Here is a 106,646-nt window from a genome sequence, read left to right on the forward strand (position 1 = left end):
GCGGCATCTCTCCGAGGAGACGACGGCGGTCAACATGACACCGCACCGCGAAGTGCTGAACGTGACACGGGAAGGCAGCGAATACCGCCTGATCATGCGCAACGGCTTCGACGGCGCCATCGAGACGCGCACCGTCGACGCGGTGGTGCTGGCCACCGGCTATGCCTTCGCCATTCCCGATTGCATGGCGCCGCTGATGGACAGGATCGCGCTGGACGAGCGCGGCCACTACCGGCTCAACGCCAGCTTCGAGGTTGAATGGGACGGGCCCGATGACCGTCGGATCTACGCGCTCAATGCCGGTCGGCTCAGCCACGGCATAGCCGAGCCGCAGCTCAGCCTGATGGCCTGGCGCAGCGCCAAGATCGTCAACTCGCTGCTCGGGCGGGCGCATTTCGATCTCGATCTGCCCGACCCACCGGTTGCCTGGGGCTCGAGGCACACGACACAAAGCCTGCATCATCTCGGCGCCAATGCGAGGATGACCGAATCGGGCGCGCGGTAACATTTGGGCGGTGGACGGGCTGAAGTTACGCGGTGGGCATTCAGATTGACATCGCCCCTGCAGGGCTTTTGTGGACCGCAGGTTACACTTTTGGGTCTTCCTCGGAGAACGGGTTCAAGTAAGGCACACCCAGAGTGGCAAAATGCCGGACGTTGGCTGTCAGCACGGAAAGATCGTTCAAACGGGCAGTCGCTGCGATCAACACATCTGCCAAGCCTGGATTGAAGCCTCTGCCGATCGTGGCATCTTCCAGCCGTCCGGCTTCCCGCGCGACGGCTGCGTCGACCGGGATGATGCGTTGGTCGAATTCAATGACCAGGCTTTCGAACCAAAGGCTGAGGCGTTCTGCTTTTGCGACCCCGCCAGACCGAATCAGTTTCGCAATGCCTCTTTCCACTTCCAGAACAACGATTGACGACAGGTGCCAGGTGCCACGCTCTCGTTGTTCTGCAACCCACTTGTGAATGTGACCGGCGAGCGGGGCACGGTCGGGTTCGAAGACCGAGAGGAAAGACGTATCAAGCAGGTAGCCGCTCAAAAGTCGACCTCCCGCGACGGTGATTCGTTGCGTTCAAGCTCAATGCCGCCCGGATACTGGAGCAGGAAGTCGACAAAGGCTTTTTGGCTGTCCTGCGGATAGAGCTTTCGTCCCTCATCGATCGGGACGACCATGGCAGTCGGTTTGCCATGCTTGGTGATGATAGTAGGCTCGCCTTTTCCAGCGGCTTCGACCAGTGCCGAGAGTCCTGCCTTAGCCTCCCGAAGCTGCATGGTTTTCATAGCGGCCCTCCTTGTAGTCTCATGTGGTCATAATATAGGAACTAGACCGCGAAAGGAACAGCTCCCATGAAAACCCTTGGCCTCATCGGCGGCATGAGCTGGGAATCGACAGCCATCTACTACCGCTTGCTCAACGAGATCGTGCGCGAGCGGCTGGGCGGGCTGCATTCGGCCAAGCTGTTGCTCCATTCCTTTGACTTCGCCGAGATCGCCGAGCGGCAGCATCATGGCGACTGGGACGGCGCAGGCGTGCTGCTGGCCGAGGCGGCGCGCAAGCTGGAAGCGGGCGGCGCCGAAGGGCTGCTGATCTGCACCAACACCATGCACAAGCTCGCCGACCACGTGCAGGCGGCGGTGTCGATCCCGCTGATCCACATTGCCGATGCCACGGCGGTTGCGGTCAAGGGCGCCGGCGTCAGACGGCCGGCGTTGCTGGCGACGCGCTTCACCATGGAGCAGGATTTTTACAAGGGCCGGCTGACGGAGAAATATGGGCTGCAGCCGGTGGTGCCGGATCAGGCCGGGCGCGACATGGTGCACAGGGTGATCTATGACGAGCTCTGCCAGGGCATCGTCAGCGCGCCGTCGAAGGTGGCCTACATCGATGAAGTCGCGCGCCTGCGGCGCGATGAAAAGATCGACGGCGTCATCATGGGCTGCACCGAGATCACCATGCTGATCGGCGCGCGCGATTTCGACATTCCGGTTTTCGACACCACGCGCATCCATGCCGAGGAAGCGGTGGAATTCATGCTGCCCTGACGCAGTTCCAGGGAAGCTTTTATCAGGGCGGCGCGGCGACGGCGACAGTTCCGCTGCCGACCACTTTCAGCTTCCATCCGTCGGCTTCCGTGCCGGCGAGATTGAGATGCCCAGTCAGGAAATACAGGCGATCGGTGTCGGGTCCCTTGGCGGTGCAAAACCGGTCCTGCAAGAAGGACGGCGGCGTCGCCTGATAATAGAGGTTCGCCTCGACGCTGGCCGGATGCGCGCCCATCGGCAGATCGGCAAGCGGTATCGAGTAGCTCAGTGTGTCGCTGCCGCTGCCATCGACATAGTCGGGATCGTCCTCGACGGCGGTGGTGCCGACATCGACGGCGAGTTCTTCATCCGCGCCAAGGGCCTTGGCGATCTCGAGGCGGCCTTCGAGCGGCAGGAAGCCCGCCGGCAGAATCCGGTTGTCCTTCACCTCGGTGCAGATCGACAGGAAGCTGGTCGTCAGCTCGCCTTGCGGTTTCGCGGCCGCGTCGCAGATCGGATTCGGCGTATTGGCGGGCGGTGTGGAAACCAGTTCCTGATAGATCTGAACCTGATCCTGCCGGGTGACCTTCTGGTAGTGCGGCTGGTGCGGCCGCTCGCCGGGATAGACCCGGCCGGAGCAGTCGTCCTTCCACCACAGCTCGCCATCGAGCGGCTTGCCGTCCGCGTCGGTGATCACGCCGGCGGCGTTGGTTCGGCCGGAGACCCAGAGTTGCTCACCGTTCTGGTCGAGCACGCTGAAGGTGAGGAATGCACGCCGGAAACCCACGCCGGAGGGAAATTTGTGACCGGCCAGGTTTTTCACCGTCACCTTGGCATCAAGCGTATCGGCCGTCATGGCAATATCGCTGACGGCGACCGTGGCGGTTGTCTGCGACGCCATGTCCAGCATCGCCTGCTCGGTGACGACGAGAGGATCGAGAGCCTTCTTGCCCATCATCGGATCGCGCGTCCTGATGCCGAAGACGTCGGGAAACTGCTGCGCCATCTTGACCAGGAAGACATTGAGACCAACCAGCGTGTGGCGGGCAAAGCCCTCGCGGGCCATAAGGTCCGGCGCGTTGCTGGATTCTGTCTGCGGGAAATTGAGGTTCTCCTGGATGCTGGCGATCTTGCTCGTCGTTGGCGATCCGTCCTTTTCCGCCGACGGCATGTGGCAGTTCTGGCAGCTGCGCGGCGTGGCGCCGGGGCCAAGCGGCAGCGACCCGTCGGGGGTGCTACCGGTTCGATAAGCGCTGAATGCCCATTCCGGATAGGTGGTCTGCTCATAGATATGCGCCAGCGTGTCGGTGCCTTGAAGAACCGGCAAATGAACCGTGTGGCAGGTCCCGCAAACCTCGGAACTCATGATCGTGGCGTCGTGAACCGGCTTGATGCCGAGAGCGGTATGCATCGGCCCGACCTCCGGTTTCTCGAAGGGCCCGATGAGTGTATCGGGCGAACCGACCATGAAGCTGCCGGTGAAGGTCTTGGCAAAGCCGGTCGCATGCGGATTGAGCAGCGCCTGACGCTCGTCGACGCAGGCGTTCTGCGGCCGATCGCCGAGCGGTTCGCTGGCCTTGCTGTTGAGCACCATGCGGTGACAGGTCGTGCAGGTGATGCCGTCACGGGCAAGCATGCCGTAATTGGCATGCGCGGCGCCCGGATTGTCCGCAGGCCACGGCACCGCATCGACCATGTCGCGGGAGAACAGTTCGCATGTGCCCGTGCGCGCCTTCTCGTCGATGTGGAACTGGCGCTCACCGCCTATGCCGTGACAGCCAAGGCAGACATCCTGCACGACGCCGGACATTTTGGGGTGAAAGCTTTGCGTCTCGCTCGCCAGCTGCGCGAAAAATATCGGATCGCGGCCGCCGAGGCCCATCGGCGAGGTTCGCCAGGTCGCAAAAGGCGACATATTGATCAGGCCGTCGCCATGCGGGTTCGGCTTGGTCATGTCGAACTGCAGCCCGGTGCTGCCGGCATCATGACAACCGAGACACTGGCTGGAGGTCAGGAAGGTGTCGGATGGGTCAGGCCCCTTGGCCCCGACCCAGGTGTTGTCATAGGTTTCGGAAGGCATTCGCGAGACCGTGTCATAGGTCGGCATTTCGCGCACATAGGCCTGCAGCGCGGCGACGACATCGGCGTTCGGACTGTAGAGCGGTTGGCCAAGGCGTGGGCTGGCATTGACCGGCAAAACAACGGTCTGGTGCAAGGTCGGGGCCGGCTCGCTGGTGAAGAAATCCTGTGCGAGATAGTTGAGCGGCTTGCCCGGCTCTCCGGCGATGTTCTTGGGAGACGCGAAGGTCAGACTATCGGCCGCCGAGGCATGACAGTTCATGCAGTACTGGGCAAAGCCCATATTGGGCAGGCTGTTGTTGTCGGCCGGCAGGGCCGGCCAATCCGGAGTCCAGCCGCTCTGGCTGCCAAAGCCGTACCAACCCCAGAACCAGCCGTCATAAGAAGCGCCGGCATCGCGGATCATGATCGCGGCGCCGCTGGTAGGAAAAAGCCTGACGGGATCGACCGTCCGGCAATCGGATGCCGGTTCCGAGAACATCTCTTTCACCATGATGGCGCCATCGGGCACCGGCGGCGGATGATCGACCTCGCCCTCGGCCGAGCGGTTCTTGCGAAGCCAGTCCGCCATTTCGGGCGAATACCAGATCATGACAGGCGCATGGGTTCCGAAATCCTTGCCCTGCCAGGCGCCGTTGACCAGGGTCGCGATGCGCGGTCCGGCCTGGCGCACGAATTTGTCGTGCACCCATCCGGCAGCCTCGTCGCGGTAGCAGTAGCTGCCCAGATATTGGTTGAGCTTGTTTTCGTAGTCTCCCAGGGACAGTGCCGAAGGTTTCCTGATCGTGGGCTCGAGCTGGCGGCAGATCAAGGGGTCGGCCGGAACCATGGCCGTCGGCCGCTCGGCGATGCAGTCGGCGCGCGCGCCTTGCGCGATCCCGGCAAGGGCTGCCGCGGCGACCCAGATTCTGGCCAGGTTCAACGCCCGGAAAAGCACCGGCATGATCGTCTCCGCATCTGAGATTCTGCCTGCCGCACTCCGTCCATGCAGATTTCACAAGTGATCGTGAAACATGTGAAGATGCTAATATGAACAAGCGGTCGACAAAACAAATATCGATACGATAATACTTGGCTTCCCCAGCGGCAAGTCAGGTAATCTATACTGGTGAAGAAATTGCGCCGGGAATGCTTGCCTGCCTGGACTTGCTTACACAACATAAATATCGGGCTGCGAAGACGGTCGTTCACAGGGGGCATTTTCCAGCAAGGCTTTGGTGAAACATCGATGTGTCGGCTGCGAGCTTGACTTCCGCGAGAGGTGACATTCAATTCCGCAATTGCTGCGAGGGGGGCGAGACACAATGGAATTTGCGTTTCCGTGGCCAACCAGCCAGGGCGAGTGGCTGGCGTGGTCGAGCGCCGTGGTCACCTTGGCGCTGGGCTTGCTGTTTTTCCTCATGCCCGGTCTCGCCTTCCGGATACTGCGGCTGCAGGTTCGACCGGAAAAGGCAGCGGCGATCGCCGAAGCGCGCGGCCGCATGTCGGGCTTCTATCTCGGCGTCAGCCTGTGCTGCATCCTTTTGGCGCAGCCATGGCTCTATATGGCGCTCGGCTTCTCCTGGCTGTTCACCGCTTTCGGCCGTTTGCTGTCGATGATGTCGGATGGCGCCAACACGCCTTTCAACTGGGCGTCGATCATTGTCGAGCTGGTGCTGGCCGCACTGCCGCTCGCCTTCGTCTTCGGCTTTCTGCCCTGAATCGGCGGCCGATTCGAAGGCTTTGGTTGAACTCAGCCGCCGGATGCGACAATAGTGCCTGAAAAGCATGCGGAACGACGCATTGCGGTCTTAAAATGCCTGTGCTAGACGGCAATCGACTTTCGGCCGGGGATAGCGGAAGCCGCGTCTCCGTGCTTGGAAAAACTTAGTAAGGTCAAAGATTTAGCCAGAGTTTTTGCTCGCGCCAACAATCTGCGGCCTGTCAGACAAGAGAAAAGACGGTCCGTGGCTCAATCGTCATCGCCAATCTCAGGTGTCGCAGAACGCTACGCGGGTTCGCTGTTCGAACTCGCTCTGCAGTCCAATTCGGTGGCCAAGGTCGAGGCCGACCTCAACAGCTTCGCAACGATGCTGGATGGCAGCGCCGACCTGACCCGCCTCATCAGCAGCCCGGTGTTCTCCAGCGAGGACCAGGCCAAGGCCATCGCGGCGATCGCCGACAAGGCCGGCATCACCGGCCTGACCGGAAATTTCCTGCGCGTCGTCGCCCGCAACCGGCGCCTGTTCGCCGTGCCCGGAATGATCAAGGCGTTCCGCCAGATCGCCGCCGAGCATCGCGGCGAGACCGCTGCCGAGGTCACTTCGGCGCATGAACTGACGGCGGCCCAGCAGACCGAACTCAAGGCCGCGCTGAAAAGCGTCGCCGGCAAGGACGTGGCCATCTCGGTCACGGTCGATCCGTCGCTGCTCGGCGGGCTGGTGGTCAAGATGGGCTCGCGCCAGATCGATACGTCGCTCAAAACCAAACTCAATTCGCTCAAGCTTGCACTGAAAGAGGTCGGCTGATGGACATCCGCGCCGCGGAAATTTCCGCAATTCTGAAAGACCAGATCAAGAATTTCGGCAAGGAGGCCGAGGTCTCCGAAGTTGGACAGGTGCTGTCCGTTGGTGACGGTATCGCCCGCGTCTACGGCCTCGACAATGTCCAGGCCGGCGAGATGGTCGAATTCCCCGGCGGCATCCGCGGCATGGCGCTCAACCTCGAAGCCGACAATGTCGGCGTCGTCATCTTCGGCGCCGACCGCGACATCAAGGAAGGCGACACCGTCAAGCGTACCGGCGCCATCGTCGATGCGCCTGTCGGCATGGGCCTGCTCGGCCGCGTCGTCGACGCGCTCGGCAATCCGATCGACGGCAAGGGCCCCATCAAGGCGACCGAACGCAAGCGCGTCGACGTCAAGGCGCCCGGCATCATCCCGCGCAAGTCGGTGAACGAGCCGATGTCGACCGGCCTCAAGGCCATCGATGCGCTGATCCCGGTCGGCCGCGGCCAGCGCGAGCTGGTCATCGGTGACCGCCAGACCGGCAAGACCGCCATCATTCTCGACACGATGCTCAACCAGAAAGCGGTCCACGAAAGCGGCCCGGAGAAGGAAAAGCTCTACTGCGTCTACGTCGCTATCGGCCAGAAGCGCTCGACCGTTGCGCAGTTCGTGAAGGTTCTCGAAGAGCGCGGCGCGCTTGAATATTCGATCATCGTCGCCGCCACCGCTTCCGATCCGGCGCCGATGCAGTTCCTAGCGCCGTTCACCGGCGCCACCATGGGCGAATATTTCCGCGACAACGGCATGCACGCGCTGATCAGCTATGACGATCTGTCGAAGCAGGCCGTCGCCTATCGCCAGATGTCGCTGTTGCTGCGCCGCCCGCCGGGCCGCGAAGCCTATCCGGGCGACGTGTTCTATCTGCATTCGCGCCTGCTCGAGCGCGCCGCCAAGCTCAACGACGATCTGGGCGGCGGTTCGCTGACCGCGCTGCCGATCATCGAGACGCAGGCCAACGACGTGTCGGCCTACATCCCGACCAACGTGATCTCGATCACCGACGGTCAGATCTTCCTTGAAACCAACCTGTTCTTCCAGGGCATCCGTCCGGCGGTCAACGTCGGCCTGTCGGTGTCGCGCGTCGGTTCGTCGGCGCAGATCAAGGCGATGAAGCAGGTTGCCGGCTCGATCAAGGGCGAGCTCGCGCAGTACCGCGAAATGGCTGCGTTCGCGCAGTTTGGCTCCGACCTCGATGCCGCCACCCAGCGCCTGCTTAACCGCGGTTCGCGCCTGACGGAACTCCTGAAGCAGCCGCAGTTTTCGCCGCTCAAGGTCGAGGAACAGGTTTCGGTGATCTTCGCCGGCGTCAACGGCTATCTCGACAAGCTGGCGATCAACCAGGTCGGCAAGTTCGAACATGGCCTGCTCAACCACATGCGCGCGGCCGGCAAGGACGTGCTGGACGGCATCCGCAAGGAAAAGGCGCTGTCGGACGATCTGCGGGCCAGGCTGAAGGCTGAGATCGACGCCTTCGCCAAGACCTTTGCTTGAGAAAAGCCGGACGCACGGGATCAGGTTTGAAGCATGCCTTCGTTAAAAGACCTTCGTAACCGTATCGCCTCGGTCAAGGCGACGCAGAAGATCACCAAGGCGATGCAGATGGTCGCCGCGGCGAAGCTGCGCCGCGCGCAGGAAGCTGCGGAAGCAGCTAGACCCTATTCCGAGCGAATGGGCGCGGTGCTGGCCAACATCACGCAGGCGATCGGCGGCGGCGGCGATGCCCCGGCGCTGATGACCGGCACCGGCAAGGATGATGTGCATCTGCTCGTCGTCTGCACCGCCGAGCGCGGCCTGTGCGGCGGCTTCAATTCGCAAATCGCGCGTCTCGCCCGCGACCATATCCGCCGGCTTTTGGCCGATGGCAAGCAGGTCAAGATCATCTGCGTCGGCAAGAAGGGTTTCGATATCCTGCGCCGCGACTACGCTTCGATGATCCTCGAACGCGTCGATCTGCGCGAGGTCAAGACGCTTGGCTTCGTCAATGCCGACGCCATTGCCCGCAAGGTCATCCATCTGTTCGGCGAAGGCGGCTTCGATATCTGCACGCTGTTTTATTCGCAGTTCAAGTCGGTGATCAGCCAGATCCCGACGGCACAGCAGATCATCCCGGCCGGCATCGCTTCCGCCCCGGCCGAGGCGACCGCCGGCGGCAATGCCGTCTACGAGTACGAGCCGGAGCCGGGTGAAATCCTGACCGACCTCATTCCACGCAACATCTCGGTGCAGGTCTTCCGCGCGCTGCTTGAAAACGCAGCCGGCGAGATGGGCGCCAAGATGAGCGCCATGGACAATGCCACGCGCAACGCCGGCGACATGATCAACAAGCTGTCGATCACCTACAACCGCCAGCGGCAGGCGCAGATCACCAAGGAACTGATCGAAATCATTTCGGGCGCCGAGGCGCTCTAGGCGCGACCGCCAGAGGGTTATCGACCTTCCGGTGGAGCGTGAGAAACAAAGGACGAAAAGGGTAAAGACGATGGCGAAAGCAGCGACCCCGAAGGCGGCAGCTCCCAAAGCGGCGGCAAAGGCTCCGGCAGCAGCGGCGAAGGCCGCTTCGGCCAAGACGGCGGCTGCGCCCGCCAAGGCAGCGGCCCCGGCCAAGGCTCCGGCAGCCAAGACGACGGCTACCGTTGTCAAGAAGACCGGCGTTGTCGGCAAGGTCCGCCAGGTCATCGGCGCGGTCGTCGACGTCCAGTTCGGCGATCACCTGCCGGCCATTTTGAACGCCATCGAGACCACCAATGTCGGCAATCGCCTGGTGCTCGAGGTTGCCCAGCACCTCGGTGAAAACACCGTGCGCTGCATCGCCATGGACTCCACCGAAGGTCTGGTTCGCGGCCAGGACGTCTATGACACCGGCGCGCCAATCACCGTGCCGGTCGGCCCCGGCATGCTCGGCCGCATCATCAACGTCATCGGCGAGCCGGTCGACGAAGAAGGCCCGGTCGACGGCATCGAAATGCGCGCCATTCACCAGCCGGCTCCGTCCTATGTCGAACAGTCGACGGAAGCGCAGATCCTGATCACCGGCATCAAGGTTCTCGACCTGCTGGCGCCCTACGCCCGCGGCGGTAAGATCGGCCTGTTCGGCGGCGCCGGCGTCGGCAAGACCGTGCTGATCCAGGAGCTGATCAACAACGTCGCCAAGGCGCATGGCGGCTTCTCGGTGTTCGCCGGCGTCGGCGAGCGCACCCGCGAAGGCAACGATCTCTATCACGAATTCATCGAGTCCGGCGTCAACAAGAAGGGCGGCGGCGAAGGCTCCAAGGCAGCGTTGGTCTATGGCCAGATGAACGAACCGCCGGGCGCGCGTGCCCGCGTCGGCCTGACCGGTCTGACGGTCGCCGAATATTTCCGCGACCAGGGCCAGGACGTGCTGTTCTTCGTCGACAACATCTTCCGCTTCACGCAGGCGGGTTCGGAAGTGTCGGCGCTGCTCGGCCGTATTCCTTCGGCCGTGGGTTATCAGCCGACGCTCGCCACCGACATGGGCGCGCTGCAGGAACGCATCACCACGACGACCAAGGGCTCGATCACCTCGGTGCAGGCGATCTACGTGCCCGCCGACGACTTGACCGATCCGGCGCCGGCGACCTCGTTCGCTCACCTTGACGCGACGACCGTGCTCAACCGCGCGATCTCGGAAAAGGGCATCTATCCGGCCGTCGATCCGCTCGATTCGACCTCGCGCATGCTCGACCCGATGGTTGTCGGCGAAGAGCACTATCAGGTCGCCCGCCAGGTGCAGTCGATCCTCCAGCGCTACAAGTCGCTGCAGGACATCATCGCCATCCTGGGCATGGACGAGCTGTCGGAAGAGGACAAGCAGACGGTGGCCCGCGCGCGCAAGATCGAGCGCTTCCTGTCGCAGCCGTTCTTCGTCGCCGAAGTGTTCACGGGTTCGCCGGGCAAGCTGGTCGACCTCGCCGACACCATCAAGGGCTTCAAGGGCCTCTGCAACGGCGACTACGATCACCTGCCGGAAGCCGCCTTCTACATGGTCGGCGGTATCGACGAAGCCGTCGAGAAGGCACAGCGTCTCGCGGCGGAAGCGGCATAATCAAGGCAATAGGGAGTAGTCAGTAGTCAGTAGTGAATAGCAGCTGGGTGATCGGATCGTTGTCCTCTCTCCCTACTCCCTACTCACTATTCCCTACTCACTAAATTGACATGGCTGAAGCTTTCCAATTCGAACTGGTCTCGCCGGAGCGTTTGCTGGTTTCCGAGCAGGTTGAAGCCGTCGTCATCCCGGGCGCAGAGGGTGAGATGACCGTGATGGCCAATCACGCTCCGGTCATGACCACGATCAAGCCGGGCGTCGTCACAGTGAAGACCGTCGGCGGCAAGGAAGAGCGCTATGTGGTGTTCGGCGGCTTTGCCGATATCGTTCCGGCCGGCTGCACGCTGCTGGCCGAATCGGCGGTTGCCGTCGGTGACATCGACCGCGCCGACCTCGCCCGCCGTATCCAGGACGCCAAGGAAGACGCGGCCGACGCCAAGGACGATCAGTCCCGCAGCAAGGCCGAGCAGTTCCTTAGCCAGCTCACCACGCTCGAAAGTGCGCTGCTGTCGGCGTAAGCCGTAGGGCGACTTGAAGACAAAGCCGGGCTCAGCCCGGCTTTTTTGTTGCGGCCGTCATCCCCCGGATCGTTTCGCGTTCCGGCGCAGGGCTGGCTTTCTTGGGTCGGGCGGAATCGCGATTTGGCTGTGGCGGTACAAGTCGGGGCGGGACTTGCCTCGGTTTTCTGTTTGTTGGACAGTCCGGCTGCCTGGCATTGAGGGGTGGCCGATGACGGAACAAGCAGCGCAACCAGAAACGGCCTCGCGATCCCTGTGGACGTCGGCCCTGATCGCGGCCTTTGGCGGTCCGTTCGGCGGGTTTCTGTGGATCGGCGCCGGCTGGCTCGCGATTGCCAGCCTGGTGGTGATCAGCGCCATCAGCTTTGCCGTGATCTATATCGGGTTTCCGGTGCTGCCGGGCGTCAATCTCACCGGGCTGGTGGACCTTTCAGGACTTGGTCTGATGGTCTTATGGGCGGCGCTCGTTGTGCCTTTCGCATCACGCTACACACCGAACCGGTGGTATGCGCATGGCGCCTGGGTTCTGGCGTTCGTCCTTCTCTCTTCTCCGGTGGCCGCGCTTTTGATCCGCACCTTCCTGTTCCAGCCATTCTCAATTCCATCCAGCAGCATGGTGCCGACACTGCAGGACGGCGACCATCTGTTCGTCTCCAAATCCGCATACGGCTACAGCCGCTACAGCGCGCCGTTCAACCTGCCGCCGATCGAGGGACGCGCGTATGGGCAGGAGCCGAAAAGGGGAGATGTCGTGGTGTTCAAATTCCCGCCTGACCCGAGCGTGGACTACATACAACGGATCGTTGGCCTTCCCGGCGAAAAGATCCAGATGGTCAACGGCGTGCTGCACATCAACGATGTAGCGGTCGTGCTCGAGGATGCCGGCACTTTCCCCTATGAGGAAATGTCGAAGCCGGTCAAACTTCAGCGAGAGACGCTGCCGGGCGGTGTCACCCATTTCGTTCTCGACCTGACAGACAGTTCGATTGGCGACAACACGCGGCTGTATGAGGTGCCTGAAGGTCACTATTTCGTGCTTGGCGACAACCGGGACAATGCCTCCGACAGCCGCTTCAGTGTCGGTTTCGTTCCGTACGAAAACCTTGTCGGCAAAGCCGTGCAGCTGTTCTGGAATTCGAAAGGCACGGAGTATTCATCGCGGCAGGTGCTGAACGATCCGGCTGGACAGTAGACCTGAAGCGGCCGGAACCGGTCAGCTTAACGTGGTCTTTTCCGGTATGCCGAGCGCGGCGAGCGCAAGCGCTATCCCGCCCTGGCGGATATGGACGCGATGGGCGGCGACCAAGTCGATCAGCGTCTGCTTCTCGGGCTTGCCGCTGGCGAAGCCGGCGAGGTCGAACACCGCCGCTACACGTTCCAGCGTGCGCCGCTCGTCGAGCGCGGCCAGTGCGGCGTCAAGCGGATCGGTGAAGTGGGCCTCCGGCAAGCTTTTGCCGCGCGCCTCGCAGGCGGCGATCCAGCCGGCGATCACCAGCGTCAGATGTTCCGGCACCATTCCGGCCTGGATGCGCTCGATGGCGGCAGCGACAATGCGCTGCGGCAATTTCTGGCTGCCGTCATTGGCGATCTGCGCCGTGCGGTGGGCGAGTGCCGTGTTGGAGAAACGCTCAGTAAGTTCGGCCGTGTAAGCTGATGTGTCGAGCCCGGCATCCCCAGGCAAGGTGGGGATCGCCTCGGCCCAGAGCCGGTCGACGAATTCACGGATCGCGGGGTCAGCGAAGGCGCGGTCGACGGTGGCGTGGCCGCTGAGCAGGCCGAGATAAGCGATCCCCGAATGGGCGCCGTTGAGCAGCCTGAGCTTCATGTCCTCGAACGGGCCGACATCCTCGACCATGGTGACGCCGAATTTTTCCCAGGCCGGTCGTCCCGCCGGAAAATGGTCCTCGATCACCCATTGCCGGAACGGTTCGGTCATCACCGGCCAGGCGTCCGCGACGCCAAGTTCGCCGGCGATGCGCGCCCGGTCGGCATCGGTGGTTGCCGGCACGATGCGGTCGACCATGCTTGACGGAAACGCGACCTGGTCGGCGATATGGTTGGCGAGCACGGCATTGCCCGATGCAGAGGCCCGGGCATCGCGCAGTTTCGCGAAGGCGACCAGCAACCGGTGCAGCGTGGCGCCGTTGGCCGGCAGGTTGTCGCAGCACAGCACGGTGAAAGGCGGCGTGCCGGCGGCGCGGCGGCGCGCCAGCGACTCGGCCAGGAAGCCGTGCGCGGTCTTTGGCGATCGAGGATTGGCCAGATCGTGGACGATATCGGGATGTTTTTCGTCGAGGCTGCCGTCGGCTGCTCTCAAATAGGCCTTTTCGGTGATGGTCAGGGTCACGATGCGGGTGCGCGGATCGGTCAGCGCGGCCAGCACCGCGCCGGGATCTTCCGGCGCCACCAGCATCGACTGGATCGAGCCGATGATTTGAAGCGCCTCACCGTCGCTGCCACGCACCGCCAGCGTGTAGAGCCCATCCTGTGGCGTCAGCGCATCGCGCGTGTCGGAGCTGCGCAGCGAGACGCCGATGATACCCCAGCCGGTCTCGCCGGCCGCCAGGCAGTCATCGACATAGGCTGCCTGATGGGCGCGGTGAAAGGCGCCGACGCCGAGATGGACGATGCCTGGGGCGACACTGGCGCGGTCATAGGCCGGAATCGCGACCGAGGTCGGCAAGGACTGAACCGTGGCGCTGGAAAGGCGTCTGCTTGTCATGGTTTGGCTTTGTTGGGCTTGGGTTGTTGGGCTCGGCTTCGGTCGGGAGGCTAGCGGCGTAACATCCGTTCTCCTGCCGCACAATGACTCGGCGTCCGCTAAAAGTCATCATACAACAATCCGATTTTTGTATGTTGACATTACTTCTTTCCGATCCTACCGATAGCGCCCTTGGGAGGAGTGACGTGGCAGGATTGACCAACCCGGATCTGCTGTTTGCCGCCGAAGGCCGAGCGCTTTCGATCGCGCGCGATCTCTATGCCGGGGTCAAGAACCTGCCCATCGTCAGCCCGCACGGCCATACCGATCCGCGCTGGTATGCGGAGAACGAGCCGTTCCCCGACCCGGCGCAATTGCTGGTCGTGCCCGACCACTACATTTTCCGCATGCTGTTCAGCCAGGGCGTACGGTTGGAGGATCTCGGCATATCGCCGCTCGACGGTTCGGCTGTCGAGGCGGACGGCCGCGCCATCTGGCGGCGCTTTGCCGAGCACTATTACCTCTTCCGCGGTACGCCGACGCGGCTGTGGCTCGACCATGTGCTGGAGCATCTGTTCGGCATAGACGAGCCGCTCGGCCCTGAGACCGCCGACCGCCATTACGACACCATAGCCGGCCTGCTGCAGCGCGACGACTATCGTCCGCGCGCGCTGTTCGAGCGCTTCAACATCGAGGTCATCGCGACGACCGAGGGTGCGCTCGACGATCTCCAATGGCACAAGACGATCCGCGACAGCGGCTGGCAGGGGCGCGTCGTCACCGCCTACCGGCCGGATGCGGTCGTCGATCCCGACTTCGAAGGATTTTCGGCCAATCTCGACCGTCTCGGCGAGATCAGCGGCTGCGATACCGGCACATGGTCCGGCTATCTCGATGCGCATCGCCAGCGTCGCGCCTTCTTCAGGAGTTTTGGCGCGACCTCGTCCGACCATGGCCATCCGACGGCCGAGACCGCCAATCTTTCCGATGCGGCGGCGGAAGAGCTGTTCAACCGCATCCGCCGCGGCTCCGACGACGAGCGCGAGCGTAAGCTGTTTCGCGCCCAGATGCTGACCGAAATGGCCAAGATGAGCCGTGACGACGGGCTGGTGATGCAGATCCATCCCGGTTCTTGGCGCAACCATTCGCCCGGCATTTTCCAGAAATTCGGCCGTGACAAGGGCTTCGACATTCCGACCCGCACCGATTATGCGGCGGCGCTCAAACCTCTGCTCGACTGCGTCGGGCTGGAGCGCGACCTCTCCATCATCCTGTTCACGCTCGACGAGACCAGTTATGCGCGCGAACTCGCGCCGCTCGCCGGCGTCTATCCGGCGCTGAAGCTCGGGCCGGCCTGGTGGTTCCATGACAGCCCGGAAGGCATGCGCCGCTTCCGCGAGATGACCACCGAGACCGCCGGCTTCTACAACACCGTCGGCTTCAACGACGACACCCGTGCCTTTCCATCGATACCCGCTCGCCACGATGTGGCGCGCCGGGTCGACTGCGCGTTTCTCGCCCGCCTCGTCGCCGAGCACCGGCTGCGTGAGGACGAGGCGCATCAGCTGGCGCCGGAGCTTGCCTACACGCTTGCCAAGAAGGCGTACCGGCTTTGAGCCGGGCGTCGTGAATTTTTAAAGGGAGGAAGACAGTCATGTTGCATTTTTCAAAACTGATGGCAGCCACATTCGCCTTCGGCTCGCTGATGATCGGCGCTGCCGGCGCCCAGACCGTGCTGCGCTCGGCCGACACCCATCCCGACGGCTATCCGACCGTCGAGGCGGTGAAATATATGGGCGAGCTGATCAAGGAGCGCACCGCCGGCCGTTATTCGGTCGAGGTCTATCATTCGGCGCAGCTCGGCGAGGAGAAGGACACGATCGAGCAGACGCAGACCGGCGTCATCGACCTGAACCGCGTCTCGATGGGCCCGTTCAACGGCATCGTGCCGGAAACCGCGGTGCCGTCTCTGCCTTACATGTTCCGCTCGGTCGACCAGATGCGCCATGTCATGGACGGGCCGATCGGCGACGAGATCCTGAAGGCCTTCGAGGCGCATGATCTGGTCGGTCTGGCCTTCTACGATTCCGGCGCGCGCTCCTTCTACAACACCAAGAAGGACATCACCTCGATCGCCGACCTCAAGGGCATGAAGTTCCGCGTCATCCAGTCCGACGTGTTCGTAGACATGGTCAATGCGCTCGGCGCCAACGCTACCCCAATGGCCTATGGCGAGGTCTATTCGGCGCTTGAGACCGGCGTCATCGACGGCGCGGAAAACAACTGGCCGAGCTTCGAATCGGCCAAGCACTATGAGGTCGCCAAGCACTACACCGTCGACCAGCATCAGATCGTGCCGGAAGTGCTGGTGATGGCGAAGTCGAGCTGGGACAAGCTGACGCCGGAAGATCAGGCGATCGTGCGCCAGGCGGCCAAGGACAGCGTCGTCAAGATGCGCGAGCTGTGGGACGCGCAGGAGAAGAAGTCGCGTGAGATCGTCGAGAAGGCCGGCGTCAAGGTCAGCGAGATCGACAAGCAGCCGCTGATCGACGCGATGAAGCCGGTCTACGACAAATATCTGAAGACGCCGGAACTCAAGGACCTCGCGACGCGCATCCAGGCAACCAAGTAGTTTTGAAGGCGGGGCGGCACAGCGCCGCCCCGCCATTCGTTTTCTGAGGGACGGAAAGACCGGGAGGATCGGATGACTGCGGGAAATGCCAGGAGCGGCGCGCCGCCGCGCTTCAGCGCGGTGCTCTCCAAAATTTGCGACTATTCGCTCTATCTCGCCTGCATCGGGCTGGTCGCCATGACCGCGCTCGTCGCCTACCAGGTGTTCTTCCGCTTTGTGCTCAACGCGTCGCCGAGCTGGACCGAGATCACCGCCATCATGCTGATGAACTGGTTCATCTTCCTGGGCGCCGCGGTCGGCGTGCGCGAGAACTACCATATGGGTTTCGACGTGCTGCTCTACATCCTGCCGAAAGGCAGCAAATGGGCGCTGCGCACATTGTCCGACCTGATCGCGTTCGGCTTTGGCTTCGGCATGGTCTGGTACGGCTGCAAGCTGGTCGGACTGACCTGGCACACCGTCATTCCGGCGATCGAACTTCCCGGCGGTTTCGACTATCTGCCGCTGGTCGCCGGCGGCGTCTTGATCTGCCTGTTCTCGGCCGAGCGCATCGTGCTGCGCTGGTCGGGCGTCGATATCGACAAGGATATCAATCTCGAAGAGGTGCCGGAAATGCCGGCCGTGCAGGAGGCCTAGATGGAACTCTGGATCCTGTTCGGCGTCTTCACGCTTTTGATGTTTGCCGGCACGCCGATAGCGTTTTGCCTGGGCGCCGCATCTTTCGCCACCGTCATCTATCTCGGCCTGCCGCCGCTGGTGGTGTTCCAGCAATTGAAATCCGGCATGTCGGCGTTCTCGCTGATGGCGATCCCGTTCTTCATCTTCGCCGGCGATCTGATGGTGCGCGGCGGCATCGCTCAACGCATCGTTTCTTTTGCCGGCTCGCTGGTCGGCCATGTCAGGGGCGGGCTCGGCCAGGTCAACATCATCGCCGCGACATTGTTCGGCGGCATTTCCGGCTCGGCGGTGGCTGAAGCCGCCGCCGTCGGCGGGCTGATGATCCCGCAGATGAAAGCGCGCGGCTACGGCGCCGATTACGCCGTCAACGTGACGTCGATGGCGGCGCTGATCGCGCTGCTTCTGCCGCCGTCGCAGAACATGATCATCTATTCGATCGCAGGCGGCGGCAAGATTTCGATCGCCGATCTGTTCACGGCCGGCATCCTGCCGGGTCTGCTGTTCGCGGCTTCGCTGATGGTGACCGCCTATTTCGTCGCCCGCAGCCGCGGTTACCCGGTCGAAGCCTTCCCCGGCTTCTCGCGCGTCGGCCAGCTGGCTGTCATCGCCGTGCCCGGGCTGCTGCTTATCGGCATCATCTTTGGCGGCGTTCGCTCGGGCATTTTCACGGCGACGGAAAGCTCCTGCATCGCCATCATCTACGCCTTGCTGGTCACCGTCTTCGTCTATCGGTCGATGGCCTGGAGCGATTTCGTCCACGCCACCAAGGGTGCGGTGCGCACGACCTCGATGGTGCTTTTGATCATCGGCACGGCGGCCTCGTTCAGCTGGCTGATGGCCTATCTCAAAGTGCCGGTGCTGCTGATCGCCGGCATGAACGCCATCTCCACCGATCCGCTGGTGGTGCTGCTTTTGCTCAACGTCCTGATGCTGCTGCTCGGCACCTTCATGGATATGGGGCCGATGATCATCATCTGCACGCCGATCTTCCTGCCGCTGGTCACGCATTACGGCGTCGACCCCGTGCATTTCGGCGTCATCACCATCCTCAATCTCGGCATCGGGCTCAACACGCCACCGGTCGGCACGGTGCAGTTCGTCGCCTGCGCCGTGGGCAAGATCACGGTGTGGGAAGCGATGCGCTCGATCTGGCCGTTCTATGGCGCCGGTATCGTGGTCCTCGGGCTGGTGACGTATATTCCGGCGATCTCGCTCTGGCTGCCGAGCGTTTTCAAATAGGGCAAATGAGGCGTCTTCAAACAGGGGTGCGACATGGCATCGGATAGCGCTGTTGATCTCAGGGTCGAGAGAAAACCCAAACTGTCGGAGACCGTCGTCGCGGCCATCCGCAAGCAGCTTCATGCCGGTGAGATCCTGCCCGGCCACAAATTGCCGACCGAGGGACAGCTGACCGAGACTTTTGGCGTCAGCCGTACCGTCATCCGCGAGGCGCTGGCCAAGCTCGCCGCCGACGGCCTGGTCGAGGCGCGCCAGGGCGCCGGTGTTTTTGTCACGGAGCACATCTCGACGATGTTCGGGGCGCTCGCCGCCGATATGGGAGCCAAGGATTCGGTCGCGCTCAACGTGCTCGAGGTGCGCCTCGCGGTCGAAATCGAATCGGCCGGACTTGCCGCCATTCGCCGCAATGCCGCGCAGGAGGCGGCGATCCAGGAGGCCTTTTTCGAGTTCGAACGGCTGTTGCTCAACAGCGAGCCGACCGGTCCGGCCGATCTCGCCTTCCACCGGGCGATCGCCAGCGCCACCAACAACCCGTTCTATGTCGAGATGCTCGACGTGCTCGGACGCCGTGCCATTCCTTGCGACGTGACCTCGCCCTGGTCGACCGAACTGGTGCAGTCCGACAGCTATCAGCGTGGGCTGCAGCGCGAGCATCTGGTGATCCTGAATGCGATCACGTCGGGCGACGCGGAAGCGGCGCGCGAGGCGATGCGCGCCCATCTCACCGCCAGCCAGCAGCGCTACCGCGAGCGCCTGCACGCTCGCCAGGTGTTTTATGCCGACTCGGTCAAGGCGGCGGAAACCGAATAACCATTCAGCTGGAGCAGTAATGTCTCAAAGTCACTCGCATACCGACTACACTTCGCGTTTCGCCATAGATCCGGTCGCCGCGGCGTCCATGGGAACCGATGAGCTGCGTCACAACTTCCATATTGACGACCTGTTCCAGCCGGGGCGCGTCAGCCTGACCTACACCCACTATGACCGCATGATCGTCGGCGGCGCCGTGCCGGTTGCGGAACCGCTATCGCTGGAAGCGATCAAACCGACGGGGACCAAGAATTTCCTTGACCGTCGCGAGCTGATCATCGTCAACATTGGTGGCGCCGGCGCCGTGACGGCAAATGGCGAGACCCATCCATTGCAGGCGCGCGACATGCTCTATCTCGGCATGGGCAGCACCGAGGTGACGTTCGCTTCGGTCGACAAATCCGCGCCTGCCAAATTCTACCTGCTCAGCGCGCCGGCGCATCACACCTATCCGAACCGGCTGATCCGTATCGGCGATGCCAAGCGTCTCGACCTCGGCAGCAAGGAGACCTGCAACGAGCGCTCGATCTTCCAGTTCATCCATGCCGATGGCGTCAAGACCTGCCAGCTGGTCGTCGGAATGACGCAACTGGCGCCGGGCTCGGTGTGGAACACCATCCCTTGCCATGTGCATGACCGGCGCATGGAGGCCTATCTCTATTTCGATCTACCGGAGACGGCGCGCGTCTTCCACTTCATGGGCGAGCCCGACGAAACCCGCCATGTCGTGATGGCCAATGAACAGGCGGTGCTGTCACCGGGCTGGTCGATCCATTCGGGCGCCGGCACCTCGAACTACGCCTTCATCTGGGCGATGGCCGGCGACAATGTCGACTACACCGACGTCGACCCGGTGCCGCTGGGCGAACTGCGTTGAGCGGCCCGTCCGCTTTCAGCCTGGCCGGCAAGCGTATTCTTGTCACCGGCGCCAACACCGGCATCGGCCAGGGCATCGCCGTGTCTATCGCGCGCGCCGGCGGCACTGTCATCGGCGTCGGCCGCTCGGCGATGGATGACACGCAAAAGAAGGTCTTGGACGTCGGCGGACAGTTCGAGGCCGTGCGGAGCGATCTCTCGGACCATGCCCCGGCGAAAGCCATGCTCGACCAGGTCTGGGAAAAGAGCGGACCGATCGATGGGCTGGTCAACAATGCCGGCATCATCCGCCGTGCCGATGCGGTCGATTTCTCCGAGGCCGACTGGGACGACGTCATCGACGTCAATCTGAAGACGCTGTTCTTTCTCTGCCAGGCTTTTGCCAAACGTGTGCTGGCCCAACCGGAGCGGCGCGGCAAGATCGTCAACATCGCCTCGGTGCTGAGCTTTCAGGGCGGCATCCGTGTCGCGTCCTACACCGCGTCGAAGCATGGTGCGCTCGGCATAACAAGGCTGCTCGCTTGCGAATGGGCTGCCAAAGGCATCAACGTCAACGCGATTGCGCCGGGCTATATCGAAACCAACAACACCGAAGCGCTACGCGCCGATCCCGACCGCAGTGCCGCCATACTGGCGCGCATCCCGGCGGGACGTTGGGGCGGGCCGGAAGATATTGGCGACGCCGCCGTCTTCCTGCTGGCGCCGGCGTCCGATTACATGCATGGCGCGGTGGTGCCGGTTGACGGCGGCTGGCTGGCGCGATGAGGAGACCGTCATGACCGAAGCCAAGATTTTCGCGCAACCCGGCGAGAGCGCCTGGACGCCGACGCCGGACGGCAACAGGCGTCGCGTTCTCGTGCACACGGACGAACTGATGATGGTCGAATTCGGCTTCGACAAGGGCGGTATCGGCGCCCTGCATTCGCACCCGCATGTCCAGGCCAGCTATGTCGCCGAAGGCCGCTTCGAGGTGACCATCGACGGCCGCACCGAAACCATCGAGACTGGCGGCAGCTTCATCGTGCCGTCCAACCTGGTGCACGGCGTCAAAGCGCTGGAGGCCGGGCGCCTGGTCGACAGTTTTACCCCGCACCGGGCAGACTTCCTGGCCTGAGCCTCTTTGTATTGACGCAATTCCCAAGGGAAAGCGCTGCGCTTTTCCCGGGAAAACCGCGTCACACTTTTCCTGGAATTGCTTTGCCTGCCCCAGAAACAGGAAACCCGCGCCTCGAAGGAGGCGCGGGTCTGTTGCCTGTGCGCTCATAGCGCAGCGGTACTCGAAACATCGCCGCAGGGTTTGGACGGTGCCGCAACAAGGTGAAGATAGGTTTAACGGCACCAGCCGGGTCAATCATCGGTGGGATGTTGCTGCTGCTTGTTGTGGTCGGGCGGGGGCTGCGCTAATCGTTGCCCCCATGCCGCTGCTTCGGGCGGCCGATCGAAAACATCCGTGATGCAGATATCGACGACGAGCGTTTCGGCGCACGATCCCAAACGGCGCGTCCTCAAGGACGTGTTCGGCTTCGATGATTTTCGCCCGGGACAGGCCTCGGTGATGGAGGCGCTGCTTGCCGGCCGCCACGTGCTGGCGGTCATGCCGACGGGTGCGGGCAAGTCGCTCTGCTACCAGGTCCCGGCGCTGGTCAAGGGCGGGCTGACCATCGTGGTGTCGCCACTGGTGGCGCTGATGCAGGACCAGGTCGCGGCCTTGCGGCTTGCCGGCGTTGCGGCCGATACGATCAACTCCTCGATCGAGCGCGACGCCAATGTCGCGGCATGGCGACGCGTCGCGTCGGGGCAGACGCGCCTGCTCTATCTGGCGCCGGAAAGGCTGATGACCGAGCGCATGCTCGATGCGCTGGCAAGACTCGATGTCAGCCTGATCGCCATCGACGAGGCGCATTGCATCTCGCAATGGGGGCCGGCGTTCCGGCGCGAATACGAAGATCTGTCGCAGCTGCGCGGCATCTTTCCCGATGTGCCGATCATTGCGGTGACGGCGACAGCGGATGAGACGACGCGGGCAGACATCGAGACGCGGCTGTTTGGCGGGCGTGTGGAAACGCAGGTCCTTGGCTTCGACCGGCCCAACATCAAGCTTGCCATCGAGCCGAAGCAGGACAGCAAGCGGCAGTTGCTCAACTTCATCGAGCGCCATCAGGGCAAGAGCGGCATCGTCTATTGCCTGTCGCGCAAGAAGACTGAGGAGATGGCGGCGTTCCTCGAGAAGAACGGCGTCACCGCGCTCGCCTATCATGCAGGCATGAGCAAGGAGGCGCGTGACGCCAACCAGAACGCTTTCATGACGCTTTCCGGCGTCGTCATGGTGGCGACCATCGCCTTCGGCATGGGCATCGACAAGCCTGATGTCGCCTATGTCTTCCACACCGACCTGCCGGGCAGCCTCGAAGCCTATTACCAGGAGATCGGCCGCGCCGGCCGCGACGGAAGGGCGGCAGAGGCGCATATGCTGTACGGCCTCGGCGATATCCGCATGCGCCGCATGTTCATCGACGACGAGGATGCCGCCGTCGAGCACAAGCGCCGCTCGCATGGCAGGCTCGACACGCTGATCGGCTATTGCGAGACGGCCGAGTGCCGGCGCCAGGTGCTGCTCGGCTATTTCGGCGAAGAGGCGGCCCCTTGCGGCAATTGCGACAATTGCCTGGAACAGGCGCCGAGTGCTGACGGCACCGCCGAGGCAGGCATCATCCTGGCCGCAGTCGCGCAGAGCGGCGAGCGTTTTGGCGCCGGCCATGTCATCGACATCCTGCTTGGCCACGAGACCGAAAAGGTGGCGGGCAGGGGTCATCACCGGCTGGCCGCCTTCGGCAGCGGCGCCGCGCACAAAAAGGATTTTTGGCTGTCGCTGATCCGCCAGCTCGTCGCGAACGGTTTCCTGATGCCGGACCCGGGCGGCCATGGCGGCCTGGCCATCGCCGAAAAAGGCCATGCGCTCGGCCGCGGCGAGGTGCCGTTCCAGTACCGGGTCGAGACGCGCACCCGCGCCGCGAGGCGCGCGGCTCGTGCCGGCCAGACCCCCCAGGGCGAAAATGTCGATGCGTCGCTGCTCGCCGCGCTGAAGACGCTGCGGCTGCGGCTGGCCAAGGAACGTCAGGTGCCGGCCTATGTGGTGTTTTCCGACCGCACGCTGATCGATATGGCCGAGCGTCGTCCGCAAGACCTCGACGATTTCGCCGAGGTCAACGGCGTCGGCGCCGCCAAGCTCAAGGAGTTCGGCAGGGTTTTCCTGAGCGCCATTGCCGCGCACCAATCGGGTGGGGCGGTCTGAAGACCTACCGGTTTGCGGTTATACGCTGCGGCCCGCTTGCATCCGTTCGGGCAAATGTATTTCGGCGATCAGTCCGCCGCCGGGCCTGTTTTTCAGCTCGAGCCTGCCTTCGATGGCGAGCGACAATTGATAGGCGATTGCCAGGCCTAGCCCGGCGCCGCCGCTGCCCCGGTTTCGCGATTGTTCGAGACGGAAAAACGGCTGCAGGACGGCCTCGAGCTGGTCGTCGGGGATGCCGGGACCGCGATCGAGCACCTTGATGACGACGTGATCGCCGGGCCCTTTCTCTGCCGAGACCTCCGCACTGCCGGTGAATTTCAACGCATTGTCGACGAGGTTGGTGAGGATGCGCCGCAGCGCCTGCGGGCGCGTCACCACGGCGGCATCGATTTCCGCGCCGGCGGAGACAGCCTTGCCGGTGTCCTGGTAGTCATACACCAGGCTTTCGACGAAGGAGCCGAGGTCGATCCGCGACGGCTTTTCGAGGCTGCCGCGAGCGCTGCGGGCATAGGCCACGCCCTCATGCACGAGGTTCTCGATCTCGGCCAGATCGTGCATCAGCTTCTCCTTGCCTGGCGTGTCGTCGGACAGTTCGGCGCGCAGCTTCATGCGCGTGATCGGCGTCTGCAGATCGTGGGAGATCGCGGCCAGGATCTGCATCCGCTCTTCGAGATGCTGCGCAATGCGCTCGCGCATGGAATTGAAAGCGGTCGCGGCATGCGCGACCTCCAGAGGTCCTGATTCGCTCAAGCGCGGTGTCGGCTTGCCCGGATCGAGCGTGTCGGCGGCGTTGGCGAAATTGACCAGCGGACGGATCACCAGCCGGACGGCGAACCAGCTGCACAGCACAAGCAAAAGCAGCTGCGCCACCAGCACATAGGGCAGCCAGCGTGCCAGCGGCATCAGCGAGGGGTGGACATCGATGGTGAGCGGTTCGCCATCGCTCAGCGTCAAATGCGCCTGAAGACGCTCTCCGTCGGCGGGAATGGCTTCGACCCTCACCGGGAAACGCGGGCCGGCTGCTGCACTGATGGTCGTGGCGATCAGGGGGCCGGGGCCGGTCAGCTTGGGGACGCCCGGCAGTCCCGGCCCCAACACATAGCGATAGGTATTCCGGTCAAGCAGCGGCAGCCATTGCGCCCGTTCCGCCGCGGGGACGCGGTCGAGGATGGCAATCGCTGATCTCACATCCCTGTCCAGCGTATCGGACATGATCGTCTGGGCCGAGGCAAAGCGCTCCGTAATCAAGAGCGCAAAGGACAGGCCCTGCGCCACGATCAGGCCGGCCAGCAGGAGCAGGAACAGCCGCGAGCGCAAGGTGCGCGGCCATGGCACGAAGCGCCGCGATGTTGCCATCGGGCTCAACCCGGTTCGCTCACTTCGACAGGCATCGACAGTACATAGCCTTCGCTGCGCACCGTCTTGATGTAGGCGGGTTCGCGCGCGTCGTCACGCAGGCGCTGGCGCAGGCGGCTGACCAACAGGTCGATGGAGCGGTCGAAGATCTCGGCTTCGCGCCCCTGCGTCAGGTTGAGCAACTGGTCGCGGTTGAGGACACGCTGCGGATGGTCGACGAAGACGCAGAGCAGCCGGTATTCGGCGCCGCTCAGCGCAATCACCGTTCCATCCTCGTCGAGAAGATGGCGCGCGACCGTGTCGAGGCGCCACGCCCCGAATTTCAGCAGACGCCCGGTCTCCGTCACCTGGAGGTTTGGCGGCAGCATGCGGGTGCGCCGCAGCACGGCGTTGATGCGAGCCAGAAGCTCGCGCGCGGCGAAGGGTTTTACCAGATAGTCGTCCGCGCCCAGCTCAAGGCCGATGATCCGGTCGGTTTCGTCGTTGCGCGCGGTCAGCATCAGGATCGGCGTTGCCTTGTGCTTGCCGGCGCGCAGCTGCCGGCAGAGAACGAGGCCATCGTCGCCGGGCATCATCACGTCGAGGATGATGAGGTCGACGGAATCCGTATCGAGAAAGGCGCGCATCTGCCGGCCGTCCGGCACGGCGGTGGCGCGCAGGCCGTTCTTCCTGAGATAGCCGGAGACCAGCTCGCGGATTTCGCGATCGTCATCGACGATCAGGATGTGATCGACATGATCCATCGTGGATGCTTCCTGCCTTTCTTCGCCTGACGCCACCAGTACATTTTCCCCGGGGAAAGTGCATCAGGTGCCGCCGGCAGCGTATCCTCGAGACGGGACAATCTGCCGGCGGCCATGCCGTTGTTCTTTTCCAGCTAGACCAACTCGATCGTGACGCCGATGTTACCACGCGTCGCCTTGGAGTAGGGGCAGGTCTGGTGCGCGGCGTCGACCACAGCGCGGGCCGCTTCCCGATCCACGCCGGGAAGGCTGACATTGAGACGGGCCTGCAGCAAATAGCCGCCCTCCGATGTGGCAAGATCTACTTCTGCATCGACGGCGACATCGGACGGCAAAGCGATGTTCATCTTGCGCGCCGCCAGGCCCATGGCGCCGATGAAGCAGGCCGACCAGCCGGCGGCGAACAGCTGCTCCGGATTGGTGCCGGCGCCGGTGCCGGGTGGGGAAAGCTTGATGTCGAGGTGGCTGTCCGAGCTGCGGGAGGCGCCGTCGCGGCCGCCCGTGGTGTGGGTCTTGCCGGTGTAGAGGACTTTTTCAATCGTGGTCATGGGGATAATGTCCTTAGGGGAGGATCGCGTTGAACCGCAATGGCCCGGAGGCCAGCGACATCCGCATAAGAGGCATGCGACGTATCCCGAATGTGTGCTGATCGGCTGGAAATGTATCCCAGTGTATCCGGGCGCCGCCTCGCTACATGCGCTTTCAATTCGAACGGATGGGGACACATGGGAGATACACCCGGGCCATCCTTTCCAGCGGTATCAACTCAGTAGGAGAACCCCATGACCGACGAAATCAACCACGACCGCCGCCGCTTCTTCGGTACGGCGGCCCTGACCCTTGCCGCTGCTGGCCTGGTCGGCTCGGCCGGCGCACTGACCGGCACGGCAGAGGCGGCGACCCTGCCCGCGGTCAAGCCGGGGACGAACACATCTTTCGCCGCTCTGAAGCAGATCAAGGCCGGCGTTCTCGAGATCGGCTATGCCGAAGCCGGTCCGGCTGACGGGCCGCCGGTCATTCTGCTGCACGGCTGGCCTTACGATATCTACGCCTTTGTCGATGTCGCGCCGCTGCTGGCGACGGCGGGCTACCGGGTGATCGTGCCCTATCTTCGCGGCTACGGCACGACGCGTTTCCTGTCCGCCGAGACGATGCGCAACGGCCAGCAATCGGTGGTCGCGCAGGACATCGTCGCGCTGATGGATGCGCTCAATATTCCGAAGGCGATCCTCGCCGGTTTCGACTGGGGCGCGCGCTGCGCCTGTATCATCTCGGCGCTGTGGCCGGAACGCGTAAAGGCGCTGGTCTCGGTGAGCGGCTATCTCGTCAGCAACATCAAGACCGGCAAGGTGCCGCTGCCGCCAAGTGCCGAGCATGACTGGTGGTACCAGTTCTATTTCGCCACCGAACGTGGCGCGGCCGGCTACGAAAAATACCGGCACGATTTCGCCAAGCTGATCTGGCAGACGGCGTCGCCGAAATGGAATTTTGACGACGCCACGTTCGACCGCAGCGCCGTTGCCTTCGACAATCCGGACCATGTCGCCATCGTCATTCACAACTACCGCTGGCGCGGCGGGTTGGCGGCGGGCGACCCGCAGTATGACGAGCTGGAAAATCGACTTGCCGGCGGCCCGGTCATCGGCATGCCGACAATCACGCTGGAGGGCGACGCCAATGGCGCGCCGCATCTCAACCCGACCGCCTATCGCAACAAGTTTTCGGGCAAGTATGCGCATCGAAACATCGAGGGCGGCATCGGCCACAATCTGCCGCAGGAAGCGCCGCAGGCTTTTGCCCAGGCTGTCATCGACGTCGACGGCTATTGATCCTGCCGGCGGAAACGAAACGGGCGGCCATTGGCCGCCTGTTGTGGAAGGACGCAAAGCCCGACGCTGTCAACGACCGGATCGTCCAGTTCCTGCAAAACAGAACTGTGTGAAGGGTTTCACAGAGGCGAGCTTAGATAGGGCTAATGTGTCTGAATTCAGCGAAGGCAAGAGAGTCAGGTTCTCTATTCCGCACCAGTGTTCGCTGAGCTTCGGGGGAAGTTCTTACAGCTTGCATCAAACGAACGAGGCGCGCCGAATTTCTCGGCGCCCGCCTGGCTATGGGAGCAAGGGCATGCCGACGCGTGAGGGGATCGACGTTTCGCATTATCAGAACGAGGCCGGGGGCAGCGGCGCCAGCGCCATCAAGTGGACGCGGGTCGCCAATGCCGGGGTCAAGTTCACCTTCGTCAAGATATCCGACAAGACCAGCAAGGACGCATTCGCGGTGCGCAATGTTGCCGATGCCAAGGCAGCGGGATTGCTGGTGGGGGGCTACCACTTCCTGCGCAACACCGCTTCGGGCGCCGACCAGGCGCATGCCTTCCTCAACACGGTATCGTTCGGCAGTGGCGACCTCATTCCCTCGCTCGACATTGAACTCATTCCGGCAACGCCGGCGGCGCGGGCCGCCTATGTCCAGAAGGCGAAGGATTGGGTGGCGGCGGTGCGGTCCGCGCATGGCGGCCGCTGGCCGTTCATCTATACGCGCGCCAATATCTGGCAGCAGCTGGGCAACCCGAGCGGCTTTGGCAACTGCCCGCTCTGGCTCGCCCGCTACGGCGCAAGTCCGCCGCCGATACCGTCCGGCTTCACCAATTATGCAATCTGGCAATTCAGCGACTCGGGCAGCGTCGACGGGATCACGGGCAAGGTGGACCAGAACCATCTGGCGATGTCCTTCGCCGAATTTCGTTCGCGCTACAGCCTGTAAGGGACGGCGATCCGGCGAGATCACCGCTTCAGGCGGCCGCGCGTTCGCCGTGCGCAGGCGCGTCCGTCTCCAGGCGCCGGCTGTATTGTCTCGGCGAACAGCCCATGACGCGCTTGAAGGCGGTGCTGAAGGCACTTTCGGATTCGTAGCCGAGCGATAGCGCGATGACGGATACCGGATCGCTCGAATGCATCAGCCTGTCGCCGGCCAGCATCATGCGCCAGCGCGTCAGATAGTCGAGGGGCGAGGCCCCGACGGTCTGCTTGAATTTCAGCGCAAAGGTCGATCGCGACATGCCGGCGCGCTCGGCCAGTGTCTGCAATGTCCAGCCATGCGCCGGGTTCTCGTGCATGGCGCCGATCGCGGCGCCGATCTGCCTGTCGGTCAGCGCGAACAGCCAGCCGACGCTTTCCCGCGCTCCCATATGCAGGCGCAAGGCCTCGATCAGGATCATATGGGCGAGATGCTCGACGATGAGAAAGCTGCCGGGACGCCGCTGGCGCAATTCCTGCATCATCCGCTCCACCGGCCAGCGCAGCGCCGAATGGTCGCTCTCCGCGCGAATGTGAACAATCGGCGGCAGCATCCGCAACAGGATGCCGGCATGGTCGCCGGACAGAGCGAAGCGGCTGCTGACCAGCAGGAACTCGCCGCCGCCATTGTAAGAGGTGATGCCGCCGGTGCGAGCCGGTGAAAAGATCGTGCTTGCATCGACCGTCGGCAGGCCGAGATCGCTGGCAAGACGGAAAGGCCGGCCGCGCGGCAGCAGGAAACAGTCGCCCGCGTCCAGCCGCACCGCGTCAGCAACCCCCTCGACCGACAGCCAGCATTGGCCGGAGACCACGGCGCCGCATTTGATGGCGGCCTGCTGGTCGGGGAACTGGATCGCCCAGTCGCCACCGGCTTCCAGGCCGGCGGACAGATAGTTGCGCGCTTTCAGCAGCGACAGCACGTCTGACAGCGGATCCATAAGCGTTCTCGGACGATTGCGAAGATATCTCGGATTTTACAGCATAGATCGTACGATCTCAACAACCTATCTCCTTCGGCAAGCGGGCCGCCTGTGCGGCCTTCGGCGAAAATCCAAGGAGACATCATCATGCGTGTGTTCGTTACCGGTGCCACCGGTTTTGTCGGTTCGGCCGTTGTGCGGGAATTGCTGGTGGCGGGTCATCAGGTTCTTGGCCTTGCCCGCTCGGAAGCGGGTGCGAAGTCTATCGTTGCCGCGGGCGCCAAGGCACATCTCGGCGATATCGAGGATCTGGACAGCCTGCGCAGCGGCGCCGCCCAAGCGGACGGCGTCATCCATACCGGCTTCAACCACGATTTTTCGAAATTCGCCGCCAGTTGCGCAGCCGACCAGCGCGCCATCGAAACGCTTGGCGCGGTGCTCCAAGGTTCCGAGCGGCCGCTGCTTGTCACCTCAGGACTGGCGGGCTTTGCGCAGGGAAGGCCAGCGATCGAGGACGACAAACCCGCGCCAACCTCCGCCGCGATGCCGCGCGCTTCGGAAGCGACGGCCGTGGCGCTCGCCGCGCGTGGCGTGCGCGCATCGACGGTGCGGCTTGCGCCGAGCGTCCATGGCGACGGCGACCATGGCTTCATGCCGATGCTGATTGCCATTGCGCGTGAAAAGGGTGTCTCGGCCTATGTCAGCGAGGGCAAGAATCGCTGGGCTGCGGTGCACCGGTCCGACGCTGCTACTTTGTACAGGCGGGCGCTGGAGAAGGGGATCGGCGGCGTCAGCTATCATGCGGTTGGCGAAGAGGGAGTAGCGACCAGGGAGATCGCCGAGGTCATCGGCCGCCGCCTGAACCTGCCGGTCGTTTCCAAGAGCCCTGAGGAGGCGGCCGGGCATTTCGGCTTTCTCGGCCATTTCATCGGCAGGGATCTGTCGGCTTCCAGCGAGCAGACCCGGACCATGCTGGAATGGTTGCCGACCGGCCCGGGGCTTATCGCCGATCTCGACCGTGTCAGCTATTTCGGAAGCTGATCTTGTTTGACGCAATTCCCAGGGGAAAGCGCTATGCGCTTTCCCGGGAAAACCGCCTTACACTTTTCCTGGAATTGCTCTGGGGTCAGGGCCAGCTGCGTTGCATAGCATTGAGTGACAGCCAGGCGATCAGCGGCAGCGCCAGCAGGATGGCCGTCCGCAACCCCGCTGATCGCGCTCCGTCCACGTCGCCGCGCCGGAACCGCAGCCAGGCCTGCACGGCTGCGGCAAGGACGAACACGGCGTAGAGGCCGCCTGCGGCCCAGACGAGTTGCTCGCCCGTCACTGGAATGCCGGCGCGATGCAGTGCATCGCCGATGGCTGCTCCCGGTATCGCGATGAAGAAGGCGACCGTGATGCCGAACAGGAAGCCGATCATCGCGCCGGGAAACGATGCTGCCGACAGCGCGACAACCACCGCCAGCAAGATGAGCAGGATGATGAATGCGCGTTGCGACACTGTCGGAAAACTCCGCCCGGCAATTGCATAGCAGCAAAGGCTTAGAAATCCGTTCCCGCCCATTGCCGAATGCACCGGCGCATCAAAAGGCAATCGGAACACCCTGGGGTCTAGAGGTCGCCCTTCCTGACTTTGCCGTAAACGATATTTCGGTTCGAGCCGTAGTATACGTCCGCTTCGAAAGAGCTCCCGCCGAGGGCGGCATTGATGATGTCCCGCATATCGTCAGCCGAGCGTAAGATGAGCGGCCAATCCATGAAGGTCTCCATGTAACCATCCGTCGTGATCTCGTCGCTGAAATTGGCAAACAGGAATTCGCCGCCAGGCTTGACGAGCTCCATGGCTCTTTGCAGCAGGCGGACGCCGATGGCACGCGGCAGATAATCGTAAAGGCCCGATGCGTAGACGAGGTCGAATGTGCCAAGAGCGTAGGCGCGGCGCAGGATGCCGCGCACAGAGCCGTGGATTGCCTCGACTGCCGTGCCGGCAAAGTCGTTGTTCACCGTGGCTACGCTGACAGGGTCCTGGTCCAGGCCGATCCAGCGTTGCAGTTTGCGCTTGGCCAACGCGTCGGAGCGTTCGGCTTCCCGCAGGTGGCCGCAGGCAATCGCCAGTATCTCCGCCTTTTCTACACTGTCGGCCGTCTCGTCCACCGTCCTGGTCAGAATATCCCGCCGCTCGCGCCCCGCCACCGAACTGGCAGCTTCACTGGTGTACGCGTAAATTTGCCGACCAAGTAAGGTCGATGAAGCCACGGTGCCGTCGGCAGCGGGATGCTTGTAGTAAATGTCCAGCAGGCCCGCATCGCCAGAATACCCACGAGGCTTTTCGACAGACCAACGTGTGAACGGGTCCTGGATCAAGTATTCCGCCACCCGGTGTTGCTGAGCCAAAGGGACGAGTTTCTGCCAGACCGCGGGAGCAACCTGCCGGCGGAGCTTATGGAGTCTGCCTGCCAGCCGATGGACCGTGGGGGCGGCCGGTTTGTGCCGCGTGAAGGCTTGATGAGCAAGATCCAGTATCAGGGCGAGCTGGGCCGTGCTGTTCCTCAACTCGTCGGCGTCGGCCGTCTCTTCAGAAGTAGCGGCATGTTTCTTCATCAGGCTGGTGGTGACGAGGCTGTATTCGTCGAGCTGCAATTTTGGGTCGATGGGCATGCCGTTTCTCCGGGTTACCCCCGCCCGGTCCACGGCAAACAGCATAGGTGCGTCGCTGCATGATGCGAACTATTTTAATAAAATTTTAATAAAACTTTAGCCAATTGAGCGGTCATCCACCTTATGAACCGGCTAAATCCGAACCGCCTGTTTACCGTCGGTTAGCGACATCCGACTTTTCCTGCGGACAGTGGCGCCTTCATTCTCCGACGGCACGCGACCTCGGCTATTGCATTCGCTACTGCAGATCGCGGAGGAGCGTTGCAATGCAACTGAGCGAGGACGTTGCCCAGAAGGTGGCGGCAGCGATTGCCCGTCCGCGGTGGCATTCGGCCGATCCGGAACTCCTGGCACTGTTCCTGCAGAAAGATGCCGATGAAAATCGCAGCCTCGTGCGATGGGGTATTGCGGCTGCTGTATTCAGCTATGTGGCCTATGGCCTCTTCGATTGGTTTCTTTTTCCCGATATCGCGGATCGGCTTGTTTTGACGCGCGTTACGCTTGGGATCACCTCGCTGGCGCTTGTCGAGTTTATCGCCCGACGGGGCTTCGCCCTTGCCACCTTGCACCTTGTAGCGGCGCTGGCGATTGTATCCGGTGCCCTTGGATGGCTCGTATCAGCCCTTGGAACAGAGCATCAGGATGCCCTCTCCCACTTCATGGTTTTCGGCACTGTATTCATCCTGGGTGCGAATTTGTTCTTCAACTTCCGTTTTTGGCTTTCGGCCATTGCCTCGGCGACGGTCGCCGCAAGCTTTGTGTACGCTGCAATGTTCTCCCTTCAGGCCGACATCGCGGGTCGGGTCGTGCTGTCGGCCTATTTCGTGAACTGCCTGGTGTTGTCGCTTTATCTTTCCTGGCGCCTTAGCCTGGAGCGTTATCAGACGTTCCTGCACGCACTTCGGGCACAGATTCAGGAGCAGGCTGCTATCAGGAAGGGGCAGAAGCTAACCGAAATCGCCGACACCGATCCGCTCACGGGAATGAAAAACCGCAGGGCGATCATTCGAGAATTCTCGGAGCTGCGCGAAGACTGGGCCGCGGACGACGATGAGATCGGCCTCATTCTGATCGACGTCGACTACTTCAAAAGGTTCAATGACGGACTTGGTCATCAGGCCGGCGACGATTGTCTGATCAAACTCGCCCACGTCCTTTCCGAGATGGCGGCTTCCAACAACGCCGTCGCGGCACGCTATGGCGGCGAAGAATTCGTCATTCTCTGCAAGGTCACCGGGCGGGCTCACCTTCATGAAATTACGCAGCAATTTTGTCGCGCTGTGGAGGACCTGGATATCTACCACCCTGATCGGGGTGACAAGCTCAACATTGTCACGATCAGTGCCGGAGCCTCGTTGACGCGCGCCGATCAGAGCATCGAACTTAGGGTCCTGCTGCAGGAAGCTGACCGCGCACTCTATGCGTCCAAGTTTGCTGGTCGGGCTACATTCACAATTTACGACCCGCACGCCACCGGCCAGGATCGCTCCGGCGAAAATCTTTCAGAACTGCTGAAGCTGGCGATTTCCAACGAGCTCGTTTCTGTCGCCTACCAGCCAATTCGCGACCTGGCGTCTGGACGAGTGCTGGGCCACGAGACTCTGATGCGGGTATGTGACTTCGACGGCACCATGATCAGTCCGTCGGTATTCATACCCGTTGCCGAGCAGACCGGAGCGATCGTGGAACTGGGCACGTGGCTGATCGATCGAGCCTGCGGTGACATGGCGGAATACGGATTGGGCTCGGTCGTGACCGTGAACGTATCTGTTCTTCAGCTCAAGGTTCCCAACTTTTCACTGCGGGTCACCGAAATCCTTGCTCGGCACAGCCTTGCGCCACAGAAACTGGCCATCGAAATCACCGAAGGCAGTGACATCTTTCTGGAGGCGCAAGCGGTCAGAAACGTGGAGCGGCTGCGAAAATTGGGCGTTCAGATCTGGCTGGACGACTTCGGAACGGGATTTGCCGGCCTTACATGGCTCCGCCGGTTCAAATTCGACGTCGTCAAAATCGATCGCAGCTTCCTCCACGATTGCCAGACGTCTCGTGGCTTGAGCCTGTTGCGGGACATGGTCGGACTGCTTCGCAATCTCGGCCATGTCGTGCTTGCCGAGGGCGTTGAAACGGAAGAGCAGTACATGTTGCTGCAGCGCCTGGGGGTGCATTTGATGCAGGGCTTCCTCACCGGGCATCCGGTCCCGATCGAAGAAGTAGAGCAAATCAGGCAAGGCCTCGTCGCCTAGCAGCTGAACCGGAATTCTCGCATGGCGGGAAGAAATTTCCGCCGGGAGTTCAAGCGGAAAGCAGGTTGGCGGAGAGGGAGACCGCCAGACGATTGATTTTGCTGACTTTATTGTCAGGCGACCCCTTGCTTTTCCTAATCCCCATGCAAATATCCCTGAACATATTGCGCGTTATTGACTTTGCTGGCAAGCACCTTCGTTAGGAAAAGCGTTAGGAAAGAATGGCGCGTCACAAGCTGCGCGACACCCAGATCAAGGGTCTTCCCGTCGGCCGACATGGCGATGGTGATGGCCTGTGGCTCTACGTCCAGAAGTCTGGAACGCGCAGTTGGGTCTTCATTTTCATTCGCCAGGGCGTGCGTCGCGAGTTAGGGCTCGGCTCATACGGCAATGCTTCAGGCAAGATCAGCTTGGCTGACGCGCGCAGCCGGGCCGACGAGGCGCGCGAGATCATCAAGCATGGCGGCGACCCGTCGAAAGAGATGGCTCATCGCCGGCGATCGGTGAAGCTTCGTACCTTCGGCGAGTGCGCCGACGAGTTGCTGACTTCCAAAGAGAACACCTTCCGAAATGCCAAGCATGCCGCGCAGTGGAAGATGACGTTGACGGAGTACGCGCATTCGCTGCGCAAGATCCCCGTCGGTGACGTCACGACGGATGATGTGGTTCGGGCGCTTCGGCCGCTATGGGCTGACAAGCAGGAAACAGCTTCGCGATTACGCGGTCGCATCGAAAAGGTGTTGGACTATGCCAAGGCTGTCGGGCTGCGATCGGGCGAAAATCCAGCGCGTTGGAAAGGGCACCTCGACCATATCCTGCCGGCACGCCAGCGGCTCGCCAGAGGTCACCACGCGGCGATGGCTTACTCCGATGTCCCGGCCTTCATGGTGCAACTTGCGGGCGTCGACGGCTTCGGGGCCAGGGCACTCGAGCTTTGCATCCTGACCGCTACACGGTCGGGTGAGGTGTTGAACGCGCAATGGCCCGAGTTCGACTTAGCGAAGGCGCTATGGGCGATCCCTGCCGAACGGATGAAGATGGGCAAGGAACACGTCGTGCCGCTGTCAGCGCGCGCCGTGACCGTGCTGAAGGGCCTTCAGGCGAAGCGGTTGTCAGACTACGTGTTTCCAGGCGCCGCTCCGAAAAGGCCGCTGTCCAACATGGCGATGACTGCAGTCATGCGTCGAATGGAAAAGGGCCAGTTCACGGTTCACGGCTTCCGGTCGAGCTTCCGAGACTGGGCGGGCGACGCAACCAACTTCCCGCGCGATGTCGCCGAGATGGCGCTGGCGCACAAGGTCGGCGACGAGGTCGAGCAGGCATACCGCCGCGGCTCGGCGCTGGCGAAGCGCAAGAAGCTGATGGATGCGTGGTCCGCCTATGTCTCGACCACTAAGGGTGGCGAGAATGTAACGCCGATGCGCAAGGCTGCGTCATGACAGCAGCTGAGGAATTGGGACGAGAATTTCAGCAGGTTTTCGGAGCCTATTTTCCGCACCTTCGAGTGGATTTAGATGTTGCGTTTTCGGAAGCCGATTGGCTGCTGACGCGAGTCATCGGCAACCCATTGGAGACAGTGCGGCGCACACGAGCAAAGAAGGACTTATCCAAAATCCGTACTTGGCTTTTAAAAGCGGGCCAGCATGACCTTTCGTATTGGATGCCGTTGAATTTCGACCTCCATCAGTCGATGCAGCGAGAAGACGGAAGCCATCACATACAGCGGTACGCTCATACAATATTTCAGTTCTTGCTCGACTTAGATGGGTGGAAGAAGGACGGCACACTGCATCGCGCCATTGATCGCTTCATCGAGGCTGCCGAGAAAGCGATCGACGAAACGCCTGATACTGCAAACACTAACTGGCGTGCGATCCATGCAATAGATTGCCTTCGCATCCTGTGGCAGCGCAATACGGGGAAGGACGGCCCTTCGAAGGAACTAAACAGCGCTTCAAAGTTTGCTGGCTTCCTCCGTGACGGATTCCAATTCCTTGAGATCGACGCCGATCCCGTCTCCGCCTTCAGCGGCTTGGAGAAGGGCGGGAGAAAAGTCCACAGAACCTACCTAAAATGCATTCGATCTATGTGACTACACCAGAGAGAAGCTGATCCAAGAATTGCGCACCCGTCAACAGCGACGACGGTGGCGACCATACAAGCCACCCACTCGCATAAGCGAAAGGTGGCAGACATGGACAGCGACGCTGTTCTGATTTCGATCAAAGAAGCGGCTCGGATCACCAGCCTCTCCAGAACGTCGATCAACGAAAAACGCTCGGCCGGCAAGTTTCCGCAGCCGGTCCCTCTCGGCGATAAACGCATTGCGTTCGTCAAATCCGAGGTCGAGCAATGGATTCGTGATCGCATCGCAGCTCGCCGGTCGGCGGTGGCAGCATGACGCGCGCGCTTCCGCTTCTCGTAACCGGCGCCTCAGCCCTGCTCGTGGTCGCTATCCTACTCCGGCTGCTGCCATGAGCGCCGCCGACCTTACACCGGCTGAACATTCGCATTCAGCAGCGATCGACCAGGCCGCGCAATGGTTGTCAACGACACCACCACGGCAGCGACCGGCACCGCTCGTGCCTGCAATGCGTGAAATGTTCAACCTGTCAGCCGTCGAGGTCTGTGAGGCGATCAGAGAAAGCCACCTGATCAGGGCGCGTGCGGCATGACCGAGCAAATTCAACCGGGATTGAAAAAGGTTCGCGGCATGGCGCAAGCGTCGCTCGACCTGATCGATGCGATGCACAAGATCGCCGAGGAGATGCAGCCGATCACCGGCCGAGGCATCGGCTACAAGCTGTTCACGGCCGGGCTGATCCCGTCGATGTCGACCAACGACATGGCCAAGGTCTATCGCCTCCTGCGGATCGCGAGAGAGCAAAGCGACATCCCCTGGGACTGGATCGTTGACGAGACCCGAGAACTGGAGCGGGTTTCGACCTGGGACGATCCTGCTCAGTATGCCAGGGCCGTTGCTCGGTCCTACCGTCGCGACTTCTGGAATCAGCAGCCTTATCGTGTCGAAGTCTGGAGCGAAAAAGGTACTGTTCGCGGCGTCCTGAAGCCGGTCCTCGATCACTTCGCCGTCGGCTTCAGGGTCATGCATGGCTTCGCCAGTGCGACCACGGTCAACGACATCGCCACCGACGATGACGGCAGGCCGCTGATTGTCCTCTACGCCGGCGACTTCGATCCCAGCGGCATGTACATGTCAGAGGAAGACCTGCCGCGGCGCCTGGTCGAGTATGGTGGCTCACATGTCCGGTTCCGGCGGATCGCGCTGACCGTACACCAAGTGAACGGCCTCCCGTATTTCCCAGCGTCGGACAAGAGCACCGACAAACGCTACGCCTGGTTCGTCAAGAACCACGGAGCGCAGTGCTGGGAACTGGACGCCATGGACCCGCGCGACCTGCGCCAGTGTGTCGAGGAGGAGATCAAAGCGCTCATCGAGCCGGATGCATGGGTGCGCTGTGAAACGGTAAACGCGGCCGAACTAGAGTCGCTGCAGTCGATCCTCTCTGGCTGGAGGGCGGCATGACCGATCTGGTCTGGATGAAGACCTACATCGGCACTGAGACCGCCTTGACCGCGCATCTCTCTGCCGAGGAGTTCGGCGCCTATGAACGCTTGCGCCGGCACTATTGGCAGCATGGCTCGATGCCGGCAGATGATGCTCGACTTATGCGCATCAGTGGGATCGATCCAGAGAGATGGGAAGCAGTCGCCCAGGCCATCGGGCCATTGATGTCGGAAAGTCTCCAGCGACTCGATACAGAGCGGTCCGACGCTACCGTCAAGCGCGAAAAGAAGGTCGCGGCAGGGCATCGAGGCGCCGAAGCCAGGTGGCGTATCGATGGCAAACGCAATGCGGTTGCCAATGGCACAAGCATGGCAGAACCATTGGATACGATGGCAGACGCATCGTTTTGCCAATGGCCATCAGCATCAGCATCAGCATCAGAGAGTTCTGCTCCGGATAGAAAGGAAGAAGGGTTAGCGCATGCGCGCGAGAGAGAACCCAACGTTCTGACGATGTCGATGGCAGAAGCAGAGGAGCATTTGAGGAAGACAGGCGCGCTTGCCGAAGACGGCGAGATAGAGCCAGCCAACACCTACAGCCAAGCGACGCGGGGCGGCTAATGACTTCGATCCCGCTACAGTTGCGACTCCCGGAGCCTGTAATCCGGCGGTTCAGACCGCACCGGACCGCGGTATCGAACCGGCGGGCGCACGTCCACCTCGGCCGCAGTCGCATCGAGCAATTTCGCCAGCGCTTCCTCGACCTTGTCTGCTGCAGCCGCGGTCATATCCATGTGGAAAAGCACTCGGTGCGTCAGCATCGCGACCTTGGCATCGCGAAAGAGCGCAGTGTGCCTGAGCGGCGTGGTGTCGAAATCTCCGATGAGCATGAAGAGTTAACCGCGGCCGGCCGTCTTGGTTCCCAGACACCTTGGCCCAGCTGCCAAGCATCAGCCTGCTCAGTCGAGATCCGTCGCCTCATCGACATCGACCGAGGAATCGTAGCCGTCGATCCAATCGATGTGCTCAACCGTGCCGAGCAAATAGGGGTTGTCGTCCCGTTCGATTCCCATGCGGGCGGCAAAAACGCCACCTTGGAAGGCCCTGGAAGCAGCCGGTCTGGCTGCGGAATGTCTGCCGTGGAACAGCGATCTTCCAAAATCGATCAGTTCGGCCCGGTTCGGAAACATGAAACAGCCTCAGCGCGGTTAAGCTTCAACACAGGAAACACCTTCGGGCGGCGAATGGTTGCAGCACGATGCGCACTGAGATCAAAAACCGAAAGGAGGGATGATCGGCAAATCGGCTGCGAAGCCAAGCCCAGCATGGCGCCGCGGGGGATAGTTGCCTCCGCGTGGCCTTTAGGCGTTGGTCCGGTCCCCGATCCAAAACGCACGTTCTTGCAAATTGATGTTCTGGCACGCTCAATCTGCAAGCCGCACAAGCCACATTGGCCATCCCGAAATTCTAATCTGGCTTTTTGCATTTTTTCGGTCGGGAGCCGGTGCGCGCCCGATGCCAGCCTGGTCGAGACTTACCCCCGCGGGGGGTGTCGGCGTTCTGCAGGGGTTCGAAGCACTCACCGGTGCCCATCGGTTTGTTTCCATAAACCGGTAGAAAAAAGGTTTCGGCCCCGTAACAATTTGCCACAATTGGCGCTGGGCTGGTGACGGCATGGGCGCGGCCGATCGCCGTCGAGGGCGGCCACCAATAGGCACGCCGGCCGAGCGCCAGGAGCGTCAGCGCCGGCTGGGCCGCGAACGCCAGGCCCGTCGCGCGGAGCGTGAGGCCAAAGGCGGCATAGTCCTGCAACTGCCCATCGACCACGTGCTCGTTGGCCTTATGATCGAGGCCGGGGCGGTCGACAGCGCGGGCAGCCGCAGTCGCAAACGGCTCACCCGGGCCATCCTTCGTATCGCCAATAACGCGTTAATCCAAACCGTCGCGGCCGGCCGTAAATTCCAACCTGAGGAAGAGGAATCACCAAATGCTCGCACGTACCCCGAGGACCGAAATGGACTTCGCTAGCATCCTAAAAATCCCGCCGAAGCCAGCGTCGATCGCTGAGGCTGAACGGAAATGGCGTGAGGCCGTCGCTGAACGCGAGGCAGCCCAATCCAAGCACGCCGAGCTTCACCGCCTCTACTTCGGCCAGTTGCCGGGGCAGCCGCCAAGGGCCACGGCCGCCGACGTCGACAAAGCCGGCCAGGAAATCGTCCCTCATCAGGTCAAAGAGCGGGAAGCGATGCAGGCTTTGGAAGCAGAGCGAGCCGCCTTCGACGCGGAGCTTGCGTCCCTCAAACCGAAAATTGACGCGTACCGTAACGCCATCGGCGCGAAGCTCGACGAACTCGAGGATCTGATCGGGCTCGGCGTGCTGTTCTACGCTGCAGCGGTGCAGGCGAACGTCAAGTTGCAGAGCAAGCTGCCCGGTCGATGCCAAGGGATGCTGGAGCATGGCATCGCGATGACGCGCAAAATCTTGAACGGCGCTGAGTGAGCCAAAAGGAGAGAGAAATGTATTTGACCCGGGATATGTCCAACATGGGAAAGATGCAGCGACCCGCGGCCCCGAAGGCGGTGGCGCCGTTGCAGCCGGTGAAACTCACCACGCCGCTGAAGCCGGTGTATCTCACAAGCGTCCGGCCGCCCGTCCGCCTCTATGACCCGAAGAGGAAGGCGGATGATCTCTATTGGATCCGCCGGCTGGAGCGTGCGGGCCTGACCGAACACAACAGCAAGTCTGTTGCGCTCATGAAGTCCAACTATCAGCGCCGCTACGGCGAGCGCGTCTGAAACGGCTCGATGGATGTGGTGACGTTCATGGCGGACTTGGACAGTCATATCGCCGGTGAGCTCTCCGTGCTGCAGGCGCGCGGCGCCGATCGTCACCAGATCGAGTTGCGGCACAAGGAACTGTGCGAGTGGGCAATGGCCAAGTGTGCCCAGGCCGAGCTAGCGAGGCCGATCGATCTCTATCCCGTTGTGCTCACCGACGAGATGGCAACGGTGCGCGCCATGTGGGCGTTTCTACTCCCGGAAGTCACGACAGCCATCAAGGCCGGCATGACCGTCGAATACATTGCGGTGGTCCGAGCGGAAGACGGCATGACCGTGCTTATGCATGTCGATTTCGCCGAGCCGGAAGACCCGATGATCTGGGCCTCGTCAGACTTTTACAAACATTTTGATCCCGAGATATGGGCCGAGGCCTTGGAGAGCATCGCGGCCGACTACAGCGCCGGCATCGAGGTCGCGGATTGCTACCCGGAAGCATTGGCCGACGCTATGGAGCCCGCGGGACCTTGGAGGCGGATGTTTTAAGCATGGCCAAGCTGACCAATCTCCAACCGCTGCTCGGCGCCATGCCGTCACGTCTCGGCACGCTTGGGCCTGCCAATGAACGGGAGAGGTCAGCGCTTCGATCAAAGACCGAGCCGTCTTTCCGTTGGTACAATTCAGCCCGATGGAAGAAGCTTCGGATGTCGGTGCTCATTCGCGATCGTTTCACTTGCCAGAAGTGCAAGCTCCTCGAGCCCGACACATCGAAGCTGGTTTGTGACCACGTCACCCCGCACCGCAACGACGAGGCCAAGTTCTGGTCTGGCCCCTTCCAATGCCTTTGCCGCAACTGTCACTCCGGCGCCAAGCAGGCGGAAGAGAAGGCTAGCCCCGCGCTAAAGGGATGCTGGTACTGATGGCGCTCACATTTGGACCCGTGGGGGGCCATCAAGGTTTCGCCGCCGGCGTCTTGCGCTTAGCCGCTGCACCAGCATTCGCGGACTTTTTTTCCTGTTTGGAGAAATTTCCCGAAAAGCATGAAAATGGCGGAAAAACCCATTGGCCTCGATCCCCTACGCCACATGGCTTTGAGCCGTCTGCGATCGGTTCGCTAAGGGCGATTTTTTCAGAGTTTTTCCAGTCCGTGGATGTCGAAACCGGAGTTTTTTTAGTCCGTGGATCGCCGGCCAACGAAGCGAGGGCATAATCATGACGAACATCCCTTCGATCCTCCCAAGAATGCCAGACAATTGCCGTCGCAAATGGGGCGCGGATTTCCTGGTTGCCGACGAGAGCAGCAACCTGTCCGCCGGCTATACGGCAACAGCCTATGATCTTGGCACGTTGACGACCGGCACGACGACGCCAGACCCGGCCCACGGCAACTTCCAGCGCGCGGTCAACGGCGGTAGCTTTACCTTGGCGCCGCCCTCAGTCGGCAATGGCGATTCCGTCTCGATGACCATCCAGGTCACTAACAATGGCAGCGCTGGCACCATCACGACGTCGGGCTTCAGCAAAGTTACGGGCAGTTCGCTGACCACGGCCAATGGCGATGATTTCATGTTCTTCATCACCGTCTGCAATGGATTTTCGTTTCTCAATGCGGTCGCGCTTCAATGAGCTTTCCGTTTCCGACGTTTTCGCCAACTGGCGTATCGGCGCCAGCAACCGACCCGTTCATCGCCAACGTGGTGTTGCTCCTCGGCTTCGAAGGGGCCGACGGCGCCACGTCGACCACCGACGAGAGCCCGTCAGCGCATACGATCACCTTCAACGGTGACGCGCAGATCGACACGGCCGAGAAGAAGTTCGGCGCGTCATCCTGCCTCTTCGACGGGACTGGCGATTATCTCTCGGCTAGCACCAGTTCCGACTGGAATTTGTCGACCGCCAATTCGGATCCCCTGACGATTGAATTTTGGGTGAAGCCAGGCGGCAGCCCGACCGGCACGCTCGGCGTCATGGGCAAGGCGGCCGACATCTTTCACCTGGGCTGGTGGGTAGAAATTTCAGACCTGAAGCCGAGGCTTCAATTTTCATTCGATGGCGGGCCAGGCGGGAGCATCGTCAACGTTGCTGGCGGATCGACCGCGCTCTCTCAATCGGTTTTCAGTCACGTCGCCATCGGCAAGAATTCCTCCGGGAAAATCCGCATTCGGATCAACGGTGTCGTTAACGTCAGCGCGACGCCAGCCAACAGCGTATTTTTCAATGCATCTGCCCCTCTGGAAATTGGCCGCTCAAATGGCACCATCAACACGCTGATGATCGGATCGCTGGATGAGGTGCGCATCACAAAAGGCGTCGATCGCTATGACACGGACGCCGACATCACCCCACCGACAGCCGCCTTTCCGAGGAGCTAAGCGCCGGCATGCCGCGGCGTACGAGTTTTTCCACAGGTAATCCCCAGCCGTCGACGACTGGCAATTGCTGAACGACAAGTGCGCCTTCCTCATCTAACATTAGGGCGGGCTTAATTGCCCTTGACCACTTCCAAAAGCACCTAGCCCGTTGCCGCTCATTTGAGATGGTAGCGGGCTTTTTTGTAACAGCCAGGTCATGCGGCCTAAGCCTTGTCGACAAGGGGTGTTTTCCGCTTCGGCGCCACATAGCTGGTGACGAGCCGCACGGCACTTTGTTTTACCGTAATGCCTAGATCCTTGCCGCCTACTGTCACCGTATCCTCGTCGAGGCGAACCACTTCGCCGGTGAGCTCGATTTTCTGCCCACTGCTTATGTAGGGGGTGCTGTCCACGATCGAGTGTGGCTGATTGTAGGAAGGGATCAGAACGCTCACACGGTCTTCCGTGACCCGCTTGCGCACGGTTGCAGTTATGGCGACGATATCGCCGACTTTGATGCCCTGGGCCATGCGATGATTCTGAAGCAGCCTGGGCCGGCGTCAACATGAGCGGAACCTAATATACGCCGGCGCCTTATCTGCTGCATGAGCACACGCGGCACCAACTTCCTTCACAAATGGATGGCAGAACACCTGCCGAACGCCTTCACCGACGATCCGGCGGCAATCACCGACCTTGCCGATCAGGCCATTAGGGCGGCGGAAAAAGAAGGCATCAGCCTGGAAGAGATCAGCGAAGAAGTCGGCAGCGTGTTCGACGTCATCTTCGATGCGATGCAGAACCGTGCCGGCGGCGAGGGTGGATGACCGTGCCGAAATCAAAAAGGTTCTGGATCGCTGCAGGGATATTGGCAACGCTTGTTATTGTTGCTCTGGTGATGTCGATGTCCCTTGCCGCGCTGTCACCTCACTGATGGCCTTAGTTGTCATGCCTCTAGGCTGCGCCGAGGCCCCCTAGTGGCGTTCGGCTGAAAGCGCCGCCACACATTCTTCCAGAACGGCCAAGCGAAACCGAAGCCACTTCAATTCTTGGCCGACTTGCGCCAGCTTTAACATGCCGGCCGAGCACGCAACTCTTCGCCTCTGCTCCTCTTCCAAGGATGCTATCTTCGCGCGCAGTTCCAAGGCTTCCGTGGCCCTTGAGTTCCTGACCAAAGTCCGAGTTCGCATTTCCAATCCCGCAGCAAAACGTCGCCATCAATTGCACGACCGCGTTAAACTCCGGCTTTCAAATCATTGAGAAATTTAGCGACTGCTAAAATAGCTGCCGATGGCAGAATGAGGGGAGCCGGCGGCGGCCCTCCTTTTGTCCTGGAAGGAAAGATGGCCGGCGCCGTGGTGGGGTTGATGGGCGTAGCGCCGGCCAATGCGGGGTTGGGGTCCCGCGCAAGTCAAGCTATCCGAGTCGTTTGCGGCGCGAAGGGTGAGAGCCGAGAAGGACTGCTGCTATGGTGAACAGTGGGTTACTATCCACAGGCGTTCCCTCGCGGTTGAGCCGGCCCTGTCATGTTCGGCTGGATGAACGGCGCGCGTTTCCCGGTGATTGTCTCGATCGACTTCAGGAGCGGTTCATGGACGCTGCGGAGGGCTTGATAGTGCTCGCTTTGGTACGCGAGAAGCGGCCCGATGATGCTCTTGTGCAGCGCTTCCGCTGCCACCAGAAAGCGGTCGATCTGTTCCTGCGAGAGCTGGTTGGAAGGTTTGGTTCTGGCCATTGGCGATCTCCGTTTGAAGAGGTTCGCCGCAACGAGGATTATATTCCTCGAAGTTGATGACGTAGGTCAAGCGGAAAAAAGACGAAGGGCCTGTACCGCCAACAATCGCGATCCAGGCCCTTGGCCGTCGGGTTCAACATCGACTTTGCTCCCGAATGAAGGGGCGTCACAAGCCGGACCTTGGTCCCCGGCCCAATGGATGCAAAATGCAAGAGTCACCGAACATTAAGGTCATGCTGATAGTTTCCGCTGGGGCAGGGGAATTTTCCAATGCTCCGGCAAGCCCCCATAAACCCTAGGGGCGATACCCGCCGCTGCCGTGAATGGGGCGGCGGGTGCCTGGCGCTACCTAACAGGAAGCAATAAGGCCCCGGCGCCCAGCGCGGCGATCAGGAGGCAAGCAGCCATCCCAAGCATGTCGCGTTGCCGATAGCGCCAGATCGCGCCGGCAAGCATCGAGGCGGTGATGGCGGCGATGTAGAGGGCGACCATCCTATTCTTTTCAGCGTCCCAAGCCCTTCGCCGCTTTCAGCACGGCTGCGTCGGTGCTTTTCCAGCAACGTGTTCGATACAAAGGCATCGGACTCTTTTGGCAGGTTCGGTGCTGGCGCTGATATTCCAACAGACTGGTCATGGTCCCTTCCGGAATTGTTTCCAGGCGACGCCTCTCGGCAAGTTCGCCTTCGTCGACAGCAGGTGGCATTGAGCGCAAGAGAGCCAAGAGCTGGGCGCGGCACTCGAGAAGTATGGCCTTTTCTATCTGGTCTGCAGGCCAACAAAGGTCCTGGAACTCTTTCGTGGCATCACCGATGCAACTCTCGTAGATATGCTGTGGGGTACCGGCGTCGGCGACACTGATGGGCGACGACAAGGCAATCGAGAGATAAAACGCCGCCTTGATCATTTCCTCGCCTCACGCCAGCACCGCCGCCATTCTCGGCGATGAACTCGACGCCGGCCGCCGTCGCCTACAAGCCTTTGGACACTGCCTACTTTGTCAACCCCAGGGTCTCGGCTAAGCCCGCACCCAAGTACGCGATGAGGATCGCTCCCAGTGGTGGGATCGAACCGAGGACAACGAGCCAGAAGATGGTCCAGAAGATGTGGAAGACCAGCATTCGTTCACCCCTGTTGTTGCGACCGCCAGCTTCGGTCCCGCGCCACTCGAGTTATGCCCATCAGTTCCTTTACACGCAAGGCTCATTAAGCTGTCAGAGCAGCGGCCTACGCCTGCGCCGGCGGAATGGTCACCAAGGCCGATTGCAAGGATTCTACATTGGTTTACGTCGGTGGATTGCGCACGCGATCTTCCAGATCGCGCTGCTTTTCTTCGTTCGAGGCCAGCCGGTTGAAGGCGTTTTCGGCAAGCATGGAGCCGGCGAAGAGGATCAGGAGCGGCACGGTCCACGTCCAGAAGGAATGCAAGGCGAAAAAGGCCAGGCCGGCGACAGCGGCCGAAACCGCAAAGATCGCGAACCGGATCGTCTGGGCCATCTTATTTCCCTGTCCAATTACTCCTGCGGAACTTCGACGGTAACCTTGATCGCGGCATAGTAAGCCGCAACATTGGCGATGTCTTCATCGGTCAGTTTCTTGACGACCGCCGCCATCATTGGACTCGTGCGCCCTCCGGCCTTGTAAGTCTTCAGCGCGTGGACGAGATATTCGTACTTCTGCCCGGCGATATTGGGCGTATAAGACAATTTGCCGAGGCCATCCTTGCCGTGGCACGATTGGCATTGCACTATGATTTTCCTGCCGGCGATGCTGTCGCCTGCTGCCTGCGCAAATGACGAGGTGACCACGAGGGCAGCCAAGCCAAGGATCAAACCAGCCGCCCGGACGTGTCGAGCAAGGTTCTTGATCATCGAAGTCCTCCCATCGGTTTGACGAACATGCAATCTAGCCTCACGAAGAAATTAACTGCCGGTGCATCGACCGAGTCCAGCAATTGGAGATTGTGGGCGACAAGAAACTTGCGAAAAAGCGCACCGCCCTGCAAATATCTGCGCATTCTCCAAAGCGAGGCGCGAGATGCTTGCCCCAACTCCCTTCACCGAAATCGATATCGAGGACGTCGGCGTCTATCGGCTGCCGACCATGTGGCAGAGGCACCGCATCAAGCGGGTCAAACGCGCGGACCGCGATGTTGCCGCCTTGGCCTTCGGCTGCGGCATGACGGTACGCCAATTTCGAAAGCTGCCGGCTGACAAGCAGGCACTTGTTCGGCAGGCTTGGCTGGTCCTGATCTCGCCACGAAACACATAGCCCGCAGCGGGTTTTTTGTATTTCCGGAACTATTTCAGCGCATGCTAATTGAATCGCCGGGCGTGGGTCTGTGCGCATGCGTTTGAAGTTCGTCGAGCCGTTGACGCCGACTCTTGTGGAGAAGCCTCCCGAGGGCGACGGCTGGATTCATGAGGTCAAGTTCGACGGCTACCGATCACAGATAATCATCGACGACGAGGGCGTTCGCATCTTCACCCGGCGCGGGCTCGACTGGACCTCGAAGTATCGTGACCTAGCCAAGGCCGCAGGTGAGCTTGGCGTCGAGAGCGCGATCATCGACGGCGAAATCATCGTCCTGAATGAGGCCGGCCTGTCCGACTTCAGCGAGTTGCGGAAGGCCATCACGCGCCGGCAGCATGACCTCTATTTCGTGGCTTTCGATCTTCTCCACCTGAACGGCCACGACCTGCGAGACATGCCGCTCGAGGACCGCAGGGAGATCCTGGCCGAGATGGTTCCGAAAGGCAGTCGAATCCAATTCAGCGAAGCTCTACCGGGCACCGGCGCCGCAGTATTTCACCTTGTCGACAAGGCCGGGCTAGAGGGCGTGGTGTCGAAACGCAAGGACAGCCGGTATCGAAGCGGAACATCGACCAACTGGCTGAAGGCGAAGTGCCATGCGATCGGCGAGTTCGATCTGTTGGGTGTAGAGCGTGAACCAGGCAAGCCAGCCTTCGCGCTGCTGGCCGAGCGCGGCACCGGCCGCTATGTCGGCTCGGCTTTCATCACACTCAACCGCGAGATGCGCGAACGGTTGTGGAAGCGGGTCCAGGAGCGCGCCGGCCCGGCGCCCAAGGGCATGAAGCGGCCGGCGACGCAATGGGTCAAGCCGGGGCTTGTCGGCCGTGTGAAGCATCTGCGCGGCGAGGAAGACCTACGCCATGCCTCGCTGCAGGATTTTCGAGAGGAGGAAAAGTGACGTGTCGGCTGATCGATTGAAGATCCGCGATGCCGGTGGCGAAGGCTATGAAGTGCTCGACTACGATGGCCAGCCAATAGCTATGTGCGCCACCATAGTCGACGCTGCGAGGTTCGTTCACGATCGGGGTGCCCGCTTTTGGCTGGATTGGGAGCGGACCGTCATAGGCGGTCGAACGGCGCCAGGCGACTTTTGCCCCACCTTCCTCGGCTCCGATAGCGTCGGCCGCATCCAGGCCGAGCTACATGGCCCGAGCGCCGGCAGTTGGTTCTGGTCGATATCGACCCACGACGATCGCTGGCGCAAACACGGGGGACAGCGAGGCCGGGAACCTACCAAGGACATGGCAGTGTTCGCGCTGGAGCACGAATTCACACGCTACCTTGCCGAAACGCCGCCTGGACCTTCGCCCTATGCTATGGCTAAGGGCCTCTGAGGCGACGCCGGCCTACCTCACGGGAAGCAACAGGGCCGGGCGCCGAGCGCGGCCATCACCGGTTGAAGCCGCGAATTTCGCCCAGGAGTCTCATTACCTCTGCCCTTGACATTCGCTCGCTGCTCCAACCTCGAGGATCTGAGCTTTCTTGGAAAGGGTTCTTGCCGTCAAACGAGGCGTAGACCACCTGTTGGCCAGACGGATCAAAGTAAGAAACTTGGTGATAGGGGACTTTTCCTTTCCCTGTCACGCCGATGCGGACATAGGCGTTGCCGTGTTTCTTATTGCATGCGCTCATGTTCTCTAAGATTTGGCGAACATGCCCTTCCGGGTTCGTAAGGGTTGGAAGCACTGTCCGCAATGTGGCGTCAGAATCTAACGGCAGATCGGCCATACTGGTGTGTCTCTCCCACATGAAAATAATCAAAGGTGAAAAAATAACGGCCGAGCGCTGGCCTCGCAAGGGCGTGCTTGACGATATCAGCGAATGAGAGCGTCGACTGATCGCCGGATAGGCTCCGATACTCAACCCTGGCCGCGGCGACACGTTCAATCGCTGCGCGGCGTTCGTTGACCTCCCGAAGGCGCGGTAGTGCTCGTGGCCATAAGCTAGGTTCGCCGCAACGAGGACTATAATCTGGATGCCTGGCCGGCTGGCAAGCGCGGAATGCTGTGTGGCATAGGCGAGCGTCGGGTGCTATCCGTGAAAGCTCGGGGGCGATTTCGTTGGAAAAGAAAGACACCAAACCCTACTCGCTTACGTGGATGATATCGATCGTCGCTCTGTTGAACTCGGTCGTTGCAGTTTTTGTTGTTGTGGTTCCGATAGCGATCAACCTATTCACCCCAGAGAATTCGCACCTAATCTACTCGCTTCAGGCAAGTGCAGAAGAGTCGATTGGACTTCTGGTTTCAAACAGCGGCACCCGAGCAGGCACCATTTCCGGCGCCTCTTTGTCTGGCAAGATCGGGGGCACCGAAGTCAACGGCCTGGATCTTCGGATCGTGGAGTTGGTTGGCAGCGCCGTCATCGTATCCCCCAGCGAAACAAAGCTGTTCACACTCACCGTTTTGAAGCCGGTGCCCGGGTTACGCATGATCAAGGTACTGCCTTGCGGTCCGGCGACAACGGTATCCATTGACGTGAGTTCGACTGATTTTAAAGGGCAAAGACGGGAGGATCATCTGCCCGTAAGCTGCGATGAGCAGCGGGTCTTCCTGAGCACCTTTGGCGAAATGCAGTGAAAGCCCTGCAGCAGCGCGATGCAGCGCTGCTCCGAACAGGGCTGCTAGGATTGGAGGGCGGAATTTGCCGACGGTAGATCAATGGTCAGTATTGTTGCCGGTTATTGTCGGCGGTGGGCTGGCCCTTCTCGGGGTGGCGGTCGGACCGGCTATAACTCAATGGCTTGAGTCCCGCTCAGCTAGCCGCGCAACGCGGATTCAGCGCTTTGAGGAGCTGTTCGGATTGCTTCAACAGCACGACGAATGGATGAATCTGAAGACCCGAAAAAATGCATATGGCGAAAAACATGAATTGCCGTCAGAGCCGCTAGCAAAGGCCTTCGCCATCTCGGCCATATACTTCCCAGAGTTTCTCCCGGAATTGCGAAAACTGGAGTTTGTCACATCGGCCTATGGCTTATGGACCAGTGAGGCTGCGATGCGTCGTCTGGAGGGGAAGATAAGCGCTATTAACGATGGCTTTGACGATGTCCACCGGCCATATGCAAAAACCCTCAGTGAAGTGCGCGATCGCTTGATCGAATATGGCGTGTCCCGTAGGACCCGGGTTTAGCGACCGCCTTCCCGCTAGAGATCGTCAGGAAAGATCCTCAATGGCCGGCTTCTGGGCCGAGCGGCGTAGCTTGCCACGCTGCAACAGGATATCGTCGATTTCCTCGGACGTGAGAGTACCCTTCGTTTTAAGGGCGATGGCGACTCGCCGGATGTCGGACATGTGGCGTTTCACCAGCCTAGCCGTATGCCGCCGCAACTGAGCCAGGAGGCGCTGTTCCTCGACCTCTGAAGCGCCGGGCGCCCCCACGGCTTGATAGGCCATGAGTTCGCATTGCGTTTCATCGTCGCCCTCTCCGCCGGTGGTGTGGCCAAACATGATACGCTCGGCCTCGGCGCCTGCCATGAAGGTCATGATGCGCCCTCGGAATACCGACGAGATGTCCCGGAACTTCCCAAGATCGTTCTCCCAATCCCATTGGATGCGGTTGGGATCTGCAACAATGTGATGCCCTGCCGAATCGTCGTCTTGAACGATGGTGGCCGAGCCGCACGACATGGTCAGCTTACGGCCGATCACGGCATGCGCGGCTTCATGAAGCGCAAGGGAATCGTCGTAGGTCGACATAGGGACCGTTCCTTTCTTGAAGCAATGCCAGCAGGTCGGCGTGGAAAAGGCAAGCGGCCCGCCACCGTGAGGCAGCGGGCCAATAGGGTCGGGCGTTGGACCTATTGAATGCAAGAGCCCGGCGGATAGCTCTCCGGGTTGTAGTGCGACGGCGAGACGAGCATGAAACGTTCCTCGTCCCGGATAGGAATCATGCCGAAGATGTTGCGGTAAGCGTGGTGAAACGGGATGACTATCATCTCGTTACTCGGCTCTGTCGCTGCTGATAAACGGTCGGTTGGATCGAGCACGATCATAGCCCGCTCCTCACCAGAACTTCCTGCGACACCAGATCGTCGGGCCACATAATCTGCTCGCCGAAGATGTCCGGGCAAGGCTCTGCGTCACCGCCGTCCTCGTCGTCGCAGTTGTCCTGCTCTAGATCGTCGAGGCAGCCGAGCGACGGCTCGTCGTCGGCCGTCTCCTCGAGGTCGCAATCGACCTCCATCATGTCGAGCGCCGTGATAAGGCTCATGGCGCGGTCCAGGAGGTCGTTCAGACGCTTCTCGACCGACTGGCGCCATTGGCGCGGATCCATTCCCTTCGGCATGCCAAGGGGCTGCAGCGTGGACGTGTGGGCGTTCATGACACGCCCCTATCGTGGTTTTTATAGTAGATACCGAGGCCAGTTGAGGCCGGCCAGACATGGGCCTCCCACAAGGCCAACGGGCCGCCATCGTGACTGATGTCGGCCATCCAGTCATCCATCGCGTGGGCAAGTTCCGCAGCGAGCCGATTGACCCGCCGCACAGGTAACTCACGCGGCTCGGGAAGCGCCAGGACAGGCGGCTCCGCTGCCGAAGCAATAGCAGGAACGGACGCGATTGCGCCGACAAGCAGGACGCGGCGAGAGAATCTTCCGACGATCGGGCTTTCAGTCTGGTTTGAAAAGCGGTGCATAATCCAGTCTCCTTCGGGTGCATTTTCCTTGGGAAACGCATTGGGAAGGAGGCAAGTTACGTCGACAATTATCCAACAAAATCAATCTGTTAGGAGAGAAATCTGGCGGAGAGGGAGGGATTCGAACCCCCGATGGGCTTGCACCCATGCCGCATTTCGAGTGCGGTGCATTCGACCACTCTGCCACCTCTCCGCGGTCATGGTCGGCCGTTGCCGGCGCGGCGCACTAGATAACGGCTGGGCGGGCAGGTTACAAGGCCCAATTCGCGGGGAAATTCAGCTTCCTGTGTGGGCTTTGCCGGGAGAGCTGTATTGCGGGCGCGTCGGCAGGCGAGGCAGGCCAGCCTTCGACGGCAGGGATCGGGCGCGGCAAGGATCCGGCATGGCCAAGGAATCCGGCCGTTTGCCTTGACTTCATCCAAACCTTCGGTTAGGGGAAGCGCGCAATCGGCGTGGAGGGTTCTTCCGCGCCGCTTGTTTTTTGAACCCGCAGACTGACAAAAAGACGGCCGAACCGCGTGAAGCGGTTCATCAAGGCCGACCGAACAGCGAAAGGCAAAAAATGTTCGCAGTCATTAAAACGGGCGGTAAGCAGTATCGCGTTGCCGCCAACGATCTCCTGAAGATCGAAAAGCTCGAAGCCAATGTCGGCGATATCGTCGAAATCGGCAGCGTTCTCGCGCATGGCGAGGGCGAGAATGTCACCTTCGGCGCACCGTTCGTCGATGGCGCTCTGGTCACGGCGGAAGTCGTCGAGCAGGGCAAGAACCGCACCGTCATCGCTTTCAAGAAGCGCCGCCGGCAGAATTCGCGCCGCAAGATCGGCCACCGCCAGCTTCTGACCACCGTGCGGATCGCCGAGATCCTGCTGGGTGGCGCCAAGCCTTCCAAGAAGGCTGCCGCCAAGGTGGAAGCCAAGGCGCCGGAAGCCAAGGCTGACGTAGCCGCCGAGGCGAAGGCCGAGGCCGCGCCGAAGGAAGCCAAGGCCAAGAAGGAAGCGAAGGCCGAGGCCGCGCCGAAGGAAGCCAAGGCCGAGACCGCCGTCGCTGCGCCGCTGTTCAAGGCGCCGAAGGGCGAGCCGGACGATTTGACCGTGATCAAGGGCATCGGCCCGGTCGCCGCCAAGGATCTCAACGAGCAGGGCATCATCACCTTCGCTCAGCTGGCCAAGCTGACCGACAAGGATGTCGCCAAGATCGACGAGCACATGCCCTTCAGCGCCGACCAGATCAAGGACTGGCGCGAGCAGGCCAAGGAACTGGCGAAGAAGTAATTTTTCCGGCGACAGGGTCGCCGGATCGGACTTGAAACGGAACGCGAACGCGTTCATAAGACCATTCAAGCGCCCCCAGGGCGCATCGGAGTTAGTTAGATGGCACACAAGAAAGCTGGCGGCTCGTCGCGCAACGGTCGCGACTCGCATTCCAAGCGTCTGGGCGTGAAGAAGTTCGGCGGCGAAGCCGTCATCCCGGGCAACATCATCATCCGTCAACGCGGCACCACCTGGCATCCCGGCGTCAATGTCGGCATGGGCACGGACCACACCCTTTTTGCGCTTGAGACCGGCGCAGTCACCTTCAACAAAAAAGCCAACGGCCGAACCTACGTATCGGTCAACCCGATTACCAAAGCCGCGGAGTAGCCGGTTCCGCACTACGAAACCGGCGCCCATCTCGGGAACCGGTGTCTGGCCAAACCAGTGAATGGAGCCAGGAAAAGGATCAGGGGAGATGGGTTTTCCATCTCCCCTTTTTTTTGCCTGGAGGACGTCAAATGGTTGCCGAAGCGGAAGACACCGAAGACGAAAGTTACGCGATAGACTGCCCGGTGCTGGCCACCGAGCGGCTGGTGATGCGCGCTCCCTGCGAAGCCGATATCGCGCAATTGGTCGAGCTTGCCGACAACCGTCACGTCGCCGAAATGCTGGCCCGCATGCCGCATCCCTATGGCGAGGCCGAGGCACGCGCCTTCCTGGCCATGACGAGATCGCGCCGCGCCGGCATTGCCTACGCCCTGACGCTCGCCGGCACCGACACGTTCGTCGGCTGCGCCGGCCTCAACATGACCGATCGTGGGCTCGAGCTCGGCTACTGGATCGGCGAGCCCTACTGGAAGCGCGGCTATGCGACGGAGGCAGCACACGCGCTGGTCGACCTCGCCTTCCAGCGGACCTCGACGCAGGTGCTGCAGGCCTCGACCAGGGTCATCAATCCGGCCTCGCGCCGGGTCATCCACAAGTGCGGCTTCCAGTATGCCGGCCAGGGCATGCTGAACTCGATCGTCGCCGGCCAGGTGCCGGTCGAGCGGTATAGGCTCGACAGGAAGACGTGGATTAGCCTGCGTAACTGGGTCCACTTCTAGGCATGTCGATATTCAGGTGAGGCCGGTCTGCAAACGTTGGTTTTCAGCGCTTCCGGTGCTCACGTACTTTAAGTACGCTCCGCTCCGGTTCTCGAAAACCAGCGTTTTCGGCTCGGTCTGACCTGAATCTCAACACACCCAGGCGTGTGGCGCGAGGCCGGAAGGTTCCTGAAGTCGTAGCTCAGCCCATCTCGACCCAGACCGGCAGGTGATCGGATCCGACGGCTTTCTCGTCGACCCACAGGCGCTTCAGCGATCCGGCGAGCGAGGCCGAGGTGAAGATGTAGTCGATGCGTTTGTGGCGGCTTGTGTCTTGCGGCTGGTTGGGATCGACCCAGGTGACGATGTCCGACGCGTCGAGGCGCTGGGCGACATCGACGGCGAGATCGGCGGTCAGCGGCATGCCGAACTCGTGGTCCGGGCGGCCGACGAGTTCGACATATTCCGAGGAGCCGGACAGCATGTTGAAGTCGCCCATGACGATGAAGGCTTCGGGGTAGGGCAGGTCCGGCAGGCCGATCTCGGGAATGCCGGAGAGGCCGCCGCCCTCGAGAGCATAGTTCAGCAGGCGCTGGCGCAGAAAACGGATCTGGCTGGCGCGTTCAACCGGACTGCGATGGTCGAGATGGGTAGAATAGAAGCGGACGAAGCCGAGCGGGGTCTCGATCAGCGCCTCGAGCGCGCCGCGCTGAAAATTCATCGCCTCCAGGCTCCGACTGCGCGGCAAAAGCAGATTGCGCGACAGATGGATGGGCGTCTTCGACAGCACCATGTTGCCGAGCTGGAAGGTGGTGGTGATGGCGCGGCCGGCCTCCAGGCGCGAGCCGACATTGACCTCGAAATTGCTGCCATAGGCGGCAAAATACTCGGGCAACGCCTCGCCGATCTCGGCCACCATGTCGCGGTTGCCGTTCCTCGGATTGTTGCGGGTCACTTCCTGCAGCGCGATGACGTCGGAGCCGCGCACCGCATCGGTGATGCGGCCGAGATCGTAGCGGCCATCGAGACCGATGCCGTACTGGATGTTATAGGTGACTACCTTCATTCCCACGCCCCCCACGCTCCGTCCCGGGAACACTGCTACTGCTTCCCCGGCAAAAGGGCATCCGGCGCTTTAGTCGCAAATCGGCCTCGCCCTTCGGTCCGCCTTGGTTTAGAGCAAGGCGCAAGGTTAGAGCAAAGCCGCAAGTCCAACAGCAGAAACTGCGTAATCCAATGAAATTTCTCGATCAGGCCAAGGTCTATATCCGCTCCGGCGACGGCGGCGCCGGTTCGGTGTCGTTCCGGCGCGAAAAGTTCATCGAGTTCGGTGGCCCGGATGGCGGTGATGGCGGCCGCGGTGGTGATGTCTGGCTGGAGGCCGTCAACGGGCTGAACACGCTGATCGACTATCGCTACCAGCAGCATTTCAAGGCCAAGACCGGCGTCCACGGCATGGGCCGCAACATGACCGGCGCTAAGGGCGCCGACGTGACGCTGAAGGTGCCGGCCGGAACGCAGGTGTTTGCCGAGGACAATGAGACGCTGATCTGCGACCTGACCGTGGTCGGCCAGCGCTACCTCCTGGCCAAGGGCGGCAATGGTGGTTTCGGCAACCAGCATTTCAAGACCTCGACCAACCAGGCCCCGCGCCGCGCCAATCCCGGCCTGCCCGGCGAGGAGATGAACGTCTGGCTGCGGCTGAAGCTGATCGCCGACGCCGGCCTGGTCGGGCTGCCCAATGCCGGCAAGTCGACGTTCCTGGCGGCGGTGACGGCCGCCAAGCCGAAGATCGCCGACTATCCCTTCACCACGCTGCATCCCGGCCTGGGCGTCGCCCGTATCGATGCGCGCGAATTCGTCATCGCCGACATTCCGGGCCTGATCGAAGGCGCGCATGAAGGCGTCGGAATCGGCGACCGTTTTCTTGGCCATGTCGAGCGCACGCGGGTGCTTTTGCATCTGGTCTCGGCGCAGGAGGAAAATCCGGGCAAGGTCTACAAGACCGTGCGCGCCGAGCTCGAGGCTTACGGAAACGGCTTGACCGACAAGGTCGAGATCGTTGCGCTCAGCCAGGTCGACATCCTCGACGCCGATGCACGCAAGAAGAAGGCGGCGTCGCTGAAGCGTGCCGCCGGCCGCGCGCCAATGCTGTTGTCGGCGGTCACCGGCGAAGGCGTCGAAGCGGTGCTGCGCGCTCTGATGGCGGTGGTGGGCGAAGCGCGCGACAGAGCCGCCGCTCCCGTCGAGACCCGCTGGAATTCATAACGATGACGGCGCATTCGCTTAAGAAATACCGGCGCATCACGGTCAAGATCGGTTCGGCCTTGCTGGTCGACCGCAGTAGCGGGCTGAAGCGCGACTGGCTGGCCTCGCTGGCCGACGACATTGCGGTGCTGGCCAATGGCGGCGCCGAGATCCTCGTCGTGTCGTCCGGCGCCATCGCCCTTGGCCGCACCATTCTCGGTCTCGGCAAGCGGGCATTGAAGCTTGAGGAGAGCCAGGCGGCGGCGGCCGTCGGGCAGATCGCGCTGGCCGGCGCATGGTCGGATGCGCTGGGCAAGGGCGCGCTGAAATCGGGCCAGATCCTGCTGACGCTCGGCGACACCGAAGAGCGCCGCCGCTACCTCAATGCCCGCGCGACCATCTCGACGCTGCTCAAGATGAAGGCGGTGCCGGTCATCAACGAGAACGACACGGTGGCGACCTCCGAAATCCGCTATGGCGACAATGACCGGCTGGCGGCACGCGTCGCCACGATGATGGGCGCCGACCTTCTGGTGCTGCTCTCCGACATTGACGGGCTCTACACCGCACCGCCGGCGCGCGATCCCGACGCAAAATTCATTCCTGTGGTCGACCGCATCACGCCGGATATCGAAGCGATGGCGGGTGCTGCGGCGTCCGAGCTATCGCGAGGCGGCATGCGCACCAAGCTCGACGCCGGCAAGATCGCCACTGCCGCCGGCACCGCCATGATCATCACCTCCGGCACCAGGCTGTCGCCGCTGATGGCGATCGAGCGCGGCGAGCGCGCCACCTTCTTCAGGCCGAGCGCCAATCCGGTGAAAGGCTACAAGACCTGGATCGCCGGCCAGCTCGAACCGGCGGGGCGGCTCACGGTCGATGCCGGCGCCATCGGCGCGCTGCTCTCTGGCAAATCGCTGCTGCCGGCCGGCGTCCGGCTGGTCAGCGGCAATTTCTCGCGCGGCGACACGGTGGCGATCCTGTCGCCTGAGGGACGCGAGATCGCGCGCGGGCTGGTTGCCTATGATGCCGCCGATGCCGTAAGGATCGCAGGCCTGAAGACCGCCGAGATCGAAACCGTGCTCGGCTATGAGGCGCGCTCGGCGATGATCCACAGGGACGATCTGGTGGTGAGCGGCGCGGCCGAGTGAGGCTGAGGCGTGCTACTTGTCAGGTGCGGGCGGCCATTTAGGCGGATTGCGGTACCTCTCCTCAACGTCGCGTTGAGTTTTCAGCAACTCGCTACAGCCTCCCATCTCTGCTTCGACGCCAGCCTTGGCTCGTCGATCGACCTCGATTTGAGAAATGTCCTTGTCGTCGCCGGCGACGGCATCGCGAATAAGCCCGTCGGTCGTCGTTATTTTCGCAGGGGTATCGTCCTTCGACCTCTTTTCCACTTCCGCTTCAAGTCGGGCGCGTGGCCCGCATCCATGGAACTCTTCGACAACCACGGCGATCCGAGAGAGCGGCGTCGCCGGCGCGCCGCAATAGCGTTGGGCAAGCGCTAGCTGCACCATCAAACTGTACATAATCATGGCCTTACCGTCCGGGCTCTCGCCGGGCTCGATCTTGTCGTCGCAGTAGTCGGCTGCGCGCAGGGCGGTAGGAGCCAGGATCGCGGCCAATGCAAAGAGGACCATGGCGCTCTTCATGCTGCCTCCAAATTTGCAGCCATTGCCGCGAAGGCCGGCCGCGTGTAAATCCACCAAGCTTCACCGGAGCGGTCAGATGTTGAACAAACACCAAGGCGAAGATGTAGCCAGTTTGATGGCACGGACAGGCCGTAGGGCCCGCGCCGCCGCCCGACCGCTGGCTATCGCCACCACCGCCGCCAAGAACGCCGCGCTTGTCGCCATGGCCGACGCGATCATCGCGCGCCAGCAGGAGATTCTCGACGCCAACGCCATCGATGTCTCGAACGGCCACGAATCCGGGCTCTCCGGCTCGTTCATGGATCGGCTGAAGCTCGATCCGGCGCGCATCCGGGCAATGGCCGACGGTATCCGCGAAATCGCTGCCCTGCGCGATCCAGTGGGCGATGTCATCGCTGCCTGGGAGCGGCCGAACGGCCTGCAGATCGAGCGCGTGCGCACCCCGCTCGGCGTCGTCGGCGTCATTTATGAAAGCCGGCCGAATGTGACGGCGGATGCCGGCGCGCTGTGCCTCAAGGCCGGCAATCCGGTGATCCTGCGCGGTGGCTCGGATTCGCTCAATTCGTCCGCCGCCATCCATGCCTGCCTGGTCGAGGGGCTGAAGGCTGCCGGCCTGCCGGAAGACGCCATCCAGCTGGTGCCGACCACCGACCGCGCCGCTGTCGGCGAGATGCTGAAAGGCCTTTCCGGCAATCTCGACGTCATCATTCCGCGCGGCGGCAAAAGCCTGGTCGGCCGCGTGCAGAGCGAGGCGCGGGTGCCGGTCTTTGCCCATCTCGAAGGCATTTGCCATCTCTATATCGACCGTTCGGCCGATCTCGACATGGCGGTGAAGATCGCCGTCAACGCCAAGATGCGGCGCACCGGCGTCTGCGGCGCTGCTGAGACGCTGTTGGTCGACCGCGCGGTCGCGTCCACGCATCTGGTGCCGATCCTCGACGCGCTGCGCGCCGCCGGTTGCGAGATCCACGCCGATCTCGAAGTGATGAAGCTGTTCTTCGACGCTCAACCTGCAACCGATGCCGACTGGGTGACCGAATATCTAGACGCCATCATTGCGGTGAAGCTGGTCGACGGGATTGCCGGGGCCATCGAGCATATCGAGACGTTCTCCTCGCACCACACCGAGGCGATCGTCGCCGACGATGCCAAAGCGGTCGAGCGCTTCTTCAACGAGATCGATTCGGCGATCCTGCTGCACAATGCCTCGACCCAGTTTGCCGATGGCGGCGAGTTCGGCATGGGCGCCGAAATCGGCATCGCCACCGGCAAGATGCACGCGCGCGGGCCGGTCGGCGTCGAACAGCTGACCTCGTTCAAATACCGTGTGCGCGGGTCGGGACAGGTGAGGCCTTGACGTTTTTCGGCCAAAGGGCCTGAAGCTTGCGCCCAGCCACCCCCCTCTGCCCTGCCGGGCATCTCCCCCTCAAGGGGGGAGATTGGCCGTCATTTCCGATTTCGCCAATCGCCGCCGCTGCAGAATTTCTGCCGTCATTGAAGCTGCCAATCTCCCCCCTTGAGGGGGAGATGTCCGGCAGGACAGAGGGGGGCGCTTGAGCACCATGCTGTCGCCCCTTCAGCCCGCCATCCCCTCCCAATACCTCCGTATGCCGCATGCCGAGAAGGGACTTGCCGTCGGCCTGTTCGGCGGCTCGTTCAACCCGCCGCATGCCGGCCATGCGCTGGTGGCCGAAATCGCGCTGCGCCGCCTGGCGCTCGACCAGCTCTGGTGGATGGTCACCCCGGGCAATCCGTTGAAGAGCACCAGGGAATTGGCGCCGCTCAGCGACCGGCTGCTGCAATCGGAACAGATCGCCAAGAACCCGAAGATCAAGGTGACCGCCTTCGAGGTGGCGCATCATATCCGCTTCACCGCCGACACGCTGGCACTGGTCAAGGCGCGCAATCCCGGCGTCGATTTCGTCTGGATCATGGGCGCCGACTCACTTCGCGATTTCCACCGCTGGCAGCGCTGGCGCCAGATCGTCATGACCTTCCCGATCGCCGTCATCGACCGCCCGGGCGCTACGCTGTCCTTCCTGTCTTCGGTCGTCGCCAAGACCTTCGACTACGCCCGCGTCGACGAGGGCGATGCACCGCGACTAGCCCGCATGAAGGCGCCGGCCTGGACGTTCATTCACGGCCCCCGCTCGTCGCTGTCGTCGAGTGCTATTCGCAGGCAGGCCAAGGGATAACTCCGTAAGGCCAGATCGCCGATGTCGCTTTTACGGCGGTCTTTCGCCACTGGCTGGGCGATGCTGCGCTGGATATGGCCAATCCAGTAAACCAAACCCACATCGACCCGGACCACGGCGCCCCGCCGGCGCCGGTGATCGCGATTGCCAGCGTCGTCGTATCGATGGCGCTGATCGCGGTCGGCAACGGGTTGATGTTCGCCTATATCCCGGTCCGGCTCGGCGTCGAGCGCTTCGACCCGACCTGGGCCGGGCTGATCATCACCGGTCTGTCGGCCGGCGGCCTTGCCGGCTGCATTCTGACCGGGCCGCTGGTGCGGCGCGTCGGGCATGCCCGCGCCTTCATGGTGCTGTCGGCGCTGATTGCGCTCTCCAACGCCGTCATCGGCGCCGGCACCTATCCGCTGCTGTGGATCGCGGCGCGCGCGCTTTACGGCTTTGCCATATGCGGCCTGTTCATTGTCGCCCAGAGCTGGCTCAACGATGCCGTCGCCAACGCCATCAGAGGCCGGGTGATGGCGGTGTTCTACGTCGCCTATGTCGCCGGGCTCGGCGTCGGCTATGCCTTGCTCGCGGCGGTCGATATCGCGACGGCTGAAGCGCCGCTGATCGGCATCGCCTTCACCGCGGTGTCGATCCTGCCGGTCGGGATGACGCGGCTCGCCCAGCCGCCACCGCCCAGGGCGGCTTCGGTGGCGCTTGGCCGCGCCTGGCGGATCTCGCCGGTGGGCGTGGCCGGCATGCTGGCCGTCGGCGGCCTGTCGATGGCGATTTCGGGCTTTGCGCCGATCCATGCCACGGCCAAGGGCTACAGCCAGGCCGATGTGGCGCTGCTCTTGTCGGCCATGCCGGTCGGCACGCTGATCCTGCAGATTCCGCTCGGCTGGATTTCGGACCGCACCGACCGCCGCTACGTGCTTGCGGGTGCTGCAGCGCTCGCGATTGTCGCCGGCCTGCTCGCCATCGGTTTTGACGGTGGTGCGCTGGCCATGCTGGTGGTGATCTATGTGATCTGGGACGGCGCTTCGGAATCGATCTATTCGCTGGCCAGCGCGCATGCCGCCGACCGTGCAGGCAAGGACGACATGGTGGCGCTGTCGAGTTCGCTGCTGTTTGCCTGGTCGCTGGCGGGCTTCATCGTGCCGGGCATCGTGACGGCCCTGTCGGCCGTCTATGGCACGCAGGCCTTCATCTATGTGGCGATCGTCATCGCCACCGTCTTTTGCCTTTTCGTGCTGTGGCGGGTGGCGACGACGCGCGCCGTTCCCGCCACGGAGACCGGCAGTTTCGCGCCGATGTCGGCGCAGGCGCCGCTGCCGGTGGAACTCGCCTACGCGCCGGAAGAGCAGCGCTAGAGCAATCGAGACCTACTGCCTCGTGGCGGCAGCCTCCTGCCGCGCTTCCGGTGGCGGCGCCGGGACCGAGATGGCCTCTGCGTCGAAGGCTTGCTTGACGCGCTTGGTGAGATCGATCTGGGTGGCAAAGAACTCCGCCGCCGACGTCCAGTAGCGCAAGGTGATGGCGACGGTGGCGTCGCCGACGGTGGCGACGAAGGCGATCGGCGCCGGCTCACGTTTGATGCGGCGCTCGCCAGCGGCAACGCCCAGCATCGTTTTTTGCGCTAGGTCGATGTCGTTCCACGAGCCGATGGTCAGCGTGATGTCGGTGCGACGCACGCCGTTGCGGGTGAAATTGCGCACCGGCTGGTTCCACAGCGTCGAATTGGGCGCCAGCACGTAGACGCCGTCCGTCGTGCGCAGCTTGGTGGCGAACAGGCCGATTTCCTCGATGGTTCCGGCAATGGCGCCGACCTCGACATATTCGCCGATGCGGAATGGCCTGAGCGCCAGAAGCATGATGCCGGCGGCGATGTTCTGCAGCGTGCCTTGCAGCGCCAGGCCGATGGCGAGGCCGATCGCGCCGATGGCGGCGATGATCGAGGCCGTCTGCACGCCGAACTGGCCGAGCACCATGATGACGACCAGAATCAGGATGGCGTAGCGGACGATCTTCGAAAAGAAATGCCGCAGCGTCGCGTCGAAGCCATGGATATGGCCGAGCCCGCTAAAGATTGCGCGTTCGGCGAGGCCGGCCACGATGTAGCCGACGACCAGCAGGATGACGGCGCCGATGGCGGAAAAGGAATAGGAAACGATCAGCGTGCTGAGTTGCGCAAGCCCGGCCTGCACGGTGAGAAGCGTGTTCTGGGGGTCGATAGGCATCAGGAAAATCCGGTTTGGGGGATGGGGCGATAACGTGTCGATAACCGTGGCGGACGCCATCGGTTCCGATTTTTTTGAAGCCCGGCGGAACCGGAACGTTGGCGCTACGTTCGCGCTCGCAGAGCCTGCGTCTTGAAACTGCAACGGAACTCTGCCTATCTATGGGGTGTCACCTGATTTCATGGGTGATTTGGTTGTTCTTGCTGCGAAAGGAAATACACTGAGAACAGCACTGCGGAAGAAGGCCGACATCGTGCCTTCGCCGGCCAGGATCAGCGTAGACGACGCCGTATCCCGCGCCATCAAGACAGTCCTTGCCAGTCTGGAAGACTCCAAGGCCGAAAATATTGTCTCAATCGACATTCAGGGGAAATCGAGCCTCGGCGACTACATGGTTGTCGCATCGGGCCGATCGCACCGTCATGTCTCGGCTGTCGCCGACCATCTCCTCAAGGCGCTCAAGGATGCCGGTCTCGGCATGGCGCGCGTCGAGGGATTGTCCGGCGCCGACTGGGTCCTGATCGATTCGGGCGATATCATCGTCCATGTCTTCCGCCCCGAAGTCCGCGAATTCTACAATCTTGAAAAGATGTGGCAGGCGCCGGATCTCGAGGAAGAGACCTTGCACTGAGCTCCGTCTCATGTCGTAACCGTCGTGGGTGCGACATGGGCTGAAAGCTCGGCGAGGCACGGATGAAGATATCAGTTCATGCCGTGGGCCGGATGAAGACCGGCCCCGAGAGAGAGTTGGCCGACCGCTATTTCGAGCGTTTCGGCAAAAGCGGCCCGGCGATCGGGCTCGAATTCTCCGGTATTTCTGAGATCGCCGAAGGCCGCTCCCAGAACGCCAATGAGCGTCGCCGCGAGGAAGGCCAGAAGCTGCAGGCGCAGCTACAGCCGGGCACGGCGCTGTTTCTGCTCGACGAACGCGGCAAGAACCTGACCTCGGACGATCTAGCCAGCCGCATCGGCCAGTTGCGCGACGGCGGCCGCAAAGCGCTCGTGATCGCCATTGGCGGCGCCGACGGGAACGACCAATCGGTTCGCGACCAGGCCGATCTGGTGCTGTCGTTCGGTGCGGCGACCTGGCCACATCAGTTGGTGCGCGTCATGCTGGGCGAGCAGCTTTACCGGGCGGCGACGATTCTCTCGGGACATCCCTATCATCGTTCTTAAAGCAGTGGGTTGAGGTCAATCGTACGGATTTCCGCCTCAATACGCGGCTGTTTTGTGCTAGGCTTCGGTTTCGATCATGGTTGATGGTTCGTTAACGAAGCCACGCATAGAGTCGGGCTTCAATGGCTGACAGCAAGACATCAGGAACGGGCTTCGGGGGCGCGCGCTACGGCATCGCTGCAGCGGTGATTTTGCTGTCGCTTGGGCTTGCGCGGGCCGAAAACACGCTCGACGTGGCGCCCGACCCCGATCAGAGCCGGGCTGAATATGAAAAGATTTCGGCCGAGATCACGCTGTCATCCGAACGGCTGGCCAAGCTCGCCGCAGACATTGCGGCGGTCAAGAAGGACCATGCCTCGATTACCGCGGCGCTGATCCAGTCGGCGATGACCGAGCAGAAGCTCGGCCAGGATATCGAGGATATCGGCGCCAGGCTCGAAGGGCTGAAGGGCGAGGAGCAGAAGATCCGCGTCTCGCTGGCGGCGCGGCGCGACGTGCTGGCCGAGGTGCTGGGCGCGTTGCAGCGCATGGGGCTCAATCCGCCGCCGGCGATCCTGGTCAAGCCGGAAGACGCGCTGTCGTCGGTGCGCAGCGCCATCCTGCTCGGCGCCGTGGTGCCGGAACTGCGCCAGCAGACCGACAAATTGCTTGCCGATCTCAAGGAACAGACACGGGTGACGGCCTCGATCGAGGCCGAGCGGACCCGGCTGACGGCGGCGGTCGGCGAGCAGACGGCCGAGAAGAAACGCCTCTCCATGCTGCTCGAGGCCAAGCAGAAGCTCGAGGCGGACACCTGGACCGCGATGGTGGCGGAAAAGCAGCGATCCCAGGCGCTTGCGGCCAAGGCCGGCAGCCTGAAGGAGCTGATCGCTTCGCTCGAGGCCGACAAGAGCCGCAAGGCGGCGGATGCGGCCAAGGCCGGCGAGCAGAAGGCGGCCGACGGCGACAAGCCGGACGCGGACACAACCGCGTCGACCGAGCTCGCCTCTTTGCCGGTGCCGGAAGGCAACCGCCTCACCGCCTCGGCGCCGTTTTCGGCGCTTCAGGGTCAGGTTTCGCTGCCGGTCACCGGCAAGATCAAGCGCCGTTTCGGGGCCGATGACGGTAACGGCGCGGTGATGCTTGGCGACATGGTTGCGACACAATCGGGAGCCATCGTCACGGCACCGGCGGATGGAAATGTGCTTTATGCGGGGCCTTTTCGCTCCTATGGTCAACTCTTGATCCTCAATGCGGGAGACGGCTATCATGTCGTCCTGGCGGGGATGAGCAGAATCAGCGTCGCGTCTGGCCAGTCGGTGCTCGCAGGAGAGCCGGTCGGCGCGATGGGAGAGGCCCGGGTGGCAAGCACCTCGGCCTCGAAGAATGAAAATGCCACGCCGGAACTCTACGTCGAGTTCCGCAAGGATGGAAAACCCGTCGATCCGACCCCATGGTGGGCGGACCGCTTCTCTGGAAGGACGTGAAATGATGCGGAAACTGTCGCTTCTTATTGCCGGTGCGCTGATGGGCGCGTCAGCGATGAGCCTGGTCTATGGCGCGCCCGGCTCGACGGCGAACGCTGCAGGCTCCGAAACCTACAAGCAACTGGCAATCTTCGGCGATATCTTCGAGCGCGTGCGGGCGCAGTATGTGACGCCGCCGGACGACAAGTCGCTGGTCGAAAACGCCATCAACGGCATGCTTGCCTCGCTCGATCCGCACTCCTCCTACATGAATGCCGAGCAGGCGCAGGACATGCGCGTGCAGACCAAGGGTGAGTTCGGCGGCCTCGGCATCGAGGTCACCATGGAGAACGACCTGGTCAAGGTGATCACGCCGATCGACGACACCCCGGCCGCCAAGGCAGGCGTGCTGGCCGGCGACTATATCGCCAAGATCGACGGCGAAGAGGTTCGCGGCCTGACGCTGAACGACGCGGTCGAGAAGATGCGCGGCCTGGTCAACACGCCGATCAAGCTCACCATCCTGCGCCAGGGCGCCGACAAGCCGATCGAACTGACCGTCGTGCGCGACATCATCAAGGTCAAGGCGGTCAAGTTTCGGGTCGAGAACGACATCGGCTACATGAAGATCACCTCCTTCACCGAAAAGACCTATGACGACCTCGAGAACGCCATCGACACCATCAAGAAGCAGGTGCCCAACGACAAGCTCAAGGGCTATGTGCTCGATCTGCGCCTCAACCCGGGCGGCCTGCTCGACCAGGCGGTGAGCGTGTCCGACGCCTTCCTCGACCGTGGCGAGATCGTCTCGACCCGCGGCCGCGACCCGAAGGATGTCACCCGCTTCGACGCCAAGGCGGGCGACGACATCGGCGCCAAGCCGCTGATCGTGCTGGTCAATGGCGGTTCGGCCAGTGCTTCGGAAATCGTTGCCGGCGCGCTGCAGGACCTGCGCCGCGCCACGGTGGTCGGCACGCAGTCCTTCGGCAAGGGCTCGGTGCAGACCATCATCCCGCTTGGCGAGAATGGCGCGCTGCGCCTGACGACGGCGCTCTATTACACGCCGTCCGGCAAGTCGATCCAGGGCAAGGGCATTACGCCCGATATCAAGGTCGACCAGCCGCTGCCGCCCGAACTGCAGGGTAGGGACCTGACCCGCGGCGAATCGGACCTCAAGGGCCACATCAAGGGCGCCGACGAGAGCGATACCGGTTCGGGCTCGGCAGCCTATGTGCCACCGGATCCGAAGGATGATCTGCAGCTCATCTACGCCGAACAGCTGCTGCGTGGCCAGAAGACCGATCCGGCGTTCCCGCCGAATCCGGAGAAGGCCGTGCTCAACCAGTAAGTCGACCGGCGGCTCTGGCTGCCCGATCGAAGCAATGCAATGCTGCCGGGACCGCGAGGTTCCGGCAGTTTGATTCGGGGGGGGCGGGTGGACGACGTGCCCCCAAAAGGCGCCGGGGACGCGCCGTCAGTTTGGATCTGCGCATGGCGAAGGTTTCGCGGATCATGCGCCCGGGGATGCGGCTTGGCTGACATCGGCAAAGACATAGAACGCCCGCTCGGACAGACCGTCCGGCCGCGCGCTGCGTCGCGCGGGTTGAGCGCCCGTGCTGTCGCGACGACACTGGTCGTGCTGGCCGCGCTCGGCATCTCCGGCGCGATCGCGCTGCGCGAAAAGCCGTTTCGCAAGCTCGAACAGGTGGTGGTCTCGACGCCGAAGGTGACGGCGGCAGCGGAGCCTGCCGCGGCGGCGCCAACTCCCGCGCCCGCGGCGCCGAAGCCGGAAACGCCGCCCAAGGCAGCCGGGCCGCAGATCATTCATGTGCAGACCCAGGAGGGCGACGGCCCACCAAATGCAGCCATCGTCATCCAGGACCCGTCGACGATCGGTCAGAATCTGAAGGTCGCGCATATTCCCGACAAGGCGCTGATCGAGGCCAGCGACACCGGCCCGCTGCCGGTCCGCGCCGCTGACGGCCGGCGGCCTTTCGATGTTTATGCCAGGCCGTGGTCAGGCTCACGCGGCGCCCGCGTGGCAATCGTCATCGGTGGGCTTGCAGTGTCGCAGACCGGCACGCAGGCGGCGATCGCCAAGCTGCCGGCGGAAGTTACCTTGGCCTTCGCCCCGCAAGGCAACAGCATCGGCCGCTGGATGCAGGCGGCAAGGCAGAGCGGGCATGAGGTTGTCATGCAGGTGCCGCTCGAACCGTTCGACTACCCCAACGTCAATCCCGGCCGCAACACGCTGACGGTGGCGGCAAGCCCTGACGAGAACCTGAAGAGCCTGCGCTGGGCGCTGTCGCGGACCACCAACTATACCGGCGTCATGAACTACATGGGAGCGCGCTTCTCCGCCGACGCCACCGCAATGGGACCGTTCATGGCTGAACTCGGCAAGCGCGGCCTTGCCTATATCGATGACGGCTCGTCGGCGCGCAGCCTGGCGCCGGACCTGGCCCTGAAGGACGGCGTGCCGTTTGTCGCCGGCGATATGGCGATCGATGCCGTGCAGGATCGCGGCGCCATCCTGAAAAAGCTCGATGCGCTGGAAGCCACCGCGCGCGCCAAAGGTTCCGCCGTCGGCATCGGCTCGGCCTTCGATCTCACCGTCGATACCCTCACCTCCTGGATCGCGGAGGCGAAGAAGCGCGGCATCGAAATCGTGCCGATCTCGGCCGTGGCCATCGACCCGCAAAAGAATTAGCGCTATCTGCCGCACCGGCGCGAACTCTGGAAAACGGCTGGACCTGACAGATGGCTAAAAAGATCGATCCCGAAACGCTGCCCTATCGCCCCTGCGTCGGACTGATGATCCTCAACGGCGACGGGCTGGTCTGGGTCGGCCATCGCATCGCCGAACCGGACAGCGAATTCGCCGGCACAAAGCAGCTCTGGCAGATGCCGCAAGGCGGCATCGACAAGGGCGAGGAGCCGCTGCAGGCGGCTGGGCGCGAGCTCTACGAAGAGACCGGCATGCGCTCGGTCACACTGCTGGCGGAAGCGCCGCACTGGATCAATTACGATCTGCCGCCCGATCTCGTCGGCATCGCCTTCAAGGGACGTTATCGCGGCCAGACGCAGAAGTGGTTCGCCTACCGCTTTCACGGCGAGACCAGCGAGATCCAGATCAATCCGCCACCCGGCGGCCATACCGCCGAATTCGATGAATGGGCCTGGCGGCCGATGCAGGACCTGCCCGACCTGATCGTGCCGTTCAAGCGCAAGGTCTATGAAGACGTGGTGGCAGCGTTCCGGCATCTGGCGGCGTAGAGCTGCCGCCGGCGGCGAGTGCAGCGGCCATGGTTGCCGCGTCGGCGCGGCGGCCCTATTGATGGTTTGATGCAACAAGGGGCCGGCATGAGCAACGCCGCCGAAGGGTCTTTCCCCGAACCTGTCGACACTGCCGGCGAGCCGGTCAGCGAAGCGGCGGCTGGCGCGATTCTAACCATCGACCTTGGCGCCATCAGGGAAAACTACCGGCGATTGAAGGCGCAACTGGGCGGCGTGCGGTGCGCCGGTGTCGTCAAGGCCGACGGTTATGGTCTGGGCGCGGCGTCGGTCGCACGGGCGCTGACGGCCGAAGGCTGCACGATCTTCTTCGTCGCGCTTCTGGCCGAGGGTCTGGCGCTGCGCAAGGCTCTCGGACCCCAACCAGTGGTGCATGTCCTCAACGGCCTGCCGCCCGGTTCGGAACCAGAAGCGGTTGCGGCGGACCTTGTTCCCGTCATCAATAGCGCTGGCCAGCTCAAAGCCTGGGGTGAAGCCGCCCATGCAGCCGGACGCAAGCTGCCGGCCGCGATCCAGGTCGACAGCGGCATGTCGCGGCTCGGCATGGCACGTGCGGAAGTGGAAGCGATTGCTGCTGATCCGCATGCCTTCAACGGCATTGCCGTTACCTTCGTCATGAGTCATCTCGCTTGCGCCGACGAGCCGGAGCATCCGGCCAACGAGCGGCAATGGCTGGTCTTCGAACGGCTGCGCAAGATGCTGCCCGAGGCTCCCGCCTCGCTCGCCAATTCCTCCGGCATTTTCCTCGGGCCGGCCTTTCATTTCGACCTCGCCCGCCCGGGAGCCGCGCTCTACGGGATCAACCCGATGCCGGGCGAACCGAACCCGATGCTGCCGGTGGTGCGGCTGCAGGCCAAGGTCGTGCAGACGCGCAGCCTCGAAAGCGGGGCGGGCGTCGGCTATGGCCACGCGTTTCGCACCAGCGGTCCGTTGCGGGCGGCGACGATCTCGCTCGGCTATGCCGATGGCTGGCACCGGCGCGCCGCGTCGGCCGCCTGGTTCGAAGGTGTCAGGCTGCCCTTTGTCGGCCGGGTGTCAATGGATTCGATCATCCTCGACATTTCGGCGCTGCCGGCCGGCCGGCTGCTCGAAGGCGACCTTGTCGAACTGCTGGGTCCCTCACAAAGCGTCGATGACGCCGCCGGCCATGCCGGCACCATCGGCTATGAAATCCTGACCAGCCTCGGCCCCCGCTTCCACCGCCGCTATGTCAACGGCTAGAGCAATTCCAGGAAAAGTGTGAGCGGTTTTCCCGGGAAAAGCGCGTAGCGCTTTCCCTTGGGAATTGCATCAAAGCAAAGAGATAGAGCGGTACGCCGTTTCCGCAAAACGGCGAAACGCTCTAGACGCGCCCCCTTGGCGGACGCTGTAAAATCCGGCAGACATGACGTGGCGGCCTCTGGCAGACGTCGTGGAGAGTGATGCGATGAAGATCTTCGTGTTGGGCGGCGGCGTTATCGGGGTCACCACCGCCTATTATCTCGCTGAGGCCGGCCACGAGGTCACGGTGTTCGATCGCCAGAAGGGGCCGGCGCTGGAAACCAGCTTCGCCAATGCCGGCGAGGTGTCGCCCGGCTATGCCTCGCCCTGGGCCGGTCCCGGCATTCCGCTGAAAGCAATCAAATGGCTGTTGATGAAGCATGGCCCGCTTGTGGTGCGGCCGGCCTTCGATCCGCATATGTGGACGTGGCTCATCAAGATGCTGCGCAATTGCACGGCCGATCGCTACGCCATCAACAAGGCGCGCATGGTGCCGCTCGCCGAATACAGCCGCGACACGCTGAAGGCGCTGCGCGAGGCGACCGGAATCTCCTATGACGAGCGCACCAAAGGCACGCTGCAGCTGTTTCGCACGCAAAAGCAGCTCGACGGCACCGGCGGCGATGTCGAGGTGCTGAAGAAATACGGCGTGCCCTACGAGTTGCTCGATCCCGAAGGCTGCGTCGCCGCCGAGCCGGCGCTGGCCGGCGTCAGGGAGAAATTTGTCGGTGGGCTGAGATTGCCCGGCGACGAAACCGGCGACTGCAAGATGTTCACCGACAGATTGGCCGAGCTGTGCGTGGCGCGCGGCGTCACGTTCGAATACGGCACGCAGATCAGGCGCTTCACCAAGAACCGCAATCGCATCGTCAGCTTCGGCACCGACCAGCGCTCGCGCGCGGCCGACGCCTATGTGCTGGCGTTGGGCAGCTACTCGGCGCGCTTCATGCGACTGCTCAGGCGTCCGATCCCGGTCTATCCGGTCAAGGGCTATTCGATCACCGTGCCGATCAAGAATGCCGCGGGTGCACCGGAATCGACGGTGATGGACGAAACCTACAAGGTGGCGATCACCCGGCTCGGCGACCGCATCCGCGTCGGCGGCACGGCGGAGATTTCGGGCTTCGATCTCAGGCTGCACGAATCGCGCCGGCGCACGCTCGAGCATTCGGTCGGCGATCTGTTCCCGGATGGCGGCGATCTCAAGGCGGCGTCTTTCTGGTGCGGGCTGCGGCCGATGACGCCGGACGGGCCACCGCTGATCGGCCGCACCGAGTTCTCCAACCTCTATCTCAACACCGGCCACGGCACGCTCGGTTGGACCATGGCCTGCGGCTCGGCCAAGGTGCTGTCCGACATCATCTCCAGCAAAGTGCCCGACATCGATGTGCGCGAACTGGGGCCGGAGCGGTATTTGCGGTAGAGATCGGGCAAGCGAAAAGATACACATTGTGTATGCACTTGTGCTAGGATGGTGAGACGAGGAACCCATCATGGCCACAAAGACCCCCGAGACTCACGCCAAGCCCGTTAATCTGCGCATCCGTGAAGACATCCGCAATCTGATTGACCGGGCTGCGAAGCTGCGCGGCAAGACCCGTTCGGACTTCATGATCGACGCGGCATACCGCGCCGCAGAGGACACTTTGCTTGATCAGGCGCTCGTCAAGGTCGACGCCGACAGCTATCGGCACTATCTGGCCATTCTGGACCGCCCCCCAAGCGGGGAAGGCTTTGACCGGCTGATGAACGCTCCGAAGCCTTGGCAGAAATGACGCTGTCGGCGCCAACATTGCTGACTGAAGCGCACGATCTCGAACGCTTTCAAAGTGGTACGGACAGCCTCGATCAATGGCTTCGCCGACGGGCGCGCGCCAATCAGGTCAGCGGGGCGTCCCGAACCTATGTTGTGGCGCTGGAGGGGCGTGTTGTCGGATACTATTGCCTTTCCTCCGGCGGACTAGATCTCGCCGACGCGCCGGGATCCATCCGGCGCAATATGCCCGATCCAATACCGGTTGCGATGCTTGGTCGTCTCGCCGTCGATCACCGCTGGCAAGGCAAGGGTCTTGGCGCCGCGCTCCTGCAAGATGCCGCCTTGCGTGCGGCCCAGGCGGCGGCAATTCTCGGGATTCGGGGCCTTCTGGTTCACGCCATATCCAAAGAAGCGAAGGCCTTCTATGAACATTACGGGTTTGCTGCCTCCCCCAACAATCCGATGACGCTCGTTCTTTCACTGAAAGCTTCGACGTAGAGGCCGGACGTTTCCCCGGTCTAGAACGCCTCCTTCACCCAGCCCTTCGAGAACAGCAAGCGGTAGGCCCAGGGTATCGTCACCTTGGTCGACACCGGGTTCGAATGGGCGACATAGTCGTCATAGACCGGCTGCATCCTGGCGTAGAAGGCGGGGTCGAGCACCGTCATGCCGTTCTCCAGGTCGTGGAAGAAGCTGCGGTTGTTGAGGTTGACCGACGAGATCGTCACCAGCCTTTCGTCGATCATCATGATCTTGGAATGCAGCACGACATCGGGCGCCTTGAACTCGCGGATGTTGATGCGGTCGCCATATTTCTCGACGAACAGCTTGTTGAGCGCGGTCAGCAACTTGCCGCCAATATCGCCCTTGAGGTCGACGCGGCCGACAATGTCGATCCTGACACCGCGCCCCAGCGCTCTTTCTATGGCCAGGCTGAGCTTCGGGGTCAGATTGAGGTAGGGATTGACGATCTCGATATGATGCTCTGCGGTGTCGATCAGCTCGACGAAATAGGTCTCCAGCGCGTGGTTGTCCTCATAGGGCACGGAGATGAAATGGCGCACCGTGCCTGACGGACGCCGGCCGTCGTGCGCACCGGAATGGAGAAGGGCCTGATAATGTTGGTGTCGGCGTCGCGCAGCCACAAGGTCGAGAGATGCGCGGCAAGCGTCTCGACCGTGGCCGGATCGGCGAACTCGATGTCGAAATCGCTCCAGTTCGAATAGTAGTTCAGCGAGAGACCGTCGGTCTTGCCGTATTGCTCCAGGTTCGGATAGCGCGACAGGTCGATCGGCTTGTGGAACAGGAACCCGTCATGGATGTTGCGGCCGCCGATGATGACGCGCGAGCGGGCGGGATTTTCGGCCAGCGTCGCCAGCATCTTGACGTGGTGGGTCTTGTGCAGCTGCGAAAGCTGCTCGTCGATCAGCGCGCCATGGTCGGCCCGCCAGCGATATTCCTGCAGCTCGACATTGGGGTAGTCGGCGGCCAGCCGGTGCAGCAGCGCGTCGTCCTTATCGCGCTCCAGCACGTCGGTCACCATGATGCGCACCTTGGCGCCGAGGGCGGCGTGGTGGCGGATCAGCCGTTCGAGGATGCGGCCGGAAAAGTCGGCCTTGAACTCCAGCGACGACAGATAGATCAGCTTGAGTTTCGGCGCGCGCGAGAAATCGAGCGGCAGTTCGGGATCAGCCTTGTCGAAGGCGCTGTCGGGCAGGGGCGCGCCGAGCAGCGCCTCGACCTTGGCATTGAAGCCGTCGCGCGATTTGCGCAACAGGCGCGGTGACCCTAGCGGCAGTGAGCAGGTCTGCGACAGCCAGCGGCCGGCATAAAAGGTGCGGTCGAGTTCCTCCAGCCCGGAGGGATCGGGAACCGGACAGCGTTCGTAGCGGCTGTCGAGCGCGGCAATCGCTGGATAGGCGACCTCTTCGCGCAGGATAGTGAGCTGCGTTCCCGCCGCCGCCAGGCTGGAGCTGAGCTTGAGATCGCAGCGGTTCAGACCATCGCTTGGGAACAGGCTAGCGGTTTGCCCGGCCGACAGGCGGAGCCGGAAGGCAGCGCCGGTCTCCACGCTGCGGGAAACACCGCCGGCGCGGATTGCCAGCGCGCCGTCGCAGGCGCCCGCCAGTTCGACCGGCTGCCGGCCCGACTGGCGCAGCACGATCTCGACCGAGCGTGCCTGCAGGCCGGAAAAGCTGAACGTCTTTGGCGCGGAAGGCCGCGCGGCGGCGTCGATATAGAGCGACTGGCGCGACACCCGCCAGCGACCGTCGAAATGACCCTCGCCAGCTGTACCGCTCGCCGCCGGCATCTGTTCGGCGCCAACCGGCTTTGCCAGTCGTTCCAGCGTCCGATAGGTGGCCTGGAAATCGCTGTTGGCGATGGCATGGCGGTCATGGCCGAACGGACCGGTACCGTTCGCCCTGTCGATGGCGCCGATCTGGCTGTGGGCGAGCAGCGCCAGGAATTGACTTTCGTAGTCGCTGGTGCTGGCATCGCCGAAAAACTGGGCGGCGGCGGTCCGCGGCCCCGGCGTGGCAGCCGATAGCGACAGCCGCTCGCAATCCGTCGCGCCGGGGAAAAAATCGCAGCTGTGTTTGAGCGGACCGGCGCAGGCGGCGAGGGCTGCGAGCGCCAGCCCGGCGATCGCCAGGCAAATGGCGCGATTCATCCGGTCGCCCTGTTCATTGTCTTCAGCTCGGCCGGGTCGCGCGGCGGCAGGAAGCCTTGCGGAAAGACCTTGCAGACGGGAAGCGCGAAGGTGGCGATCAAAAGCTCGGCCTCGCCGCGCATCTTTTTCGGCGCCGTCCTGTCGTCGCGGATCGCCTTTGCCGAGGCGACGAGAGCGCCGTCGCAGTCGCAATGATTATGGCGCGCGATGTAGCAGGCGTCATGGGTCTGGCAGGCGCTGTCGAGGCGATTGACAGGGCGGGCCGAGAGGTCACCCGTGCGGGTGCCGGGGCCGCAGTAATTGCCGAAGACGAAAGGCGACGGGCGAGCCATTGCGATGCGGACCGGCTTAGGCAGTTCGGCTTCCGGAACCTTAGTCCACGGGTTGGCGCAGGCGGAGAGCCAGACCAGCGTCAGGATGGCAAGAACGGCTCGCATTGTTGTCGTGCCAGCTTTCTGAAGGATTTCGCCAACCGGCGGCCTACTCGAGGCCAGAAATTGCATGCCTGATGCCACACTGGCGGGTTTTGTGGCAAGGGAAAGGCGGCGTTGCACGGCTTGGCCATGTTATTGTGATGCGTGGCATGGTCCGCCCGAAGGCGAACCGTAAGGCACTGAGGGGAAAAAACGGCGATGCGGAATCACCTTTTTGTGGCGGCTATTGGATTTCTGTCATGCGCTGCCCAGGCCAATGCCGCCGACAAAACAGTTCATGACCGGGGCAACGGGTTTTCACTGACCTTTCCCGGGGGAGTGGATAAACGAGCCGCCGTCCGACAAGGAGATATTGCTTACTATAAACTCCGGCGAGCGCGGTCTTACCTGCATGGTATCGGGTTCGCTTTACAATCCAGTCGGACCAGGCTCGCCCGCCGATCCGCGTAAGTTAATCCAGGACTGGTCGATGAACGACTGGAAATGGATGATAGGCAGGTCATACAGCACGGCTGAATTCACCAACGACAAACTTGCGCAGTTTCCGGACGGCTATCCCGTGCGCCTTGCGGATGTGGACTTCACAGTTAGTTACGAGGGCATCAACCTGTACGGCCACTCGAGGTTTGCGTTTTCGGCAAGGGGCGCTCGCTATGGTTATGTCAACTGTAGCGTGATGGGAGAGAGCGTAGAGCAGGTGGCGCAGCTATGGGCGCCGCTGGCGGCTGACGCCGAGAAGGTGGTGAGTTCATTCATTCTTGACGAGCCGTGATCACACGAACAGCCCGCGCTCCCGCTCCACCGCCTTGGTGATGAAATTGGCGACGATCTGCACGCGGCGCAGCGGCCGGACCGATTCGTGATAGACCAGCCAGTAGGCGCGGCGGATCGGCGCAACGATGTCGACGGGGATCAGCTCCGGCATCGAGCGGGCGACGAAAGTGTGCAGGATGCCGATGCCGGCGCCTGAACGCACCGCTTCGGCCTGGCCAAGCGCTGAGGAAATGGCAAAGCTGGTGCGCCAGTCCGGGCTGAACTCGGCGGCATAGTCGAGCGACGGGCTTACGATGAGGTCCGGCACATAACCGATCAATGTATGCTGGCTAAGTTCGGCTGAGGTCCCCGGCAGGCCATGCGCCTCGACATAGCCGCGCGAGGCAAACAGGCCGAGCGTGTAGTCGACCAGCTTTCCCGCCACCAGCCTGCCTTCGCTCGGCCGCTCGACGGTGATGGCGATATCGGCCTCGCGCCGCGACAGCGAGAAGGAACGCGGCACCGGCACCAGCTGTATCGTCAGTTCGCGGTGCAGCGCCGTCAGCGCGCCGAGACGCGTGGCGAGGAAGGCGACGCCGAACCCGTCTGGCGCGCCGATGCGCACCGTGCCGGAAATATCGTCGCCTTCGCCGGACACGGTCGAGCGCGCGGCGATCATGTCGCCCTCCATGCGCTCGGCAATGTCGAGAAAGCGCTCGCCGGCCGGTGTCAGTTCGCTGCCGGTGGTAAGCCGACGAAACAGTTTTGTCCGCAGCGCATCCTCGAGCGCGACGATACGACGCGAGACAGTGGCGTGGTTCAGCTCGAGACGTTTGGCGGCACCGAGGATCTGGCCAGCGCGGGCCACGGCGAGGAAGATGCGGACATCATCCCAGTTCATGGGGGTGGTCCTGCCGGTTAAGAAGCGTCGCGTTCCCGCCCACCCCCCTCTGGCCTGCCGGCCATCTCCCCCGCAAGGGGGGAGAGTGGCAGCTCCGCCTGCGGGATCTCTTTTGCTGCGTTGAAGATTTATGAAGGCGACAGCCACATCTGATCTCCCCCCTTGCGGGGGAGATGTCCGGCAGGACAGAGGGGGGTGTGAAGGAACTCAACCCGTAGTCCTTAGTGGATATTTTGTGACACGCTCCATTTGCGGCAATTAATGCACACCTGCCACTCGTTGTCTATTTCCTGCACAACGGTTGCGTTCTCCCTCGCGTTGCCTTCGCGCCTGCAAAGGCGTTGAATGCACCATCACAAACTCAGGGAGAGAAATCATGATCGAATACGGTCATTTCATCGGCGGCAAACATGTCGCCGGGACCAGCGGGCGCAAGCAGGACGTGATGCAGCCGATGGACGGCTCGGTGCGCGGTACCGTGGCGCTGGCTTCGCCGGCGGAACTGCGCGCAGCGGTCGAGAACGCCAAGGAAGCACAGCCGAAATGGGCCGCCACCAACCCGCAGCGGCGCGTGCGCGTTTTGATGAAATTCCTCGAACTGGTCGCCCGCGACTATGACGAACTGGCCGACATACTGGCGCGCGAGCATGGCAAGACCATCGCCGACGCCAAGGGCGACATCCAGCGCGGCCTCGAAGTGGTCGAAGTCTGCATCGGCGCGCCGCACATGATGAAGGGCGAATTCACCGATGGCGCCGGCCCCGGCATCGATGTCTATTCGATGCGCCAGCCGCTCGGCGTCGTCGCCGGCATCACCCCGTTCAATTTCCCGGCGATGATCCCGCTGTGGAAGATCGCGCCGGCAATCGCTTGCGGCAACGCCTTCATCCTGAAGCCTTCCGAGCGTGACCCGGGCGTGCCGATGCGCATCGCCGAACTGTTCATCGAGGCTGGCCTGCCGGCCGGCATCCTCAACGTCGTCAATGGCGACAAGGACGTCGTCGACGCCATCCTCGACGATGCCGACATCAAGGCCATTGGCTTCGTCGGCTCGACGCCGATCGCCCATTACATCTATTCACGCGGCACGGCAGCCGGCAAGCGCGTGCAGTGCTTCGGCGGCGCCAAGAACCACATGATCATCATGCCCGATGCCGACATGGACCAGACGGTCGATGCGCTGATCGGCGCCGGCTACGGCTCGGCCGGCGAGCGCTGCATGGCGATCTCGGTGGCGGTTCCGGTCGGCAACGACACCGCCAACCGGCTGATGGAAAAGCTGATCCCGCGTGTCGAAAGCCTCAAGGTCGGCCCGTCGACCGATTCCTCCGCCGATTTCGGCCCGCTGGTGACGCGCCAGGCGCTGGAGCGGGTCAAGGGCTATGTCGACATCGGCGTCAGGGAAGGCGCCAAGCTGGTCGTCGACGGCCGCGGCTTCTCCATGCAGGGCTACGAGGACGGCTACTATATGGGTGGCTGCCTCTTCGACAACGTCACCGCAGACATGCGCATCTACAAGGAAGAGATTTTTGGACCGGTGCTCTCGGTGGTGCGCGCGCCGACCTATGAGAACGCCATCAAGTTCGCCAACGACCACGAAATGGGCAATGGCGTCGCCATCTTCACCCGCGACGGCGATGCCGCGCGTGACTTCGCGTCCCGCGTCCAGGTCGGCATGGTCGGCGTCAACGTGCCGATCCCGGTTCCGATCGCCTACTACACGTTCGGCGGCTGGAAGGCGTCGTCCTTCGGCGACCTCAACCAGCACGGCCCGGACGCGTTCCGCTTCTACACCAAGACCAAGACGGTGACGTCGCGCTGGCCGTCCGGCATCAAGGATGGTGCCGAATTCGTCATCCCGACGATGAACTAACCGGACGGTCTTCTTGCTTGCGCGTCCTCGCCTTCGGCTGCGGGCGCGGGCAGGCATCAAGGATGGTGCCGAATTCGTCATCCCGACGATGAACTGATCTCGACAGAAAACTCAAAAAGGGGCGCGGCTTTTGTTGCGTCCCTTTTGCTTTATGCACCGATCTCAAGCCCTTTAATCCGGTCGCCGGCCACGGTGAAGTTGTAGTGGAGCGTCGCCGGGCTGCCCGGAAAGTTCCCTGAGACCAGGCCGGCGACCAGCCACGCGTTGCCGTTGACCTTCGCGTCGGTGACGTCAACCGTGACCCGGTATTTGCGTGTCGTTGCGTCCATCCAGTCGCGGATGGCGGCTGACCCCTGATGGATTTCGCCTTCATCGCGGACGGTTGCGTCCGATGCGAAGGGGGTAAGCATTGCATCGATGTCGTGCCGGTTCTTGGCAGCAAAATAATTCGCCAGCGGCTGGGGAAGTTTCACGGTCATGGTCTCGTCTCCGGTTCCGGTTGTCGCCCGCCGGCTTGACGTCGGCGGTGCTTGTTCGGTCCCTAAAGTGAGATATGCTGCGGAAATGACAAGAACCGACGAAAAAGTAAGGTACTTACCTGAAAGTAAGGCTGGGCCTGAAAGCAAGGTCGCGCCGCTGACGCCCTCATCCGCTGCGACCGGCGTCGAGAATGTGCTGCGCATCCTCGAAGGCCGCTGGAAACTGGTGATCCTGTTTCACCTGTTCGGCGGCAAGGTGCTGCGCTTCTCCGACCTCGAACGGGCGATCCCGGCGATCTCGCAGAAAATGCTGATCCAGCAGCTGCGGCAGATGGAGGCCGACGGCATCGTGCGCCGTATCGTGCATCATCAGGTGCCGCCGAAGGTCGAATATTGCCTGACCGATTGGGGCCAGTCGCTGTGCCCGGCGCTCGACGCCTTGCTGAAATGGGCGGCACTTCGCGAACCGGCGAAAGTCTGACGCCGATCGTTGTCGTGCAACGCGCAGCAAGCCCCGAAATGGTGCTTGTTTTCGGATGGTGGCCTCACCATATCGATTCAAGGGAATGATAAAATTCCCTGACGACAGACCGGAAAACCAGAAGGAGTGACGTGATGAAGACGTCGAACCCGGCCTGGAGCGTTTCGGTATATTGAGGCTGCCCCATGTGCCTCCCTTTGCCGGAACGCCAAGGCGAAGGAGGTGCCCTATGGCACACAAATTTCGTTTCGATGGATCAGGATAGCCGTGATCGGCGCCGCGCTGGCGCTGTCGACGCTATCGGCGCAGGCGCAATTTATCTGCGGTGGCCACAGCGACCTCGTCGCGGGGCTGGCGCAGGCCTTTCAACAAAAGCAGATCGGCTACGGTGTGGTCGGCGAGGCCGCCATTGTCGAGATCTATGTTTCGGCAAATGGGACCTGGTCGATGCTGGTGACCGACGTTCAGGGCCGAAGCTGCATCTTCGCGACCGGTGACGGATGGGAGAATACCGCCATCGCCACCGCGCAAGGGATTTGATCGCCCGTTCAGCGCGTCGCCGCCGTCTCGGCATGGCCGCGCAGCAGTGCCATCAGGCGCTTGGCGTCCTTCGCGGCGGCCTCCTCGTCGCCGTCCAGGATCGAGCGGATCAGCGCGACGTGGTGCTCGGCGGATTCGGCGAGGCCGGTGTCGGCCTTGTAGCGGAACCAGAAGCGACGGCTGTGGGTCTGCAGGGGTGCTGCAAGGCGTGCCGCAAACGGGTTGTCGGCAGCGAGCGCCAGGGCTTCGTCGAGGGCCTTGTCGGCCTGGATGAAGGCCAGCACATTACCGGAGATGACCGCCTTCTGCATGGCAAGTGCTGCCTCGTGAAACAGGTCCGCAGCCTCGCGGGTGACGAAGCGGGCGGCCGAACGGGCCAGCACCACCTCGACGCCGCGCCTGGCGTCGAGCACGCGCAGCCAGTCGCCGGGATGCAGCGGCGCTATGGCGATGCCGGCGCGCGGCCTGATGTCGAGCAGGCCTTCCCAAGCCAGGCGCTGGATCGCCTCGCGCACGGGCGTGCGGCCAAGGCCGAGCCTTTCAATCAGGGCGCCCTCGGTGACAAAGCTCGACGGCGCCAGTTCCAGCGTCACGATCATATGCTCGAGCGCGCGATAGGCCTTGGTGGCAGCCGGCTCCGGGAATGCTGTCTCGGTGGATATCAAAGGTCTGCTCCTGATATATTTTAGATATATCATAGCAGATTCCGCATTGACAGTGGAATTCCTACCAGATATACGGCTGATATATCAGATGGAGAGATGACCATGTGGACCGGAGTTTTCCCCGCCGTCACGACCAAATTCACTGCCGACGACCGGCTCGACCATGCCGAGATGGAGCGTTGCTTCGCCTTGCAGATGGAGGCCGGCTGCGACGGCATAATCGTCTGCGGCTCGCTCGGCGAAGGGCCGATGCTGTCGCATGACGAAAAGATCGAGGTGCTGAAGACGGCGCAGAAGGTCGCCGGCAACAAGCCGGTGCTGCTGACGGTCAACGAGGCCGGCACCCGCGAGGCGGCGAGCATTGCCAAGCGCGCCGCCAAGGAAGGTGCCAACGGACTGATGGTGGTGCCGAGCCCGATCTACCACACCAATCCGGAAGAGACGGTCGCTGCCTTGCGCGCCGTCGCCCAGGCCGGCGACCTGCCGGTGATGATCTACTCCAACCGGCTCGCGTACCGTGTCGACGTCACCGTCGACCAGATGGAGGAGCTGGCCGCCGACAAGCGCTTCGTCGCGATCAAGGAATCCTCCGACGACATCCGCCGTTCGACCGAGATCATCAACCGCTTCGGCGACCGCTACGACCTCTTCACCGGCGTCGACAATCTCGCCTTTGAGGCGCTGTCGGTCGGCGCTATCGGCTGGGTGGCGGGTCTGGTTGTCGCCTTCCCGCGCGAGACCGTCGCCATCTACCAGCTGATGAAGCAGGGCCGTCGCGATGAGGCGCTTTCGATCTACCGCTGGTTCCGGCCGCTGCTCGATCTCGATGTCTCGACCTATCTGGTACAAAACATCAAGCTTGCCGAAGTGCTCGCCATCAACACAAATGACCGCGTGCGCATGCCGCGCCAGCCTCTGTCGGGCGAGCGCCGCAAGGCGGTTGAGAAGATCGTCAAGGACGCATTGGCGGTACGGCCGAAGCTGCCGGCGTTCTGAGAGCTTTCTTCTCCCCGTTCACGGCAGGGGAATCGCATATGCGGAACAAAGATGGAATCTCGCGACGTTTGTTCTCGACGCGATTCCGATTTGTTCGCCGTTCGATTCCTCGAAAGAGTCCATATGCGATTGCCCTGCCGTTCACGGGGAGAAGATGGCGGCAGCTAGATGAGGGGCAACGCCGGCGTGCAAGGAAATTCCAAATCGGCAGAAGCGGGGCGCCGCCCCGCCCCTCGGGCACCGCAGCCCTTCGCTGGCGCTCCGGGCGTTCGTCGTTCGGAAAGCCAAGCAATTGGCTTTTCGTCCGCTGCGCGGACCACTCCTCACCCCCGTGAACGGGGAGAAGGGGAAGACATCGCCATTGTCGGTGGCGGCATTGTCGGCATCTGTGCCGCCGCCATGCTGGCCGAGGCCGGGCGCAGCGTCACGGTCTTCGACCGCACCGGCATCTGCGAGGAAACCAGTTCCGGCAATGCCGCCGCCTTCGCCTTCTCCGACGTGCTGCCGATGGCGCATAAGGGCATGATGCGGCAATTGCCGAAATGGCTTGCCGATCCGCTCGGACCGCTCAGCATCCCGCCAGCCTATCTTCCGAAGCTGTTGCCCTGGCTGTTCCGCTTCTGGCGCGCCGGCGCGCCGAAGCATTACGAGGCGAGCCTCACTGCGCAGGCCGGCATGATGAAGCTCGCCGAAGCCGAATGGATGGGGCTGCTCGATCGGTCCGGCGCGCGGCCGATGCTGCACGAAGACGGCTCGCTCGAGCTCTACGAAAGCGAGGCAGAATTCCAGGCGGGGCTATCGGGCTGGGCGGCGCGCGCGCGATTCGACATCGGCTTTCGCCATGTCGAAGGCGACGAACTGGCGCGGCTGCAGCCCGGCCTGTCGCCGCGCTTCATCAAGGGCACGTTCGTGCCGGGATGGAAGACGGTTGCCGACCCGAAACTGCTCGGCAAGGCGGTGTGGGCCTATGCCGAGGGGCTGGGCGCGCGCTTGGAGAAAGCACGCGTCGAGCGCCTCGCGAGCAATGATGACGGCGCGACGCTGACGCTGGCCGATGGCACGGTTCGGCAGGCGAGACAGCTCGTCGTCGCCGCCGGTGCGTGGTCGCATCTGCTGGCGGTGCAGTTGGGCGACCGCATCCCGCTGGAAACCGAACGCGGCTACAACACGACGCTGCCGACGGGCGCGTTCGACGTGAAGCGGCAACTGATCTTTTCCGGACACGGCTTCGTCATCACGCCGCTCGAAACCGGGTTGCGTGTCGGCGGCGCTGTTGAACTTGGTGGTCTCAACAGGCCGCCGAATTTTGCGCGCTCGAAGGCGATGCTGGAAAAAGCCAAGCAATTCCTGCCGGGACTGGACGCGTCAGGTGGCCGCGAGTGGATGGGCTATCGCCCGTCGCTGCCGGATTCGCTGCCCGTCATCGGCACGGCGCGCACTACGCCCAACGTCGTCTATGCCTTCGGCCATGGCCATCTCGGCCTGACCCAGGCAGCGGCCAGCGGCCGCTTGATCCGCGATCTCGTTCTCGGGCAGAGTTTGCCGATCGATCTTGCCCCCTTCAGCCCGCAACGGTTTTGAGTTCGAGGAAAATCATGGCCAAGAAATCCTTCTTCTGCATCGACGGCCATACCTGCGGCAATCCGGTGCGACTGGTCGCCGGCGGCGGTCCCTTGCTCGAGGGGTCGACGATGATGGAACGGCGGGCGCATTTCCTGGCCGAATATGACTGGATCCGCACCGGATTGATGTTCGAACCGCGCGGCCACGATGTGATGTCGGGCTCGATCCTTTATCCGCCGACGCGCGAGGATTGCGACATCGCCATCCTGTTCATCGAGACGTCCGGCTGCCTGCCGATGTGCGGCCACGGCACGATCGGCACGGTGACGATGGCGATCGAGCATGGGCTGATCAAGCCGAAGACGCCGGGCGTGCTCAGGCTCGACACGCCGGCTGGGCTTGTCATTGCCGAATACAAACAGGTTGGCGACTATGTCGAGGAGGTGCGCATTACCAATGTGCCGTCCTTCCTTTATGCCGAAGGGCTGACGGTGGAGTGCCCGCAGCTTGGCGAAATCACCGTCGATGTCGCCTATGGCGGCAATTTCTACGCCATTGTCGAACCGCAGGCGAATTACCGCGACATGGCTGACCATTCTGCCGGCGATTTCATCGCCTGGAGCCCGGTGGTGCGGCAGCGGCTCAACGAGAAGTATTCGTTCGTGCATCCGGAAAATCCAGGGATAAATCGGCTGTCGCACATGTTGTGGACCGGCAAGCCGACGGTGGCGGGCGCGGATGCGCGCAACGCTGTCTTCTATGGCGACAAGGCGATCGACCGCTCACCTTGCGGCACCGGCACCTCGGCGCGCATGGCGCAGCTTCATGCCAAGGGCGAGCTCAAGGCAGGCGACAGCTTCGTCCACGAATCGATCATCGGTTCGCTGTTCAAGGGCAAGGTGGAGAAGGATGTCAGCGTTGCGGGCAAGCCGGCCATCATTCCTTCGATCGGCGGCTGGGCGCGGATGACTGGCTTGAACACCATCTTCATCGACGACCGCGACCCGTTCGCGTATGGTTTTGTGGTCAAGTGATACCGGTGGGCTCCGGCCCGTTGGTATCGACCGCGACCTCCCGACGAAACCAGTCCGCGAAGGTGAGTGCTGCAGGTGAGGCATCCGCCGCCATGGTCAGGAAATAACCCTTGTCGCGGTTGGTCGAGATATCCGACAGGACAACGAGGTCGCCCCGCTTCAACTCGTCGCGGAAAACATCGACCGGACACAGCGCCACGCCGTGGCCGGCAATGACAGCTGTCGCCAGAATGTTGAAGTCGGCAAAGACGGGTCCGTTGCCGACATCGACCTTGGCCAGTCCGGCCTCGGCAAACCATTCGCCCCAGCCCTGACGGTTCTCGTCATGCAGCAAGTCGGCGCCGGCGATCCCGGCAGGGGTCCTGAGATGCTCCCTGCCGGCCAGGTAATAGGGGCTGCACACCGGCCGGTTGAGGCGCGAAAACAGTTTCAGGCTGGTGACGCCGGGCGTCGGGTCGGCGCCGAGCGTGATCAGCACGTCATTGTCGCCATCGCCAAGCCTGTCCTCGGCCTTGGCGTAGGCGACGCGCATGCCGATGGCGGGATGGCTGGCGGTGAAGGCCGGCAGGCGGGGCACCAGCCAGCGGCTGGCGATGGACGGGATGCAGCCGACAGAAATCGTCGCCGCGGCGGCATTGCGCCGGATCCGCCGGCAGGTGGCGCCGAGTTCGGCAAGGGCAGCGTTAGCCGACGCCTGCAGGATCACGCCGGCATCGGTCAGCCTTACCTTGCGCGCATCGCGATGGAAGAGAGACACGCCCAGCCACTCCTCCAAGCGCCTTATCTGGTGGCTGATCGCGGGATGGGTCACATGCAGCTCGTCGGCGGCAGCGGAAAAGCTCAGGCGGCGGGAGGCTGCCTCGAAGGCGCGGATGGCATTCAGCGGAATGTAGTCCATCTGTAAGATTTACTAACATGACCGGTGAGAAGCAATCATTTGAAGGTCGATGCGTTCTGCGGCAATTTTGAGCCAGATAACTGACTTCCGTCCACAACACAGAGAAAGCAATCATGTTCACCAGACAATTGGCTGATGTAGAAAAATCTGACTTCTTCGTGAATTGGGGCAATGGCACCAGCCACCGGCTGCTGACCCAACAGGACGGCATGGGCTTTACCGTCTGCCACACTGTGGTGCGCGCAGGCAGCGAATCGCGCCTTCACTATCGGCGACATTTCGAGGCCTGCTATTGCATCGCCGGCGCCGGCGAGGTCGAGGACATGTCCGGTGCTGTGCATCGCATCGAGCCGGGCACGATCTATGTGCTCAATGAGCATGACGAGCACTATCTGCGGGCCGACGCCGCAGGCGACATGATCCTGGTCAGCGTCTTCAATCCGCCCTTGAAAGGCACGGAGCGGCATGCGCTGAGCGAGGATGGTGGGTCCGCCTACTGATCAAAGACCGGCAGCCGCGTCCAGGCCCGGCGGTCGGGCCGGGAAGCTCGGCTTCAACACAGCCTCCACTGGCCATTGCGGTCCGCCCGGCGCGACTTTGTGGCCAAGTAGCAAGAATCTTGCCTCTGCGGAAAGGAATGTGGCTAAAAAACGAAGCCTCTCAGAAACGCAACGAATCGTCTCATCACCTAATTTTGACGGCGATTTCTTCGAAATGAGGCGCATTGACCGGCTGAATCGTCAAAGACATTGCGTTATGCCAATGATAGGGTCCGCGATAGTCCAGGGGTCGGGAGCAAAAAAACGGGCAATCGGAAGGCGTGCCGGCAAAACACGCACGACGTTTGAAAAATCACGTTGCAATCCGGGCTCGAAACTTTACGACTAGGGGAAATACGAAAAGGAATGCGTCTGCATGGGCGACATTCCAGGGGAGCCATGTACACATGCAGTACTTTGTCCAGCAGCTTATCAATGGGCTGACGCTGGGATCGATCTATGGGCTGATCGCAATCGGCTACACGATGGTCTACGGCATCATCGGCATGATCAACTTCGCCCACGGCGACATTTTCATGGTCGGGGCATTCGCCGCCCTCGTCGTCTTCCTCATCCTCGGCTCCTTGTTCTATTCGGTGCCGGTCGTCCTGGCGCTGCTGATCATGATGATCGTGGCGATGCTGCTCACCAGCCTCTACAACTGGACGATCGAGAAGGTGGCCTACCGGCCGCTGCGCGGTTCGTTCCGGCTGGCGCCGCTGATCACCGCCATCGGCATGTCGATCGCGCTGTCGAACTTCATCCAGGTGACGCAGGGTCCGCGCAACAAGCCGATCCCGCCGATGGTCAGCCAGGTCTACAACATCAACGGCATCAGCATATCGCTGAAGCAGATCATCATCGTCATCGTCACCGCGCTGCTGCTCGCGCTGTTCTGGTACCTGGTCAACAGGACCTCGCTTGGCCGCGCCCAGCGCGCCTGCGAACAGGATCGCAAGATGGCTGCACTTCTCGGCGTCGATGTCGACCGTACGATCTCGATCACCTTCATCATGGGCGCTGCCCTTGCGGCCGTCGCCGGCACGCTGTTCCTGATGTATTACGGCGTCATCGCCTTCTCCGACGGCTTCGTGCCGGGCGTCAAGGCCTTCACCGCGGCCGTTCTCGGCGGCATCGGATCTCTCCCGGGCGCCGTGCTTGGCGGGCTGCTGATCGGCTTCATCGAGAGCATGTGGTCGGCCTATTTCTCGATCGACTACAAGGACGTCGCGGCGTTCTCCATCCTGGCGATCGTGCTGATCTTCCTGCCTTCCGGCATTTTGGGCCGGCCAGAAGTCGAAAAGGTCTGAGACAATGGCGGTTACCGTATCCTCGGAGCGCGACACCGTCGCCTCCCCCGTGCAGCGCGCATTGCGTGAGGCGCTCTATGCCGGCGCCATCTCGCTAGGCCTGTTCGTTCTGTTCATCGGCCTGAAGACCGACCAGAACATCAGCAACCAGCTGATCCTGGTGACGCGCTGGTGGCTGCTCATCACCGTGGTCGTGCTGACCATGCTTGGCCGCTTCTTCTACATCGCCTATGGCCAGCCCTTCATGGCCAATCAGAAGATCGCCAATGTCGCCACCGGCCTGTTGCCGGCCAGTGTGGCGTCGCGCTTCTTCATGCTTCCGGCCTTCATCGTCGCTATCGTGCTGGCGGGGGTGCTGTTCGTGTTCGGCGGCGCCTTGCCGGGGCTGCTGGGCGATGGTCTGGCCGGCTATCTGCAGTTCCTGCGCGCGCTGGCCGTCATCTATGCACTGGCCTGTGTGATCTTTTACTTCCGCGCCTACATCCATGACAATTTCACCAAGCTCGGGATCACCGCATTGGTGCTCTATCCGATCCTGGTCGTCGGCGTGTTGACGCTGATGTCGTGGTCATTTGTCGGCGGGCTGCAGGGCTCGCTGAAGTGGATCGACAATTTCGGCATCCAGATTCTGATCTATGTGATGCTGGCCTGGGGGCTGAACATCGTCGTCGGCCTCGCCGGCCTGCTCGATCTCGGCTACGTCGCCTTCTATGCGGTCGGCGCCTATGCCTATGCGCTGCTCGGCTCGCACTATGGCCTGTCCTTCTGGATCCTGCTGCCTGCAGCCGGCGCCATGGCCGCCTTCTGGGGCGTGATGCTCGGCTTTCCGGTGCTTCGGCTGCGCGGCGACTACCTGGCGATCGTCACTCTGGCCTTCGGCGAAATCATCCGCCTGGTGCTGATCAACTGGCGTGAAGTCACCAACGGCTCGGCCGGCATATCCGGTATTCCGAAGGTCACCTTCTTCGGCCTGATGACGTTCAATTCGGCGGACCCGAACTATATCGGCAAGGTGCTGCACATCGCCCAGTCGAGCGCCTACTACAAGATTTTCCTCTACTATCTGATCCTGGCGTTGGCGCTGCTCACCGCCTTCGTCACGATCCGGCTCAGGCGCATGCCCGTCGGCCGCGCCTGGGAGGCGCTGCGCGAGGACGAGATCGCCTGCCGTTCGCTCGGCATCAACACCACCACCACCAAGCTCACCGCCTTTGCCACCGGCGCCATGTTCGGCGGTTTTGCCGGCGCCTTCTTCGCCGCACGGCAAGGGTTCGTCAGCCCTGAATCCTTCGTCTTCCTGGAATCGGCGATCATCCTGGCCATCGTCGTGCTCGGTGGCATGGGCTCGCTGGTCGGCATTGCGGTCGCCGCAATGGTGATGATCGGCGGCACCGAGGCGTTGCGCGAGCTCGACTTCCTCAAGCAGGTCTTCGGCAAGGACTTCACGCCGGAGCTTTACCGCATGCTTCTGTTCGGCATGGCCATGGTCATCGTCATGCTTTGGAAGCCGCGCGGCTTCGTCGGCAGTCGTGAACCGACAGCCTTCCTCAAGGAGCGAAGAGCGGTCTCCAGTTCCTTCACCAAGGAAGGACACGGCTGATGAATGCGAGTTCGATTCAGAAGGCCAATTCGGGCATGAAAGACGCCATCCTCCAGGTCGAGCATCTGTCGATGAAGTTCGGCGGCCTGGTCGCCATCGGCGACCTGTCCTTCCAGGCCAAGCGTGGCGAGATCACCGCGCTGATCGGGCCCAACGGCGCCGGCAAGACCACCGTCTTCAACTGCATCACCGGCTTCTACAAGCCGTCGGAAGGCATGATCACGCTCAACGGTGCCGACGGCTCGACCTTCCTGCTCGAACGGTTGCCTAACCACGAGATCCCGGCGCGCGCCAAGGTGGCGCGTACCTTCCAGAACATTCGCCTATTCTCCGGCATGACGCTGTTGGAGAACCTCCTGGTTGCCCAGCACAACAAGCTGATGAAGGCATCGGGCTATACGATCCTGGGCCTGTTCGGGATCGGCGGCTACCGCAGGGCCTCGGCCGAATCGGTGGAGCTTGCCAAGCACTGGCTGGAGAAGGCCGATCTTGTCGATCGCGCCGACGATCCGGCCGGCGATTTGCCCTATGGCGCGCAGCGGCGCCTTGAGATCGCGCGCGCCATGTGCACGGGCCCTGAGCTTCTGTGTCTCGACGAGCCGGCGGCCGGTCTCAATCCGAAGGAATCGGCAGCGCTCAATTCGCTGCTGATGGACATCAAGAGCAGCACCTCGATCCTGCTGATCGAGCACGACATGTCGGTGGTCATGCAGATCTCCGACCATGTCGTTGTGCTCGAATATGGCCGCAAGATTTCCGACGGCAGCCCGCAATCGGTGCGCACCGACCCACGCGTCATCGCCGCCTATCTCGGCGTCGACGACGAGGAGGTCGAGACGGTGCTGACCGAGGTCGGCGATGAAGACGTCATCGAGCAGTTGGACATAGGGCCTGATACGGCGCACGGACCAGGCTCGTCTTCGTCCTATCTCGCCGGCCCGGTGAGCGACACGATCGGCCACAGCGAGGGCGAGCGGGTCACGGTGTCGAAGGGCGCCTCGAAGGCAGCTCAATTCGATGCAAAGGCCAACGTCGCGCCGAGAAAACCGACCGAGCGGGCCACGGCCAAGCCCGCCGGGAAATCCCCGACATCCAAGCCGCGCGGAGGGCGTAAATGATGGCCGAGACAACGCTGCTCGACATCAAGGGCGTCGAGACCTACTACGGCAACATCAAGGCGCTGAACGGCGTCGATGTTCACGTCAACCAGGGCGAGATCGTCGCGTTGATCGGCGCCAACGGCGCCGGCAAGTCGACGCTGATGATGACCATCTTCGGGGCGCCGCGGGCCCGTTCCGGCACCATCACTTTCGCCGGCACCGACATCACCCAGATGCCGACGCACGAGATCGCGCGCATGCGCATCGCGCAGTCGCCCGAAGGCAGGCGCATTTTCCCGCGCATGACGGTGATGGAAAACCTGCAGATGGGCGCCGGTCTCGACAACCTCAAGCACTATGACGAGGATGCCGAGAAGGTGTTCACGCTGTTCCCGCGTCTCAAGGAGCGCATCGCCCAGCGCGGCGGCACGCTGTCGGGCGGCGAGCAGCAGATGCTGTCGATCGGACGCGCGCTGATGGCGCGGCCGAAGCTGCTCCTGCTCGACGAGCCGTCGCTGGGCCTGGCGCCGCTGATCGTCAAGCAGATCTTCGACGCCATCCGCGAGTTGAACCGCACGCAAGGGCTGACCGTGTTCCTGGTCGAGCAGAACGCCTTCGGCGCGCTCAAGCTCGCCACGCGCGGCTATGTCATGGTCAACGGCAACGTGACCATGAGCGGCACCGGCAAGGAATTGCTCGCCAATCCCGAAGTGCGCGCGGCCTATCTCGAAGGCGGCCATCACTGATTTCAGGAGTCTTCACCATGCAAGGCATTCTTCACGAGGAACCTTCCATCTGGCAGTTCTTCTTCGTCACCTGTCTGCTCGGCGGCTGGGCGGCATGGATGACCGGCAAGGCCAGCGCCCAGACATGGCGCAGCCTGCCGGCGCTGTTCGCCTACCTGCTGGGGCTCGGCATCGGCATCAGGTTCATCCATCATGCCCTGTTCGGCGGTACGATGTTTTCGCTGCAATACTATGTGGTGGACACAATCGTGCTCATGATATTGGGGTTTGTCGGCTATCAATACACGCGCACCAACCAGATGGTGACGCAGTATAATTGGCTTTACGAACGTGCTTCGATCTTAAGCTGGAAACCGAAAGGCTGACGTTCATCATTAACGCCGTTCCGGGGATGAATCGGCGTGACAAGGGCCTGAAAATCGGCAAAGTACGCTTTCTGCGATAAGGGTGGGCATCGCATGAAAGTATCATCCACGCCCACCTCGTAAATGGGAGCGTTTAAATGAAGAAATCACTTTTGTCCGCCGTTGCCCTGACCGCGCTTGTCGCGTTCGGCGGTAACGCATGGGCTGATGTCCTCGTCGGCGTCGCCGGTCCGATCACCGGCCCGAATGCGGCCTTCGGTGCGCAGCTGCAGAAGGGTGCGGAAGCGGCTGTCGCCGACATCAACGCAGCAGGCGGCATGAATGGCGAGCAGATCAAGCTCGAAGTCGGCGACGACGTCTCCGATCCGAAGCAGGGCATCTCGGTCGCCAACAAGTTCGTTGGCGACGGCGTCAAATTCGTGGTCGGCCACTTCAACTCGGGCGTCTCGATCCCGGTGTCGCAGGAAGTCTATGTCGACAACAACATCGTCGAAGTGACCCCGGCTGCGACCAATCCGAAATTCACCGAGCGCGGCCTGTGGAACGTGTTCCGCACCTGCGGACGCGATGACCAGCAGGGCGGCATTGCCGGCGCCTATATTGCGGCCAACTTCAAGGACGCCAAGGTTGCCGTCATCCACGACAAGACCCCCTACGGTCAGGGCCTTGCCGACGAGACCAAGAAGACAATGAACGCAGCCGGCCTGACAGAAGTCATGTACGAAGGCGTCAATGTCGGCGACAAGGACTTCTCGGCGCTGATCGCCAAGATGAAGGACGCCGGCGTCACCCTGATCTACTGGGGCGGCCTGCACACCGAAGCCGGCCTGATCATCCGCCAGTCGGCTGACCAGGGCCTCAAGGCAACCCTGATGTCGGGCGACGGCATCGTTACCGACGAGCTGGCTGCGATCGCGGGCGACGCGGTTATCGGCACGCTCAACACCTTCGGTCCGGATCCGCGCCTGATCCCCGAGAACAAGGCACTGGTCGAGAAGTTCCGCGCCCAGGGCTTTGAACCGGAAGCCTACACGCTCTACGCCTACGCTGCCATGCAGGTGATCGCGGAGGCCGCTGCCGTGGCCAAGACGAACGACCCGGTGGAAGTGGCCAAGGCGCTGCATGAGAAGGGTCCGTTCAAGACCGTTCTGGGCGACCTCGCATATGACGAGAAGGGCGATCCGAAGCTCCCGGGCTACATCATGTACGAGTGGAAGAAGGGTCCGGACGGCAAGATCACCTGGCTGCCGAAAGGCTGATCGGATAACGCAATCCCTACGAAATGCCCGGCGCTTGCGCCGGGCATTTTTCTTTTGCCCAGCCGGAGCAGGGACGGAGCGATTGCGTTGGCTAAAAAACAACCGTTAGCCGGAAGCGGATTGTGCGCGGGATGACAATTCGCGTCACTTGGCGACGCCATTCGCACGCAGTCTTTCGCTTTGCGGTGCTAGAATCCATTTAAATCGGTTTAATTGTCCCCCGATTTTGGTTGCACTGCAGCATTTTCGCGTTAATCATTGCTGAGCCCCCATCCCTCCCGTCCGGAGCCTTCTTCCTTGGCCATCACGAAGATCCTCGTCGCCAACCGGTCCGAAATTGCCATCCGCGTCTTTCGCGCGGCCAACGAGCTCGGCCTCAAAACCGTGGCGATCTGGGCCGAGGAGGACAAATATTCGCTGCATCGGTTCAAGGCCGATGAAAGCTATCAGGTCGGGCGCGGGCCGCATCTCAACAAGGACATGGGGCCGATCGAAAGCTATCTGTCGATCGAGGAAGTGATCCGCGTCGCCAGGCTGTCCGGCGCCGACGCAATCCATCCGGGCTATGGCCTTCTATCGGAAAGCCCCGAATTCGCCGAAGCCTGCGGCGAGGCCGGCATTACCTTCATCGGGCCGAAGCCCGACACGATGCGCCGGCTCGGCAACAAGGTCGCCGCGCGCAATCTCGCCATCGAGGTCGGCGTGCCGGTGATTCCGGCGACGGACCCGCTGCCGGACGACGGCGAGGCGATCAAAAAGCTTGCTGCCGAGGTTGGCTATCCCATCATGCTCAAGGCGTCGTGGGGTGGTGGCGGGCGCGGAATGCGCGCGATCCGCTCGGAAGCCGACCTGCTGCGCGAGGTGACCGAAGGCAAACGCGAGGCCAAGGCCGCCTTCGGCAAGGACGAGGTCTATCTCGAAAAGCTGATCGAGCGTGCCCGCCATGTCGAGGTCCAGGTGCTCGGCGACACCCACGGCAACGCGGTGCATCTGTTCGAGCGCGACTGTTCGATCCAGCGCCGCAACCAGAAGGTCGTCGAACGGGCGCCGGCGCCTTACCTCAGTGAGGCGTTGCGCCAGGAGCTTTGCGGCTATGCGCTCAAGATCGCGCGCGAGACCAGCTATATCGGCGCCGGCACCGTGGAATTTCTGCAGGACGCCGATACCGGCAAATTCTACTTCATCGAGGTCAATCCACGCATCCAGGTCGAGCACACCGTTACCGAGCAGGTAACCGGCATCGACATCGTCAAGGCGCAGATCCACATCCTGGACGGCTTTGCCATCGGCACGCCGGAATCGGGCGTACCGGCGCAGAAGGACATCAGGCTGAACGGCCACGCGCTGCAGTGCCGCATCACCACCGAGGATCCGGAGCACAATTTCATTCCGGATTACGGCCGCATCACCGCCTATCGCGGCGCCACCGGCTTCGGCATCCGGCTCGACGGCGGCACCGCCTATTCGGGCGCTGTCATCACCCGCTTCTACGATCCGCTGCTGGAGAAGGTGACGGCGTGGGCGCCGACGCCGGCCGAGACAATCGCCCGCATGAACCGGGCGCTGCGCGAGTTCCGCATCCGCGGCGTCGCCACCAACCTCACCTTCCTCGAAGCGATCATCAACCACCCGAGCTTCGCCGACAATTCCTATACGACCAAGTTTATCGACACGACGCCGGAGCTGTTCCAGCAGGTCAAGCGCCAGGACCGCGCCACCAAGCTGCTCAACTACCTGGCCGACGTGTCGGTCAACGGTCATCCGGAAACCCGCGGACGCCCCATGCCGAAGGCCGATGCGGCAGCACCCGTCGTGCCCTATCTCAACGGCAATGTGCCTGATGGCAGCAAGCAGAAACTGGACGTGCTCGGCCCACAGAAGTTCGCTGCTTGGATGCGCGAGCGAAAAGAGGTGCTGGTCACCGACACGACGATGCGCGACGGCCATCAGTCGCTGCTCGCCACCCGCATGCGCACGCATGACATCGCCAGTATCGCCGGCACATACGCTCGGGCCTTGCCGCAGCTCCTGTCACTTGAATGCTGGGGCGGCGCCACTTTCGACGTCGCCATGCGCTTCCTTACCGAGGATCCGTGGGAGCGGCTGTCGCTGGTGCGCGAAGCAGCACCCAACCTTTTGCTGCAGATGCTTCTGCGCGGCGCCAATGGCGTCGGCTACACCAACTACCCCGACAATGTCGTGCAGCATTTCGTCAAACAGGCAGCGGCCGGTGGCGTCGATCTGTTCCGTGTCTTCGACTGCCTGAACTGGGTCGATAACATGCGAGTCGCCATGGACGCGGTCGGCGCCGAAGGCAAGCTGGTCGAAGCGGCGATCTGCTACACCGGCGACATCCTCGATCCGGCGCGCGCCAAATACGACCTCAAATATTATGTCGGGCTGGCCAAGGAATTGCAGGCGGCCGGCGCCCACATCATCGCCGTCAAGGACATGGCCGGACTGTTGAAGCCGGCTGCGGCACGCGTGCTGTTCAAGGCGCTGCGCGAGGCAACCGACCTGCCGATCCATTTCCACACCCACGACACGTCGGGTCTATCGGCGGCGACGGTGCTGGCGGCGGTGGAGAGCGGCGTCGACGCCATCGACGCGGCGATGGACTCTCTCTCCGGCAACACTTCGCAGCCGTGCCTGGGCTCGATCGTCGAGGCGCTGAAGGGCACCGAGCGCGATCCCGGCCTCGACCCGCAATGGATCCGCAACATCTCGTTCTATTGGGAAGCGGTGCGCAACCAGTATGCCGCTTTCGAAAGCGACCTCAAAGGACCGGCCTCGGAGGTCTACCTGCACGAGATGCCGGGCGGCCAGTTCACCAACCTCAAGGAGCAGGCGCGCTCGCTCGGGCTGGAAACGCGCTGGCACGAGGTGGCGCAGACCTATCACGACGTCAACCTGATGTTCGGCGACATCGTCAAGGTGACGCCGTCGTCCAAGGTCGTCGGCGACATGGCGCTGATGATGGTCAGCCAGGACCTAACCGTCGCCGATGTCGAGAACCCCAGTAAGGACATCGCCTTCCCGGACTCGGTCGTCTCGATGCTGCGCGGCGATCTCGGCCAGTCGCCGGGCGGTTGGCCGGAAGCTCTGCAAAAAAAGGTGCTGAAGGGCGACAAGCCGATCACGGTGCGGCCGGGCTCGCTGTTGAAGCCGGCCGATCTCAAGGCCAGCCGCAAGGAGATCGAGGAGAAGCTGGAGCGCAAGCTTAGCGACAACGAATTCGCCTCGTGGCTGATGTATCCAAAGGTGTTTTCCGACTTCGCCGCGGCGCAGGAGACCTATGGCCCGGTCAGCGTGCTGCCGACGCCGACTTATTTCTACGGCATGAAGTCGGAAGACGAGATCTTCGTCGACATCGAAAAAGGCAAGACGCTGGTGGTACGGTGCCTTGCGATCGGCGATGTCGACGAGAAGGGCATGGTCACGGTGTTCTTCGAACTCAACGGCCAGCCGCGAAGGGTGAAGGTTCCGGACCGGGCGCATGGTGCGTCCGCCGCAAAGGCGAGACGCAAGGCCGAGCCCGGCAACGAGGCGCATGTCGGCGCGCCGATGCCGGGCGTGGTCTCTGCGCTTGCGGTTGCCGCCGGCCAGGCGGTCAAGGCCGGCGATGTGCTGTTGTCGATCGAAGCAATGAAGATGGAGACGGCGCTGCATGCCGAACGCGACGGCACGGTGGCCGAAGTGTTGGTCAAGGCCGGCGACCAGATCGACGCGAAGGATCTGTTGATCGCCTTCACCTGAGGCGTATTGATATTCAGGTGAGGCCGGCCTGCAAACAGCGGCTTCCTGCGCTTCCGGTGCTCACGTACGAAAAGTACGCTCCGCTCCGGTTCTCGGAAGCCACAGTTTTCGGCTCGGCCTGACCTGAATCTCAACACGCCTTAAGGCGTGTCATTATGAAGGGGACGGTTGGCAGCAGCCGTCCACGAAGCATCGATAATGGCTTGACCCGCCGCGCCCGCTCGGGCATCGAACCCGCTCCAATTTTGCCGCGTCAGAATCGCGGTGCTAGAAGGTAGCGGAGAAAAAACATGGCCGACGACATTACAGATACCAGCCAGACTGTTGCCGCCGGCCAGTTGCGCGCCTTCATCGAGCGCATCGAGCGGCTCGAGGAAGAAAAGAAGACCATCGCCGACGACATCAAGGAAGTGTTCGCCGAGGCCAAGGGCACCGGCTTCGACACCAAGGCGATGCGGTCGATCATCCGGCTGCGCAAGAAGGATCAGGCCGAGCGGCAGGAAGAGGACGCCATCCTCGATCTGTATATGGCCGCCCTCGGCATGGTGTAAGAGACCGTATGGAAATTCGACTCCGGCGGTCATCGCCGGAGCCAATTTCGAACAGTCTCGGGCCGGGCATGATGCTGGAACGGGCATCGAACCATGAGCGAATTCGACTTCGGCGCCCGCCGCGCCTCTGAATTCCGCCAACGCAGCTTCTGGGCGCTGTTCGCCGAACGGCATCCGGAGGAACGCGCATCCATGGCGCGGCGCGGACCCTGGTTCTGGCAGCGCGGGCTGCCGGACTTCGCCCTGGTCCTGTCCATGTATGTCGCGCCGGCGCAGAACCATGTCGGCGTCTTCTTCGGCCGCAACGAGAAGTTCGGCGCCACTGAAGCCTGGTCGCGGTTGAAGCCGTTCCAGCCGGCGATCGAAGACAGGCTGAAGCTCAGGCCGGAACAGAGCTGCGAAGGTCTCGGCATCAACTCGATATGGCAGGTGAACTGCTTTGCCGAGGACAACTGGCCGGCCATGGCCGACTGGCTGGTGACGGAATGCTCGCGCTTCGAGCGCGCCGTCACTGAGGTGCTGGGACAGGCTGAGGGCGCCTGGCGCTAATTCGGTTTCGGCGCGTCGTGGCCGATCTCGTCCAGATGCTGCTGCAACGCCATGTGGTCCAGCGCGTCCATCGGCAGGTTGGTGAACAGCGAGATGCGGTTGTTGAGCATGCGATAGGCGTCGGCGAAGGCCAGATGCATTTCGGCGTCGGTGCCTTGTGCCTTGGCCGGATCCGGTATCGCCCACAGCGCGGTCATCGGGTGACCGGGCCAGACCGGACAGGATTCGTTGGCCGTGCTGTCGCAGACGGTGAAGACGAAATCCATCTCCGGCGCGTCGGGCTTTGCGAACTCGTCCCAGCCTTTCGAGCGGGCGAAGCCGGTGTCGTAGTTGAGGCTCTCAAGCAGCTGCAGCGCGTAGGGATTGACGGTGCCCTTCGGCTGGGACCCGGCGGAGAAGGCCTTGAACTTCTCGGCGCCAACGCGGTTTAGAATGGCTTCGCCCATGATCGAGCGCGCTGAATTGGCGTTGCATAAGAACAAGACATTGTAGCTTTTGTCGCTCATCAAAGACCTCCCTGGCAGGCGACCTCGGGACGAAGGAACGGCACGGTCAGCAAATTAGCTTTGCTGCGGATGCCGGCAAGGGGCCATCCGGAAAGATTTTGCGATTGTTTGACGGCGATCGCCAAGCCATATGCTTCTACGATCATCGTGCGCGCCTGCCGCGTTCGGGATCGCTCAGAATGAAAGAGTTGAGCCTATGCCAGGACCGGCGGGGAGCGAAGACGGCAAGATGGGCGGAACGGCCGGCTTCTTCCGCTCGCGCTGGCACGGTGCCGTGCCGCTCGATCGTCTGTTCTGGCGCGACATGGTTGTTGTCGGCACCGCGATCAACGTCGCGTCGTCGGTGGTTGCACTCATCCTGCTTGGGCTGAAGCTGCCGCTGGCAGTGGTGCTGGCCGTGCATTTCGCGCCGGTGCCCTACAACATCTTCCTGACGCTGGCCGTCTGGCGAATTGCGGAAAAGGCCGGCGGCGCCAAGGCCTCGCTGATGATGCTCGGTTCCGCGCTATGGCTGATCCTGGTGGTCGTTGTCTGAAACGCCGGCCGGGCACAAAATAGGGCGGCCGGAGCCGCCCTTGCAAGAAATGATGACCGGGTTGCGGATCAGGCCGCCGGCTCGAATTTCAGCGCCACGCCGTTGATGCAGTAGCGCAGGCCGGTCGGCGGCGGGCCGTCGTCGAAGACATGGCCGAGATGGCTGCCGCAGCGCGAGCAGTGGCATTCGGTGCGGACCATGCCGTAGCTGCGGTCGACGGTGTTCTCGACCGAGCCGGGCACCGGGTCGTTGAAGCTCGGCCAGCCGGTGCCGCTCTCGAACTTCAGCTTGGATTCGAACAGCGGCTGGTCGCAGCCGACGCAGGAAAACGTGCCGGCGCGCTTTTCATAGAGCAGGGCACAGCTTCCGGGACGCTCGGTGCCGTGGCCACGCATGACGGCATATTGCTCCGGCGTCAGCCGGGCACGCCATTCGGCGTCGGTGCGGGTAACGGGGTAGGTGTGGGTGTCCATTTGATCTCCTCAGCCTTGGCGGCTTGTTGTTGGTTGCAGCCAGTATTCGCACGAAGATAGGGGTTTGTTACAGGTTCGACCAGCGTAGAGGCGTGTTTGGGGCTCAATGCTTGCGGGAGAGCTGCTTGGTCGCGGCTTCGAGCCCGGCCAGCGTGAGCGGGAACATGCGGCCGCCGAAGATATCGCGGATCATGGCGATCGAATGGGTGAAGCCCCAATTCTTCGCGTTTTCGGGGTTCAGCCAGACCGCATTCGGCCATTGCTGCAGCATCCGTCCGAGCCAGACGGCGCCGGCTTCCGGGTTCCAGTGTTCGACCGAGCCGCCGGGATGGGCAATCTCGTAAGGACTCATCGAGGCGTCGCCGACCACGATCACCTTGTAGTCCGGGCCGTATTTGTGAAGCAGGTCGAAGGTCGAAATCGTCTCGGCATGCCTGCGGCGATTGTCCTTCCACACGCCTTCGTAGAGGCAGTTGTGGAAGTAGAAATATTCGAGCTGGCGGAACTCGGCGCGGGCGGCCGAAAACAGCTCCTCGACGCTCTTGATGTGGTCGTCCATCGAGCCGCCGACATCGAAGAACATCAACAGCTTCACGGCGTTTCGCCGCTCAGGCCGCGTCTGGACGTCGAGATAGCCGTGCTCGGCAGTGGCGTGGATGGTGCCGGGGAGGTCGAACTCTTCCTCCGCGCCTTCGCGCACCCAGCGGCGCAGGCGCTTCAGCGCCACCTTGATGTTGCGGGTGCCGAGTTCGACCGCATCGTCGAAATTTTTGAACTCGCGCTTGTCCCAGACTTTTACCGCACGGCGGTTGCGGCTTTCATGCTGGCCGATGCGTACGCCTTCGGGATTGTAGCCATAGGCGCCGAACGGTGAGGTGCCGCCGGTGCCGATCCATTTCGAGCCGCCCTGATGGCGGCCCTTCTGTTCCTCAAGCCGCTGCTTCAGCGTCTCCATGAGCTTGTCGAAACCGCCGAGCGCCTCGACCAGTTTCTTCTCTTCCTCGGTCAGGTGCTTTTCGGCGAGACGGCGCAGCCATTCCTCAGGGATGTTGGCGACATCGACGCCATCGGGGCCGGTGAGCGCCTCGATCCCCTTGAAGACATGTGCAAACACCTGGTCGAAGCGGTCGATGTGGCGCTCGTCCTTCACCAAAGCGGCGCGAGCGAGGTAATAAAAACCCTCGACATCATAGTCGACCAGCCCGGCCTCCAGCCCCTCCAGCAGCGACAGATATTCCCGGAGCGAAACGGGAACCCGCGCGGCCTTCAGTTCGAGGAAGAAAGGGAGGAACATCGGCTATCTATAGCAGATCGTACTCGATGAAGCCCGTCCGGCGCGCCACGTGATCGTAGAGTTTGCGCGCCGTGGTGTTGGTTTCGTGGGTCATCCAGTAGACGTTCTTGACGCCGATCTTGCCGGCTTCCTGCTTGACCGCTTCGATCAACGCCGCACCGATGCCTTTGCCGCGCACATCAGGGTCGGCGAAAAGGTCCTGCAGGTAGCAGTTGTTTTTCTCCGACCAGCCGGAGCGGTGATAGAGATAGTGGGTCAGGCCCACCGCCTTGCCGTCGAGGGTGGCGATAAATCCCTTCGGCTCGAATTCGCCTGCCGTGAACAGCCGCTTCCAGGTGATGTCGTAGACCTCGTCCGGCAGCTTGGTTTCATAGAAGGTGAGGTAGGCAGTCCACAGCCGCCGCCAGTCGGCGTGGTCAGCCTGCGCCAAGGGACGCACGGTGATATCGGTCATTTCGCTTCCTCCAAAGCCTGATCCGTTGCGACGGAATCAGATCGAATACAGCTTCGCCTAAGCCGCTGCCGATTTGTACTCGCGAAATGCGGTCGCAAGCACATGCAGCGCCTCGCGTGCCCGCGGCGCCAGCGTGTGTGAATGCAGGACCACTTCGGACGGGTCAAGCGGCGGCAGGCCGAGCTTGCGGCCAACCTCGACCAGGCCGGGAGGAACGACGCGGTGGGCCAGCGCCGAAATGGCAAAGCCCGCCGACACCGCAATGTTGACGGCCGCGCCGCCGCCGCCGACGAAAGCCTCCTCCCAGGCTATGCCTGCCTTGTCCAGCGTCTCGACCGCTCGCACGCGATCCGGGCAGCTGCATATTGTGCTCAGAAGCGCCAGGCGCAGCGGCGTTCCGCGCTGCCATTCGAAGGAAGGGGTCGCGAACCAGCCATAGTGGTTGCGCGACAAGGTCCGGCCCGGACGGCTGTCGCCTTCGCGGTGTACGATGATCGCATCGAGTTCGCCGCGATCGAACGCTTCTTTGAGAATGGTGCTGGTGTCGATCCTCAAACTGAGCGTGAGCGATGGATCGTGCGCGTGGAGCTGGGCGATCAGGACGGAAAGCTCGGGGCCGGCGACATGATCGACAAAGCCGAGCGCGAGCCGGCAAGGTGCCTCGGCAAACTCGGCCATGGCGCGCTCATGCGCGGCCAGGAAATCGCGCGCGGAGGGCAGGAACACCGCGCCCTTTGCCGACAGGCTGACGCGGCGTGGCGTGCGTTCGATCAGACGCGCCCCGAGCTTTTCGTCGAGCCGGCGCAGCTTGACGCTGATCGTGGCCTGGGTGCTGCCGAGCGCTGCGGCGGCACGGGTGAAGCTCTGCAGGTCGGCCACCATCACGAAGGTGCGGACGGCATCGACATCGAGGCTGGTCATTTACAACCTTCCATTGGCAGCATGCCAATTTGTCATTTCTGATATAGCCAACCATAGCCTTTTTTCATGATCAGGTCTCCTCTATTTCAGGCTGATCGCGGTTTGAAGAGCATCGCCGCCCATGTTCCGATGGAGAGAGATCGATATGCCGTTGCCCATTCAACGAAACACGATTGCGCTGACCGGCGTGTGCCTGGCGTCGCTGCTGTTCGGGCTCGAAATCTCCAGCGTGCCTGTGATCCTGCCGAAACTGGAAAGCGTGCTCGCCGCCGATTTCAAAGACCTGCAATGGATCATGAATGCCTACACCATTGCCTGCACCACGGTGCTGATGGCGACCGGGACATTGGCCGACCGTTTCGGCCGCAAGAGCGTGATGGTGATCACCACCGTCGCCTTCGGCCTCGCCTCGCTGCTGTGCGGTCTCGCCCCCAGTGCTGCGCTGCTTATCGCCGCCCGCTTTCTGCAAGGCCTTGCCGGCGGCGCGATGCTGACCTGCAGCGTGGCGGTGCTGTCGCATCAGTTCCAGGATGGAAAGGCGCGCGGCAGGGCTTTTGTCGCCTGGAGCGTCGTCGCGGGCATCGGGCTCGGTTTCGGGCCAGCCATCGGCGGCCTGATCGTGGCGCTGTCGAACTGGCAGTGGGTGTTCCTCATCCACGTGCCGCTGGCGATCCTGGCGCTTGCCTTCATCGGCGCCGGCGTCACGCAATCGCGCGATCACAACGCCCAGAAGCTCGACTGGGCCGGCATGCTGACGCTTTCAGCGGCCGTGTTCGGCTTCTCCTATCTGATCACGCAAGGTGCAGACCTCGGAGCCGGCGCCCGTATCGGCGTGATTGCCGCCTCGATGGCAGCTTTCATCGCTTTCCTCGTCGCCGAGAGGGTCAATGCCTATCCGATGTTCGATTTCTCGGTGTTCCGCATCCGCCAGTTTTCGGGCGCGATCATGGGCGCCATCGGCATGAATTTCAGCTACTGGCCGTTCATCATCTATCTGCCGATCTATTATTCCGGCGTGCTCGGCTACGACAGCACGACGACCGGCCTGCTGCTGCTCGTCTACACGCTGCCCTTCATGGTGATGCCGCCAATCGCCGAGCGCATTCGCGCCCGCTACCAGGCGCGGATCGCCATCCCGCTCGGCCTTTTGACATTAGGGATCGGCTTCATCGCCATGTGGATCGGCTCCGGGCTCGAAGGGGCGACCTGGCTGACCATGCTGCCCGGCACGCTGATCGCCGGCATCGGCATCGGCCTCACCAATTCGCCGACCACCAACACCACCACCGGCGCGGTGTCGCCGGATCGCGCCGGCATGGCGTCCGGCATCGATATCAGCGCACGCCTGATCACGCTCGCCATCAACATCGCGGTGCTCGGCCTGCTGCTGACGCAGGGTATCGTTTCCTACCTGAGGACCACACTCGGCGCGGCTTTGGAGCCGAACGAGGTGCGGGCGCTGGCGGAAAGGATCGCCACCGGAAATCTCGACGGCCTTGCGCAGGGGACGCCGAAGCTCGCAACGCTCGACCCGTCCGGCGCTATCGTTCACGGCGCTCTGGTTAACGGTTTCAGCTGGGTCATGCTTTATTGCGGGATCGGCGTTCTTGCCTTGTCGGTCATCGGCTTCGTCATCTTCGGACCGAAGCGTGTCGCGCCGCAGGAGAGAGGGTTTGCTCCCGCCGAGTAAGCGGTGGAAGCGTGCTTACAGCTGTCAGTCCGCCCGCCTTTCCTCATCCCTGTCGCCTGGCCATGAAGGCCAGGCGTTCGAACAGATGCACATCCTGCTCGTTCTTTAAGAGCGCGCCATGCAGTTTGGGCAGCGCGTTCTTCGGATCGGCGCGCAAATCCTCGGGCGCGATGTCGTCGGCGACCAGCAGGCGGATCCAGTCGAGTGCCTCGGAGGTCGACGGCTTCTTCTTCAGCCCCGGCACATCGCGGATCTCGTAGAACTGGGTGAGGGCTGCCCGCACCAGATTCTGCTTGATGCCGGGATAGTGGACGTCGACGATTTTGTGCAGCGTCTCGACATCGGGAAAGCGGATGTAGTGGAAGAAGCAGCGGCGCAGGAAGGCGTCGGGCAGTTCCTTCTCATTGTTGGAGGTGATGATGACGATCGGCCTGACCGCGGCGCGGATCGTCTCGCCGGTTTCGTAGACGAAGAACTCCATACGATCGAGTTCCTGTAGCAGATCGTTGGGGAATTCGATGTCGGCCTTGTCGATCTCGTCGATCAAAAGCACGACCTTCTTGCCGGCTGCAAAAGCCTCCCAGAGCTTGCCGCGCTTGATGTAGTTTTTGATGTCGTTGAAACGCTCGTCGCCGAGCTGGCTGTCGCGCAGCCGCGAGACGGCGTCATACTCATAGAGCCCCTGCTGCGCCCGTGTCGTCGACTTGACGTGCCATTCGATCAGGTCGAGGCCAAGCGCCGATGCCACCTGGCGGGCAAGTTCGGTCTTGCCGGTGCCGGGCTCGCCCTTGACCAGCAAAGGCCGCTCCAGCGCGATCGCCGCATTGACCGCCACCATCAGGTCCTTGTCGGCGACATAGGCCGCCGTGCCTTCAAAACGCATGCTTGCTCCTCGGTTCGTCATCGCGACCGTAAGGACGCCGCCCGGCCTGTGCAAGGGCGAGCCGGCTGCGACGAATGGGCTTGAAACCCCTGAGGAAAACATCCGTTGCTATCGCAAGGCCGCACGGTGGGCTGGAGGGATGGCAGCGTGACCGAAACGATATCGGGCAGGACGGCACTGCAGATCGTCGTCGCCGTGCTGGCGGCAACGCCGGTGCTGGTCGGCCTCGAAGGCGTGTTGTCAGGACCGGAATTCCTTGATGTCGCAGCACCCTGGCCCGTCGATCTCGACAGCCATTTCCGCTTCCTGTCCGGCTTCTTCCTTGCCGTCGGCATCGCCTGGTACAGCTGCATTCCCGACATCGAGATGAGGACGGAGCGATTTCGGCTGCTTGCCGCCTGCACTTTTGCCGGCGGACTGGCGCGGCTTATCTCGCTGCTCACCGTGGGCGCACCATCGTTCGGGCACATCGCCGGCCTCTGCGTCGAGTTGCTGGTGGTGCCGGCGCTGGTCTGGTGGCAGGGGCGTGTCGCGAATTAAGCCACTGAGAATGCCCGCCTCACTGGCGCTTAGCCGACCAGCAGCCTATATTGGGGAGGACGGTCTGCGCTTCCCGGCAGGAGAACATTTTCCCCGGGGCCTTAACGATCCTTAGGGAGCTGTCCCTGGGAAGACCCGTGGGTTTTCTCATACGGCGCCCACCTACTTTGTAGGTTCCCGGGATCGCTCTCTCCACCGGTTGTGTGGATCGTCACTTCTTGCCTCAATCCACGCATTTGGTGGATGATGCGGTAGAAAACGTCGCTCCTAAAACGCCGCCAGAAACCGACCTTTTCTATCGTTCAGCGCATGACATCCTCAAAAGACCTGAAGAAACAACTGCGCCGCGAAGCTCTCGGCCGCCGCGATGCGCTCGATCCGATGTGGCGGGTGGAGATCGCGCTTGAGATGGCCGAGACGGGGCGCGACCACCTCACTATCGAGCCGGGCCAGATCGTTTCAGCCTTTTGGCCGATGCGATCGGAAGTCGACGTCAGGCCGCTGATGTTTGCCTTGCGCGAGAAGGGAGCCAGGCTTTGCCTGCCGGCGATCCTCGACAAGACCACAATCGTCTTTCGCGAACTGGTGCGCGGCGCGCCGATGGTCGAGATGGGATTCGGCACCGTGGGACCCCATGCGGAGGCCGAGGAGCTCGACCCCGCAGTGATGCTGGTGCCGCTCGCCGCTTTCGATGCGCGCGGCCACCGCATCGGCTACGGCGCCGGCTATTACGACCGCGCCGTCGCCAGGCTGGTCGACAAGGGCCAGCCGCCACGGCTGATCGGCATCGCCTTCGATTGCCAGGAGGTGGCGCTGGTACCGGACGAGCCACATGACGTCATCATCCAGGAAATACTGACCGAGAGCGGGCTGCGCCGCTTCGCTTAAAAGATCGCGATCTTAGTTTGATGCATGTCGTTGTCTCAAAACCGGGCCGCTTTTGAGCGACATGCATTAACGCGTTTCCAAGACATGCCGGATAGTATTTTCGCACTACAATCCGAGCCGATGGCGGTCGTCATGTTTGTCTTCGCACGCTACCTGCTGATGCCGTTCGCGCTCATCGCGGCGGCGCTGTTTGCGATGGCATTGCACATTGCCGGAACGGCCCTGCACCACCAGTTTGCCTGGCATCAGACGGTTGCCACCGTGACGGATGTCAGTCCCTATACCGAAACGCAGAAAAACGGCCTGACCACGAAAGGCATCAATGTCGCCGTCACCTATGTGGCGGACGATACGCCGATGAGCTGGTCCGGCAAGGGAAAGGACATCGGTCTCTATACTGCGTCCAAAGGCGACCAGGTGGAACTTTACTACGACCCTGCCAATCCATCGACCCTCGATACCGCGGCGATGAAGGGCTGGCGCGGCGGGCTGTTGCTTCTTGCCGTTACCGGCGGTTTCACCGTTTTCTACGTCTGGTTCTTCTGGCTGCTCCGACGCACCGCCCCACCGGCGTCGCCGATGATGTCTTCGGCCGGCCACGTCGCAGGCGCCAGCGCAAAGCCGTCCCAACAGCGGCGTGGTATTTTCGGCCGGGGCTAGAAGCAATCGCTCCGTAGCGCTTGCCTAGCGTCCGTGCCTCTGGATAGAAGTGGGCATGAGACTTCTCTTCCTCGGCGACATGGTGGGCAAATCGGGACGTACGGCAGTGTGGGAACAACTGCCCGGCCTGATATCCGATTTCAAACTCGACTTCGTCATCGTCAATGGCGAGAATGCCGCCGGCGGCTTCGGCATCACCGAAGACATTTTTCGCGATACGATCGCGGCCGGCGCCGATGTCGTCACCACCGGCAACCATGTCTGGGACCAGCGCGACGCGCTGATCTTTGCGCCGCGCGAGGAGCGCTTCCTGCGTCCGTCCAATTTCCCCAAGGGCACGCCGGGGCGCGGCTCCGGCGTCTACATCGCCAAAAACGGCGCGCGCGTGCTGGTCGCCAACATCATGGGCCGGGTGTTCATGCATCCCGAGCTCGACGATCCGTTCCAGGCCGGCGAGCGCGAACTGGCCGCGTGTCCGCTGGGCGAGCAGGCCGATGCCGTGGTCATCGACTTCCATGCCGAAGCGACCTCGGAGAAAATGTGCTTCGCGCATTTCGTCGACGGCCGCGCCAGCCTCGTCATCGGCACCCACACGCATCAGCCGACCGCCGATCACCAGATCCTCAATGGCGGCACCGGCTACATGTCGGATGCCGGCATGTGCGGCGACTATGATTCCTCGCTTGGCATGGACAAGGAAGAACCGCTCAACCGGTTCCTGTCGAAAGTGCCGAAAGGCCGCTTCGAGGCGGCGACGGGACCGGCGACATTGTGTGGCATCGGCGTCGATATTTCCGACCGCACCGGCCTGACCGAGAAGATCGCGCCGTTTCGTCGCGGGCCGCGGCTTGAAGAAACCGCACCATCCTTCTGGTCATGACATTGATATGCTGGACTATAGTACCTAACTGGCGACGAAACTGCTCTAGATCGTAGAGGGGACGACCTCCATGCAGCTCGTTGAATTCCTGGCGCCACATTTTCAATTTGTCTCTGATCCAACCGCCTGGGTCGCGTTGCTGACGCTGATTGTGCTCGAGGTCGTGCTCGGCATCGACAATCTGATCTTCATCTCGATCCTGACCAACAAATTGCCGGAAGCGCAGCGCGCCCGCGCCCGCCGTCTCGGCATCTCGGCGGCGCTGGTCATGCGGCTGGTGCTGCTCGCCACCATTTCCATCATCGTCCAACTGACGACGCCGGTGTTCACCGCCTTCGGCCACGGCTTTTCCTGGCGCGACCTGATCCTGATCGCCGGTGGCCTGTTCCTGGTGTGGAAGGCGACCAAGGAAATCCATCACACCGTGGATCCCGAAGACCACAAGGACACGATGCTGGGCGAGACGCTGCAAATCTCGCTGGCCGGCGCCATCTTCCAGATCCTGCTGCTCGACCTCGTCTTCTCGATCGATTCCATCATCACCGCCGTCGGCATGACCGACGAGATCGCCATCATGTATATCGCCGTGATCGTGGCGGTGAGTGTGATGATGCTGGCGGCCGGGCCGCTGGCCAATTTCATCGCCAAGAACCCGAGCATCGTCATGCTGGCGCTGGGCTTCCTGCTGATGATCGGTATGACGCTGATCGCCGATGGCATGGGCTACCATGTGCCCAAGGGCTACATCTATGCCG

Annotated in this window: 120 protein-coding genes, 1 tRNA gene, 1 other RNA gene and 2 pseudogenes (2 of these 124 cut by a window edge); 84 read left to right on the forward strand and 40 right to left on the reverse strand. The window is 62.4% G+C overall.

Going from position 1 to position 106,646, the window contains the following annotated elements:
* Positions 1–505 carry the 3' portion of a lysine N(6)-hydroxylase/L-ornithine N(5)-oxygenase family protein gene (locus AC1DZ8_RS06570; RefSeq protein ID WP_477400549.1) on the forward strand. The gene continues 830 nt to the left of window position 1, outside the view, so the window shows 505 of its 1,335 coding nt (coding positions 831–1,335); the start codon falls outside the window, past its left edge; the stop codon is at positions 503–505.
* Between the two features lie 82 nt (positions 506–587).
* Here AC1DZ8_RS06570 and AC1DZ8_RS06575 read toward each other — a convergent pair whose 3' ends face one another.
* Together AC1DZ8_RS06575 and AC1DZ8_RS06580 are read right to left on the reverse strand one after the other, a co-directional pair.
* Positions 588–1,043: a PIN domain-containing protein gene (locus AC1DZ8_RS06575; RefSeq protein WP_477309788.1), complete on the reverse strand. Its 456-nt coding sequence runs from the start codon at positions 1,041–1,043 to the stop codon at positions 588–590.
* Positions 1,040–1,285, reverse strand: coding sequence for a type II toxin-antitoxin system Phd/YefM family antitoxin (locus AC1DZ8_RS06580; protein ID WP_477309787.1), 246 nt, complete (start codon positions 1,283–1,285; stop codon positions 1,040–1,042). Before AC1DZ8_RS06580 ends, AC1DZ8_RS06575 begins: the two co-directional genes overlap by 4 nt.
* 66 nt (positions 1,286–1,351) lie before the next feature.
* On the opposite strand from AC1DZ8_RS06580, the gene AC1DZ8_RS06585 reads away from it, so the two are divergent.
* Complete coding sequence (locus AC1DZ8_RS06585) at positions 1,352–2,047, forward strand: aspartate/glutamate racemase family protein (protein ID WP_477309786.1); 696 nt, start codon at positions 1,352–1,354, stop codon at positions 2,045–2,047.
* Positions 2,048–2,069: 22 nt separating this feature from the next.
* Here the strand turns inward: AC1DZ8_RS06585 and AC1DZ8_RS06590 are convergent, their stop codons facing one another.
* The gene (locus tag AC1DZ8_RS06590; protein ID WP_477400552.1) at positions 2,070–5,048 is read right to left on the reverse strand and encodes a hypothetical protein; all 2,979 of its coding nucleotides are present in this window, start codon (positions 5,046–5,048) and stop codon (positions 2,070–2,072) included.
* 361 nt (positions 5,049–5,409) lie between these two features.
* On the opposite strand from AC1DZ8_RS06590, the gene AC1DZ8_RS06595 reads away from it, so the two are divergent.
* From AC1DZ8_RS06595 to lepB, 7 genes are all read left to right on the forward strand, one after another.
* A complete protein-coding gene (locus AC1DZ8_RS06595) occupies positions 5,410–5,805 on the forward strand; it encodes an AGROH133_08824 family phage infection protein (protein WP_477309784.1) in 396 nt (131 codons plus the stop codon).
* A 246-nt stretch (positions 5,806–6,051) separates the two neighbouring features.
* Positions 6,052–6,612 (forward strand): F0F1 ATP synthase subunit delta, encoded by a 561-nt coding sequence (locus AC1DZ8_RS06600; RefSeq protein ID WP_477309783.1) that lies wholly within the window; start codon positions 6,052–6,054, stop codon positions 6,610–6,612.
* Entirely contained in the window at positions 6,612–8,141 is a 1,530-nt protein-coding gene (atpA, locus tag AC1DZ8_RS06605) for a F0F1 ATP synthase subunit alpha (RefSeq protein WP_477309782.1), read from the forward strand. Before AC1DZ8_RS06600 ends, atpA begins: the two co-directional genes overlap by 1 nt.
* Before the next feature lie 33 nt (positions 8,142–8,174).
* Positions 8,175–9,059 (forward strand): F0F1 ATP synthase subunit gamma, encoded by an 885-nt coding sequence (locus AC1DZ8_RS06610; protein ID WP_477309781.1) that lies wholly within the window; start codon positions 8,175–8,177, stop codon positions 9,057–9,059.
* 70 nt (positions 9,060–9,129) lie between these two features.
* Positions 9,130–10,713, forward strand: coding sequence for a F0F1 ATP synthase subunit beta (atpD, locus tag AC1DZ8_RS06615; RefSeq protein ID WP_477309780.1), 1,584 nt, complete (start codon positions 9,130–9,132; stop codon positions 10,711–10,713).
* Positions 10,714–10,823: 110 nt separating this feature from the next.
* Positions 10,824–11,231, forward strand: a complete 408-nt coding sequence (locus AC1DZ8_RS06620; protein ID WP_477309779.1) for a F0F1 ATP synthase subunit epsilon — start codon at positions 10,824–10,826, stop codon at positions 11,229–11,231.
* 445 nt (positions 11,232–11,676) lie between these two features.
* Positions 11,677–12,423: a signal peptidase I gene (lepB, locus tag AC1DZ8_RS06625; protein WP_477309794.1), complete on the forward strand. Its 747-nt coding sequence runs from the start codon at positions 11,677–11,679 to the stop codon at positions 12,421–12,423.
* A 21-nt stretch (positions 12,424–12,444) separates the two neighbouring features.
* Here lepB and AC1DZ8_RS06630 read toward each other — a convergent pair whose 3' ends face one another.
* Complete coding sequence (locus AC1DZ8_RS06630) at positions 12,445–13,953, reverse strand: mannitol dehydrogenase family protein (RefSeq protein WP_477309778.1); 1,509 nt, start codon at positions 13,951–13,953, stop codon at positions 12,445–12,447.
* Positions 13,954–14,138: 185 nt separating this feature from the next.
* Here AC1DZ8_RS06630 and uxaC point away from each other — a divergent pair, with 185 nt between their 5' ends.
* The 9 genes from uxaC to recQ all read left to right on the forward strand — a co-directional run bounded on the left by uxaC (position 14,139) and on the right by recQ (position 23,459).
* Complete coding sequence (gene uxaC / locus AC1DZ8_RS06635) at positions 14,139–15,548, forward strand: glucuronate isomerase (protein WP_477309777.1); 1,410 nt, start codon at positions 14,139–14,141, stop codon at positions 15,546–15,548.
* A 38-nt stretch (positions 15,549–15,586) separates the two neighbouring features.
* Positions 15,587–16,564: a TRAP transporter substrate-binding protein gene (locus AC1DZ8_RS06640; protein WP_477400556.1), complete on the forward strand. Its 978-nt coding sequence runs from the start codon at positions 15,587–15,589 to the stop codon at positions 16,562–16,564.
* 72 nt (positions 16,565–16,636) lie between these two features.
* Positions 16,637–17,200 carry a TRAP transporter small permease gene (locus tag AC1DZ8_RS06645; protein ID WP_477309775.1) on the forward strand — a complete coding sequence of 188 codons (564 nt, stop codon included), beginning with the start codon at positions 16,637–16,639 and terminating at the stop codon, positions 17,198–17,200.
* On the forward strand, positions 17,201–18,481 hold the full coding sequence (locus AC1DZ8_RS06650; RefSeq protein ID WP_352741751.1) for a TRAP transporter large permease: 1,281 nt from the start codon (positions 17,201–17,203) through the stop codon (positions 18,479–18,481).
* 33 nt (positions 18,482–18,514) lie between these two features.
* Entirely contained in the window at positions 18,515–19,291 is a 777-nt protein-coding gene (locus AC1DZ8_RS06655; protein WP_192252646.1) for a FadR/GntR family transcriptional regulator, read from the forward strand.
* 19 nt (positions 19,292–19,310) lie between these two features.
* Positions 19,311–20,168 carry a 5-dehydro-4-deoxy-D-glucuronate isomerase gene (kduI, locus tag AC1DZ8_RS06660; RefSeq protein ID WP_477309774.1) on the forward strand — a complete coding sequence of 286 codons (858 nt, stop codon included), beginning with the start codon at positions 19,311–19,313 and terminating at the stop codon, positions 20,166–20,168.
* Positions 20,165–20,932, forward strand: a complete 768-nt coding sequence (gene kduD, locus AC1DZ8_RS06665) for a 2-dehydro-3-deoxy-D-gluconate 5-dehydrogenase KduD (RefSeq protein WP_477309773.1) — start codon at positions 20,165–20,167, stop codon at positions 20,930–20,932. Before kduI ends, kduD begins: the two co-directional genes overlap by 4 nt.
* Positions 20,933–20,942: 10 nt before the next feature.
* Positions 20,943–21,281: a cupin domain-containing protein gene (locus tag AC1DZ8_RS06670; protein ID WP_477400559.1), complete on the forward strand. Its 339-nt coding sequence runs from the start codon at positions 20,943–20,945 to the stop codon at positions 21,279–21,281.
* A 339-nt stretch (positions 21,282–21,620) separates the two neighbouring features.
* Positions 21,621–23,459 (forward strand): DNA helicase RecQ, encoded by a 1,839-nt coding sequence (recQ, locus tag AC1DZ8_RS06675; protein ID WP_477310093.1) that lies wholly within the window; start codon positions 21,621–21,623, stop codon positions 23,457–23,459.
* A gap of 18 nt (positions 23,460–23,477) precedes the next feature.
* Here the strand turns inward: recQ and AC1DZ8_RS06680 are convergent, their stop codons facing one another.
* The 3 genes from AC1DZ8_RS06680 to AC1DZ8_RS06690 form a co-directional block, all read right to left on the reverse strand.
* Positions 23,478–24,815 (reverse strand): ATP-binding protein, encoded by a 1,338-nt coding sequence (locus tag AC1DZ8_RS06680; RefSeq protein ID WP_477310047.1) that lies wholly within the window; start codon positions 24,813–24,815, stop codon positions 23,478–23,480.
* 5 nt (positions 24,816–24,820) lie between these two features.
* Positions 24,821–25,558 carry a response regulator gene (locus AC1DZ8_RS06685; RefSeq protein ID WP_477310049.1) on the reverse strand — a complete coding sequence of 246 codons (738 nt, stop codon included), beginning with the start codon at positions 25,556–25,558 and terminating at the stop codon, positions 24,821–24,823.
* Between the two features lie 134 nt (positions 25,559–25,692).
* The gene (locus AC1DZ8_RS06690) at positions 25,693–26,106 is read right to left on the reverse strand and encodes an organic hydroperoxide resistance protein (protein ID WP_477310051.1); all 414 of its coding nucleotides are present in this window, start codon (positions 26,104–26,106) and stop codon (positions 25,693–25,695) included.
* A 234-nt stretch (positions 26,107–26,340) separates the two neighbouring features.
* On the opposite strand from AC1DZ8_RS06690, the gene AC1DZ8_RS06695 reads away from it, so the two are divergent.
* Both AC1DZ8_RS06695 and AC1DZ8_RS06700 read left to right on the forward strand, forming a co-directional pair.
* A complete protein-coding gene (locus AC1DZ8_RS06695) occupies positions 26,341–27,387 on the forward strand; it encodes an alpha/beta fold hydrolase (protein WP_477310053.1) in 1,047 nt (348 codons plus the stop codon).
* Positions 27,388–27,682: 295 nt separating this feature from the next.
* A complete protein-coding gene (locus tag AC1DZ8_RS06700; protein ID WP_477310055.1) occupies positions 27,683–28,321 on the forward strand; it encodes a glycoside hydrolase family 25 protein in 639 nt (212 codons plus the stop codon).
* A gap of 28 nt (positions 28,322–28,349) precedes the next feature.
* Here the strand turns inward: AC1DZ8_RS06700 and AC1DZ8_RS06705 are convergent, their stop codons facing one another.
* Complete coding sequence (locus tag AC1DZ8_RS06705) at positions 28,350–29,291, reverse strand: AraC family transcriptional regulator (protein ID WP_477310057.1); 942 nt, start codon at positions 29,289–29,291, stop codon at positions 28,350–28,352.
* Positions 29,292–29,420: 129 nt separating this feature from the next.
* Between AC1DZ8_RS06705 and AC1DZ8_RS06710 the strand changes: the two genes are divergently transcribed.
* Positions 29,421–30,314: an SDR family oxidoreductase gene (locus tag AC1DZ8_RS06710; RefSeq protein WP_477310059.1), complete on the forward strand. Its 894-nt coding sequence runs from the start codon at positions 29,421–29,423 to the stop codon at positions 30,312–30,314.
* Between the two features lie 85 nt (positions 30,315–30,399).
* Here AC1DZ8_RS06710 and AC1DZ8_RS06715 read toward each other — a convergent pair whose 3' ends face one another.
* Positions 30,400–30,774 (reverse strand): hypothetical protein, encoded by a 375-nt coding sequence (locus tag AC1DZ8_RS06715; RefSeq protein ID WP_477310061.1) that lies wholly within the window; start codon positions 30,772–30,774, stop codon positions 30,400–30,402.
* Positions 30,775–30,884: 110 nt separating this feature from the next.
* The gene (locus tag AC1DZ8_RS06720; protein ID WP_477310063.1) at positions 30,885–31,931 is read right to left on the reverse strand and encodes a class I SAM-dependent methyltransferase; all 1,047 of its coding nucleotides are present in this window, start codon (positions 31,929–31,931) and stop codon (positions 30,885–30,887) included.
* Between the two features lie 266 nt (positions 31,932–32,197).
* On the opposite strand from AC1DZ8_RS06720, the gene AC1DZ8_RS06725 reads away from it, so the two are divergent.
* From AC1DZ8_RS06725 to AC1DZ8_RS06755, 7 genes are all read left to right on the forward strand, one after another.
* Positions 32,198–34,177 carry a putative bifunctional diguanylate cyclase/phosphodiesterase gene (locus tag AC1DZ8_RS06725; RefSeq protein WP_477310065.1) on the forward strand — a complete coding sequence of 660 codons (1,980 nt, stop codon included), beginning with the start codon at positions 32,198–32,200 and terminating at the stop codon, positions 34,175–34,177.
* A 221-nt stretch (positions 34,178–34,398) separates the two neighbouring features.
* Positions 34,399–35,616: a tyrosine-type recombinase/integrase gene (locus AC1DZ8_RS06730; RefSeq protein WP_477400564.1), complete on the forward strand. Its 1,218-nt coding sequence runs from the start codon at positions 34,399–34,401 to the stop codon at positions 35,614–35,616.
* Entirely contained in the window at positions 35,613–36,269 is a 657-nt protein-coding gene (locus AC1DZ8_RS06735; RefSeq protein ID WP_477310069.1) for a hypothetical protein, read from the forward strand. Before AC1DZ8_RS06730 ends, AC1DZ8_RS06735 begins: the two co-directional genes overlap by 4 nt.
* A gap of 102 nt (positions 36,270–36,371) precedes the next feature.
* On the forward strand, positions 36,372–36,578 hold the full coding sequence (locus AC1DZ8_RS06740) for a helix-turn-helix transcriptional regulator (RefSeq protein ID WP_477310071.1): 207 nt from the start codon (positions 36,372–36,374) through the stop codon (positions 36,576–36,578).
* A gap of 73 nt (positions 36,579–36,651) precedes the next feature.
* The gene (locus tag AC1DZ8_RS06745) at positions 36,652–36,852 is read left to right on the forward strand and encodes a hypothetical protein (RefSeq protein WP_477310073.1); all 201 of its coding nucleotides are present in this window, start codon (positions 36,652–36,654) and stop codon (positions 36,850–36,852) included.
* Entirely contained in the window at positions 36,849–37,724 is an 876-nt protein-coding gene (locus AC1DZ8_RS06750) for a hypothetical protein (protein WP_477310075.1), read from the forward strand. The genes AC1DZ8_RS06745 and AC1DZ8_RS06750 overlap by 4 nt, the downstream gene beginning before the upstream one ends.
* A complete protein-coding gene (locus AC1DZ8_RS06755) occupies positions 37,721–38,326 on the forward strand; it encodes a DUF1376 domain-containing protein (RefSeq protein WP_477310077.1) in 606 nt (201 codons plus the stop codon). The genes AC1DZ8_RS06750 and AC1DZ8_RS06755 overlap by 4 nt, the downstream gene beginning before the upstream one ends.
* 14 nt (positions 38,327–38,340) lie before the next feature.
* On the opposite strand, the gene AC1DZ8_RS06760 is transcribed toward AC1DZ8_RS06755, so the two are convergent.
* Entirely contained in the window at positions 38,341–38,595 is a 255-nt protein-coding gene (locus AC1DZ8_RS06760) for a hypothetical protein (RefSeq protein WP_477310079.1), read from the reverse strand.
* A 784-nt stretch (positions 38,596–39,379) separates the two neighbouring features.
* Between AC1DZ8_RS06760 and AC1DZ8_RS06765 the strand changes: the two genes are divergently transcribed.
* From AC1DZ8_RS06765 to AC1DZ8_RS06795, 7 genes are all read left to right on the forward strand, one after another.
* Complete coding sequence (locus AC1DZ8_RS06765) at positions 39,380–39,733, forward strand: hypothetical protein (RefSeq protein ID WP_477310081.1); 354 nt, start codon at positions 39,380–39,382, stop codon at positions 39,731–39,733.
* Entirely contained in the window at positions 39,693–40,205 is a 513-nt protein-coding gene (locus tag AC1DZ8_RS06770) for a hypothetical protein (protein ID WP_477400567.1), read from the forward strand. The genes AC1DZ8_RS06765 and AC1DZ8_RS06770 overlap by 41 nt, the downstream gene beginning before the upstream one ends.
* Before the next feature lie 17 nt (positions 40,206–40,222).
* Positions 40,223–40,501, forward strand: coding sequence for a hypothetical protein (locus AC1DZ8_RS06775; protein WP_477310085.1), 279 nt, complete (start codon positions 40,223–40,225; stop codon positions 40,499–40,501).
* A gap of 9 nt (positions 40,502–40,510) precedes the next feature.
* The gene (locus AC1DZ8_RS06780) at positions 40,511–41,029 is read left to right on the forward strand and encodes a hypothetical protein (protein WP_477310087.1); all 519 of its coding nucleotides are present in this window, start codon (positions 40,511–40,513) and stop codon (positions 41,027–41,029) included.
* 2 nt (positions 41,030–41,031) lie between these two features.
* Positions 41,032–41,403, forward strand: coding sequence for an HNH endonuclease (locus tag AC1DZ8_RS06785; protein ID WP_477310089.1), 372 nt, complete (start codon positions 41,032–41,034; stop codon positions 41,401–41,403).
* A gap of 292 nt (positions 41,404–41,695) precedes the next feature.
* Positions 41,696–42,109, forward strand: coding sequence for a hypothetical protein (locus AC1DZ8_RS06790; RefSeq protein ID WP_477311226.1), 414 nt, complete (start codon positions 41,696–41,698; stop codon positions 42,107–42,109).
* Positions 42,106–42,855: a LamG domain-containing protein gene (locus AC1DZ8_RS06795; protein WP_477311224.1), complete on the forward strand. Its 750-nt coding sequence runs from the start codon at positions 42,106–42,108 to the stop codon at positions 42,853–42,855. Before AC1DZ8_RS06790 ends, AC1DZ8_RS06795 begins: the two co-directional genes overlap by 4 nt.
* A gap of 203 nt (positions 42,856–43,058) precedes the next feature.
* Here AC1DZ8_RS06795 and AC1DZ8_RS06800 read toward each other — a convergent pair whose 3' ends face one another.
* A complete protein-coding gene (locus AC1DZ8_RS06800) occupies positions 43,059–43,364 on the reverse strand; it encodes a hypothetical protein (RefSeq protein WP_477311222.1) in 306 nt (101 codons plus the stop codon).
* A gap of 75 nt (positions 43,365–43,439) precedes the next feature.
* Between AC1DZ8_RS06800 and AC1DZ8_RS06805 the strand changes: the two genes are divergently transcribed.
* The gene (locus tag AC1DZ8_RS06805; RefSeq protein ID WP_477311220.1) at positions 43,440–43,661 is read left to right on the forward strand and encodes a hypothetical protein; all 222 of its coding nucleotides are present in this window, start codon (positions 43,440–43,442) and stop codon (positions 43,659–43,661) included.
* A gap of 659 nt (positions 43,662–44,320) precedes the next feature.
* Here AC1DZ8_RS06805 and AC1DZ8_RS06810 read toward each other — a convergent pair.
* The 5 genes from AC1DZ8_RS06810 to AC1DZ8_RS06830 all read right to left on the reverse strand — a co-directional run bounded on the left by AC1DZ8_RS06810 (position 44,321) and on the right by AC1DZ8_RS06830 (position 46,437).
* Positions 44,321–44,569 carry a hypothetical protein gene (locus AC1DZ8_RS06810; RefSeq protein WP_477310465.1) on the reverse strand — a complete coding sequence of 83 codons (249 nt, stop codon included), beginning with the start codon at positions 44,567–44,569 and terminating at the stop codon, positions 44,321–44,323.
* Positions 44,570–44,914: 345 nt separating this feature from the next.
* Positions 44,915–45,061, reverse strand: a complete 147-nt coding sequence (locus AC1DZ8_RS06815) for a hypothetical protein (protein ID WP_477310467.1) — start codon at positions 45,059–45,061, stop codon at positions 44,915–44,917.
* 10 nt (positions 45,062–45,071) lie between these two features.
* Positions 45,072–45,473, reverse strand: a complete 402-nt coding sequence (locus AC1DZ8_RS06820; RefSeq protein WP_477310469.1) for a hypothetical protein — start codon at positions 45,471–45,473, stop codon at positions 45,072–45,074.
* Between the two features lie 377 nt (positions 45,474–45,850).
* The gene (locus AC1DZ8_RS06825) at positions 45,851–46,063 is read right to left on the reverse strand and encodes a hypothetical protein (protein ID WP_477310471.1); all 213 of its coding nucleotides are present in this window, start codon (positions 46,061–46,063) and stop codon (positions 45,851–45,853) included.
* 17 nt (positions 46,064–46,080) lie between these two features.
* Positions 46,081–46,437 (reverse strand): c-type cytochrome, encoded by a 357-nt coding sequence (locus AC1DZ8_RS06830; RefSeq protein WP_477310473.1) that lies wholly within the window; start codon positions 46,435–46,437, stop codon positions 46,081–46,083.
* A 166-nt stretch (positions 46,438–46,603) separates the two neighbouring features.
* Here AC1DZ8_RS06830 and AC1DZ8_RS06835 point away from each other — a divergent pair, with 166 nt between their 5' ends.
* The 3 genes from AC1DZ8_RS06835 (at position 46,604) to AC1DZ8_RS06845 (ending at position 48,213) form a co-directional block, all read left to right on the forward strand.
* Positions 46,604–46,837, forward strand: coding sequence for a hypothetical protein (locus AC1DZ8_RS06835; protein ID WP_477310475.1), 234 nt, complete (start codon positions 46,604–46,606; stop codon positions 46,835–46,837).
* 76 nt (positions 46,838–46,913) lie between these two features.
* Entirely contained in the window at positions 46,914–47,777 is an 864-nt protein-coding gene (locus AC1DZ8_RS06840) for an ATP-dependent DNA ligase (protein ID WP_477400572.1), read from the forward strand.
* 1 nt (position 47,778) lies between these two features.
* On the forward strand, positions 47,779–48,213 hold the full coding sequence (locus tag AC1DZ8_RS06845; protein WP_477310479.1) for a hypothetical protein: 435 nt from the start codon (positions 47,779–47,781) through the stop codon (positions 48,211–48,213).
* Positions 48,214–48,268: 55 nt separating this feature from the next.
* Here the strand turns inward: AC1DZ8_RS06845 and AC1DZ8_RS06850 are convergent, their stop codons facing one another.
* Complete coding sequence (locus AC1DZ8_RS06850) at positions 48,269–48,607, reverse strand: hypothetical protein (RefSeq protein ID WP_477310481.1); 339 nt, start codon at positions 48,605–48,607, stop codon at positions 48,269–48,271.
* A gap of 332 nt (positions 48,608–48,939) precedes the next feature.
* Between AC1DZ8_RS06850 and AC1DZ8_RS06855 the strand changes: the two genes are divergently transcribed.
* On the forward strand, positions 48,940–49,458 hold the full coding sequence (locus tag AC1DZ8_RS06855) for a hypothetical protein (protein WP_477310483.1): 519 nt from the start codon (positions 48,940–48,942) through the stop codon (positions 49,456–49,458).
* A gap of 64 nt (positions 49,459–49,522) precedes the next feature.
* The gene (locus AC1DZ8_RS06860; RefSeq protein ID WP_477310485.1) at positions 49,523–50,011 is read left to right on the forward strand and encodes a hypothetical protein; all 489 of its coding nucleotides are present in this window, start codon (positions 49,523–49,525) and stop codon (positions 50,009–50,011) included.
* 24 nt (positions 50,012–50,035) lie between these two features.
* Here the strand turns inward: AC1DZ8_RS06860 and AC1DZ8_RS06865 are convergent, their stop codons facing one another.
* The 5 genes from AC1DZ8_RS06865 to AC1DZ8_RS06885 all read right to left on the reverse strand — a co-directional run bounded on the left by AC1DZ8_RS06865 (position 50,036) and on the right by AC1DZ8_RS06885 (position 51,710).
* The gene (locus tag AC1DZ8_RS06865) at positions 50,036–50,578 is read right to left on the reverse strand and encodes a hypothetical protein (protein ID WP_477310487.1); all 543 of its coding nucleotides are present in this window, start codon (positions 50,576–50,578) and stop codon (positions 50,036–50,038) included.
* A gap of 101 nt (positions 50,579–50,679) precedes the next feature.
* The gene (locus tag AC1DZ8_RS06870; RefSeq protein ID WP_477310489.1) at positions 50,680–50,874 is read right to left on the reverse strand and encodes a hypothetical protein; all 195 of its coding nucleotides are present in this window, start codon (positions 50,872–50,874) and stop codon (positions 50,680–50,682) included.
* Positions 50,871–51,203: a hypothetical protein gene (locus AC1DZ8_RS06875; RefSeq protein WP_477310491.1), complete on the reverse strand. Its 333-nt coding sequence runs from the start codon at positions 51,201–51,203 to the stop codon at positions 50,871–50,873. The genes AC1DZ8_RS06870 and AC1DZ8_RS06875 overlap by 4 nt, the downstream gene beginning before the upstream one ends.
* The gene (locus tag AC1DZ8_RS06880) at positions 51,200–51,517 is read right to left on the reverse strand and encodes a hypothetical protein (protein WP_477310493.1); all 318 of its coding nucleotides are present in this window, start codon (positions 51,515–51,517) and stop codon (positions 51,200–51,202) included. The genes AC1DZ8_RS06875 and AC1DZ8_RS06880 overlap by 4 nt, the downstream gene beginning before the upstream one ends.
* 103 nt (positions 51,518–51,620) lie before the next feature.
* Positions 51,621–51,710: transfer RNA gene (locus tag AC1DZ8_RS06885), tRNA-Ser, on the reverse strand.
* 369 nt (positions 51,711–52,079) lie between these two features.
* On the opposite strand from AC1DZ8_RS06885, the gene AC1DZ8_RS06890 reads away from it, so the two are divergent.
* From AC1DZ8_RS06890 to AC1DZ8_RS06900, 3 genes are all read left to right on the forward strand, one after another.
* Complete coding sequence (locus AC1DZ8_RS06890; protein WP_477310495.1) at positions 52,080–52,790, forward strand: 50S ribosomal protein L21; 711 nt, start codon at positions 52,080–52,082, stop codon at positions 52,788–52,790.
* 99 nt (positions 52,791–52,889) lie between these two features.
* Complete coding sequence (rpmA, locus tag AC1DZ8_RS06895) at positions 52,890–53,159, forward strand: 50S ribosomal protein L27 (RefSeq protein ID WP_015315190.1); 270 nt, start codon at positions 52,890–52,892, stop codon at positions 53,157–53,159.
* Positions 53,160–53,290: 131 nt separating this feature from the next.
* On the forward strand, positions 53,291–53,878 hold the full coding sequence (locus tag AC1DZ8_RS06900; RefSeq protein WP_112393576.1) for a GNAT family N-acetyltransferase: 588 nt from the start codon (positions 53,291–53,293) through the stop codon (positions 53,876–53,878).
* 181 nt (positions 53,879–54,059) lie between these two features.
* On the opposite strand, the gene AC1DZ8_RS06905 is transcribed toward AC1DZ8_RS06900, so the two are convergent.
* The gene (locus tag AC1DZ8_RS06905) at positions 54,060–54,923 is read right to left on the reverse strand and encodes an endonuclease/exonuclease/phosphatase family protein (RefSeq protein WP_477310498.1); all 864 of its coding nucleotides are present in this window, start codon (positions 54,921–54,923) and stop codon (positions 54,060–54,062) included.
* Positions 54,924–55,093: 170 nt separating this feature from the next.
* On the opposite strand from AC1DZ8_RS06905, the gene obgE reads away from it, so the two are divergent.
* Together obgE and proB are read left to right on the forward strand one after the other, a co-directional pair.
* Positions 55,094–56,125 (forward strand): GTPase ObgE, encoded by a 1,032-nt coding sequence (gene obgE, locus AC1DZ8_RS06910; RefSeq protein ID WP_477310500.1) that lies wholly within the window; start codon positions 55,094–55,096, stop codon positions 56,123–56,125.
* A 2-nt stretch (positions 56,126–56,127) separates the two neighbouring features.
* A complete protein-coding gene (gene proB / locus AC1DZ8_RS06915; protein ID WP_477310502.1) occupies positions 56,128–57,255 on the forward strand; it encodes a glutamate 5-kinase in 1,128 nt (375 codons plus the stop codon).
* 12 nt (positions 57,256–57,267) lie between these two features.
* On the opposite strand, the gene AC1DZ8_RS06920 is transcribed toward proB, so the two are convergent.
* Positions 57,268–57,756: a hypothetical protein gene (locus tag AC1DZ8_RS06920; RefSeq protein WP_477310504.1), complete on the reverse strand. Its 489-nt coding sequence runs from the start codon at positions 57,754–57,756 to the stop codon at positions 57,268–57,270.
* A gap of 76 nt (positions 57,757–57,832) precedes the next feature.
* Between AC1DZ8_RS06920 and AC1DZ8_RS06925 the strand changes: the two genes are divergently transcribed.
* From AC1DZ8_RS06925 to AC1DZ8_RS06935, 3 genes are all read left to right on the forward strand, one after another.
* Complete coding sequence (locus AC1DZ8_RS06925; protein WP_477310506.1) at positions 57,833–59,113, forward strand: glutamate-5-semialdehyde dehydrogenase; 1,281 nt, start codon at positions 57,833–57,835, stop codon at positions 59,111–59,113.
* Positions 59,114–59,363: 250 nt separating this feature from the next.
* Positions 59,364–59,951: a nicotinate-nucleotide adenylyltransferase gene (locus AC1DZ8_RS06930; RefSeq protein ID WP_477310002.1), complete on the forward strand. Its 588-nt coding sequence runs from the start codon at positions 59,364–59,366 to the stop codon at positions 59,949–59,951.
* Between the two features lie 74 nt (positions 59,952–60,025).
* Positions 60,026–61,306, forward strand: a complete 1,281-nt coding sequence (locus tag AC1DZ8_RS06935; protein WP_477309977.1) for an MFS transporter — start codon at positions 60,026–60,028, stop codon at positions 61,304–61,306.
* A 12-nt stretch (positions 61,307–61,318) separates the two neighbouring features.
* Here the strand turns inward: AC1DZ8_RS06935 and AC1DZ8_RS06940 are convergent, their stop codons facing one another.
* Positions 61,319–62,173, reverse strand: coding sequence for a mechanosensitive ion channel family protein (locus AC1DZ8_RS06940; protein ID WP_477309978.1), 855 nt, complete (start codon positions 62,171–62,173; stop codon positions 61,319–61,321).
* A gap of 253 nt (positions 62,174–62,426) precedes the next feature.
* On the opposite strand from AC1DZ8_RS06940, the gene rsfS reads away from it, so the two are divergent.
* The 10 genes from rsfS (at position 62,427) to AC1DZ8_RS06990 (ending at position 71,602) form a co-directional block, all read left to right on the forward strand.
* Positions 62,427–62,804 (forward strand): ribosome silencing factor, encoded by a 378-nt coding sequence (gene rsfS / locus AC1DZ8_RS06945; protein ID WP_112559829.1) that lies wholly within the window; start codon positions 62,427–62,429, stop codon positions 62,802–62,804.
* Positions 62,805–62,866: 62 nt separating this feature from the next.
* Positions 62,867–63,349 carry a 23S rRNA (pseudouridine(1915)-N(3))-methyltransferase RlmH gene (gene rlmH / locus AC1DZ8_RS06950; protein WP_477309979.1) on the forward strand — a complete coding sequence of 161 codons (483 nt, stop codon included), beginning with the start codon at positions 62,867–62,869 and terminating at the stop codon, positions 63,347–63,349.
* 122 nt (positions 63,350–63,471) lie between these two features.
* On the forward strand, positions 63,472–64,815 hold the full coding sequence (locus AC1DZ8_RS06955; RefSeq protein ID WP_477309980.1) for a murein hydrolase activator EnvC family protein: 1,344 nt from the start codon (positions 63,472–63,474) through the stop codon (positions 64,813–64,815).
* A 1-nt stretch (position 64,816) separates the two neighbouring features.
* Positions 64,817–66,142 (forward strand): S41 family peptidase, encoded by a 1,326-nt coding sequence (locus AC1DZ8_RS06960; protein WP_192252503.1) that lies wholly within the window; start codon positions 64,817–64,819, stop codon positions 66,140–66,142.
* Positions 66,143–66,325: 183 nt separating this feature from the next.
* Entirely contained in the window at positions 66,326–67,504 is a 1,179-nt protein-coding gene (locus AC1DZ8_RS06965) for a divergent polysaccharide deacetylase family protein (protein ID WP_477309981.1), read from the forward strand.
* Positions 67,505–67,554: 50 nt separating this feature from the next.
* Positions 67,555–68,070: an RNA pyrophosphohydrolase gene (locus tag AC1DZ8_RS06970; RefSeq protein WP_477400579.1), complete on the forward strand. Its 516-nt coding sequence runs from the start codon at positions 67,555–67,557 to the stop codon at positions 68,068–68,070.
* Positions 68,071–68,157: 87 nt separating this feature from the next.
* Positions 68,158–69,309: an alanine racemase gene (gene alr, locus AC1DZ8_RS06975; protein WP_477309983.1), complete on the forward strand. Its 1,152-nt coding sequence runs from the start codon at positions 68,158–68,160 to the stop codon at positions 69,307–69,309.
* Positions 69,310–69,514: 205 nt separating this feature from the next.
* On the forward strand, positions 69,515–70,771 hold the full coding sequence (locus AC1DZ8_RS06980) for a D-amino acid dehydrogenase (RefSeq protein ID WP_477309984.1): 1,257 nt from the start codon (positions 69,515–69,517) through the stop codon (positions 70,769–70,771).
* A 70-nt stretch (positions 70,772–70,841) separates the two neighbouring features.
* Positions 70,842–71,123 carry a type II toxin-antitoxin system TacA family antitoxin gene (locus AC1DZ8_RS06985; RefSeq protein ID WP_477309985.1) on the forward strand — a complete coding sequence of 94 codons (282 nt, stop codon included), beginning with the start codon at positions 70,842–70,844 and terminating at the stop codon, positions 71,121–71,123.
* On the forward strand, positions 71,120–71,602 hold the full coding sequence (locus tag AC1DZ8_RS06990; RefSeq protein ID WP_477309986.1) for a GNAT family N-acetyltransferase: 483 nt from the start codon (positions 71,120–71,122) through the stop codon (positions 71,600–71,602). Before AC1DZ8_RS06985 ends, AC1DZ8_RS06990 begins: the two co-directional genes overlap by 4 nt.
* Positions 71,603–71,622: 20 nt before the next feature.
* Here AC1DZ8_RS06990 and AC1DZ8_RS06995 read toward each other — a convergent pair whose 3' ends face one another.
* The 3 genes from AC1DZ8_RS06995 to AC1DZ8_RS07005 are packed head-to-tail and all read right to left on the reverse strand — an operon-like array spanning position 71,623 to position 74,212.
* Positions 71,623–72,168, reverse strand: coding sequence for a phospholipase D-like domain-containing protein (locus AC1DZ8_RS06995; RefSeq protein ID WP_477309987.1), 546 nt, complete (start codon positions 72,166–72,168; stop codon positions 71,623–71,625).
* The gene (locus tag AC1DZ8_RS07000; protein ID WP_477400582.1) at positions 72,102–73,775 is read right to left on the reverse strand and encodes a phospholipase D-like domain-containing protein; all 1,674 of its coding nucleotides are present in this window, start codon (positions 73,773–73,775) and stop codon (positions 72,102–72,104) included. Before AC1DZ8_RS07000 ends, AC1DZ8_RS06995 begins: the two co-directional genes overlap by 67 nt.
* The gene (locus AC1DZ8_RS07005; protein WP_477309989.1) at positions 73,772–74,212 is read right to left on the reverse strand and encodes a hypothetical protein; all 441 of its coding nucleotides are present in this window, start codon (positions 74,210–74,212) and stop codon (positions 73,772–73,774) included. Before AC1DZ8_RS07005 ends, AC1DZ8_RS07000 begins: the two co-directional genes overlap by 4 nt.
* A gap of 466 nt (positions 74,213–74,678) precedes the next feature.
* Between AC1DZ8_RS07005 and AC1DZ8_RS07010 the strand changes: the two genes are divergently transcribed.
* A complete protein-coding gene (locus AC1DZ8_RS07010; RefSeq protein ID WP_477309990.1) occupies positions 74,679–74,981 on the forward strand; it encodes a hypothetical protein in 303 nt (100 codons plus the stop codon).
* On the opposite strand, the gene AC1DZ8_RS07015 is transcribed toward AC1DZ8_RS07010, so the two are convergent.
* Positions 74,982–75,863 (reverse strand): LysR family transcriptional regulator, encoded by an 882-nt coding sequence (locus tag AC1DZ8_RS07015; RefSeq protein ID WP_477309991.1) that lies wholly within the window; start codon positions 75,861–75,863, stop codon positions 74,982–74,984.
* 376 nt (positions 75,864–76,239) lie between these two features.
* Between AC1DZ8_RS07015 and AC1DZ8_RS07020 the strand changes: the two genes are divergently transcribed.
* A complete protein-coding gene (locus tag AC1DZ8_RS07020) occupies positions 76,240–77,736 on the forward strand; it encodes a CoA-acylating methylmalonate-semialdehyde dehydrogenase (protein ID WP_477309992.1) in 1,497 nt (498 codons plus the stop codon).
* A 149-nt stretch (positions 77,737–77,885) separates the two neighbouring features.
* Here the strand turns inward: AC1DZ8_RS07020 and AC1DZ8_RS07025 are convergent, their stop codons facing one another.
* A complete protein-coding gene (locus AC1DZ8_RS07025; RefSeq protein ID WP_477309993.1) occupies positions 77,886–78,215 on the reverse strand; it encodes a nuclear transport factor 2 family protein in 330 nt (109 codons plus the stop codon).
* Between the two features lie 157 nt (positions 78,216–78,372).
* Here AC1DZ8_RS07025 and AC1DZ8_RS07030 point away from each other — a divergent pair, with 157 nt between their 5' ends.
* Positions 78,373–78,696 carry a winged helix-turn-helix transcriptional regulator gene (locus tag AC1DZ8_RS07030; RefSeq protein ID WP_477310004.1) on the forward strand — a complete coding sequence of 108 codons (324 nt, stop codon included), beginning with the start codon at positions 78,373–78,375 and terminating at the stop codon, positions 78,694–78,696.
* Between the two features lie 222 nt (positions 78,697–78,918).
* Positions 78,919–79,236 carry a hypothetical protein gene (locus AC1DZ8_RS07035; RefSeq protein WP_477309994.1) on the forward strand — a complete coding sequence of 106 codons (318 nt, stop codon included), beginning with the start codon at positions 78,919–78,921 and terminating at the stop codon, positions 79,234–79,236.
* Positions 79,237–79,244: 8 nt separating this feature from the next.
* Here AC1DZ8_RS07035 and AC1DZ8_RS07040 read toward each other — a convergent pair whose 3' ends face one another.
* Entirely contained in the window at positions 79,245–79,934 is a 690-nt protein-coding gene (locus tag AC1DZ8_RS07040) for a GntR family transcriptional regulator (RefSeq protein WP_477309996.1), read from the reverse strand.
* 69 nt (positions 79,935–80,003) lie between these two features.
* Here AC1DZ8_RS07040 and AC1DZ8_RS07045 point away from each other — a divergent pair, with 69 nt between their 5' ends.
* The 3 genes from AC1DZ8_RS07045 to AC1DZ8_RS07055 all read left to right on the forward strand — a co-directional run bounded on the left by AC1DZ8_RS07045 (position 80,004) and on the right by AC1DZ8_RS07055 (position 83,494).
* The gene (locus AC1DZ8_RS07045) at positions 80,004–80,897 is read left to right on the forward strand and encodes a dihydrodipicolinate synthase family protein (RefSeq protein WP_477309998.1); all 894 of its coding nucleotides are present in this window, start codon (positions 80,004–80,006) and stop codon (positions 80,895–80,897) included.
* A gap of 399 nt (positions 80,898–81,296) precedes the next feature.
* Positions 81,297–82,478 (forward strand): NAD(P)/FAD-dependent oxidoreductase, encoded by a 1,182-nt coding sequence (locus tag AC1DZ8_RS07050; protein WP_477400586.1) that lies wholly within the window; start codon positions 81,297–81,299, stop codon positions 82,476–82,478.
* Between the two features lie 14 nt (positions 82,479–82,492).
* Positions 82,493–83,494 carry a 4-hydroxyproline epimerase gene (locus AC1DZ8_RS07055; RefSeq protein ID WP_477307226.1) on the forward strand — a complete coding sequence of 334 codons (1,002 nt, stop codon included), beginning with the start codon at positions 82,493–82,495 and terminating at the stop codon, positions 83,492–83,494.
* On the opposite strand, the gene AC1DZ8_RS07060 is transcribed toward AC1DZ8_RS07055, so the two are convergent.
* Positions 83,487–84,392, reverse strand: coding sequence for a LysR substrate-binding domain-containing protein (locus tag AC1DZ8_RS07060; protein WP_477307224.1), 906 nt, complete (start codon positions 84,390–84,392; stop codon positions 83,487–83,489). The two genes, AC1DZ8_RS07055 and AC1DZ8_RS07060, sit on opposite strands and share 8 nt — an antisense overlap.
* Positions 84,393–84,505: 113 nt before the next feature.
* On the opposite strand from AC1DZ8_RS07060, the gene AC1DZ8_RS07065 reads away from it, so the two are divergent.
* The 10 genes and pseudogenes from AC1DZ8_RS07065 (at position 84,506) to AC1DZ8_RS07110 (ending at position 96,167) form a co-directional block, all read left to right on the forward strand.
* Positions 84,506–84,892 carry an ectoine synthase gene (locus tag AC1DZ8_RS07065; RefSeq protein ID WP_477286527.1) on the forward strand — a complete coding sequence of 129 codons (387 nt, stop codon included), beginning with the start codon at positions 84,506–84,508 and terminating at the stop codon, positions 84,890–84,892.
* Between the two features lie 446 nt (positions 84,893–85,338).
* Positions 85,339–86,241: a branched-chain amino acid ABC transporter permease gene (locus tag AC1DZ8_RS07070; protein ID WP_477286529.1), complete on the forward strand. Its 903-nt coding sequence runs from the start codon at positions 85,339–85,341 to the stop codon at positions 86,239–86,241.
* An 88-nt stretch (positions 86,242–86,329) separates the two neighbouring features.
* Positions 86,330–87,841, forward strand: a pseudogene (livM, locus tag AC1DZ8_RS07075) (high-affinity branched-chain amino acid ABC transporter permease LivM); the annotation flags it as partial.
* Positions 87,841–88,944 (forward strand): annotated as a pseudogene (locus tag AC1DZ8_RS07080) (ABC transporter ATP-binding protein); the annotation flags it as partial. The pseudogenes livM and AC1DZ8_RS07080, both read left to right, overlap by 1 nt.
* Positions 88,945–88,958: 14 nt before the next feature.
* Complete coding sequence (locus AC1DZ8_RS07085) at positions 88,959–89,687, forward strand: ABC transporter ATP-binding protein (protein WP_142869801.1); 729 nt, start codon at positions 88,959–88,961, stop codon at positions 89,685–89,687.
* Between the two features lie 17 nt (positions 89,688–89,704).
* The gene (locus AC1DZ8_RS07090) at positions 89,705–90,052 is read left to right on the forward strand and encodes a DUF6867 family protein (protein WP_023668719.1); all 348 of its coding nucleotides are present in this window, start codon (positions 89,705–89,707) and stop codon (positions 90,050–90,052) included.
* Between the two features lie 137 nt (positions 90,053–90,189).
* Positions 90,190–91,311, forward strand: a complete 1,122-nt coding sequence (locus AC1DZ8_RS07095; protein ID WP_477307221.1) for a branched-chain amino acid ABC transporter substrate-binding protein — start codon at positions 90,190–90,192, stop codon at positions 91,309–91,311.
* A gap of 297 nt (positions 91,312–91,608) precedes the next feature.
* The gene (gene pyc / locus AC1DZ8_RS07100) at positions 91,609–95,067 is read left to right on the forward strand and encodes a pyruvate carboxylase (protein ID WP_477307220.1); all 3,459 of its coding nucleotides are present in this window, start codon (positions 91,609–91,611) and stop codon (positions 95,065–95,067) included.
* Between the two features lie 290 nt (positions 95,068–95,357).
* Positions 95,358–95,618 carry a DUF2312 domain-containing protein gene (locus AC1DZ8_RS07105; RefSeq protein WP_112393546.1) on the forward strand — a complete coding sequence of 87 codons (261 nt, stop codon included), beginning with the start codon at positions 95,358–95,360 and terminating at the stop codon, positions 95,616–95,618.
* 93 nt (positions 95,619–95,711) lie between these two features.
* Positions 95,712–96,167, forward strand: coding sequence for a hypothetical protein (locus AC1DZ8_RS07110; protein ID WP_477307218.1), 456 nt, complete (start codon positions 95,712–95,714; stop codon positions 96,165–96,167).
* Here the strand turns inward: AC1DZ8_RS07110 and AC1DZ8_RS07115 are convergent.
* Both AC1DZ8_RS07115 and AC1DZ8_RS07120 read right to left on the reverse strand, forming a co-directional pair.
* On the reverse strand, positions 96,164–96,673 hold the full coding sequence (locus AC1DZ8_RS07115) for an arsenate reductase ArsC (protein ID WP_477307216.1): 510 nt from the start codon (positions 96,671–96,673) through the stop codon (positions 96,164–96,166). The genes AC1DZ8_RS07110 and AC1DZ8_RS07115 overlap by 4 nt on opposite strands.
* Positions 96,673–96,819, reverse strand: coding sequence for a hypothetical protein (locus AC1DZ8_RS07120; protein WP_477307215.1), 147 nt, complete (start codon positions 96,817–96,819; stop codon positions 96,673–96,675). Before AC1DZ8_RS07120 ends, AC1DZ8_RS07115 begins: the two co-directional genes overlap by 1 nt.
* 50 nt (positions 96,820–96,869) lie before the next feature.
* Here AC1DZ8_RS07120 and AC1DZ8_RS07125 point away from each other — a divergent pair, with 50 nt between their 5' ends.
* Positions 96,870–97,208 carry a hypothetical protein gene (locus AC1DZ8_RS07125; protein ID WP_477307213.1) on the forward strand — a complete coding sequence of 113 codons (339 nt, stop codon included), beginning with the start codon at positions 96,870–96,872 and terminating at the stop codon, positions 97,206–97,208.
* 68 nt (positions 97,209–97,276) lie between these two features.
* Here AC1DZ8_RS07125 and msrB read toward each other — a convergent pair whose 3' ends face one another.
* The 4 genes from msrB to AC1DZ8_RS07145 all read right to left on the reverse strand — a co-directional run bounded on the left by msrB (position 97,277) and on the right by AC1DZ8_RS07145 (position 100,350).
* Entirely contained in the window at positions 97,277–97,681 is a 405-nt protein-coding gene (gene msrB / locus AC1DZ8_RS07130) for a peptide-methionine (R)-S-oxide reductase MsrB (RefSeq protein ID WP_142869739.1), read from the reverse strand.
* Between the two features lie 103 nt (positions 97,682–97,784).
* Positions 97,785–98,975, reverse strand: a complete 1,191-nt coding sequence (locus tag AC1DZ8_RS07135) for a vWA domain-containing protein (RefSeq protein ID WP_477307210.1) — start codon at positions 98,973–98,975, stop codon at positions 97,785–97,787.
* A gap of 7 nt (positions 98,976–98,982) precedes the next feature.
* A complete protein-coding gene (locus tag AC1DZ8_RS07140) occupies positions 98,983–99,429 on the reverse strand; it encodes an N-acetyltransferase family protein (RefSeq protein WP_477307209.1) in 447 nt (148 codons plus the stop codon).
* Between the two features lie 57 nt (positions 99,430–99,486).
* Positions 99,487–100,350, reverse strand: coding sequence for a LysR family transcriptional regulator (locus AC1DZ8_RS07145; protein WP_477307207.1), 864 nt, complete (start codon positions 100,348–100,350; stop codon positions 99,487–99,489).
* Between the two features lie 145 nt (positions 100,351–100,495).
* On the opposite strand from AC1DZ8_RS07145, the gene AC1DZ8_RS07150 reads away from it, so the two are divergent.
* Positions 100,496–102,040, forward strand: coding sequence for an MFS transporter (locus AC1DZ8_RS07150; protein WP_477307205.1), 1,545 nt, complete (start codon positions 100,496–100,498; stop codon positions 102,038–102,040).
* Between the two features lie 43 nt (positions 102,041–102,083).
* On the opposite strand, the gene AC1DZ8_RS07155 is transcribed toward AC1DZ8_RS07150, so the two are convergent.
* The gene (locus AC1DZ8_RS07155) at positions 102,084–102,923 is read right to left on the reverse strand and encodes an AAA family ATPase (RefSeq protein ID WP_477307203.1); all 840 of its coding nucleotides are present in this window, start codon (positions 102,921–102,923) and stop codon (positions 102,084–102,086) included.
* A gap of 147 nt (positions 102,924–103,070) precedes the next feature.
* On the opposite strand from AC1DZ8_RS07155, the gene AC1DZ8_RS07160 reads away from it, so the two are divergent.
* The 6 genes from AC1DZ8_RS07160 to AC1DZ8_RS07185 form a co-directional block, all read left to right on the forward strand.
* Positions 103,071–103,463, forward strand: a complete 393-nt coding sequence (locus AC1DZ8_RS07160; RefSeq protein ID WP_477307202.1) for a DUF4345 domain-containing protein — start codon at positions 103,071–103,073, stop codon at positions 103,461–103,463.
* 58 nt (positions 103,464–103,521) lie between these two features.
* Positions 103,522–103,677: non-coding RNA, 6S RNA (gene ssrS, locus AC1DZ8_RS07165), on the forward strand.
* Positions 103,678–103,772: 95 nt separating this feature from the next.
* Entirely contained in the window at positions 103,773–104,351 is a 579-nt protein-coding gene (locus tag AC1DZ8_RS07170; RefSeq protein ID WP_477400591.1) for a 5-formyltetrahydrofolate cyclo-ligase, read from the forward strand.
* 24 nt (positions 104,352–104,375) lie between these two features.
* Complete coding sequence (locus AC1DZ8_RS07175; protein WP_477307198.1) at positions 104,376–105,011, forward strand: hypothetical protein; 636 nt, start codon at positions 104,376–104,378, stop codon at positions 105,009–105,011.
* Between the two features lie 55 nt (positions 105,012–105,066).
* Positions 105,067–105,891: a TIGR00282 family metallophosphoesterase gene (locus tag AC1DZ8_RS07180; RefSeq protein WP_181057751.1), complete on the forward strand. Its 825-nt coding sequence runs from the start codon at positions 105,067–105,069 to the stop codon at positions 105,889–105,891.
* A gap of 70 nt (positions 105,892–105,961) precedes the next feature.
* Positions 105,962–106,646, forward strand: partial view of a TerC family protein gene (locus tag AC1DZ8_RS07185; protein ID WP_477307196.1) — the 5' portion only. It continues 77 nt past the right edge of the window; only the first 685 of its 762 coding nucleotides appear in the window; it begins with the start codon at positions 105,962–105,964; its stop codon lies beyond the right edge, outside the window.

This window comes from Mesorhizobium sp. P2_F7, from assembly GCF_056403695.1.

What these genes read in the sequence shown, in the direction of transcription:
- AC1DZ8_RS06580 (WP_477309787.1), bottom strand. Translation starts at nt 1,285, where the DNA reads ATGAAAACCATGCAGCTTCGGGAGGCTAAGGCAGGACTCTCGGCACTG.
- AC1DZ8_RS06585 (WP_477309786.1), top strand. Translation starts at nt 1,352, where the DNA reads ATGAAAACCCTTGGCCTCATCGGCGGCATGAGCTGGGAATCGACAGCC.
- AC1DZ8_RS06590 (WP_477400552.1), bottom strand. Translation starts at nt 5,048, where the DNA reads ATGCCGGTGCTTTTCCGGGCGTTGAACCTGGCCAGAATCTGGGTCGCC.
- AC1DZ8_RS06595 (WP_477309784.1), top strand. Translation starts at nt 5,410, where the DNA reads ATGGAATTTGCGTTTCCGTGGCCAACCAGCCAGGGCGAGTGGCTGGCG.
- atpA (WP_477309782.1), top strand. Translation starts at nt 6,612, where the DNA reads ATGGACATCCGCGCCGCGGAAATTTCCGCAATTCTGAAAGACCAGATC.
- AC1DZ8_RS06610 (WP_477309781.1), top strand. Translation starts at nt 8,175, where the DNA reads ATGCCTTCGTTAAAAGACCTTCGTAACCGTATCGCCTCGGTCAAGGCG.
- atpD (WP_477309780.1), top strand. Translation starts at nt 9,130, where the DNA reads ATGGCGAAAGCAGCGACCCCGAAGGCGGCAGCTCCCAAAGCGGCGGCA.
- AC1DZ8_RS06620 (WP_477309779.1), top strand. Translation starts at nt 10,824, where the DNA reads ATGGCTGAAGCTTTCCAATTCGAACTGGTCTCGCCGGAGCGTTTGCTG.
- lepB (WP_477309794.1), top strand. Translation starts at nt 11,677, where the DNA reads ATGGTCTTATGGGCGGCGCTCGTTGTGCCTTTCGCATCACGCTACACA.
- AC1DZ8_RS06630 (WP_477309778.1), bottom strand. Translation starts at nt 13,953, where the DNA reads ATGACAAGCAGACGCCTTTCCAGCGCCACGGTTCAGTCCTTGCCGACC.
- AC1DZ8_RS06640 (WP_477400556.1), top strand. Translation starts at nt 15,587, where the DNA reads ATGTTGCATTTTTCAAAACTGATGGCAGCCACATTCGCCTTCGGCTCG.
- AC1DZ8_RS06645 (WP_477309775.1), top strand. Translation starts at nt 16,637, where the DNA reads ATGACTGCGGGAAATGCCAGGAGCGGCGCGCCGCCGCGCTTCAGCGCG.
- AC1DZ8_RS06650 (WP_352741751.1), top strand. Translation starts at nt 17,201, where the DNA reads ATGGAACTCTGGATCCTGTTCGGCGTCTTCACGCTTTTGATGTTTGCC.
- AC1DZ8_RS06655 (WP_192252646.1), top strand. Translation starts at nt 18,515, where the DNA reads ATGGCATCGGATAGCGCTGTTGATCTCAGGGTCGAGAGAAAACCCAAA.
- kduI (WP_477309774.1), top strand. Translation starts at nt 19,311, where the DNA reads ATGTCTCAAAGTCACTCGCATACCGACTACACTTCGCGTTTCGCCATA.
- AC1DZ8_RS06670 (WP_477400559.1), top strand. Translation starts at nt 20,943, where the DNA reads ATGACCGAAGCCAAGATTTTCGCGCAACCCGGCGAGAGCGCCTGGACG.
- recQ (WP_477310093.1), top strand. Translation starts at nt 21,621, where the DNA reads ATGCAGATATCGACGACGAGCGTTTCGGCGCACGATCCCAAACGGCGC.
- AC1DZ8_RS06680 (WP_477310047.1), bottom strand. Translation starts at nt 24,815, where the DNA reads ATGGCAACATCGCGGCGCTTCGTGCCATGGCCGCGCACCTTGCGCTCG.
- AC1DZ8_RS06685 (WP_477310049.1), bottom strand. Translation starts at nt 25,558, where the DNA reads ATGGATCATGTCGATCACATCCTGATCGTCGATGACGATCGCGAAATC.
- AC1DZ8_RS06690 (WP_477310051.1), bottom strand. Translation starts at nt 26,106, where the DNA reads ATGACCACGATTGAAAAAGTCCTCTACACCGGCAAGACCCACACCACG.
- AC1DZ8_RS06695 (WP_477310053.1), top strand. Translation starts at nt 26,341, where the DNA reads ATGACCGACGAAATCAACCACGACCGCCGCCGCTTCTTCGGTACGGCG.
- AC1DZ8_RS06700 (WP_477310055.1), top strand. Translation starts at nt 27,683, where the DNA reads ATGCCGACGCGTGAGGGGATCGACGTTTCGCATTATCAGAACGAGGCC.
- AC1DZ8_RS06705 (WP_477310057.1), bottom strand. Translation starts at nt 29,291, where the DNA reads ATGGATCCGCTGTCAGACGTGCTGTCGCTGCTGAAAGCGCGCAACTAT.
- AC1DZ8_RS06710 (WP_477310059.1), top strand. Translation starts at nt 29,421, where the DNA reads ATGCGTGTGTTCGTTACCGGTGCCACCGGTTTTGTCGGTTCGGCCGTT.
- AC1DZ8_RS06720 (WP_477310063.1), bottom strand. Translation starts at nt 31,931, where the DNA reads ATGCCCATCGACCCAAAATTGCAGCTCGACGAATACAGCCTCGTCACC.
- AC1DZ8_RS06725 (WP_477310065.1), top strand. Translation starts at nt 32,198, where the DNA reads ATGCAACTGAGCGAGGACGTTGCCCAGAAGGTGGCGGCAGCGATTGCC.
- AC1DZ8_RS06730 (WP_477400564.1), top strand. Translation starts at nt 34,399, where the DNA reads ATGGCGCGTCACAAGCTGCGCGACACCCAGATCAAGGGTCTTCCCGTC.
- AC1DZ8_RS06735 (WP_477310069.1), top strand. Translation starts at nt 35,613, where the DNA reads ATGACAGCAGCTGAGGAATTGGGACGAGAATTTCAGCAGGTTTTCGGA.
- AC1DZ8_RS06740 (WP_477310071.1), top strand. Translation starts at nt 36,372, where the DNA reads ATGGACAGCGACGCTGTTCTGATTTCGATCAAAGAAGCGGCTCGGATC.
- AC1DZ8_RS06745 (WP_477310073.1), top strand. Translation starts at nt 36,652, where the DNA reads ATGAGCGCCGCCGACCTTACACCGGCTGAACATTCGCATTCAGCAGCG.
- AC1DZ8_RS06750 (WP_477310075.1), top strand. Translation starts at nt 36,849, where the DNA reads ATGACCGAGCAAATTCAACCGGGATTGAAAAAGGTTCGCGGCATGGCG.
- AC1DZ8_RS06755 (WP_477310077.1), top strand. Translation starts at nt 37,721, where the DNA reads ATGACCGATCTGGTCTGGATGAAGACCTACATCGGCACTGAGACCGCC.
- AC1DZ8_RS06760 (WP_477310079.1), bottom strand. Translation starts at nt 38,595, where the DNA reads ATGCTCATCGGAGATTTCGACACCACGCCGCTCAGGCACACTGCGCTC.
- AC1DZ8_RS06765 (WP_477310081.1), top strand. Translation starts at nt 39,380, where the DNA reads ATGGGCGCGGCCGATCGCCGTCGAGGGCGGCCACCAATAGGCACGCCG.
- AC1DZ8_RS06770 (WP_477400567.1), top strand. Translation starts at nt 39,693, where the DNA reads ATGCTCGCACGTACCCCGAGGACCGAAATGGACTTCGCTAGCATCCTA.
- AC1DZ8_RS06775 (WP_477310085.1), top strand. Translation starts at nt 40,223, where the DNA reads ATGTATTTGACCCGGGATATGTCCAACATGGGAAAGATGCAGCGACCC.
- AC1DZ8_RS06780 (WP_477310087.1), top strand. Translation starts at nt 40,511, where the DNA reads ATGGATGTGGTGACGTTCATGGCGGACTTGGACAGTCATATCGCCGGT.
- AC1DZ8_RS06785 (WP_477310089.1), top strand. Translation starts at nt 41,032, where the DNA reads ATGGCCAAGCTGACCAATCTCCAACCGCTGCTCGGCGCCATGCCGTCA.
- AC1DZ8_RS06790 (WP_477311226.1), top strand. Translation starts at nt 41,696, where the DNA reads ATGACGAACATCCCTTCGATCCTCCCAAGAATGCCAGACAATTGCCGT.
- AC1DZ8_RS06795 (WP_477311224.1), top strand. Translation starts at nt 42,106, where the DNA reads ATGAGCTTTCCGTTTCCGACGTTTTCGCCAACTGGCGTATCGGCGCCA.
- AC1DZ8_RS06800 (WP_477311222.1), bottom strand. Translation starts at nt 43,364, where the DNA reads ATGGCCCAGGGCATCAAAGTCGGCGATATCGTCGCCATAACTGCAACC.
- AC1DZ8_RS06805 (WP_477311220.1), top strand. Translation starts at nt 43,440, where the DNA reads ATGAGCACACGCGGCACCAACTTCCTTCACAAATGGATGGCAGAACAC.
- AC1DZ8_RS06810 (WP_477310465.1), bottom strand. Translation starts at nt 44,569, where the DNA reads ATGGCCAGAACCAAACCTTCCAACCAGCTCTCGCAGGAACAGATCGAC.
- AC1DZ8_RS06815 (WP_477310467.1), bottom strand. Translation starts at nt 45,061, where the DNA reads ATGGTCGCCCTCTACATCGCCGCCATCACCGCCTCGATGCTTGCCGGC.
- AC1DZ8_RS06820 (WP_477310469.1), bottom strand. Translation starts at nt 45,473, where the DNA reads ATGATCAAGGCGGCGTTTTATCTCTCGATTGCCTTGTCGTCGCCCATC.
- AC1DZ8_RS06825 (WP_477310471.1), bottom strand. Translation starts at nt 46,063, where the DNA reads ATGGCCCAGACGATCCGGTTCGCGATCTTTGCGGTTTCGGCCGCTGTC.
- AC1DZ8_RS06830 (WP_477310473.1), bottom strand. Translation starts at nt 46,437, where the DNA reads ATGATCAAGAACCTTGCTCGACACGTCCGGGCGGCTGGTTTGATCCTT.
- AC1DZ8_RS06835 (WP_477310475.1), top strand. Translation starts at nt 46,604, where the DNA reads ATGCTTGCCCCAACTCCCTTCACCGAAATCGATATCGAGGACGTCGGC.
- AC1DZ8_RS06840 (WP_477400572.1), top strand. Translation starts at nt 46,914, where the DNA reads ATGCGTTTGAAGTTCGTCGAGCCGTTGACGCCGACTCTTGTGGAGAAG.
- AC1DZ8_RS06850 (WP_477310481.1), bottom strand. Translation starts at nt 48,607, where the DNA reads ATGGCCGATCTGCCGTTAGATTCTGACGCCACATTGCGGACAGTGCTT.
- AC1DZ8_RS06865 (WP_477310487.1), bottom strand. Translation starts at nt 50,578, where the DNA reads ATGTCGACCTACGACGATTCCCTTGCGCTTCATGAAGCCGCGCATGCC.
- AC1DZ8_RS06870 (WP_477310489.1), bottom strand. Translation starts at nt 50,874, where the DNA reads ATGATCGTGCTCGATCCAACCGACCGTTTATCAGCAGCGACAGAGCCG.
- AC1DZ8_RS06875 (WP_477310491.1), bottom strand. Translation starts at nt 51,203, where the DNA reads ATGAACGCCCACACGTCCACGCTGCAGCCCCTTGGCATGCCGAAGGGA.
- AC1DZ8_RS06880 (WP_477310493.1), bottom strand. Translation starts at nt 51,517, where the DNA reads ATGCACCGCTTTTCAAACCAGACTGAAAGCCCGATCGTCGGAAGATTC.
- AC1DZ8_RS06890 (WP_477310495.1), top strand. Translation starts at nt 52,080, where the DNA reads ATGTTCGCAGTCATTAAAACGGGCGGTAAGCAGTATCGCGTTGCCGCC.
- rpmA (WP_015315190.1), top strand. Translation starts at nt 52,890, where the DNA reads ATGGCACACAAGAAAGCTGGCGGCTCGTCGCGCAACGGTCGCGACTCG.
- AC1DZ8_RS06900 (WP_112393576.1), top strand. Translation starts at nt 53,291, where the DNA reads ATGGTTGCCGAAGCGGAAGACACCGAAGACGAAAGTTACGCGATAGAC.
- AC1DZ8_RS06905 (WP_477310498.1), bottom strand. Translation starts at nt 54,923, where the DNA reads ATGAAGGTAGTCACCTATAACATCCAGTACGGCATCGGTCTCGATGGC.
- obgE (WP_477310500.1), top strand. Translation starts at nt 55,094, where the DNA reads ATGAAATTTCTCGATCAGGCCAAGGTCTATATCCGCTCCGGCGACGGC.
- proB (WP_477310502.1), top strand. Translation starts at nt 56,128, where the DNA reads ATGACGGCGCATTCGCTTAAGAAATACCGGCGCATCACGGTCAAGATC.
- AC1DZ8_RS06920 (WP_477310504.1), bottom strand. Translation starts at nt 57,756, where the DNA reads ATGAAGAGCGCCATGGTCCTCTTTGCATTGGCCGCGATCCTGGCTCCT.
- AC1DZ8_RS06925 (WP_477310506.1), top strand. Translation starts at nt 57,833, where the DNA reads ATGTTGAACAAACACCAAGGCGAAGATGTAGCCAGTTTGATGGCACGG.
- AC1DZ8_RS06930 (WP_477310002.1), top strand. Translation starts at nt 59,364, where the DNA reads ATGCCGCATGCCGAGAAGGGACTTGCCGTCGGCCTGTTCGGCGGCTCG.
- AC1DZ8_RS06935 (WP_477309977.1), top strand. Translation starts at nt 60,026, where the DNA reads ATGGCCAATCCAGTAAACCAAACCCACATCGACCCGGACCACGGCGCC.
- AC1DZ8_RS06940 (WP_477309978.1), bottom strand. Translation starts at nt 62,173, where the DNA reads ATGCCTATCGACCCCCAGAACACGCTTCTCACCGTGCAGGCCGGGCTT.
- rlmH (WP_477309979.1), top strand. Translation starts at nt 62,867, where the DNA reads ATGAAGATATCAGTTCATGCCGTGGGCCGGATGAAGACCGGCCCCGAG.
- AC1DZ8_RS06955 (WP_477309980.1), top strand. Translation starts at nt 63,472, where the DNA reads ATGGCTGACAGCAAGACATCAGGAACGGGCTTCGGGGGCGCGCGCTAC.
- AC1DZ8_RS06960 (WP_192252503.1), top strand. Translation starts at nt 64,817, where the DNA reads ATGATGCGGAAACTGTCGCTTCTTATTGCCGGTGCGCTGATGGGCGCG.
- AC1DZ8_RS06970 (WP_477400579.1), top strand. Translation starts at nt 67,555, where the DNA reads ATGGCTAAAAAGATCGATCCCGAAACGCTGCCCTATCGCCCCTGCGTC.
- alr (WP_477309983.1), top strand. Translation starts at nt 68,158, where the DNA reads ATGAGCAACGCCGCCGAAGGGTCTTTCCCCGAACCTGTCGACACTGCC.
- AC1DZ8_RS06980 (WP_477309984.1), top strand. Translation starts at nt 69,515, where the DNA reads ATGAAGATCTTCGTGTTGGGCGGCGGCGTTATCGGGGTCACCACCGCC.
- AC1DZ8_RS06985 (WP_477309985.1), top strand. Translation starts at nt 70,842, where the DNA reads ATGGCCACAAAGACCCCCGAGACTCACGCCAAGCCCGTTAATCTGCGC.
- AC1DZ8_RS06990 (WP_477309986.1), top strand. Translation starts at nt 71,120, where the DNA reads ATGACGCTGTCGGCGCCAACATTGCTGACTGAAGCGCACGATCTCGAA.
- AC1DZ8_RS07000 (WP_477400582.1), bottom strand. Translation starts at nt 73,775, where the DNA reads ATGAATCGCGCCATTTGCCTGGCGATCGCCGGGCTGGCGCTCGCAGCC.
- AC1DZ8_RS07005 (WP_477309989.1), bottom strand. Translation starts at nt 74,212, where the DNA reads ATGCGAGCCGTTCTTGCCATCCTGACGCTGGTCTGGCTCTCCGCCTGC.
- AC1DZ8_RS07010 (WP_477309990.1), top strand. Translation starts at nt 74,679, where the DNA reads ATGAACGACTGGAAATGGATGATAGGCAGGTCATACAGCACGGCTGAA.
- AC1DZ8_RS07015 (WP_477309991.1), bottom strand. Translation starts at nt 75,863, where the DNA reads ATGAACTGGGATGATGTCCGCATCTTCCTCGCCGTGGCCCGCGCTGGC.
- AC1DZ8_RS07020 (WP_477309992.1), top strand. Translation starts at nt 76,240, where the DNA reads ATGATCGAATACGGTCATTTCATCGGCGGCAAACATGTCGCCGGGACC.
- AC1DZ8_RS07025 (WP_477309993.1), bottom strand. Translation starts at nt 78,215, where the DNA reads ATGACCGTGAAACTTCCCCAGCCGCTGGCGAATTATTTTGCTGCCAAG.
- AC1DZ8_RS07040 (WP_477309996.1), bottom strand. Translation starts at nt 79,934, where the DNA reads ATGATATATCTAAAATATATCAGGAGCAGACCTTTGATATCCACCGAG.
- AC1DZ8_RS07045 (WP_477309998.1), top strand. Translation starts at nt 80,004, where the DNA reads ATGTGGACCGGAGTTTTCCCCGCCGTCACGACCAAATTCACTGCCGAC.
- AC1DZ8_RS07050 (WP_477400586.1), top strand. Translation starts at nt 81,297, where the DNA reads ATGCTGGCCGAGGCCGGGCGCAGCGTCACGGTCTTCGACCGCACCGGC.
- AC1DZ8_RS07055 (WP_477307226.1), top strand. Translation starts at nt 82,493, where the DNA reads ATGGCCAAGAAATCCTTCTTCTGCATCGACGGCCATACCTGCGGCAAT.
- AC1DZ8_RS07060 (WP_477307224.1), bottom strand. Translation starts at nt 84,392, where the DNA reads ATGGACTACATTCCGCTGAATGCCATCCGCGCCTTCGAGGCAGCCTCC.
- AC1DZ8_RS07065 (WP_477286527.1), top strand. Translation starts at nt 84,506, where the DNA reads ATGTTCACCAGACAATTGGCTGATGTAGAAAAATCTGACTTCTTCGTG.
- AC1DZ8_RS07070 (WP_477286529.1), top strand. Translation starts at nt 85,339, where the DNA reads ATGCAGTACTTTGTCCAGCAGCTTATCAATGGGCTGACGCTGGGATCG.
- AC1DZ8_RS07085 (WP_142869801.1), top strand. Translation starts at nt 88,959, where the DNA reads ATGGCCGAGACAACGCTGCTCGACATCAAGGGCGTCGAGACCTACTAC.
- AC1DZ8_RS07090 (WP_023668719.1), top strand. Translation starts at nt 89,705, where the DNA reads ATGCAAGGCATTCTTCACGAGGAACCTTCCATCTGGCAGTTCTTCTTC.
- AC1DZ8_RS07095 (WP_477307221.1), top strand. Translation starts at nt 90,190, where the DNA reads ATGAAGAAATCACTTTTGTCCGCCGTTGCCCTGACCGCGCTTGTCGCG.
- AC1DZ8_RS07105 (WP_112393546.1), top strand. Translation starts at nt 95,358, where the DNA reads ATGGCCGACGACATTACAGATACCAGCCAGACTGTTGCCGCCGGCCAG.
- AC1DZ8_RS07110 (WP_477307218.1), top strand. Translation starts at nt 95,712, where the DNA reads ATGAGCGAATTCGACTTCGGCGCCCGCCGCGCCTCTGAATTCCGCCAA.
- AC1DZ8_RS07115 (WP_477307216.1), bottom strand. Translation starts at nt 96,673, where the DNA reads ATGAGCGACAAAAGCTACAATGTCTTGTTCTTATGCAACGCCAATTCA.
- AC1DZ8_RS07120 (WP_477307215.1), bottom strand. Translation starts at nt 96,819, where the DNA reads ATGATCGTAGAAGCATATGGCTTGGCGATCGCCGTCAAACAATCGCAA.
- AC1DZ8_RS07125 (WP_477307213.1), top strand. Translation starts at nt 96,870, where the DNA reads ATGCCAGGACCGGCGGGGAGCGAAGACGGCAAGATGGGCGGAACGGCC.
- msrB (WP_142869739.1), bottom strand. Translation starts at nt 97,681, where the DNA reads ATGGACACCCACACCTACCCCGTTACCCGCACCGACGCCGAATGGCGT.
- AC1DZ8_RS07135 (WP_477307210.1), bottom strand. Translation starts at nt 98,975, where the DNA reads ATGTTCCTCCCTTTCTTCCTCGAACTGAAGGCCGCGCGGGTTCCCGTT.
- AC1DZ8_RS07140 (WP_477307209.1), bottom strand. Translation starts at nt 99,429, where the DNA reads ATGACCGATATCACCGTGCGTCCCTTGGCGCAGGCTGACCACGCCGAC.
- AC1DZ8_RS07145 (WP_477307207.1), bottom strand. Translation starts at nt 100,350, where the DNA reads ATGACCAGCCTCGATGTCGATGCCGTCCGCACCTTCGTGATGGTGGCC.
- AC1DZ8_RS07150 (WP_477307205.1), top strand. Translation starts at nt 100,496, where the DNA reads ATGCCGTTGCCCATTCAACGAAACACGATTGCGCTGACCGGCGTGTGC.
- AC1DZ8_RS07155 (WP_477307203.1), bottom strand. Translation starts at nt 102,923, where the DNA reads ATGCGTTTTGAAGGCACGGCGGCCTATGTCGCCGACAAGGACCTGATG.
- AC1DZ8_RS07170 (WP_477400591.1), top strand. Translation starts at nt 103,773, where the DNA reads ATGACATCCTCAAAAGACCTGAAGAAACAACTGCGCCGCGAAGCTCTC.
- AC1DZ8_RS07175 (WP_477307198.1), top strand. Translation starts at nt 104,376, where the DNA reads ATGTCGTTGTCTCAAAACCGGGCCGCTTTTGAGCGACATGCATTAACG.
- AC1DZ8_RS07180 (WP_181057751.1), top strand. Translation starts at nt 105,067, where the DNA reads ATGAGACTTCTCTTCCTCGGCGACATGGTGGGCAAATCGGGACGTACG.